Below are 113219 nucleotides of genomic sequence, written 5' to 3' on the forward strand. Positions count from 1 at the left end.
GCGTACGGGTGGGGGTGGGGCGGTGGGGACGAGGGCTGCTGCAGGTTGCCGCCCAGTGCGTGGGTCGTCTCGTGAGGGGAGACCCGGGGCGGTTGCGGAGCGGTGGGCGGGCGGGGCGTGGCGGCCGTGGCCCGCGGGGGCGGCAGGTGGAAGCTGCCCGTGTCGGACATGGAGGGCGGCCGCGTGACCGGGGCCGGTGCCTCGGGCGCCGGTGTACGGGGACCGGGCGTGTCCGGAGCGGGTGCGTCGGCAGCGGGTGTGGACGGCGGGGTGGCGGCTCGGGCGCCCGGGGTCGATGGCGTGCCCTCGGACGGTTCCCGCGCGGCGGAGTCCGTGCCGCCGGGGTCCTGGCGGGGATCGCCCGCCGGTGCGGCTGCCACGGACGACGACGTGTCCGGAGCGTTTTCCGGACCGCTGCCCGGCACTGCCACGCCCGGCACTGCCACGCCCGGCACCGTCCCGCCCGGCACCGTCCCGCCCGGCACCGTCACGCCTGGTGCCCTGCGCTGTGGGCCGTCCGGGCCGAATCCCGGTGGGAGCGGGCCGACTTGGTCGAAGATCTCGATCAGCTCGTCGTCGGGTCCCGGCTCCGGCAGCAGCTCGGCGGCCGCGGCGAGCGCCTTGCGCGCCCCCGTCGCCGTCCGGAACCGGGCCTCCGGGTCCGGCTGGAGCAGCGTGGCCACCACCTGCCACAGCGGCTCCGGGATGCTCTGGGGCGCGCCCGGCGTCCCGTGCTCGGCGAAGTACTGCACGAGCGCCTTCGCGTCGGGCCTGGCGCCCTCCAGCAGATACAGGGCGACGAGGCCCACGGCGAACAGGTCGGCGGGAAAGTCAGGCTCGGAGCCCATCATCTGCTCGGGCGCGAGATAACCCGGCGTCCCCACCACGAGGTTGGTCTCCGTCAGGCGCGGTTCGCCCAGCCGCATCGCGATGCCGAAGTCGGACAGCCGCAGCCGGGGCCGGGCGGTGCCGGTCGCCTCCAGCAGCACGTTGGCGGGCTTGATGTCGCGGTGCACGACGCCTTCCGCGTGCACGGCGGACAGGCCCGACAGGAGCTGGTCGAGCAGGGTGCAGACGAAGGCCGGCGGCAGGGGACCGTAGTCGCCGACCAGGTGGACCAGCGAGCCGCCGGTGACCAGGTCCATGGTGAACAGGACCTTGTCGTCGTCGGCGGCCCAACTGGCGGGGGCGAGCACGTGCGGGTGGTCGATGCGCAGCGCCTGCTCGCGGACGAACCGCAGCAGGGAGTGCGCGTCGCTCTGCTGGAGCACCTTGGCCGCCACGTACCGGCGGCGGCGGTGGTCCCAGGCGCGCCAGACGGCGCCGACGCCGCCGCGTCCGATCGGGTCGGCCAGCTCGTAGCGGCCGGCGAAGACCTCACCCATGGCTGTGCGTTGCTCCTCCCCCTGCGGCTTCCCGGCTTCCCCCGATGCCCCCGGCTCCCCCCTTGCCTCCCCCGTGACGAGCGATACGACTCCCCCTCGCGCCGCCCTGCCGTGGCCCGCCGGTGAAGGGCACGCCCCCACGTGCCCTCCGACGGCCGGCGTCCCGGCTGCCGACCCCCTCGGCCGCCGGGCGGCGGGGTCAGCTCTGGTGCGACTGGTAGTGCGCCACGGCGTCCGAGGTGCGGCCGGCGCCGTAGACGCGGAGGAACTCCGCCAGCTCCGGGTGGGTCGGGGAGAGGGTGTCCGCGGCGTCGATGATGTCACCGGCGGCGGCGACCGAGCGCAGCAGCGACTGGATCTCGCGGACCACGCGCTTGACCGTGGGCGCGCCCGAACTGCTGGTCGTCTGTGTGGTGTTGCTGAGCACCGAGCCCCCCTGCGACTTCTTGATCTCCTCCATGCGCTCGGTGGCCTCGGCGGCGCTCACGTCACCGTTGGCGACCTGACCCGCCAGGTCCTGCAGCAGCTGCACCCGCTGGACCACGGCGGGATTGCCGATCTTCGCCCGCTGGCCGCTCATCAGCTGCGACAGCATCGGCGCCGACAGTCCCAGTACCCCCGCGAGACGAGCCTGGTTGAGACCAAGATCGTCGATGAGCCTACGGAAGAGCGCCCCCAACGGCTCCCCGTACCAGTTCCGCTGCAGTTCCCGCGCTCTTGCGGTGGCTTCCTGCTGTGCGGCGTCCATTGCGTCTCCCCATCGCTTCCCCTAAGACCGCGGTTCGCTGTAGCGAACCACGCGTGCATCCTACGGAGAGCGGTGGGGCATAGGGACCCCCTCATTTGCGAGATCCCGGGGCCGACCCGGTACTCTGGACTGCGGCGTCGACCGGTAAGAACTTCCTCCGGCCGGACGCTTCTCTTCCGGGGGCCTTAGCTCAGTTGGTAGAGCGCTGTCTTTGCATGGCAGATGTCAGGGGTTCGACTCCCCTAGGCTCCACCCATTAAATGCCCCCTGACCTGCGGAAACGCTGGTCAGGGGGCATTTTGCGTCCGCCTTGGCAGGCCGGGGTCCGCGTCATCTGCCGGGCCCAGCGCGCGAGTTGGGGACGGCCGCCTTCGGCGGTTTCACGTGAAACATCGCCGTGGGGCGGGAAACCGTACGGATGTCCCGCTCCACGGCGATGTTCGGAACGGCGATGCGCCTAGCGCTGGTCGTCGCGGTCCGCGCCCTCCTGCTCGGCCTCCTTGGCCTCCACCTCGGGGTCGAGCGCGGCTTTCGAGCCGCTGCCGTCCACCGACGTGAGCCGACCGGACTCCGGAACCTCCGTCGCCGCGGGCGGTTCCACCAGCCAGTCCGGGTTGGCCTGCTTGTCCCACCACTTCCACGCGGCGAAGGCGCCTCCGGCCAGCACGCCCAGCACCATCAGCGTCTTGGTCGCCCGGCCGGCCCGCGCCCGCCGCTCGTGCTTGCGGACCAGCTTCTGGATCTCCTTCGCCGAGACCTGGCCGCGCAGCGCGGCCATCGCCGCGGCACTGCGCGCGGCGGCCTCGTCCTTGACCGGCGTGGCGGCGGCCACTGCCTGTTCGATCCTCGGCCGGGAGTACACGGCGGCCTGCTGAGCCGCCTTGCGTGCACGGACGGCGGCCTCGTGGGCGGCCTGGTCGACCTTCGGCGGCACATGCGTACGGGCCTGCTCCAGTCGGGGCACGACATGGACGCCGTACTGGGCGCGGGCCTGTTCGGCGGCCAGCGTCACCTTGGGCGCGAGCCGTACGCGGGCTTCGTATGCGTAGTGCGCGGCCCTGTCCTTGGCCGTGTCGGCGTAGGGCGCCACCACTTCCGCGGCGTGCAGCACGCTGTCCTTCGCCGAACCGGTCGCGGCGCGCACGCTGTCGATGCGGGTCACGGGTTCCTCCTCCTCGGTGGCGTACGGTATTTCGACTTTCCACCCTTTTACGGATCATGCCTGCCGGTGCAGTGCCGGGCATGCGAGGACGGGCATCCGGGTCACGGACCCCGCCGGCCGGAACCGGGCGAGGCCAGGGGGCGATCGCCAGTAGATCTTGTGAAATAGCAGATGAATACGGACAACAGGAGCTCGCCGTCGACAATGCCACGGATCGCCGGTTCCCGCGCCTGTCCCGCGACCACTCGGCCGGATTTCCGCAAGTGACACGCGGCGCACACCCCCTGGGACCCGCCCGCCGGGCGACGAGCGGCTCGGACCGTGCGAGGATCGGGGAGTCACAGGAAGACAACGGAAGGCAGATCGTGGCTGAGCAGCTTTACGCCACCCTGAAGACCAACCACGGCGACATCGAAGTCCGGCTCCTGCCGAACCACGCGCCCAAGACGGTGCGGAACTTCGTGGAGCTCGCCAAGGGCGAGCGGGAGTGGACGCACCCCGCCACGGGCGAGAAGTCCACCAAGAAGCTCTACGACGGCACGGTCTTCCACCGGGTGATCAGCGGTTTCATGATTCAGGGCGGTGACCCGCTGGGCAACGGCACCGGCGGTCCCGGCTACCAGTTCGAGGACGAGTTCCACCCGGACCTGTCCTTCGACAAGCCCTACCTGCTGGCGATGGCCAACGCGGGTCCGGGCACCAACGGCTCGCAGTTCTTCGTCACCGTCGCCCCGACGACGTGGCTGAACCGCAAGCACACCATCTTCGGCGAGGTCACGGACGCGGCCAGCCAGAAGGTGGTCGACTCCATCGCCACCGCGCAGACCAACCCGCGCACCGACCGTCCGCTCAACGACGTGGTCATCGAGTCGGTCGTGATCGAGACCCGCCAGGGCTGAGTCCCGGGTCCCGGGCACGCACGGCGGCCCGGAGGGAACCAAACGCCCCGCTCATCCGTAAGGATGGGCGGGGCGGTGCTTTCCCCGCGCACGAGGTTTTCCCGCGTCGACGAATGAGGGGATCCCATGGACCAGGCACCAGACAGCCCGAAGGGCCCCGAGGACAACACCGGTCCGACGGATGCCCGGAGCCTGCCCAGCTGCTACCGCCACCCCGACCGTGAGACCGGCGTCAGCTGCACCCGCTGCGACCGCCCGATCTGCCCCGACTGCATGATCGACGCGTCGGTCGGCTTCCAGTGCCCCGAGTGCGTCCGGGCGGGCTCCGGTACCGGACACGCGCCGGGCGCCTCCCGGCCCCGCACCATCGCCGGCGGCACCATCACCGCCGACCCCCGCCTGCTGACCAAGATCCTCCTCGGGATCAACGTCGCGGTGTTCATCGCCGTGCACGCCTGGTCGGGGCTGCTGGACCACCTGCTGCTCATCGGTGCCTGGCCGCCCGCGCCGTACCTCCCCACCGAGGGAGTCGCCGAGGGCGAGTGGTACCGCATGGTGACGGCGATGTTCACGCACGAGGCCCCGTGGCATCTCGCGTTCAACATGCTCAGCCTGTGGTGGCTCGGCGGCCCGCTCGAAGCGGCCCTCGGCCGCGTCCGCTATCTCGCCCTGTACGTCGTCTCGGGACTGGCGGGCAGCGCCCTCACCTACCTGATCGCCGCCTCGACCACGGCCTCGCTCGGCGCGTCCGGCGCGATCTTCGGGCTGTTCGGCGCGACCGCCGTGCTCATGCGGCGCCTCAACTACGACATGCGCCCGGTGATCGCCCTGCTGGTGATCAACCTGATCATCACCTTCGGGTGGAGTCACATCGCCTGGCAGGCGCACATCGGCGGTCTGGTCGCCGGCGTCGTGATCGGTTACGCCATGGTGCACGCCCCGCGCGAGCGGCGGTCCCTGGTGCAGTTCGGCAGCTGCGCGCTGATGCTGCTGCTGGTCGCCGGGGTGGCCCTTCTGAGGACGGCGCAGCTCACCTGAGCGGAGCAGCGGGCCGGTGACGTGGTCACCGTTTATCCACAGCGGGTGGCGGATCTTGTGCACACGGTGCGGGAACACTTGTGCCCCCTGTAGCTGACGCGTGTTTCCGCAGGTCAGACAGGGGGCGAACAAGTTTTCGGTTGCCGGTAGGGCAGTCACACCGGCGTCAACCCTCGATGGGTTATCCACAGATCGTCGTTCTTTTCCCCACTGTGGAAAACAGCTGTGGATAACTCAGTGGGCAGCTCTTGGCAGAACGGTGTTCACGTGAAAGCCGCCGCGACTTCCCGGGCCGCTTCCACGGAGCGCAGAGGCTACTTCCACTGCGTGGAGACGCCGAATCCGGCGGCGATGAACCCGAAGCCCACGACGATGTTCCAGTTGTCGAGCTTGTCGATGGGCAGCGAACCGTCGGTGACGTAGAAGACGACGATCCAGGCCAGTCCGATGAGGAACATGGCGAGCATGACGGGCGCGACCCAGGAGCGGTTGGTCAGCTTGATGCTGGCCGCCTGCTTCGCGGGCGGCGGCGTGTAGTCGGCCTTCTTGCGGATACGTGACTTCGGCACGAGGGTCTCTCCTGTCGATGCGCTGCGTGGCCGCGCAGGTACTGGGTCGGGCTCGGGGCGGCTTGCAGGGGACTCTGAGCGCTCCCCCGGGCGTCCGTTAGCGTAGTGCTTCCGCGGCGCCGAAGGAGATAAGGGTACGTTGAGCAATTCTGCCGACTCCCCCGGGACGGGATCCAGCCCCGCCGTCGGCCGACGTTTCCGGCCGGTTCGCGTGCTCACGGTGGCCGTCTTCGCTCTCGCGGGGCTCATTTTCTTCACCAGTTTCAACACCGCCAAAGGCACCAATATCCGCACGGACACGTCCTTGCTCAAGCTTTCCGACCTGATTCAGGAACGCAGCCGCAAGAACGGCGAACTGGACGAGTCCAACGCCGCTCTGCGCGACGAGATGGAGGCGCTCGCCGAACGGGACAACGGCAGCACCGCGGAGGAGGAGAAGAAACTCGCCGAGCTGGAGAAGCGCGCCGGCACGCAGGAGCTCAAGGGCGAGGCGATCTCGGTCACGCTCAACGACGCCCCGCCGGACGCCACCGCCAAGCTCCCCGGCTATCCCGAGCCGCAGCCCGACTACCTGGTCATCCACCAGCAGGACCTCCAGGCCGTGGTGAACGCGCTGTGGCAGGGCGGCGCCCAAGGCATCAAGGTCATGGACCAGCGGCTGATCTCCACCAGCGCCGTGCGCTGCGTCGGCAACACCCTGATCCTCCAGGGCCGGGTCTACTCACCGCCGTACAAGATCACGGCGGTCGGTGATCCGAAGCGGCTGAAGAAGGCGCTCTCGGCGTCCCCGGCGATCCAGAACTACATGGTCTACGTGAACGTCTACGGCCTCGGCTGGAAGGTCGAGGACGACGGCGAAGTGACCCTGCCCGGCTACTCGGGCGCGGTGGACCTGCACTACGCCGAGCCCGTCGACTGAGCGCACCGCTCCCTGTGGACACCGGGAAACCGGGACCGTCACGCCGTTAGTCTGGTTGCTGTACGGCGTGAGTCTGGTGCCGTGTTGCGACGGAAGGGACGGCATGTACGGCTGGATCTGGCGGCATCTGCCGGGGAACGTGTGGGTGAGGGCGGTGCTCTCGCTCGTCCTGATCGTGGCCGTGGTCTACGTGCTGTTCGAGTACGTCTTCCCGTGGGCGGAGCCGCTGCTTCCCTTCAACGATGTGACGGTGGACAACCAGTGAGCGCACGCATTCTCGTCGTCGACAACTACGACAGCTTCGTCTTCAACCTGGTCCAGTACCTGTACCAGCTGGGCGCCGAGTGCGAGGTCCTGCGCAACGACGAGGTGGCGACCGGGCACGCCCAGGACGGCTTCGACGGCGTCCTGCTGTCACCGGGACCCGGCGCTCCCGAGCAGGCCGGCGTCTGCGTCGACATGGTGCGGCACTGCGCGGCGACCGGCGTGCCCGTCTTCGGCGTCTGCCTCGGCATGCAGTCGATGCAGGTGGCGTACGGCGGGGTGGTGGACCGCGCGCCGGAACTGCTGCACGGCAAGACCTCGCTCGTCGAGCACCAGGGCCGGGGCGTCTTCGCGGGCCTGCCCTCGCCCTTCACGGCGACGCGCTACCACTCCCTGGCCGCCGAACCGGCGACGGTCCCGGCCGAGCTGGAGGTCACGGCGCGCACGCGGGACGGCATCGTGATGGGCCTGCGCCACCGCGAACTGCCCGTCGAGGGCGTGCAGTTCCACCCGGAGTCGGTGCTGACCGAGCACGGGCACCGGATGCTGGCCAACTGGCTGGTGGAGTGCGGGGACCAGGGCGCGGTGGCGAGGTCGGCGGGGCTCGCCCCGGTGGTGGGCAGGGCCACGGCGTGACCGCGCTGCGCCCCGAGCGTGAGTCCGGCGCCCCGTACGGGCAGGAGCCGTACGGGGCGCGGGGCGCGTTCGAGGGCCGGTCGTCCGCGGACCAGGGACAGACGCGGGCGCCGTACGACCAGGGCGCGTACCAGCAGCCGTACGAGACCCCGGCGCCGCACGAGGGCACGCCGCCCTACGAGACGCCGTCGCACCAGGAACTCCCGTATCAGGAACCGGCGCACCAGGAACCGGCGCACCAGGAACCGGCGCACCAGGAACCGGTGCACCAGCAGCGGTCGTACGAGGAACCGTCGTACGAGGAGCCGTCGCACGAGCCGACGCCGTACGAGCCGGCGCCGTACGGCCTTCCCGTGGACGACGAGACGGTGGCGCTGCGGGTGGGCGATCTCCCGGACGTGGCGGACGGGGCCGCAGGCTCCATATCCGTCTCTGCGGCCTCCGGGGGGACAAGGGCCTCCGGCCCGGCGCACGGAGGGCGCGCGGCCCGCAGGAAGGCCGCCAAGCGGCGGCACGGGCGTCATGGCGCCGGGAGCCGCGCGGGCTCGGCGGGCGCACGGAGCGGGGAGCCCGAGCAGGAGGCGCCCGCCGCGCCGCTGTCGCGGGTGGAGGCACGGAAGCTGGCCCGGTCGCGCAGACCGAGCCCGGCGGTGATCGCGAGCCGGGTGATCGGCGAGGTCTTCATCACCACCGGCGTGCTGATGCTGCTGTTCGTCACCTACCAGCTGTGGTGGACGAACGTCCGGGCGCAGGCGCAGGCCGGCAAGGAGGCCAGCGACCTCCAGGAGGGCTGGGCGAACGGCGAGCGCAGCCCGGGTGCGTTCGAGCCGGGGCAGGGTTTCGCGCTGCTGCACATTCCCCGGCTGGACGTGGTCGTGCCGATCGCCGAGGGCACCAACAGCAAGGGCGTCCTCGACCGGGGCATGGTCGGCCACTACGCCGAGGGCGCGCTGAAGACGGCGATGCCGGACGACAAGACCGGCAACTTCGGGCTGGCGGGCCACCGCAACACGCACGGGGAGCCGTTCCGGTACATCAACCGGCTGGAGCCGGGCGACCCGATCGTCGTCGAGACACAGAACAAGTACTTCGTCTACAAGATGGCGTCGATGCTGCCGGTGACCTCACCGAGCAACGTGAGCGTCCTCGATCCCGTCCCGAGGCAGTCGGGTTTCACCAGGCCCGGCCGCTACATCACGCTCACGACGTGCACACCGGAGTTCACCAGCAAGTACCGGTTGATCGTCTGGGGCAAGATGGTCGAGGAACGGCCGCGCAGCAAGGGCAAGCCGGATGCGCTCGTCAATTAAGGGCAGATGAAACGTGGCAGCGACCACCGACGGCACCGAAGAGCACACCGACGCGCTTCAGTCGCCCCCTCCCGCGGCACGCCGCCGCCCGGGCCCGCTGGCCACGGTCGTCGGCGTCTTCGGCGAACTCCTGATCACGGCGGGCCTCGTACTGGGCCTGTTCGTCGTCTACTCCCTGTGGTGGACGAACGTCGTCGCGGACCGGGAGGCCGGCAGGCAGGCCGACAAGGTCCGTGACAGCTGGGCCCAGGACTCCGGACCCGGCGCGCTGGACACCAAGGACGGCATCGGCTTCCTGCACGTCCCGGAGATGACGAAGGGCGAGATCCTCGTCGAGAAGGGCACGACGTCGAAGATCCTCAACGACGGCGTCGCCGGCTACTACACGGACCCGGTCAAGTCGGCCCTCCCCATGTCGGGCAAGAAGGGCAACTTCTCCCTCGCCGCCCACCGCGACGGCCACGGCGCGAAGTTCCACGGCATCGACAAGCTCGAAAAGGGCGACGCGATCGTCTTCGAGACGAAGGACAAGTGGTACGTCTACAAGGTCTACGGCATCCTCCCCGAGACCTCGAAGTACAACGTCGAGGTCCTCGCCCCGATCCCCGAGGAGTCCGGCCGCAAGAAGGCCGGCCACTACATCACCCTGACGACCTGCACCCCGGTCTACACGAGCCGCTACCGCTACGTCGTCTGGGGCGAACTGGACCGCGTGGAACGGGTCGACGCGGAGCGGACGCCGCCGAAGGAACTGCGCTGAGGCGCACCGCCGCATGACATGACGGAGCCCCGGCACCGGGAAGGTGCCGGGGCTCTCGTCTCGCGACGGGCGGGTAGGTCAGTCGTCGTCGCCGGTGATGCCGCCGAAGATTCCGCCGTTGCCGTTCCCGCCGTTGCCGTTGCCGCCGTTCGTCTGGCCGGCGGTGATCAGGTCGACCCTGCTGCCCTTGGCGACCGGAGTGCCCTGGGCGGGGTTCGAGGTGAGGACGATGGCGTTGTCGTCACCCGGGCCGGTGATGTTGCCCACCTGCAGACCCGCGTCCTGGATCGCCTTCTTGGCGTCCTTGAGGGACTGGCCCTGGATGGTGGGAACGGGTACCTGCTCCGGCTGCTGGAACTTGCCCACCTGGATCTGGACCTGCGAGCCCTTGTCGATCGTGGTGTTCCGCTCCGGCGTGGTCGCGATGACCTTGCCGTCCTGGTTCTGGTCGGTCGTCGGCACCTCGGCGCAGACACCGACGAGGCCGTTGTCCTCCATCTGGGCCTTGGCCTCGTCGCAGGTCTTGCCCAGAACGTCGGGCACCGGGGTCCGGTCCGCCTCCTTGGCGACCGTCAGCGTGATCGTGGAGCCCTTCTCCACCTCGGTGCCCTTGATCGGGTCCTGGTCGAGGACGGTGCCCGGGTCGTCCGTGGACTCCCGCGTCTCCGTCTCGACCGTCAGCTCGTAGTCGTCGCTCTCCAGCTTGTCCTTCGCGTCCTCAAGGCTCAGGCCGATCACGCTGGGCACCGTGACCTTCGGCGCCCCGGTGGACACCACCAGGTTGACCGTGGACTGCTTGTCGATCTTCGTGCCCGCCGCCGGGTTCTGCGAGCAGATCTTGCCCTCGCTCTGGTTCTCGCAGGGCTTGGAGGTGAAGGCGAGTTCGAGATCGGCGTTGGTGGCCAGTTTCTCGGCGCTGGACCTGGTCTCGCCGACGAAGTTCGGGGCCGGGACCTTGTCGTTTGCGGTGTTGCCGCCGTCGAACGCCCACTTGCCGATCAGGATGGCGCCGACGAGCACGAGTATGCCCGCCACGACCAGCAGGATCGTCGAGGTGTTCGACTTCTTCTGGCGGCGCCGGTCGGGGCGGTCGTCGTAGCCGTAGCCGCCGTCGTCCGGGTTCATGGGCGGCAGCATCGACGTGGCACCGCCGCCGGCGTCCGCGCGCAGCGCCGTCGTCGGCTGGTCGTCGGGGTAGCCGCCGTAGCCGACCGAGCCCATCGCCGCCGTGGCAGCGACGGGCTGGCCGTCGAGACAGGCCTCGATGTCGGCGCGCATCTCGTCGGCGGACTGGTAGCGGTAGTCGGGGTCCTTGACCAGCGCCTTCATCACGATCGCGTCCATCTCGGGCGTGATCTCGGGATCGAAGACGCTCGGCGCCTGCGGTTCCTCCCGCACGTGCTGGTACGCGACCGCGACCGGGGAGTCCCCGACGAACGGCGGGCGGACCGTCAGCAGCTCGTAGAGCAGACAACCGGTCGAGTACAGGTCGGACCGCGCGTCGACCTGCTCGCCCTTGGCCTGCTCCGGCGACAGGTACTGTGCGGTGCCGATGACGGCGGCCGTCTGCGTCATCGTCATGCCGGAGTCGCCCATGGCGCGGGCGATGCCGAAGTCCATCACCTTGACCTGGCCGTTGCGCGTCAGCATGACGTTCGCCGGCTTGATGTCGCGGTGGACGATGCCGGCGCGGTGCGAGTACTCCAGGGCCTGGAGGATGCCGATGGTCATCTCCAGGGTCCGCTCCGGCAGCAGCTTGCGACCGCTGTGCAGCAGCTCACGGAGCGTGGAGCCGTCGACGTACTCCATGACGATGTACGGGATCGAGACCCCGTCGATGTAGTCCTCGCCCGTGTCGTAGACCGCCACGATCGCGGGATGGTTGAGCGAGGCGGCCGACTGGGCCTCCCGGCGGAACCGGGCCTGGAAGGACGGGTCGCGTGCGAGGTCCGCGCGAAGCGTCTTCACCGCCACGGTGCGGCCGAGGCGGGTGTCATGCGCGAGGTAGACCTCCGCCATGCCACCGCGGCCGAGCACCTGGCCCAGCTCGTACCGGCCGCCGAGGCGACGCGGCTCTTCCATAGCTACCTACCAGCCCTCTCCGTCGGTCCCGACCGGCACGTTCGTGCGGCCGGAGGCTGCCGTCCGGGCCTACCGTACCCGGCTCGTTTTGTGTGACCTGGCCAAGCCCGTCAGCCGATACCGGACCGGTACCGCAACGTGCACCGATGTGAAGCAGACGTGAGCGGACTCACTCCCGGTTGCCGATGACCGCCTCCATCACCTGCTTGGCGATCGGCGCCGCGAGGCCACCGCCGGAGATGTCGTCGCGGACGGCGTTGTCGTCCTCGATGACCACGGCCACGGCGACCGGCGAGCTGCCGTCGTCGAGCTTGGCGTAGGAGATGAACCACGCGTACGGGTTCTCGCTGTTCTCCACACCGTGCTGGGCCGTACCGGTCTTGCCGCCCACGGTGATGCCGGGGATCTTCGCGTTGGAGCCCGTGCCCTTCTCGACCACGGTCTCCATCATCGACTGCAGGACCTGGGCGTTGTCCGGCGACAGCGGCTTGCTCATCTCCTCGGGGTCCGTCTTCTCGATGGTGTCGAGGTTGCGGGCCTGGAGCTCGTCGACCATGTACGGCTTCATCAGCGTGCCGTTGTTGGCGACGGCCGAGGCGACCATGGCCATCTGCAGCGGGGTCGCCGCCGTGTTGAACTGGCCGATGGAGGACAGCGCGGTCTGCGACTCGTTCATGTCGTCGGAGAAGACCGACGCGCTGGACCGGATCGGCGTGAACTGCTCCTCGGTGAAGCCGAACTTCTTCGCCGTCTCCAGCATCTTGTCGTTGCCGAGGTCGGAGCCGATCTTGCCGAAGACGGTGTTGCAGGACACCCGCAGCGCCTCACGCAGCGAGGCGTTCTTGCAGGGGATGTTGCCCTCGTTCTTCAGCTCGGTCGTGGTGCCCGGCATGACCCACGGCAGCGGGGTGTCGGTCTTCTCCTCCGGGTCCGTGTAGAGCCCGTTCTCCAGCGCCGCCGCCGCCGTGACGACCTTGAAGGTGGAACCGGGCGGGTAGACCTCGCGCAGCGCGCGGTTCAGCATCGGGTCGTCGGGGTTGTTCTTCTTCTGCAGGTTCTTCCACGCCTTGGCGTCCGACGCGCCGTCGCCCGCGATCGTCGACGGGTCGTACGACGGGTACGAGGCCAGCGAGAGGATCTTGCCGGTGGACGGCTCCAGCGCCACCACGGCACCCTTGGCGCCCTGCCGCTTCAGGCCCTCGTAGGCGGCCTTCTGCGCGGCGGCGTTGAGGGTGGTGACGACGTTGCCGCCCTCCTTCCTCTCACCGGTCAGCATGTCGAGGGTGTTGCGGAAGAACAGCCGGTCGTCGTTGCCGGTGAGGATGCCGTCCTCGATGGACTCCAGCTGGTTGGCGCCGAAGGCCTGCGAGACGAAGCCGGTGACGGGCGCCCACATGGCGCCGTCCTTGTACGTGCGCTTGTACTTGAAGTCGCCCGACGTGGTGGCGTGCCCGGTGATCGGGTCGCCGCCGACGATGATGTCGCCGCGCGGCGAGGCGTACCGCTCGATGGCGACGCGGCGGTTGTGCTCGTCGGTCCTGAGCTCGTCCGCCTTGACGTACTGGAGCCAGTTGTCGCGGATGAGCAGCGTCAGGACGAGCAGGCCGCAGAAGATCGCGATCCGGCGCAGGGGCTTGTTCACGGGCGGACCACCTGGGTCATTTCGGCGTCGGGGTTGGCGGCGGGAGCGGGCGCCGGGCGGCGCGCGGTGTCGCTGATGCGCAACAGGATGCCGACGAGGGCCCAGTTGGCGATGACGGAGGAACCGCCGTACGCCAGGAACGGCATCGTCATACCGGTCAGCGGGATCAGGCCCATGACGCCGCCCGCGACGACGAACACCTGGAGCGCGAACGCGCCGGACAGGCCGATGGCGAGCAGCTTGCCGAACGGGTCGCGGGCGGCGAGGGCGGTGCGCACGCCGCGCTCCACGATCAACGCGTACAGCAGCAGGAGCGCCATGACGCCGGCCAGGCCCAGCTCCTCGCCGAAGGTGGCGAGGATGAAGTCGGAGTTGGCGGCGAACCGGATGAGGTCCGAGTGGCCCTGGCCCCAGCCGGTGCCGAGGGTGCCGCCCGAGCCGAACGCCCACAGGGCCTGCATGGCCTGCTCGGAGTGGCCGCCGACGCCCGCGCGGCTGAGGGTGTACTCGCGCATCGGGTCCAGCCAGGCGTCCACACGCTGCTGGATGTGCGGCTCGAAGCTGGCCACGCCGACGGCGCCGACCGCGGACATCAGCAGACCGAAGACGATCCAGCTGGTCCGCTCGGTGGCGACGTACAGCATGATGACGAACATTCCGAAGAACAGCAGCGACGTACCGAGGTCGGTCTCGAAGACCAGGATGAGGATCGAGATCGCCCACACGACGAGGATCGGTCCGAGGTCGCGGCCGCGCGGCAGGTACAGGCCCATGAAGCGGCGGCTGGCGAGCGCCAGCGCGTCCCGCTTCACCATCAGGTAGCCGGCGAAGAACACCGCGAGCACGATCTTCGCGAACTCACCGGGCTGGATGGAGAACCCGGCGACGGAGATCCAGATCCTCGCGCCGTAGATGTTCTTGCCGAGACCCGGCACCAGCGGAAGCAGCAGCAGGAACAGCGCGCCCAGCATGGAGATGTAGGTGTAGCGCTGCAGGACGCGGTGGTCCTTGAGGAAGACCAGCACCACGGCGAACAGCGCGATGCCCATCGCCGTGTAGAACAGCTGGCGGGGCGCGGCGTTGCCGGCCTGCTCGATGCTCTGGAGCAGCTCGGACTGGTCGAGCCGCCAGATGGCGACGAGGCCGAGCCCGTTCAGCAGGGTCGCCAGCGGCAGCAGCAGCGGGTCCGCGTACGGCGCGAACTTCCGTACGACCACGTGCCCGACGCCGGCCAGCAGGCCGAGGCCCAGGCCGTAGCTCAGCAGGCCGGCGGGCACCTCGTCATTGATCGCCAGCCCCACGTTGGCGTAGGCGAAGACCGGGATCACCACGGCGAACACGAGCAGCGCGAGCTCGGTGTTGCGCCGGCTCGGGGCGCCGATCGAGCCGATCGTGGACGTGTGGTGCGTCGGCGAGTTGGTTGGACTGCTCATCGTGTGACGGGGCCTCTCACGGCTTGCCTATTGCTTGCTGCACAGCGAGACGACCTTCTGCTCTTCCTCCGAGAGGCTCGGGCCGGGGGTGGGCTTCGGGGTCTCCTTGGCCGGTGACGACGGTGAAGCCGTCGGCGACGCCGCCGGGTTCGGGGTCGCAGTGGCCTTGGACGCGAGGGAGGTACGGCTGGTTCCCAGCGTGCCTCCGGCCTCGCCCTCGCCCGTGCTCGCGTTGTTCTCGCTCTCGGCGGCGCGCCGCTCCGCCTCCTTCTTGCACGCGGAGGCCTGCACCGCGAGTTCCTCGATCTTCGCCCGGGCGTTCTGCAGGTCGCCCTCGGTGATGGTCGCCTCGACCAGTTTCTGCTGGTACGGCGGCAGGTACTTGAGTTCGATCTCGGGGTGGTCCTTCTCCACCTTCGAGAGCGAGACCCAGGCCAGGTCCTGGCTGATGCCGCGGTACAGGGCGACGTGCTCGTCGTTGGCGCCGACGTAGTACTGGGTCTGCGTCCAGCGCCACCCGCCGTACATGCCACCGCCGATGACGGCGAGCGCGAGCGCGCCGTAGAGGGTCCCCTTCAGCCACCTGCGGTTCTTGCGGGGCTTGACGAAGTCGTCGTCGCCGTAGTCCCCGAAGGACGCCGCGGGGACGTAGCCGGTGGTGTCGCCGCTGCCGGGCGGGCCGAACTCGCCGCCGCCCTGTCCGCCGCCCTGGCGGCCGAGGTGCGCGGCGCGGCCGGCCGGGGTCTGCATGATGCCGTTGTCGTGCAGCTGGTACTGGTTCTCGGCGACGGCGCCGACCACGACCGGGGTGTCGGACAGCTGCTCGGCGAGGGTGTCGCCGGTGTCCAGGTCGAGGACGTCGGCGACGATCACGGTGATGTTGTCGGGGCCGCCGCCGCGCAGCGCGAGCTGGATCAGCTCCTGCACGGTCTCCTGCGGGCCCTGGTAGCTGGCGAGGGTGTCCTCCAGCGTCTGGTGGGACACGACGCCGGACAGGCCGTCGGAGCAGATCAGGTACCGGTCGCCGGCCCGCACCTCACGGATCGACAGGTCGGGTTCGACGTGGTCGCCGCTGCCGAGCGCGCGCATCAGCAGGGAGCGCTGCGGGTGGGTGGTGGCCTCTTCCTCGGTGATGCGGCCCTCGTCGACCAGGCGCTGCACCCAGGTGTGGTCCTGCGTGATCTGCGTCAGCACACCGTCGCGCAGCAGGTACGCGCGCGAGTCGCCGACGTGCACGAGGCCGAGCCGCTGGCCGGTCCACAGCAGGGCGGTCAGGGTGGTCCCCATGCCCTCCAGCTGGGGGTCGTCCTCGACCATGGAGCGCAGCTGGTCGTTGGCGCGCTGTACGGCCGTGCCGAGGGAGGTGAGGATGTCGGAGCCGGGTACGTCGTCGTCGAGCGCGACGATGGTGGAGATCGCCTCGGAGGAGGCCACCTCGCCGGCCGCGGCGCCGCCCATGCCGTCGGCGATGGCGAGCAGGCGCGGGCCCGCGTAACCGGAGTCCTCGTTGCCCTCCCGGATCATGCCCTTGTGCGATCCGGCGGCGAAGCGCAGTGACAGACTCATGCGCACCTCGCCCGTCGGCTCCGGGTACAGCCGGTCGCGTCGAGCCACACTGCCCACCCTCCGGTCGGGAGCGCGCCGGTGCCCGGGGTGCCGGGCGCCGCTGCGTGCTCGCTCCGCTCGCGCTCATTCATGACGTAGCACTACTTCCGCAGCTCGATGACGGTCTTGCCGATGCGGATCGGCGCGCCCAGCGCGATCGGTGTGGGGGTCGTCAGCCGGGTCCGGTCCAGGTAGGTGCCGTTGGTGGAGCCGAGGTCCTCGACGATCCACTGGCCGTCGCGGTCCGGGTAGATCCTGGCATGGCGGCTGGAGGCGTAGTCGTCGTCCAGCACGATCGTGCTGTCGTGCGCCCGGCCCAGGGTGATGGTCTGACCCTGGAGCGCGACGGTGGTGCCGGTGAGGGTGCCCTCGGTCACCACGAGTTTGGTGGGCGCGTTGCGGCGCTGGCGGCCGCCGCCCTGCTGACCGCGCTGCTGCGGAGGCGCGGTCTGCTGGGGGCGCGCGGCCTCCCGGCGGGCCCCCCGCTGGGTGACACGCGTACCGAACAGATCGCTGCGGATGACCTGCACGGCCACGATCACGAACAGCCACAGTACGGCCAGAAAACCCAGCCGCATGACCGTGAGGGTCAGCTCTGACATTGCCCCCGGATCACCCTTCGGCTTGCCTATAGATAACGGTGGTACTGCCCACGACGATCCGCGAGCCGTCGCGGAGCGTAGCGCGGGTGGTGTGCTGCCCGTCCACCACGATGCCGTTGGTGGATCCGAGATCCTGGATCGTCGAGGGCGTTCCGGTCCGGATCTCGCAGTGCCGGCGGGAGACGCCGGGGTCGTCGATCCGCACGTCGGCCTCGGTGCTGCGGCCCAGCACGAGCGTCGCGCGGGAGATCTGGTGGCGGGTGCCGTTGATCTCGATCCAGTGGCGGGTGCGCGCGCCGGGCGCGGTCGCGCCGGGACGCGGGGCGGCGGCGGGCTGCGGGTATCCGTAGCCGCCGGGACGGCCGGCGCCGGGCGGCGGCGCGGCCGGCATGGGGGGAGCACCCGCGGGCGGCTGGGCGCCGGGCGGTGGGTAGCCGTAGCCCCCGCCCGCCGCGGGCCGGCCGGCGGCCGGCGCGGAGGCCGGTGCCTGCTGGCTGCTGGAGGACGCGAGCGTGCGGCTGCGCACCCGGTACAGGCCCGTGTCGAGGTCGTCGGCCCGTTCCAGGTTGACCTTGATGGGGCCCATGAACGTGTAGCGCTGCTGCTTGGCGTAGTCGCGCACCATGCCGGCGAGCTCGTCGCCGAGCTGGCCGGAGTACGGGCTGAGCCGCTCGAAGTCGGGCGCGCTCAGCTCCACGATGAAGTCGTTGGGTACGACCGTCCGGTCGCGGTTCCAGATCGTCGCGTTGTTGTCGCACTCCCGCTGGAGTGCTCCCGCGATCTCCACGGGCTGCACCTCGGACTTGAACACCTTGGCGAAGGTGCCGTTGACCAGACCTTCGAGACGCTGCTCGAACTTCTTCAGGACTCCCATGGGGCACCTCCTCCGCCGTTGCCGTCCTGTGTACTGCGCTGCATGCTGCCGTGCCGTCCCGTCCCGCGGTCCGACGTGACTACCTGGTACTGCTTACTGATCGTATCCACGCGCCGGTGAATCGGCTGGTTCCCCCTGTCCGCCCGGTCGACGGGTGTCGACGCCTGACGACGTTCCCTCAGGGGCTCCTCTTCGAACCCGTCGAGCAGCATGCCTGCGCGTACTCCTGCCCAGGATCGTAGAGGGGGCCGTAGACCAGTGTCCCGCACCTGACTGTGCTCCCCGACCGGCTCCTGCGGAGATGACCGGGACCGGTACGAGGTTGATACGTGAACAGGTACGGGTTGATACCTGTTGGACTCGGGGGACTTGTGGGATTCGTGGGGCGGGGAGAGGTCGAGGCACGCGCACGCGTGCGGGACCGGTGGCTGGGGGCGCGGGGACGGGGGTGGGGCGTTGCCTGGTTCCTGTCGTGGGCGTGCCTGGTGGGTGCCCGGTGGGCGCCGGGCGGCTGCTCGTCGTCGGCTGTTCCTGTGCGGCGCCGCTCGGCGCGTGCGGGGCGGCGAAGGCTCCGTGACCTGCTGGGGGGCAGGTGGGGAGCTTGCGGGCGCTCGTCGGGCGGTCGCGCGCCGGCTCCCCTCGCGGGAGAGAAAGGGATGTGAATCCACCCCGGACAGCGTGCTAATGTTCTGGGTGTCGGAAGGCGCCAGGCCCGAAAGGGCGGGGCCGGAAGACACACCCAATGCGCGGGTGGCGGAATAGGCAGACGCGCTGGATTCAGGTTCCAGTGCCCGCAAGGGCGTGGGGGTTCAACTCCCCCCTCGCGCACACCGTGAGAACGGGCGGCATCGTCAAGATGCCGCCCGTTTTCGTGTGTCCGGGGGTGGGTGGGGCGTGGTGACCAAAGTCACTGGCCGGTCCCTGGTCAGTCGCTGGTCACCCACCCGGTCGGCAGGCCGATTTTGATCTTGTACGTCTCTGGGGATGGGTGCCTCCGTTTTCGTGCGCCCGGGAGTGTCGCGGGTCGGGCGCGGGGCCTGGGTCGGGCGCGGGTGTGGGTGCGGCTCGGTCGTGGGTGACGGCTCATGGGGAACGGTTCCTGCCGGGTCCCCGGGTCTCATGCCTTGTTCTCCTCGTTCTCCTCGTTCTCCTCTTGTTTCTCCTCTTGTTCTCCTGCCTCGTCGGGAGGGGCCGAGGTGGGGCGAACGAGGTTTTCCACAGGGTCTGACGCCTTTGCGTCGTCGGCTGTACCGTCGGCACGAGTTGATGTTCGTGCGTGCGGGGGAGGCGGTCGCGGTGACCGAGGTCGATGCGGGGACGGGCGGGGCGGTCGTGGTTCCGGCGCCGGCGGCTCCCGGTGGCGGTGCGCGGCGGCTGCCCCCGGTGCGCGGCTTCGCGCGGTGGCCCCAGGAGGGATCTGCCAAGGACGCCGGCAAGGCACTGCGCGGCAGCGTCCCGCGCGGCGCGCATGCCGTGCTCGACCTCGACGCCGCCCGGCCCGGCGCCGTCGGCGCGGTGGAGGAGTCCAATCGGGGCCGCATCCCCGGGCTCGCCCCGATCCGGGTGGGCCGCATGGCGGCGACGCCGTTCGCCTTCCTGCGCGGCTCCGCGGGTCTCATGGCGTACGACCTGGCGCGTACGCCGGTGACGCGGATCCGCGCCCAGATCTGCGGCGACGCCCACGCGGCGAACTTCGGGCTGTACGGCGACGCGCGCGGCGGCCTGGTCATCGACCTGAACGACTTCGACGAGACGGTCCAGGGCCCCTGGGAGTGGGACCTCAAGCGGCTCGCGACGTCCCTGGTGCTCGCGGGCCGCGAGGCCGGCGCGGACGAGGACACCTGCCGTCGGGCGGCCCACGACGCGGTCGGCGCCTACCGGCGCACCATGCGGCTGCTGGCCGGACTGCCGGTGCTGGACGCGTGGAACGCCATCGCGGACGAGGAACTGGTCTCCCACACGGACGCGCACGACCTGCTCGGCACGCTGGAGCGGGTCTCCGAGAAGGCGCGCGCCAACACCAGCGGGCGCTTCGCGGCCAGGTCGACCGAGCCCACCGAGGACGGCGGTCGCCGTTTCGTGGACGCCCCGCCGGTGCTGCGGCGGGTGCCGGACGCGGAGGCGGCGGCGGTCGCGGCGTCCCTGGAGCCGTACCTGGCCACGCTGCCCGAGGACCGTCTGCCGCTGCTGGCCCGGCACGCCGTGCACGACGTGGCGTTCCGCGTCGTCGGCACGGGCAGCGTCGGCACCCGGTCGTACGTCGTGCTGCTGCTCGACCACCGGGGCGAGCCGCTGATCCTCCAGGTCAAGGAGGCCCGGCCGTCGGTGCTGCTGCCGCACCTGGCGACCGCCGGGTTCGAGGTCCCGCAGGTGACGCACGAGGGGCAGCGCGTGGTCCTGGGGCAGAAGCGGATGCAGGTCGTCAGCGACATCCTGCTCGGCTGGACGTCGGTCGAGGGACGGCCGTTCCAGGTGCGGCTGTTCCGCAACCGCAAGGGCAGCGTGGACCCCGCCGCGCTCGCCGCCGACCAGGTGGACGACTACGCGCGCATGACCGGCGCCCTGCTGGCCCGCGCCCACTCGCACAGCGCCGACCCGCGCCTCGTCGCCGGCTACTGCGGCAAGAACGAGGAGCTGGACGAGGCGATGGCCGCGTTCGCCGTCGCCTACGCCGACCGCACGGAGGCCGACCACGCCGACCTGGTCACGGCGATACGGGCGGGCAGGATCGCGGCGGAACTGGGGATGTGAGGGGCCCGGTCGTCCGGCGGCGGGAGCGCCGGTGGGGTGTGCCCACGGGGGTGCGTGGGAGCGCGGGTGAGGTGGGCCTCCTAGGGGTGTGCGGGAGCGCGGGTGAGGTGTGCCGACCTGGGTGGTGGGTGGTAGCGGCGGGTGAGGAGTGCCGACCCGGACAGCAGGCGGGGAGCGTCGGGGTGAGGCAGGTCGCCCGGACGGCGAGGGCTGTCGGCGCCCTGGAGGGCCGCCGGTCATTCCGAGGCCGGTGAGTCCGGACTTCAGGGGGTGGAGCGAGGCCGGGGCCGCCGGTTGTTTCGAGGTCGGTGAGCCCGGACTGTCGGGGGTGGGGTGGAGCGAGGCCGGTGGGGCCGGACCATCGGGGCGGAGCGAGGCCGTCGGACCCGTGGCCTACGCTGGGGCGCGTGACGACCCCGGAAGCTGAGCAGCCGAGGCCCGAGGACCGGCTGGAGCAGGCCGTGCGGGCCGCCGAGCAGGCGCTGATCGAGTACGAGATCGCCGTGGAGACCTTCCGCGTGGAGGTCGAGAACTTCTCGCGGCTGCACGAGCAGAAGCTCGGCCCGATGTACGCGCGGCTCGAGGAGCTGGACGCGCGGATCCTGGAGGCGCGGGCCGCCCGCAGCGGCGACCCCGAGGACCGCCGCCGTGCCGACGAGGCGCGGGCCCGCCTGATGCCGATCCCGGGCGTCGAGGAGTTGCTGCACGGCTGGATGGACGGGGACGGGCTGTTCCCGGAGGCCGCGGCGATGCTCACGGACCAGCCGGTGCGGCCACCGCAGCGGGTACGGCCCAGTGAGGGCGCCCGCAAGCTGTTCCGCGACCTCGTCCGCAAGGCCCACCCGGACCTGGCGCAGGAGGAGAAGGAACGCGCGCGGCGCGAGGAGTTCATCACCCGGGTCAACGCCGCCTACGCCCGCGGCGACGAGACGGAGCTGCGGGAGCTGGCCGACGAGTGGGCCGCGGGTCCCAAGGTCGAGCGCCGCCCGAGCCGGGCCGAGGAGCTCTACGCCCGCCTGGAGTGGCTCGCCGAGCGCAAGGACCTGCTTGCGGTGATCGCGAAGGAGCTGGAGGAGAGCGCGATCGGCGCGATGCTCCGGCTCGCCCCGGACGACCCGGACGCGCTCCTGGACGAGATCGCCGGCCAGCTGACCGCCCAGGTCGCCGAGCGCGAGGCGAAGCTCGCGACCCTGCTGGACACGCCCTAGGGGTCCGGTAGCGTCGGGGTATGCAATTCGGAGCTGGTGTGCCCACGGTTCAGGTCGCGGACCTCAAGGACGGCGACTTCCTGCTGGACGTCCGAGAGGACGACGAGTGGAAGGCCGGTCACGCCGAAGGGGCGCTGCACATCCCGATCAGTGAGTTCGTGGCCCGGTACGGCGAGCTGACCGAGGCCGCGCCGCAGGACGGCAGGGTGCATGTGATCTGCCGTTCCGGCGGGCGTTCGGCGCAGGTCACGATGTATCTGGCGCAGCAGGGCATCGACGCAGTGAACGTGGATGGCGGCATGCAGTTGTGGGAGGCGGCGGGTCGTCCCGTCGTGACGGACGAGGGAAAGCCGGGGCACGTCCTGTAGGGACGCCGCCCGTACTCCCGCTTTCCGGCGTCGCCTTGCTCTGCCCTCCTTCACCTTCCTTTACCTTTCTCGTCTTTCTTCGCCTTTCGTTCTCCGCGGGTTGTCCTTAACCCGAGGGATGTCCCGATCCGGTGTGGCCACCCCCGGCCGCGACCGGTGGCCGGGGGTGTGCCGGGCGGGTGCGCCTGAGTACCGTTCCGTGCGAGCGCCGTGCAGCGGCGGACACCGGCGATGCGAACCGGCCCGCGGGCCGGCGCCACGGCCGGGGGGAACGACTGACCGACGGACCGGACACATCGGGGAACGGGGCGGAATGGACGCGTACGACGGAGGCTCGGACGACCGGCACGGGCCGGACTCGTCGGCCTCGCCGGACTCTTCGGCCTCGTCAGCCTCTCCGGCCTCTCGGGACTTGCCGGACTCGCCGGGCGAGGCGGGCGAGGCGGTCGGTCACGGGGGCACCGGGCCCGGCGCCGCCGTGAGCGCCGACCCGCCGCCGGCCGAGCCGCCCCCCACCGACATCACGACGCTCTCGCCGCGCCACCAGATAGGCGTGGCGCTGGCGCTCGCGGTCGTCGCGGCGGCCGTCTGCGTCCACCTCGGCATGTCCTTCCTGCACGTCGCCCCGGCGAACGCCGTCACCAAGCAGCACGGGCAGGCCATCGACGACTGGATCTACCCGGAGTTCGAGCAGAACTGGAAGCTGTTCGCGCCGAACCCGCTGCAGCAGAACATCGCCGTCCAGGTCCGCGCCGAGGTGCGCACGGGCGACGGCGCGACGCGCACCACCGGCTGGTACGACCTGTCCGCGCAGGACGGCCGCGCCATCGACGGCAACCTTCTGCCGAGCCACACCCAGCAGAACGAACTGCGCCGGGCCTGGGACTTCTTCACCGCCACGCACGGAGCCGACAACCGCCCTGTGGGCCTGCGCGGCGCGCTGTCCGAGTCGTATCTGCGGCGCATCGTGGTGCTGCGGCTGGACCGCGCGGACGTGGCCGGTCCGGGCGGTGCCGTCGAGCGGGTGCAGGTCCGGTCCCGGACCACCAACGTGCCGCCCCCCGAGTGGACACGGGAACGCGTCTCGGACAAGCCGGCCTACCGGGTGCTGCCCTGGTGGCCGGTCTCCGAGGCCGACACCGACGTCGAGGCCGACGGCAGCGCCGACGGCCGCTCCGACGTCGATGCCGCCGCCGCGGCCGAGGGGAGCGCGCGGTGAACCGTCTCGCCCTGTACTTCTCCCAAGGCATCGCCCGCGTCACGGGCGCCGCCCTCGGCCCGTACCAGACGGCGATCGTCCGGATCGGCTTCAGTCTGACCTGGCTGCTGTTCCTGCTGCGCGAGCTGCCGCACCGGCACGAGCTGTACGGACCCGACGGCCCCTGGTCCTGGGAGCTGGGCCAGCAACTGATCGCGGCCAACGGCGCGTTCACGGCGCTGATGTGGTCCGACGGCCGGCTGTGGTTCGAGGCGGTCTACGCGTTCGGCGTGCTGACCAGTGTGCTGCTGCTGCTCGGCTGGCGGACCCGCACGATGTCGGTGCTGTTCATGGTCGGAGTGCTCTCGCTGCAGAACCGCAGCATCTTCATGGGCGACGGCGGCGACAACGTCCTGCACCTGATGTCGATCTACCTGGTGTTCACGCGCTGCGCCCAGGTGTGGTCGCTGGACGAGCGCCGGCAGCGCCGGGCGCGGGCCGCACGCGCGCGTGGCGAGCGGGTCGTGGACCGGACAGGGCCGTCGCTGTGGTGCGTGCTCGGGTTCGCGCTGGTCGCGGTGACCCTGGCGGGCAAGCTGGACGGCGACCCGCTCGTACCGGTCGTGCTGTGGGGCGTGTGGCTCGCGCAGGCCGTGTGGTGGCTGGTCGGGCAGCGGTCCCGGACCGGCCGGTCGCGCGTGATGCTGGACGCCGTCGGCAACATCGTGCACAACGGCGCGCTGTTCGTGATCATGGCCGAGGCCTGTCTGATCTACGCCACGGCCGGCTGGTACAAGATCCAGGGTTCGCGCTGGCAGGACGGCACCGCCGTCTACTACCCGCTGCACCTGGAGTACTTCTCGCCCTGGCCCGCGCTCGCCGACCTGCTGACCGCCAGTGCCACGATGCTGCTGCTGGTGACCTACGGGACGGTGATCGTGCAGGTCGCGTTCCCGTTCACGCTGTTCAACCGGCGGGTGAAGAACGTCCTGCTGGTGGCGATGATGACCGAGCACGCCGTGATCGCCGTGGTGCTCGGTCTGCCGTTCTTCTCGCTGGCGATGATCGCGGCCGACGCGGTGTTCCTGCCGACGCCGTTCCTGCGCCGCCTGGGCGGCTGGGCGGCACGCGTGCGTGACCGGGCGACGGGCCGCGGGGAGCGCCCGGCCGGGCCGGCGCAGCGTGCCGAGGAGAAGGCCGAGCAGCCGCACGTAGGCTTCCCGGCATGACCGATCCCGGCCCCGATCCGCTGCGCGTCTGGCACCGGCTCGCCGACACCGCCGTGCTGCTGGACGGCTTCCACGCCCTCAAGCACGCCGTGCGGTTCGGCGCGGAGGTGCCCGTGGCGGTCACCGCCGACCGGTCCGCCGCGCTCGCGCTCGCCGAGGAGCTGGCGCCGGACGTCCTGGCGGCGCTGGACGGGCTGCTCGCCGAGGTGCCGGAGGCGACGTACCGCGGGCTGGTCGCCCGCCCGCATCCGACCGCCGTGGCCGCCCTGGCCGTACGGCCGTCCCGCGAGGCCGGTCTGCGGAAACTGGCGCACACGCCCCGGACGGCGCCCGTGGTGGTCCTCGACAACCCGCGCAACCTGGGCAACGCGGGGGCGGTGATCCGCCTGGCCGCCGGTTTCGGCGCGACCGGCGTGGTCACCACCGGCACCCTCGACCCCTGGCACCCCGCGGTGGTGCGCGGCGGGGCGGGGCTGCACTTCGCGACGGCCGTGGAGCGGCTGACGGTCGCGGAACTGCCGCCGGGGCCGGTCTTCGCCCTCGACCCCGAGGGCGCGGACATCCGCGGTGTGCGGCTGCCGGACGACGCGCTGCTGGCGTTCGGCTCGGAGCGCAGCGGGCTGTCGGCCGAACTGCGCGCCCGCGCCGACCACTTGGTGGCGCTGCCGATGCGCCCCCAGGTCTCCAGCTACAACCTCGCGACCAGTGTGGCCATGACGCTGTACCACTGGAGCGCGACCGGCGGCGCGCCGGTCTAGGCCGGGTCCGCGAAGCGGCAGCCCTCCGGGCGACGACGCCGCTTCGCGGACCCGGCCCGGGGCATCACGCCCCGCGCCCCCTCACCTCACGCCTCCCTGCGGACCTCGACCACACGGAAGCGGTTGGCGACGAACGCCCCGTCGCACAGGGCGGAGTTGGCCGCCGGGTTGCCGCCCGAGCCGTGGAAGTCGGAGAAGGCGGCCGTCTGGTTGACGTACACCCCGCCGGTGAGGTTGAGGGACAGCTGGGCGGCCTCCTCCAGGCAGACCTCCTGCACGGCCTGCTCGACCTCGGCGTCGGTGGTGTACGCGCCGACCGTCATGGCGCCCTTCTCGCGGATCGTGCGCCGCAGCAGCTCCACCGCGTCGGCCGCCGAGTCGACCGCGACGGCGAACGCGACCGGCCCGAAGCACTCGCTCATGTAGGCGGCCTCGGCGTCCGGCTTCGCGCCGTCCAGCTTCACGATCACCGGCGTGCGGACCACCGCGCCCGGGAACTCCGGGTGGGCGATCTCGCGGGAGGCGAGGGCGACCTCGCCGAGCCCGGCGGAGGCCTCCAGGCGGGCCTTGACGTCCGGGTTGACGATCGCGCCGAGCAGGGCGTTCGCCCGGGCGTCGTCGCCCAGCAGGCCGTCCACGGCCTTCGCGAGGTCGGCGACCACCTCGTCGTAGGACTTGGGGCCCTCGTCCGTGGTGATGCCGTCGCGCGGGACGAGCAGGTTCTGCGGGGTGGTGCACATCTGGCCGCTGTAGAGCGACAGGGAGAACGCCAGGTTGGCGAGCATGCCCTTGTAGTCGCCGGCCGACTCCACGATCACCGTGTTGACGCCGGCCTTCTCCGTGTAGACCTGGGCCTGGCGGGCGTTGGTCTCCAGCCAGTCGCCGAAGGACGTCGAGCCCGTGTAGTCGATGATCCGGATCTCCGGGCGGGTCGCGAGGGTCTTGGCGATGCCCTCGCCGGGCCGCTCGGCGGCCAGCGCGACCAGGTTCGGGTCGAAGCCGGCCTCCGCCAGCACCTCGCGCGCGACCCGCACGGTGAGCGCGAGCGGCAGCACCGCGCGCGGGTGGGGCTTGACCAGGACCGCGTTGCCGGTGGCCAGGGAGGCGAACAGGCCCGGGTAGCCGTTCCACGTGGGGAAGGTGTTGCAGCCGATCACCAGGCCGATGCCGCGCGGGACCGGCGTGAACCGCTTGGTCAGCGCGAGCGGGTCGCGCTTGCCCTGCGGCTTGGTCCACTCCGCGGTGTCGGGCGTGCGGACCTGCTCCACGTACGCGTACGCCACCGCCTCCATGCCGCGGTCCTGCGCATGGGGGCCGCCCGCCTGGAACGCCATCATGAAGGCCTGGCCGGAGGTGTGCATGACCGCGTGGGCGAACTCGTGCGTCCGGTCGCTGATCCGCTTGAGGATCTCCAGGCAGACCACCGCGCGCAGCTCGGCGCCGGCGTCCCGCCAGGCCCGCATCCCGGCCTTCATGGCGGGCAGCAGCACGTCGACGTCCGCGTGCGGGTACGTCACGCCCAGCTCGATGCCGTACGGGGAGACCTCGCCGCCCACCCAGTCGTCCGTGCCGGGCTGGCCGAGGTCGATGCGGGTGCCGAGCAGGGCGTCGAAGGCGGCTTTGCCCGCGGCCATGTCCAGGCTGCCGCCCTCCCCGTAGGCCTTGGGGTGCTCGGGGTGCGGGGACCAGTACGCGCGCGTGCGGATGGCTTCCAGCGCCTGGTCGAGGGTGGGCCGGTGCCTGGCGATCAGGTCGTGCGCGGTCAGTTCGGCGGCCATGCGGGACCAACTCCTCGTCTCAGGAACTCTTCGTCGAGCTCTTGGACCTGAACAGAAACGGTGGGCGGGAACGGGCGGTCAGAGTTAGAGTAACCGAACGATCGGTCGGGACAAGGGGGCCTGCCGCATCTGTGGAAAACCCCGTGCGGGAGGATCGCGCCCATGACAGCACTCGACCTCAGCAGCCCCGTGGCCGTCGTCGGCACCGGCACCATGGGTCAGGGCATCGCCCAGGTCGCGCTGGTCGCGGGCCACCCCGTCCGGCTCTACGACGCCGCCCCCGGCCGCGCCCGGGCCGCGGCCGACGCGATCGGCGCCCGCCTCGACCGGCTCGTCGAGAAGGGCCGGCTCGGCAGCGCCGACCGGGACGCCGCGCGCGCCCGGCTGCTGCCCGCCGAGAGCCTCACCGACCTCGCGGACTGCGCCCTGGTCGTGGAGGCGGTGCTCGAACGTCTCGACGTGAAGCGGGAACTCTTCACCGAGCTGGAGGGCATCGTCGCCGACGACTGCCTGCTCGCCACCAACACGTCCTCGCTGTCCGTCACGGCCATCGGCGGCGCCCTCACGAACCCCGGCCGCTTCGTCGGCCTGCACTTCTTCAACCCGGCGCCGCTGCTGCCGCTGGTCGAGGTGGTCTCCGGGTTCGCCACCGACGTCACGTCGGCCACGCGCGCGTACGAGACCGCCCGCGCCTGGGGCAAGGCCCCGGTCGCCTGCGCGGACACCCCCGGCTTCATCGTCAACCGCATAGCCCGGCCCTTCTACGCCGAGGCGTTCGCGGTCTACGAGGCACAGGCCGCCGACCCCGCCACCATCGACGCGGTGCTGCGCGAGTCCGGCGGCTTCCGGATGGGTGCCTTCGAGCTCACCGACCTCATCGGGCAGGACGTCAACGAGTCCGTCACGCGCTCGGTGTGGGAGTCGTTCTTCCAGGACGTGCGCTTCACGCCCTCGCTCGCCCAGCGGCGGCTCGTGGAGTCCGGCAGGCTCGGCCGCAAGAGCGGCCGGGGCTGGTACGACCACCGGGACGGCGCCGAGCGCCCCGAACCGCACACCGCGGAGCCGGCCCGGCCGCCCGCGTACGTCGTCGCCGAGGGCGACCTCGGCCCGGCGTCCGACCTGCTCACGCTGATCCGCGAGGCGGGCATCCCGGTCCGCGAGGAGGACGAGGACCACGGCACCCGGTTCGTGCTGCCGAGCGGCGGCCAGCTCGTCCTCGCCGACGGGCAGACCTCCGTGGAGTTCCGCGACGTCGTCTACTTCGACCTCGCCCTCGACTACCGCCGTGCCACCCGCGTCGCCCTGGCCGCCTCCCAGGACACCTCGCCGCGCACGCTCGCCGAGGCCACCGGCCTGTTCCAGGCCATCGGCAAGAAGGTCAGCGTCATCGGCGACGTCCCCGGCATGATCGTCGCCCGTACGGTCGCGCGGATCATCGACCTGGCGCACGACGCCGTGGCCAAGGGCGTGGCCACCGAGGAGGACATCGACACCGCGATGCGGCTCGGGGTCAACTACCCTCTCGGACCGTTCGAGTGGAGCCGCAGGCTCGGCCGCAACTGGGCATACGCCCTGCTGGACGACCTGCATCTGCGCGACCCCAGCGGCCGCTACGCGCCGTCCCTCGCGCTGTACCGCCACGCGTACGCCTCCGACAAGCGGGAGGGCAGCACCTCATGACCACCGCCAGGCGCGACACGTACACGCCGGAGACCCTGCTGTCCGTCGCCGTGCGGGTGTTCAACGAGCGCGGCTACGACGGCACGTCGATGGAGCATCTGTCCAGGGCGGCCGGCATCTCCAAGTCCTCGATCTACCACCACGTCTCGGGCAAGGAGGAGCTGCTTCGCCGGGCCGTCAGCCGCGCCCTGGACGGCCTCTTCGGCATCCTGGACGAGGAGCACGCGCGCGAGGGGCACGCCGCCGACCGGCTGGAGTACGTCGTACGGCGCATGGTCGAGGTGCTGCTGCGCGAACTGCCGTACGTGACGCTGCTGCTGCGGGTGCGCGGCAACACCGGGACCGAGCGGTGGGCGCTGGACCGGCGCCGGGAGTTCGACCACCGGGTCGCCGAGCTGCTGAAGGCCGCGGCGGCCGACGGCGAGGTGCGCGGCGACGTGGAGGTGCGGCTCGCGACCCGGCTCGTCTTCGGCATGATCAACTCGATCGTCGAGTGGTACCGGCCGGAGGTGCGCGGCATGGGGGAGCGCGAAGTCGCCGACGCGGTGGTGCGGTTGGTGTTCGACGGGCTGCGCAGGGCCGACGCCTGAAGCACGTGCAGGGAGGGGGCGGCCCTGCGGCTCGGCGCACCCTCGGCCCCGGGGCGAGTGCTCCGGTCCGGGGCCGGGGTCAGTCCTGGGGTTCCAGGTCCTCCTCCTCGAAGACCAGCAGCGTGCGCGTGCTGAGCACCTCCGGGATCGCCTGGAGCCGGGTCAGCACCAGCTCGCGCAGCGACCTGTTGTCGGCGACGTGCACCATGAGCAGCACGTCGAAGTCCCCGCCCACCAGCGCGATGTGGGAGGCCCCGGGCAGCTGCCTGAGCTGTTCGCGCACCGTGCGCCAGGAGTTCTGGACGATCTTCAGCGTGATGTACGCCGACGTGCCGTGGCCCGCCCGTTCGTGGTCCACGCGCGCGCCGAAGCCGCGGATCACGCCGTCCTCGATGAGCCGGTTGATGCGCGCGTAGGCGTTCGCCCGCGAGACGTGCACCCGTTCGGCGACCGACCGTATCGACGCGCGGCCGTCCGCCTGGAGCATCCGCAGGATGTCCTGGTCTATGGAATCCAGAGGGCGCGGGGGCGGGAGCGGCCCGCCGGGGTCCGCCCCCGCGGCCATTTGTTCAGATGCCATCTCCCCCGGCCTCCCTACCATGGACGTAATGCGTTCATTTGAGGTTGTGGAGAACCGATTGTCCACAGCGTGACGGCGCCTGTAGCCAAAATGTGCCGGCGACCGAACAATCGGTAGGTGGGGCGCGTCACAGACGCCGCGCCTCCGAAGCCGCTCCCACCAGGAGGTGCCGTCATGACGGTCATGGAGCAGCGGGGTGCCTACCGGCCGTCCCCGCCGCCCGCCTGGCAGCCCCGCACGGATCCCGCGCCGTTGCTGCCCGACGCCGAGCCCCACCGCGTCCTCGGCACCGAGGCGGCCGCGCAGGCCGACCCGGACCTGCTGCGCAGGCTGTACGCGGAGCTGGTGCGCGGCCGCCGCTACAACACGCAGGCGACCGCCCTCACCAAGCAGGGCCGCCTCGCCGTCTACCCGTCCAGCACCGGCCAGGAGGCCTGCGAGGTCGCCGCCGCGCTCGTGCTGGAGGAGCGCGACTGGCTCTTCCCGAGCTACCGCGACACCCTCGCGGTGGTGGCACGCGGCGTGGACCCCGTCGAGGCCCTCACCCTGCTGCGCGGCGACTGGCACACCGGCTACGACCCCTACGAGCACCGGGTCGCCCCGCTGTGCACGCCGCTCGCCACCCAGCTGCCGCACGCGGTCGGGCTCGCCCACGCCGCCCGCCTCAAGGGCGACGACGTGGTGGCCCTGGCCATGGTCGGTGACGGCGGCACCAGTGAGGGCGACTTCCACGAGGCGCTGAACTTCGCGGCCGTCTGGCAGGCACCGGTCGTCTTCCTCGTCCAGAACAACGGCTTCGCGATCTCCGTGCCGCTCGCCAAGCAGACCGCGGCCCCGTCGCTGGCGCACAAGGCCGTCGGCTACGGCATGCCCGGCCGGCTCGTCGACGGCAACGACGCCGCGGCCGTGCACGAGGTCCTCGGTGACGCCGTGCGGCGCGCGCGTGCGGGCGGCGGTCCCACGCTCGTGGAGGCGGTGACGTACCGCGTGGAGGCCCACACCAACGCCGACGACGCGACCCGCTACCGCGGCGACGCCGAGGTGGAGACCTGGCGCGAGCACGACCCGATCCGGCTGCTGGAGCGGGAGCTGACCGACCGCGGCCTGCTCGACGAGGCCGGCAGGCAGGCCGCGCGGGACGCCGCCGAGGAGATGGCGGCCGGTCTGCGCGAGCGGATGAACCAGGACCCCGCGCTCGACCCGATGGACCTGTTCGCCCACGTCTATGCCGAGGACACTCCCCAACTGCGCGAGCAGCGGGCCATGTTGCGCGCCGAGCTGGAGGCCGAGGCCGAGTCGGAAGGGGAGCGCCGATGACGACCGTCGCCGTCAAGCCGGCCACCATGGCGCAGGCACTCACGCGCGCGATGCGCGACGCGATGGCCGCCGACCCCGCCGTGCACGTCATGGGTGAGGACGTCGGTACCCTCGGCGGCGTCTTCCGGGTGACCGACGGGCTCGCCAAGGAGTTCGGCGAGGACCGCTGCAGGGACACCCCGCTCGCCGAGGCCGGCATCCTCGGCACGGCGGTCGGCATGGCGATGTACGGCCTGCGGCCGGTCGTGGAGATGCAGTTCGACGCGTTCGCCTACCCGGCGTTCGAGCAGCTGATCAGCCACGTCTCCCGGATGCGCAACCGCACGCGCGGCGCGATGCCGCTCCCGCTGACCATCCGCGTGCCCTACGGCGGCGGCATCGGCGGCGTCGAGCACCACAGCGACTCGTCCGAGGCGTACTACATGGCGACTCCGGGGCTCCATGTCGTCACACCCGCGACCGTCGCCGACGCCTACGGCCTGCTGCGCGCGTCGATCGCCTCCGACGACCCGGTGGTCTTCCTGGAGCCGAAGCGGCTGTACTGGTCGAAGGACTCCTGGAACCCGGAGGAGCCGACGCCCGTTGAACCGATTGGCCGTGCGGTGGTGCGGCGCTCGGGGCGGAGCGCCACGCTCATCACGTACGGGCCGTCCGTGCCCGTCTGTCTCCAGGCGGCCGAGGCGGCCCGGGCCGAGGGCTGGGACCTCGAAGTCGTCGATCTGCGCTCACTGGTGCCGTTCGACGACGAGACGGTGTGCGCCTCGGTGCGGCGGACGGGACGCGCGGTCGTCGTCCACGAGTCGGGTTCCTTCGGGGGCCCGGGCGGGGAGATCGCGGCCCGGGTCACGGAGCGCTGCTTCCATCACCTGGAGGCGCCGGTGCTGCGTGTGGCCGGGTTCGACATCCCGTATCCGCCGCCGATGCTGGAGCGCCACCACCTGCCCGGCGTGGACCGGATCCTCGACGCCGTGGGGCGTCTGCAGTGGGAGGCCGAGAGCTGATGGCACAGGTGCTGGAGTTCAAGCTCCCCGACCTCGGTGAGGGACTGACCGAGGCGGAGATCGTGCGCTGGCTGGTGGAGGTGGGCGACGTGGTCGCCGTCGACCAGCCGGTGGTCGAGGTGGAGACGGCCAAGGCGATGGTCGAGGTGCCCTGCCCGTACGGGGGCGTGGTCACCGCCCGCTTCGGCGAGGAGGGCACCGAGCTGCCGGTCGGGGCGCCGCTGCTGACGGTCGCCGTGGGGGCGCCGGCCTCCGACCGCCGGGATGCGGACTCGAGCACCCCGGCGCCGACGGCACCGGCCCCGCAGTCGTCCGGCACGGCGGCCGAGAGCACGTCCGGCTCGGGCAACGTCCTGGTCGGGTACGGCACCTCGGAGGCGCCGGCCCGCAGGCGCAGGGTACGGCCGGGGCAGCCGGCGCCTGCCGCCCCTGCCGCGTCCTCCGCGTCTGCCGGGCCCACCCAGTCCGCCGCCGCCGTCGCGTCCGCGCGGGCGAACGGGCAGGTCAGGGCCTCCTCGGACACGGTCGACGGTCCCGTCCCGGTGATCTCGCCGCTGGTCCGGCGTCTGGCCCGGGAGAACGGACTGGACCTCAGGGAGCTGACCGGCTCCGGCCCGGACGGGCTGATCCTCCGGGCGGACGTGGAGTACGCGCTGCGGGCCGCCGCCGCCCAGGACCGCCCGGCCCAGCCGTCGGCCGAACCGCACACGCGCGAGCCGTCCCCGCAGGCCTCCGCGCCGGCCGCCACCGCCCCGCACGGCGGCGTCCGCACACCGCTCAAGGGCGTCCGCGGCGCCGTCGCCGACACGCTGGCCCGCAGCCGGCGCGAGATCCCGGACGCGACGTGCTGGGTGGACGCCGACGCCACGGAGCTGATGCGGGCGCGGACCGCGATGAACGCCGCGGGCGGGCCGAAGATCTCCCTGGTCGCGCTGCTGGCGCGGATCTGCACCGCCGCCCTGGCCCGCTTCCCGGAGCTCAACTCCACGGTGGACATGGCGGCCAGGGAGATCGTCCGGTTCGACCACGTGCACCTCGGCTTCGCCGCGCAGACCGACCGCGGGCTCGTCGTGCCGGTCGTCCGGGACGCGCAGGCGCGCGACGCCGAGTCGCTGACGGCGGAGTTCGCGAGGCTCACCGAGGCGGCCCGGACCGGGACCCTGACACCGGGCGACCTCACCGGCGGCACCTTCACGTTGAACAACTACGGGGTGTTCGGCGTCGACGGTTCCACGCCGATCATCAACCACCCCGAGGCCGCCATGCTCGGCGTCGGCCGCATCGTCCCCAAGCCGTGGGTGCACGAGGGCGAGCTGGCGGTGCGGCAGGTCGTCCAGCTGTCGCTCACCTTCGACCACCGGGTGTGCGACGGCGGCACGGCGGGCGGCTTCCTGCGGTACGTGGCGGACTGCGTGGAACAGCCGGCGGTGCTGCTGCGGACGCTGTGAGGTGAGGGCGGGGGCGATGCGTGCCGTCCCCGCCGCGACCGCTTCGGGAGGCCCCGCGTACCGCCGGCCGCGCGGCCGGGTGTCCGCATGCTGTGCGCAGGGGTGGCATTGATCCTTCCGGCGCCCATACTCGGGGGGTGACCGCGTACGAGTCCCCCGGTGATCCCGGCACCCGCCCCGCGCCACGGACGGACCCCGCCGCGTACGACGCCGTCGTGCTGGCTGGCGGTGCCGCGCGGCGGCTCGGCGGTGCCGACAAGCCCGGCCTGCGGGTGGGCGGTCGGGCGCTGCTCGACCGTGTGCTGACCGCCTGCGCCGACGCCCGCGCCACGGTCGTCGTCGCCGACCCCCGGCCCACTGCCCGGCCCGTGGCCTGGGCCCGCGAGGAGCCGCCCGGCGGCGGCCCGCTCGCCGCCCTCGACGCCGGGCTCCGGCACACCGGTGCCGATCACGTCCTGGTGCTCTCCGCCGACCTGCCCTTCCTCGCCCCGGCGACGGTGCGACGGCTGCTGGCCGCGCTGCGGGCGGGCGACGCCGACGGCGCGCTGCTCACGGACGCCGACGGCCGCGACCAGCCCCTCGTCGCCGCGTACCGGTCCGCTGTCCTGCGCCGGGACCTCGCCGCGCTCTCCGCCCGGCACGGCGGCCTCGCCGGACTGCCCCTGCGCCGCCTTACCGGGGGCCTCCAGCTCACCCGTGTCGCGGACCCTGTAGCGTCCTTCGACTGCGACACCTGGGACGACATTGCCACCGCCAGGTCACGCATCAGGGAGCATGAGCACGTGTTGGACGAATGGATCTCCGCAGTCAAGGACGAGCTGGGCATCGACCTGGACGTCGACACCGGCGCCCTGCTCGACCTGGCCCGTGACGCCGCCCACGGCGTGGCCAGGCCCGCCGCGCCGCTGACCACCTTCCTCGTCGGCTACGCCGCCGCGCAGTCGGGCGGGGGTCCCGAAGCCGTCGCCGAGGCGGCCCGCAAGGCGGCGGCGCTCGCGACGCGCTGGGCCGCCGAGGACAGCCGGGGCGGGACGGACGGCGAGGACGGCGCGCCCGCCTCCGGGTCCGACGCCGGACAGGCCGATCCCGACGCCCGGCCGGACGCCGGATGACCGCGCACGGCACCCGGGACGGCCAGGAGGCCGACGACCTGGACGTCGAGGAGGCGCTCGCCCTCGTGAAGGACGCAGGCGGCCACGAGCCGGCCCGCACACCCGCCGAGTCTTCCGCGCCTTCCGTGCCTTCCGCGCCGGATGAGCGGCCCGCGTCCGCCGCCCGGCACCGGGCCACCCCCTGGCCGCAGGCCCGCGCGACCGCCGCACGGGCCCCGCGGCCCGGCTCCCGCCGTGCCCCCGTCTCCGTCCCGCTCGACGCCGCTCTCGGCCTGACCCTGGCCGCTCCCCTCGCCGCCCTCACCGACCTGCCGTCCTTCGACACGTCCGCGATGGACGGCTGGGCCGTCGCCGGGCCCGGCCCCTGGGACGTCCGGGACGAGGGCGTTCTCGCCGGGCACGCGGAGCACGGGCCGCTCACCGACGGCGAGGCCGTGCGCATCGCGACTGGCGCCCGTGTCCCGCCCGACACCACCGCCGTGCTGCGCTCCGAGCACGGCCGCACCGACGCCAAGGGCACCCTGTACGCCACCCGCGACGTCGTGCACGGCCAGGACATCCGCCCCCGTGGCCAGGAGTGCCGCATCGGCGAACAGCTCCTGTCCGCCGGAACGCTCGTCACCCCGGCCGTCCTCGGCCTGGCCGCCGCCGCCGGGTCCGACGCCCTGACCGCCGTTCCCCGCCCGCGCGTCGAGGTCCTCGTGCTCGGCGACGAGCTGCTGACCGAGGGCCTGCCGCACGACGGTCTGATCCGTGACGCCCTCGGCCCCATGCTGCCGCCCTGGCTGCGGGCGCTCGGCGCCGACGTCACCGCCGTCCGACGGCTCGGGGACGACGCCGAGGCGCTGCACCGGGCGCTCACCGCCTCCGACGCCGACGTCGTCGTCACCACCGGCGGCACGGCCGCGGGACCCGTCGACCACGTCCACCCCACCCTGCGCCGCATCGGTGCCGAGCTCCTCGTGGACGGGGTCGAGGTGCGCCCCGGCCATCCGATGCTGCTGGCCCGCATCAAGGACGACCAGCACCTCGTCGGCCTGCCCGGCAACCCGCTGGCGGCCGTGTCGGGTCTGCTCACCCTGGCCGAGCCGCTGCTGCGGACCCTGGCGGCCCGGCCGGTTCCGGAGCCGTACACGCTGCCGCTCCGGGACGCGGTCCACGGGCACCCTCATGACACCCGGCTCGTCCCCGTCGTGCTGCGCGGTGACCGCGCGGTGCCGCTGCACTACAACGGACCGGCCATGCTGCGCGGTATCGCGGCGGCCGACGCCCTGGCCGTCGTACCGCCGGGTGGTGCGCGGCCGGGTCAGGAGACGGAAGTGCTCGACCTCCCTTGGGCCACCGGTGGAATCGGAGTGTGTTTCACGTGAAACTTCCGGGCCATGATGCGATCGCCCGTCAGGCGGACGAACAGTTCGTGACCCACCGGGTGAAACTGCCCCGGCAGATGGTGGAACACCCGATCCGCCAGGTCCTCAAGCGGTTGTCCATGGCCCTGGTGGTCCTCGTGGTGACCGCGACGATCGTCTACATGGACCGCGAGGGTTACGGCGACAACGCCGACAACTCCGTCGATCTCCTCGACGCCTTCTACTACGCGACCGTCACGCTCTCCACCACCGGATACGGTGACATCACGCCCGTGAGCGACGCCGCCCGGCTCACCAACATCTTCGTCATCACGCCGCTGCGTGTGCTGTTCCTGATCATCCTGGTCGGCACCACGCTGGAGGCCCTCACCGAACGCACTCGGGAGGAATGGCGACTGAACCGCTGGAGGTCCACCTTGCGCGATCACACCGTCGTCATCGGCTTCGGCACCAAGGGCCGGTCGGCGATCCAAACCGTGTGCGCGACGGGCCTGAAGAAGGAACAGGTCGTGGTGGTCGACCCCAGCGCCAAGGCGATCGACGCCGCGAGCGCCTACGGCTACGCGGGCGTCATCGGCGACGCGACGCGCAGCGAGGTGCTGCGCCGGGCGGAGGTCCACCGGGCGCGGCAGATCATCATCGCGACCCAGCGCGACGACACGGCCGTGCTGGTGACGCTGACGGCCCGGCAGATGAACCGCGGCGCCAAGATCGTGGCCGCCGTGCGCGAGGAGGAGAACGCGCCGCTGCTGAGGCAGTCCGGCGCCGACGCCGTCATCACCAGCGCCAGCGCCGCCGGCCGGCTGCTCGGCCTGTCCGTGCTCAGCCCCGCCGCCGGCATGGTGATGGAGGACATCATCCAGCAGGGCAGCGGGCTCGACATCGTCGAACGGCCGGCGATAAAGGCCGAGGTGGGCAAGTCACCGCGGCAGATCGACGATCTGGTACTGAGCGTCGTACGAGGGCACCGGGTGCTCGGATACGACGATCCGGCCGTCGGCACGGTGCAGTTGACGGACCGGCTCATCACCATCGTGCGCGCGACGCCGGGCACGCAGGTCGCGCCCGACTCCCGGCCGATTCCGCAGGACTGACCACGGGCGGCCCGACGCCGCGGGACCGGCCGTTCGCGGTCGGTCCCGGCGGAGCGCGGCCGGGCGGGGCGTGCGGCCGAACGGAGCGCGCGGCGGGGCGACCGCTCGCGGTCGACGGCTACTTGCGGTTGTAGAGGCGCATCGTGATCGGTCCGAAGACCAGCACGAGCAGCGCCGCCCAGCCGAGCGTCCAGGCGACCTCGGCCGCCGGCCAGTCGCCCGCCATCAGGCCGCGCACCGCGGACGCGAGGTGGGTGACCGGGCTGTTGTTGACGAAGGCCTGGAGCCAGCCCGGCATGGTTTTCGGGTCCACGAAGACGTTGGACAGGAAGGTCAGCGGGAAGATCACCATCATGCTGACGCCCATGACCGACTTCTCGGTGCGCAGCATCAGACCGAACATCGTCCAGATCCACGAGAACGCGAACGAGAAGACGATCAGCAGCGTGATCCCGGCGACCACGCCGCCCACGCCGCCGTCGGGCCGGTAGCCGAGAACCAGGCCGACGGTGAGCATCACGACCGACGCGATGGCGTACCGCAGGGCGTCGCCGAGCAGATAGCCCACCATCGTGGAGGGCCGCCAGATCGGCAGGCTGCGGAAGCGGTCGAAGACGCCCTTCTCGATGTCCGTGTTCACCGAGACGCCGGTGTACATCGTGATCATCACCACCGACATCACGAGGATGCCCGGCAGCAGGAACTGGATGTACTCCTTCGGCGACCCGGCCAGCGCCCCGCCGAACAGGTACGTGTACATCAGCACCATCATGATCGGGAACGCCGTGACGTCGAACAACTGCTCCGGCACGTGCTTGATCTTCAGCATGGCCCGCCAGCCGAACGTCAGCGAGGCCGACAGCGCGCTGGGGCGCGGCGGACGCTCCTTGGCCACGAGCAGTGCGGTGAGCGACTCGGCGCTGACCGGGGCGAGTTCACCGGTCTCGGGGGTCGTCGCGGTGCTCATGCCGCCACCTCGTCCTTCGGGTCGCGGGCGTCCTGCCCGTCGTGGGTGTCGTGTCCGGTGAGGGCGAGGAAGACCTCGTCCAGGCTGGGCTGTCCCAGCGAGAAGTTGTCGACGGTGACACCCGCGCGGGCCAGTTCGCCGAGCGCGCGGGCGGCCTGCTCGGCCGCGGTGTCCTGTCCGGCGGCCGAACCGAGGCGGGCCGTCAGCGCCAGCGGGTCGGGCTCCGGCTGCACGCGCGCGTCCAGGGCGCGCAGCAGGACGTCCGCCGCGAGCTCCCGCTGCTGGGCGTCCCGCAGCCGCAGATGGACGGTGCCGGCGCCGACGGACGCCTTCAGCTCGCCCTTCGTGCCCTCCGCGATGACCTTGCCGCGGTCGATGACGGCGATCCGGGACGCCAGCTGGTCGGCCTCGTCCAGGTACTGCGTGGTCAGCAGCACGGTCGTGCCCTGCGCGACGACCGCGCGGACGATGTCCCACACCTGGTTGCGGCTGCGCGGGTCGAGGCCGGTGGTCGGCTCGTCCAGGAAGAGCAGGTCCGGTGTGTTGAGGATGGACGCGGCGATGTCGATGCGGCGCCGCATGCCGCCCGAGTAGTGCTTGACCTGTTTCGCCGCCGCGTCCGACAGCCCGAAGGCCTCCAGCAGCTGGGCGGCGCGCTCCCGGGCGGCCTTCTTGTGGTGCCCGAGGAGCCGGGCCAGCAGCACCAGGTTCTCCGTGCCGGTGAGGTCCTCGTCCACGGACGCGTACTGGCCGGTGAGGCTGACCCGGCCACGCACCTCGTCCGCCTCGCGCACGACGTCGTGTCCGAAGACGTGGGCCTGGCCGCCGTCGGGCCGCAGAAGGGTGGCGAGCATCTTCACGGTGGTGGTCTTGCCGGCGCCGTTGGGGCCGAGGACCCCGTAGACCGTGCCGGCCGGCACGGACAGGTCGACCCCGTCGACGGCCCGGGTCTCGCCGAAGGTCTTCACCAGGCCCGCGGTCTCGATCGCCAGTCCGGACGTCTGTGTGCTCATGCTGAGGGTCCTTCCGCGAGCTCCGCTACGCAGGGGAGACTTTTACCGTCGCTCAAACTCATCGCTTCCGCACATGGGTTTCGCCGCGAACCGGTCCAAGGACCGAGCCACCCGGGACCGCGGACGCAGGACCACGGGGAGCGGAGACGCAGGACCACGGACCCAGGACCACGGCGGGCGGAGACGCAGGACCACGGGGGCGGGGCACGGGACCGGGCGGGGCGAGGAGTCGCGCGGGGCGAGGAGTAGCGTCCCCTTCATGCATGCGATCACGATTCCCGAACCTGGAGGGCCCGAGGCGCTGGTGTGGGACGAGGTCCCCGACCCGGTGCCCGGCGAGGGCGAGGTCCTGGTCGAGGTGGCGGCCGGCGCCGTCAACCGGGCCGACATCCTGCAGCGGCAGGGCCACTACGACCCGCCGCCCGGCGCGTCCCCCTACCCCGGCCTGGAGTGCTCCGGGCGGATCGCCGCCATCGGCACCGGAGTGTCCGGGTGGGCCGTCGGCGACGAGGTGTGCGCGCTGCTGTCCGGCGGCGGCTACGCCGAGAAGGTCGCCGTGCCCGCGGGCCAGCTGCTGCCCGTACCGAAGGGGGTCGGCCTGACGCAGGCCGCGGCGCTCCCCGAGGTGGTCTGCACGGTCTGGTCGAACGTCTTCATGGTCGCCCACCTGCGCCCGGGAGAGACGCTGCTCGTGCACGGCGGCTCCAGCGGCATCGGCACCATGGCGATCCAGCTCGCCAAGGCCGTCGGTGCCAAGGTCGCCGTCACCGCGGGCACGCCGGAGAAGCTGGAGCAGTGTGCCCGGCTGGGTGCGGACATCCTGGTCAACTACCGGGAGCAGGACTTCGTCGCCGAGGTCAAGAAGGCCACGGACGGGGCGGGCGCCGACGTCATCCTCGACAACATGGGCGCCAAGTACCTCGACCGCAACGTCCAGACCCTCGCCGTCAACGGCCGCCTCGCGATCATCGGCATGCAGGGCGGCGTCAAGGGCGAGCTGAACATCGGCGCGCTGCTTCGCAAGCGGGCCGCCATCAGCGCGACCTCGCTGCGCGCCCGCCCGCTGGAGGAGAAGGCGGCGATCGTCGCGGCCGTACGGGAGCACGTCTGGCCGCTGATCGACGGGGGCCATGTGCGTCCGGTCGTCGACCGCGAGATCCCGATGCCGGACGCGGCCGCCGCCCACCGGGTCGTGGAGGAGAGCGGCCACGTCGGCAAGGTGCTGCTGGTGGCGCCGTAGCGCCACGCGCCGGGCCGCGTCGGCCCAGGGCCTGTCGTCTGTCGTCTGGATCAGCCCGGGCCGTGAGACGCCACGCCTCTTGCTCTTGGCCACCCTTGACGCCGGGACGACCCGAACGACGACGGGCCTCAGGTGCGCCGCAGTCGCAGGCCGAGGAAGGCGAGGCCCAGGCCGAGGCCGATGAGGACCAGGCCACTGCCCAGCGGCAGGATGCGCAGCGGTGGTCCGACGGCCCGCTCGGAGGGCGCGACCGCCTGCGGCGCGGCCGTCCCCCGCACGGTGTCCGACGGCACCGGCACGGCGTCCTGACTCGCCGCGTCCTCGGGTACGGCGGTGGCGGCCGGTCTCCTGGGAAGGCCGCCGCCGTCGTGGCTGCCGCCGGTCCGGCCGGCGGCGGGATCGTCGCCGTCCCGCCGTTTGTCCAGGTCCTCCCCGCGCCGCCCCGGCCGCGCCCGTCCCTCACCGGGGACGCTGCCGGCCCGGGACGGCTGCCCGGCTGCGGACGGCTCGGGCCGCTCGGGCCGCTCGGTCCGCTCGGACGGCGAGGCGGAGCGGGACCGGGCCACGGCGGCCGGGCGGGAGCCCGGGGCCGGAACGGACGCGGACGCCGCCGCCGACGCGGACGAGGCGGCGGAGGCTGTCGCCGAGGGGGAGCCGGGCATCGAGGGCGAGGCGGACGCCGAGGCCCTGCTGCCGGACGCCGGCTCGGTGGCGTGCGACAGGCCGGTACGGGGCGGTACTTCGGCGGCGTGCGACAGGCCTGCCCGGGGCGGTGCTGCTGCGGCGTGCGACAGGCCGACGTGGCCGGGACCGTATGGCGCTGCCGCCGCACCTGAGGTCAGGGCGGCCAGCAGCGCCGTTGCCCGGAGGATGCGCAGCCAGGAAGTCACCGTACAAGCTTCACATTCACCGAAATATTCGGCATTCCGTGACCCGCCAACGGATTGATCACGGTTCCCCGGGGTCACCGCCGTGACGGCATGTCCGGTGCGAGAGAATGGCGGCATGGAGATGCCGAGGAACGAAAGGTCGCCGGAGAACCCGCAGATCCTGGTTGTCGGCCAGGACGGCATGGCGCTCAGCGGCGGCAACGGAGACGAGGACTCCCGCGAGATCCCGGTCACGGAGCAGGTGGAGCAGCCTGCGAAGGTCATGCGCATCGGCAGCATGATCAAGCAGCTCCTGGAGGAGGTGCGCGCGGCTCCCCTGGACGAGGCGAGCCGGGTCCGGCTGAAGGAGATCCACGCCAGCTCGGTCAAGGAGCTGGAGGACGGCCTGGCGCCGGAGCTCGTCGAGGAGTTGGAGCGGCTCTCCCTGCCCTTCACGGACGAGGCGACCCCGAGCGACGCCGAACTGCGGATCGCGCAGGCCCAGTTGGTGGGCTGGCTGGAAGGTCTCTTCCACGGGATCCAGACCACGCTGTTCGCCCAGCAGATGGCGGCGCGCGCCCAGTTGGAGCAGATGCGGCGCGCCCTGCCCCCGGGCGTCGGCCACGAGGGCGAGGAGGACCACCCGGCGGGTCGCTCGGGTGGGCCGTACCTGTAACGAGCCGACAAAGGGCCCGGCGCCGCAAGCGCCGGGCCCTTTGCTGTGCCGGTCAGGACGACGGGGGGTAGCCCGTCGAGACCTTGAGGGTGATCTCCGGCATGTCGTTGGGGTCGACGTCCGTGTCGGGCGGGGGGAACTGGTCCCTGACCGAGCCCTCGCCGAACGTGTTCTCGTCGACCTCCTCGATCTTCAGCTGCCAGCCCGCGGCCTGGGCGCACTCCTTGACCGACTTGATGTACTTAAACGTGAAGTCGGGGAGCCTGATCTTGTCGGGGTCGTTGTACGACTCCTGGGGCTCCTCGCACTGGTCCTTCGCGATCGTCTTCGACACGTCCGGCCCCCGGTAGCCCGCCGCCTTCGACGGGGAACCCGACACGCTCGCGCTGCTGCTTCCGCCGCCCGCCGTTTCGTCGTCGCCGTCGCCGTTGCTCAGCGTCAGGGCCACGATCAGGCCGACGACCGCCACCACCGACACCACGATCGAGCCGATGATGACCGGCTTGTTGTTCCTGCCGCCGCCCGTGGAGCCGACGGCCGTCGAGTGCTGCGGCGTGATGTTGTACGGCGGCGGGGTCGAGGGCTGGTAGCCGCCCTGCTGCGGGTAGCCGTACGCCGGGGACGGGGTAGGCGTGCCGTACGGGTGCGGGGTCGAGGGCTGGTTCGGGTGGTACGGCGTCTGGACGTGGCCCGACGGCGCCGGGGTGCTCTGGTCGACCGGCGGGAACACCGCCGAGCCGACGCCCGCGCCGCTCGACGTCTGCGCGCCCGGCACGATGCTCGGCGCGGCGACCTGGAAGGACGACGCCACGCGCAGGCACTCGGTGCGCATCGCCTCGGCGCTCGGGAAGCGCTCGTTCGGGTTCTTCTTCAGCGCGCGGGTGATCAGCGCGTCCACGGCGGGCGGCAGCGCGCGGTTGATGGAGGACGCCGTGACCGGCTCCTCCTGCACGTGTGCGTACGCGATCGCCAGCGGCGAGTCCGCGTCGAACGGCAGCCGCCCGGTGACCAGTTGGAACAGCATGATGCCGACCGAGTACAGGTCGGAGCGGGCGTCGACGCCGCGGCCGAGGGCCTGCTCCGGCGACAGGTACTGCGGGGTGCCGACGACCATGCCGGTCTGCGTCATCGACGTGACGCCGGACTGCATGGCGCGCGCGATGCCGAAGTCCATGACCTTGACCACGCCGCGCTTGGTCATCATCACGTTGCCCGGCTTGATGTCCCGGTGGACCAGGCCCATCTCGTGGCTGATCTCCAGCGCGGCGAGCACGTCCGCGGTGACCTTCAGCGCCTTGTCGGCGGGCATCGCGCCGTACTGCCGTACGTCCTCGTCGAGCACCGAGCCGAGCGGGCGGCCCTCGATGTACTCCATGACGATGTACGGCGTCGTCATGCCGTCGAGGTCGTCCTCGCCGGTGTCGAAGACCGAGACGATGTTCGTGTGCGTGAGCTTCGCCACGGCCTGGGCCTCGCGGCGGAAGCGCTCGCGGAAGGCCTGCTCGCGGCCGAGTTCGGTGTGAAGTGTCTTGATCGCGACCTGGCGGTCCAGCACGCTGTCGTAGGCGAGATGCACCGAGGCCATGCCGCCCTCGCCGAGCAAGTCGCGCAGCTGATAGCGGCCGCCGGCGAGCGCACGCCCCGCGTACCGGCCCTGAGCGCCGTCCTGGCTCATCGTTCTGCGTCCCCCATAGCCCTGCAGGCGCCGGCTTTTGTCGGTGACCCGTCAGTGATCCAATGTGCTATTCCCGGCCAAGTCTGCCCCAGGCCACTGACACGTCAAGCTCGGTGCCCGTTCCGTGACCGTACGCGAAAGAAGCGTCGCGGAAGCGTTACAGCGGACGTACTACCGGTACACAGAATTTGCACTACCGGGCGCCCGGCCGGTTTGATGACCGGTCCGTCTCATGCCGGCCCCGGCCTCCGTCTCGCACCGGAGCCCGGCGCGGAGGCTGTAGCGTGGCCGACGGAGACCGTAACAACACCGCGCGCATCGCGGGCAGAAACGACGGCGAGGACTGATGGCACAGCAGCAGCGCGCTCAGGGCCCGTCCGACCCCGAGGCGACTGGCGGCGGTATGTCAGACGCGCCGGAGCACTGGGGCAACGGCGGGCTGGTCGGCGACGGCCGGTACCGGCTGACCCACAGGCTCGGCCGGGGCGGCATGGCCGAGGTGTTCGCCGCCGAGGACCTCCGCCTCGGACGCACCGTCGCGGTCAAGCTGCTGCGCGCCGACCTCGCCGAGGACCCGGTCTCCAAGGCCCGCTTCACGCGCGAGGCGCAGTCGGTGGCCGGCCTCAACCACCACGCGATCGTCGCCGTGTACGACTCCGGCGAGGACGTCGTGGGCGGCCAGTCGGTGCCGTACATCGTGATGGAGCTCGTCGAGGGCCGCACGATCCGCGATCTGCTGCTGAACGCCGAGGCGCCCGGACCCGAGCAGGCCCTGATCATCGTCTCGGGTGTCCTGGAGGCGCTGGCCTACTCGCACCAGCACGGCATCGTGCACCGCGACATCAAGCCCGCCAACGTCATCATCACGCACAACGGCGCCGTGAAGGTCATGGACTTCGGCATCGCGCGCGCCCTGCACGGGGCGTCCACGACGATGACGCAGACCGGCATGGTCATGGGCACCCCGCAGTACCTCTCCCCGGAGCAGGCGCTCGGCAAGGCCGTCGACCACCGCTCCGACCTGTACGCCACGGGCTGCCTGCTGTACGAACTCCTCGCGCTGCGCCCGCCGTTCACGGGCGAGACCCCGCTGTCGGTGGTCTACCAGCACGTCCAGGACATCCCGACGCCGCCGTCCGAGACGTCCGACGGCTGCCCGCCCGAGCTCGACGGCCTCGTCATGCGCTCGCTGGCGAAGGACCCCGACGACCGCTTCCAGACCGCCGAGGAGATGCGCGGCCTGGTCCAGTACGGCCTGCAGATGCTGTACGACCAGGGCGGGCACACCGGCACCTGGAACACCGGCCCGGTCGCCATGCACGACGGCCGGCACACCCCGGCCGCGGGCTTCGCCGGGACGGCCGCCATGCCGCACCCCGACGCCCACGGCACCGCGCAGATCCCGCAGCCGATCCTGCCCGCCGGGTACGGCGGTGGCGACGACGGCGGGTTCGAGGGCCGCGGCAACCAGGGCGGCGGGCGCGGCAAGCTGTGGATTCTCGCGGTGCTCGCGGTGATCGCCATCGCGGCGGGCGTCGCGCTGGCCCTCAACAACGGCGGCTCCGGCGGCGGCGGGACCGGCACGACGCAGTCGCCGACGACCTCGGAGACCACCAAGGACGAGAAGGCCAGCGAGACGCCGAGCGACGACGCGTCGGAGGGGCCCACCGACACGGACACTGACCAGGGCACCGGCTCGGGCTCGAACCCGGACTGGACGCCGTCCTCCACGCCGTCGTTCACGCCGTCCCCGAGCTACACGGGCGAGCCGAGCGAGGAGCCGACGACGGGCGAGCCGACGACCGGGCCGACCGGCGAGCCGTCGGACGACGAGACGCCCCCGGAGCCGTCCGAGACGCCGGAGCCGCCGACGGGCGGGACGCTCAACGGCGGCACTGTCGGCGGTGACGACGGCGAATAGCCGCGGCTGACCAGCAGCTTTTCCGCCACGCGCGCGTGCGGCCCCGAAAACGGGCCCCACGCGCGCGTGCGTTTCCAGGCGGGCGCGTGCCGCTCAGCCGCCGGTCGTTCAACCGGCGACCGGCAACCGGCGACCGGCAACCGGCGACCGGCGACCGGCGACCGGGTACTGGCAACCGGCGACCGGCAGTCGGCAGCCGCCGGCCGCCAGACCACGGCCGTTGTGCCGTCAGTCGGCGAAGGCGTCGCACACGGCGTCGTACTCCCGTGTCCACCACACCGCCAGCGCCGACGCCGCCGGGAACTGCGGGTCCGCGCGGGTGTCGCCGCGCTCGTAGTGCCAGCGCAGCATCCAGAAGTCGTTCAGGCGCTCCCACCAGACGCGGTGCACGGCCGCGGCGAGTTCGGAGGGCGTGGCCCCGGTCGTCCGCCGGTACGCGCGCGCGTAGGCGCGCACCTTCGGCAGGTCGAGCGGGCCGGCGGGGCGGACGAAGAAGATCGCGGCGGCGCGTACCGCCTCCTCCGCGCGGGGCTGCACGCCGAGCCGGTCCCAGTCGACGATCGCGGCGGGCACGTCGTCCTTGTAGAGCACGTTGAACGGGTGGAAGTCCCCGTGTACCCAGCCCACCGAACCGCCGCGCGGCGGGCGCCGGCCGGCGTGCTGTTCCAGGAGCGCGCGCCGCTCGACGAGACGGTGACGGGCCAGTTCGTCGAAGGAGTCGGCCGGTTGGTGGCGGCGTACGCGGGCCAGGAGGTCGTCGATGAGGGCGAACGTGTCGTCCGGGTCGGCGCTCTCGGCGCGCGCATCGGCGCCGCCGGGGGCGCTGGCGCGTGCGCCGTCGGGAGCGGGATGCGCAGGGCGCGCCCCCGTGTCCTTCTCGCGCGCCGGCATCACGCGCTCCAGTCCGGCGTGCACCACCCCCAGCAGCGCGCCGAGGCGTCCGCACTGGGCGGTGCCGAGCTGGCCGCCGTGGCGGTGGCGGCCGTCGATCCAGGGGTGCAGCGCGTAGGCGGAGCCGCCGACGACGGCGACCGTGCGTCCGTCGCGGCCGGGCAGCGGCGGGGCGACCGGGACGCCCAGGTCGGCCAGGCGCTGGGTGGCCCGGTGCTGGCGGGCGATGGCGGCCGGGTCGGCGGTGTCCGGGTCGAAGTGGTGCTTGAGGAAGTAGCGGCCGCGGGTCGTGCACAGGCGGTAGCCGCGGTTGAGCAGACCTTGGTCGACGGGCTCGCAGGTGAGCGGGGAGCCGGCGGCGAAGCGGCTGAGGAGGGCGCCCAACGGAGGCGCATGAGGCACAGGGGGTGGTACACGGAAGCGCGGCACGCGCCGAATGCTAGGGCACCGAACGGCCCTGTGAGCTGGGCGTTGTCACAGACAGTCGCCCCCAGTCGCAATCGGTCACACTGCGCTGCGGAAGTGGCGTTCGGCGCCGCCCTCCGTGCTGTGCACGCTGCAGAACCGGGGCTCCAGACGCAGGTACACGGGCTCGTACGGCTCGCCGTCCACGAGCCGGGGCGCCGGTCCGAACCGGTCGAGTTCGGCGGCCGTCGGCTCGTGCGCCTCGCAGCGCCCCACGATCTGCACGGACCACGTGTCCTCGCCGGCCCGGGCGCTGCTCAGGTTGTCGGAGCCGTACGCGACGACGCTTCCCGTGCAGGCCCGGTGGTAGCCGCAGCTGCGGGGCATGCGCAGCAGGATCCGGCCGTCCACCACGATGTGCCGGGCGAAGGCCAGGAAGGGCAGGGCGCGCAGGCTCGCGGCCACCCGGCCGTACGCGGTGCGGCCGAGCAGGCCGACGGCGAGCTGTTCGTCGGAGGGCATGCACTCACTGTGCGGGTGGGGGAAGCGACGGCACCAGAGTCGACGGCCCCGCAATAGCGGGACGTAAGTCCCGAACAATGCGTGCCCCGGCTCCGCTTCCTGTTCCGGCCGTGTCCCCGTGCCCGGCCGCGCTCAGCGTTTCTCGGCCTGGATCCGTGCCACGTACGCGGCGGCCTGGGAACGCCGCTGCATTCCGAGTTTCGACAGCAGGCCGGACACGTAATTCTTGATCGTTTTCTCGGCGAGGTGCAGCCGTTCCCCGATCGCGCGATTGGTGAGCCCTTCGCCGATCAGTTCCAGAATCCGGCGCTCCTGGGGGGTGAGTTCCGCGAGCTCGTCGTCCTCGCGCGGGCCGCCGCCGTCCCGCAGCCGTTCCAGCACGCGCGCGGTGGCGACCGGGTCGAGCAGGGACTTCCCGGCGGCCACGTCGCGCACGGCGGCCAGCAGTTCCGTGCCCCGGATCGCCTTCAGGACGTAGCCGGAGGCGCCCGCCACGATCGCGTCGAAGAGGGCCTCGTCGTCGGCGAAGGACGTCAGCATCAGGCACTTGACGGACTCGTCCCGGGAGCGGATCTCGCGGCACACCTCGACGCCGCTGCCGTCCGGCAGGCGCACGTCCAGCACCGCCACGTCGGGTCGGCCGGCCGGGATCCGGGCCAGCGCGTCGGCGGCCGTGGCGGCCTCGCCGACCACCTCCATGTCGTCCTCGCCGGCGAGCAACTCGCGCACGCCCCGGCGCACGACCTCGTGGTCATCGAGGAGAAAAACCCGGATTTTTCCGTCTTCGCCCACGGCGTCAGTCTCACACACGAACTCTTCCCGTGCCCGGGGTGCCCGGGATAACGTGCCGTTGTTCCGGCCCCCTGCAAGGCTGTGATCAGTGCCGTGACCAGCGGCTCCTCCCAGGATCTGCGAGGTACTCGGATCTCCAGGTGAAAGTACTTGGAAATCCAAGGAAAAACGCAGGTCAGGAGGGGTTTCACAGAAATGTGGAGCACTGGGTAACGTGATTCTTGCAGGGCGCTCGCCGGGGCACCTGTCACGCCTGTTCCCGGCCGAGTGGCACCCACCCCGTGCCCGGAGGTCCAGAACAGGTGAGCCGCACTGGCCTACCGGCAACCCCGGGGGCCGGACCGACGGAGGAGCACACGTGACCGTGGAGAGCACTGCCGCGCCCAAGCCGCGACGCAGCGCCGGAAGCAAAGCCGGCACCACCGGCGCCAAGCGCGCCACCAGCACGACGCGCGCGAAGAAGGGCGGCGAGCCCCAGCTCGTGCAGCTGCTGACGCCCGAGGGCAAGCGCGTGAAGAACGCCGAGTTCGACAAGTACGTCGCCGGCATCACCCCCGACGAGCTCCGCGGCCTGTACCGCGACATGGTGCTCACCCGCCGCTTCGACGCCGAGGCCACCGCCCTGCAGCGCCAAGGCGAGCTGGGCCTGTGGGCCTCGCTGCTCGGCCAGGAGGCCGCCCAGATCGGCTCCGGCCGCGCCCTGCGCGACGACGACTACGTCTTCCCGACCTACCGCGAGCACGGCGTGGCCTGGTGCCGCGGCGTCGACCCGACGAACCTGCTCGGCATGTTCCGCGGCGTCAACAACGGCGGCTGGGACCCGAACGGCAACAACTTCCACCTCTACACGATCGTCATCGGCTCCCAGACGCTGCACGCCACGGGCTACGCCATGGGCATCGCCAAGGACGGCGCCGACTCGGCGGTCATCGCCTACTTCGGCGACGGCGCGTCCAGCCAGGGCGACGTGGCGGAGGCGTTCACCTTCTCCGCGGTCTACAACGCCCCCGTGGTGTTCTTCTGCCAGAACAACCAGTGGGCGATCTCCGAGCCGACCGAGAAGCAGTCCCGCGTGCCGCTGTACCAGCGCGCGCAGGGCTTCGGCTTCCCGGGCGTGCGCGTGGACGGCAACGACGTGCTGGCCTCCCTCGCGGTCACCAAGTGGGCCCTGGAGCGGGCCCGCAGCGGCGAGGGCCCCACGCTGGTCGAGGCGTACACGTACCGGATGGGCGCCCACACCACCTCCGACGACCCCACGCGCTACCGCCACGACGACGAGCGCGCCGCCTGGGAGGCCAAGGACCCGATCCTGCGCCTTCGCCGTCACCTGGAGTCCGCAAACCACGCGGACGAGGGATTCTTCGCGGAACTGGAGGCGGAGAGCGAGGCGTTGGGCAAACGAGTGCGCGAAGCGGTCCGCGCCATGCCGGACCCGGACCACTTCGCCATCTTCGAGAACGTGTACGCGGACGGACACGCGCTCGTGGACGAGGAGCGAGCTCAGTTCGCCGCCTACCAGGCGTCGTTCGCGGACGCAGACGGGGGTAAGTGACATGGCAGAGAAGATGGCCCTGGCCAAGGCGATCAACGAGTCGCTGCGCCGCGCCCTTGAGGCGGACCCGAAGGTCCTCGTCATGGGCGAGGACGTCGGCAAGCTCGGCGGTGTCTTCCGTGTGACGGACGGCCTGCAGAAGGACTTCGGCGAGAGCCGCGTCATCGACACCCCGCTCGCCGAGTCCGGCATCGTCGGCACGGCGATCGGCCTCGCCCTGCGCGGCTACCGCCCGGTGGTGGAGATCCAGTTCGACGGCTTCGTCTTCCCGGCGTACGACCAGATCGTCACGCAGCTCGCGAAGATGCACGCCCGTTCGCTGGGCAAGGTCAAGATGCCCGTCGTCGTCCGCATCCCCTACGGCGGCGGCATCGGCGCGGTGGAACACCACTCGGAATCCCCCGAGTCGCTGTTCGCGCACGTGGCGGGCCTGAAGATCGTCTCCCCGTCGAACGCGTCCGACGCGTACTGGATGATGCAGCAGGCCATCCAGAGCGACGACCCGGTGATCTTCTTCGAGCCCAAGCGCCGCTACTGGGACAAGGGCGAGGTCAGCACCGAGGCGATCCCCGACCCGCTGCACAAGGCACGCGTGGTCCGTGAGGGCACCGACCTGACCCTCGCCGCCTACGGCCCCATGGTGAAGCTCTGCCAGGAGGCCGCCGACGCGGCGGCCGAGGAGGGCAAGTCCCTGGAGGTCCTGGACCTGCGCTCGGTCTCCCCGCTGGACTTCGACGCGATCCAGGCGTCGGTCGAGAGGACCCGCCGCCTGGTGGTCGTCCACGAGGCGCCGGTGTTCTTCGGCTCCGGCGCGGAGATCGCCGCGCGCATCACGGAGCGCTGCTTCTACCACCTGGAGGCCCCGGTGCTCCGGGTCGGCGGCTACCACGCGCCGTACCCGCCGGCCCGCCTGGAGGAGTCGTACTTGCCCGACCTGGACCGGGTACTCGATGCCGTCGACCGCTCGCTGGCGTACTGAGGAGAGGGTCGTGACGACGATGACGGAAGCGTCCGTGCGCGAGTTCAAGATGCCCGACGTGGGCGAGGGACTCACCGAGGCCGAGATCCTCAAGTGGTACGTACAGCCGGGCGACACGGTCACCGACGGCCAGGTGGTGTGCGAGGTCGAGACGGCCAAGGCGGCCGTCGAACTGCCCATCCCCTACGACGGCGTGGTCCGCGAACTGCACTTCCCCGAGGGCACCACGGTCGACGTGGGCACGTCGATCATCGCGGTCGAGGTGGCGGGCGGCGCGCCCGCGGCCGGGGCCCCGGTCCAGGAGGCCGTCGAGCCGCAGGCCGAGGAGCCCGCGGCGCACGGTGCGGGCCGCCAGGCGGTCCTCGTCGGCTACGGCGTGGCGACGTCCTCGACCCGCCGCCGCCCCCGCAAGGGCGCGGAGGCGCGGACCCCGGAGGCGCGGACCCCGGAGGCGGCGAAGGCGGTCCAGTCCGAGCTGAACGGGCACGGCGGTACGCCCGCGGCGCCCGCCGTCCCCGCCGCGGCGCCCGCCCCTGCCGCCGCCCCGGCCGGGCAGGCGCGTCCGCTGGCGAAGCCGCCGGTGCGGAAGCTGGCGAAGGACCTGGGCGTGGACCTGGCCACGGTGCTGCCGTCCGGCCCGGACGGCATCATCACGCGCGAGGACGTCCACGCCGCGGCGTCGCGGCCGAAGGCCCCGGAGCAGGCCGAGCCCGAGGCCCGGCCCGCCCCGGCGGTCCCGGACCGGGCGGCCCCGCCCGCGACCGCCGTCTCCTACGACACGGCGCGCGAGACCCGTGTCCCGGTGAAGGGCGTCCGCAAGGCGACGGCGGCGGCGATGGTGGGCTCGGCGTTCACCGCGCCGCACGTCACGGAGTTCGTGACGGTCGATGTGACGCGGACCATGAAGCTGGTCGAGGAGCTGAAGCAGGACAAGGAGTTCACGGGCCTGCGTGTGAACCCGCTGCTCCTCATCGCGAAGGCCCTGCTGGTCGCCATCAAGCGGAACCCGGACATCAACGCGTCCTGGGACGAGGCGAACCAGGAGATCGTGGTCAAGCACTACGTCAACCTGGGCATCGCGGCGGCCACCCCGCGCGGCCTGATCGTCCCGAACATCAAGGACGCGCACGCCAAGACGCTGCCGCAGCTGGCCGAGTCCCTGGGTGAGCTGGTGTCCACGGCGAGGGACGGCAAGACCTCGCCGGCCGCGATGCAGGGCGGCACGGTCACCATCACCAACGTCGGCGTCTTCGGCGTCGACACCGGCACGCCGATCCTCAACCCCGGCGAGTCGGCGATCCTCGCGGTGGGCGCGATCAAGCCCCAGCCGTGGGTCCACAAGGGGAAGGTGAAGCCGCGTCAGGTCACCACGCTGGCGCTGTCCTTCGACCACCGCCTGGTGGACGGGGAGCTGGGCTCGAAGGTCCTGGCGGACGTGGCGGCGATCCTGGAACAGCCGAAGCGGCTGATCAGCTGGGCGTAGCCCGCGGGGCGCGAAGCCCCGGGAACGTCACACGCGGGAGCCGCGCACCTCACGGGGTGCGCGGCTCCCGCGCGCGTAGGCGACGGCGCGGGCGGCTCCCGCCGGGTCGTGTGCCGCCCGGGCGGCGCCCCGTCGGGCCGCGCACCGTGCAGCCCGGCGGCGCCGGGACGGCTGGCCCGGTTCACGCCGGGCCGCGCACCGTCTTCACCCGGTTCACGCCGGGTCGTGTACCGCCTTCGGGCGGCGTCCCGCCGAGAGCCACGCCGTGCAGCCCGGCGGCGCCGGGACGGTTGGCCCGGTTCACGCCCGGACGTGCGCCGCCTTCACCCGGGTCACGCCGGGACGCGTACCGCCTCCGCCCGGCTCACGCCCGGACGCGCACCGTCACCGCCCGGCTCACGCCGGGACGTGGACCGTCTTCACCCGGGTCACGCCGGGACGCGTACCGCCTCCGGGCGGCGTCCCGCCGAGAGCCACACCGTGCAGCCCGGCGGCGCCGGGACCGCTGGCCCGGTTCACGCCGGGCCGCGCGCCGCCTTCACCCGGGTCACGCCGGGACGCGTACCGCCTCCGCCCGGCTCACGCCGGGACGTGGACCGTCTTCACCCGGCTTGAGACCAGCCGCTCCCGTTCCCTGCGGGCCGCCCGCCTGCGCAGCCGCAGGATCTGGGTCACGCCGAGGGCCTGGAGGACGAACACCGCCGAGAACGCCACCGTGTAGTCGTCGCCCGTCGCGTCCAGCAGGACACCGACGGCGAACAGGGTCGTCATCGAGGCGACGAAGCCGCCCATGTTGGTGATGCCGGACGCCGTCCCCTGCCGCTCCGGCGGATTCGCCGGACGCGCGAAGTCGAAGCCGATCATCGACGCGGGGCCGCACGCCCCGAGCACCGTGCACAGCACGATCAGCAGCCACATCGGGGCCCGGTCGGCGGGGTAGGCGAGCGTCGCCGCCCAGAGCAGGGCGGTTGTCCCGACCGTGCCCAGCGCCAGCGGCAGCCGGGCCTCGTGGTGCCGGGCGACGATCTGGCCGTAGACCAGGCCGATCGCCATGTTGGACAGGACCACGAGGGTGAGGAGCTCGCCCGCCGTGGCGCGCGACAGGCCCTGTGCCTCCACCAGGAACGGCATGCCCCACAGCAGCAGGAACACCATCGCCGGGAACTGCGTGGTGAAGTGCACCCACAGACCGAGCCGCGTGCCCGGCTCCCGCCAGGAGGCGGCGATCTGACGGCGTACGTAGGCCGCGCCCTGGTGCGGGGGCCGCTGGGGCTCGTGGCCCTCGGGGTGGTCCTTCAGGAACAGCAGGAGCAGGACCAGGACGACGACGCCGGCCAGGGCGCTGCCCGCGAACGCCGCCGTCCAGCCAACGCCGTGCAGCAGCCGGGCGATCACCAGTGTCGAGACGAGGTTGCCCGCCATGCCGGCGAGACCGGCGAGCTGCGCGACCAGCGGGCCGCGCCGGGCCGGGAACCAGCGCCCGCCGAGCCGCAGTACGGCGATGAACGTCATCGCGTCGCCGCAGCCCAGCAGCGCGCGCGAGGCCAGCGCCATGCCGTAGGAGGGGGAGAGGGCGAAGCCGAGCTGGCCGGCCGTGAACAGGACGACGCCGATGGTCAGCACCCGCTTGGTGCCGAGCCGGTCGACCAGGAGGCCGACGGGTATCTGCATGCCCGCGTAGACCAGCAGCTGGAGGATCGAGAACGTCGACAGGGCGGAGGCGTTCACCTGGAAGCGTTCGACCGCGTCCAGGCCGGCCACGCCGAGCGAGGTGCGGAAGATGACGGCGACGAAGTAGACCGAGACGCCGATGCCCCACACGGCCAGGGCACGCCGGCCGCCCGGAGGGTCGCCCGGCAGTGTCGCGGACGACGAGCTCATCGGACCTCCCCGCGCGCCAGGTGCGAGAACCAGCTGACGTGCCGGTGGACGACGTCGACGGCCGCTTCCGCGTCCCCGGAGCGCAGCGCCTGGAGGATCTCCTCGTGCTCGGCGAGGGTCTTGGCGATGCGGTCGGGGTGCGAGTGCATCACGGCGACGCCCATGCGCAACTGGCGGTCGCGGAGCTGGTCGTAGAGGCGGGAGAGGATCTCGTTGCCGCCGCTGCGGACGATCTCGGCGTGGAAGCAGCGGTCGGTGACGGCGGCAGCGGCGAGGTCACCGGCGGCGGCCTGCTCCTTCTGCCGGGCGAGCAGCGCCTCCAGACGCTCGACGAGGCCCGGCGGGGCCGGTACGGCCTTGCGCGCCGCGTGCTCCTCGACGAGCAGCCGGGTCTCCACGACGTCCGCGATCTCCTGGGCGGAGACGGGCAGGACCAGGGCGCCCTTCTTCGGGTAGAGCTTGATCAGCCCTTCGACCTCCAGCCGCAGCAGGGCCTCGCGCACCGGGGTGCGGGAGACTCCGACGGCCTCGGCGAGTTCGCCCTCGGTGAGCAGGAGGCCGCCCTCGTAGCGGCGGTCGAGGACGCCTTGTTTGACGTGGGTGTAGACGCGGTCGGCGGCGGGCGGTTGCTTCACGGCCAGGCTGCTCATGCCGACAGGATAGATACAACACGTACGCATGGGCAGGGTGGTCCATCATGCGGACCCGCCCGCCGTGCCGGCGTCCGGAAAAAAGTTGCCGCCGGTGGGCAACCATGTGTGCCCCTCGTATGTCACACACGTGCGGCCGCTCCGTGCTCCACCCCTCAACTTGGCCGCTCACCAGGGGCATTCAACGTAATCGGGGTTTTTCACTTGATAAACGGCATCAAGGGCATTCGTATCCGCAGAGCCGTCGCCGTGGGCCTCGCCACCGGTGCGATGGTCGTGGGCGGTGCCCTCGGCGCGGCGCCCGCGCAGGCCCTCACCACGCCCAGCATCGTCGCGGCGGGCGGCTACGCCATGGACAACTCGAACGCGAAGACGCTGTACACGAAGGCGGCGGACACCAGGCGTTCCACCGGCTCCACGACCAAGATCATGACCGCCAAGGTCGTGCTCGCGCAGCCGAACCTCAATCTGGACGCCAAGGTCACGATCCAGATGGCCTACAGCGACTACATCGTCTCCAAGAACGCCTCGTCCGCCCGTCTGATCGTCGGCGACAAGGTGACCGTCCGTCAGCTGCTGTACGGCCTGATGCTGCCGTCCGGCTGCGACGCCGCCTACGCGCTGGCCGACAAGTTCGGCACGGGGACGACGCGGGCGGCGCGCGTGAAGTCGTTCATCGGCAAGATGAACACCACCGCGAAGAACCTCGGCCTGACGAACACGCACTTCGACTCGTTCGACGGCATCGGCAACGGCTCCAACTACTCGACGCCGCGCGACCTGACGAAGCTCGCCAGCAGCGCGATGAAGAGCACCACGTTCCGCACGATCGTCAAGACCAAGACGTACACGGCCAAGACGATCACCAAGACCGGCAGCACGCGCACCATGGCGCCGTGGACCAACACGAACTCGCTGCTGAGCAGCTACAGCGGCACCATCGGCGTGAAGACCGGCTCGGGCTCGGTGTCCAAGTACTGCCTCGTCTTCGCCGCCACCCGCAACGGCAAGACGGTCATCGGCACGGTTCTCGCCTCGTCCTCGGCGTCGCAGCGCGCGACGGACGCGACGAAGCTCCTGAACTACGGCTTCGCCAAGCTCGGCTGAGCACCGGGCAGGGGTAACGACACGACGGGGGCCGCCGGTTTCGCACCGGCGGCCCCTGATCGTTCATCTCGTCCGCTACTGCGTCACCGCGAAGTTCCGCAGGATCGCCGCCGTCAGCTCCGGATCGCCCTCCGCCTTCACGCGGTCCCCGGCCGCCTCCGGCGTCGTCCTGCCGCAGGCCAGCCGGACGTACGTCTCCCAGTCCATCGCGAGGGTCGCGGCCGGGCCCAGCGCCGGTGCCGTTTCGAGGGTGCCGCGGCCCTGCATGTCCACGCGGATCGTGCGCAGGAACTCCACGGGGCCGTGCACGTCGAAGACGACGGCCGAACTACGCGGCGCGTTCGCCAGCTCGGCGACGACGCGGGGCAGCGCGGCGAGCAGGACGTCACGGGCGACGTGCGCGCCCGCCGAGTCCAGGTTGCCGGGGCGGCCGAGAGCCATGCGCAGGTCCTGCTCGTGCACCCACACGTTGAACGCGTGGTTCCGCATGGACTCCTCCAGCGTCAGCTCCGTGCCGAGCGGGCCGCGCACCTTGGTGCCCGGGTCCCGCGACTCGTTCCGCAGCTGGCGGTTGCGGCGGATGATCGTGTACTCCAGCTCGGACGTCATCTCCGGCGCCGTGTGGTGGCGGCGGACGTCGACCTGCATCTCCATGTAGCGCTGGTGGTCGTTCGTCACGTGGAACAGGTCGCGCGGGAGGGCGTGGATGGGGCGCGGGTCGCCGAGCATCTCGCAGTCCAGACCGATGACGTGCGACACCACGTCGCGGACGGACCAGCCCGGGCACGGGGTCCGGCCGTTCCACTCGCCCTCTACAAGCGGCTGCACCAGCTCGGATATCGCTTCGACGGACTGGGTCCAGGCATCGGCGTAGGGCTGGAGGGTGGGATGCAGACTCACGGAACGGGACCCCTCGGCGGTCGGTACACGGGCAGGTTGTGGCGGCGGTGCCAATGGGCGGTGCCAATGGGAGGTGGCTGCTGTCGGCGGCGTCTTGGACCTCCCCCAGGTTCGCGGCTGCGCTCGAACTGGGGGGACCCCCAAGTTACGCTGCTGTGAGGCACCCCGGCAGTGCTTTCGTGTGACGATCGTAGGCCCGAGTGGACGGCTCGAATGCCAGGACGGTGGTAGTGTGCGCGCCTCTTTGCTCCAGATCTCCGTGGACGAGGGCGAATCGGTCGATTCGCGTCGGCAGCGGGTTGCCGCGATGGTACGGGACCAGGCGGGCGCCGATCTCGTCGTCCTGCCGGAGCTGTGGACCACCGGCGCCTTCGCCTACGAACTGTTCGGCAGTGAGGCCGAGCCGCTGGAAGGGCCGACCCACGAGCTGATGGCGAAGGCCGCGAGCGACGCGGGCGTGTGGCTGCACGCGGGCTCGATCCCCGAGCGCGATCCCGACGGGCCGCTCTACAACACGTCGCTGGTCTTCTCCCCCTCCGGTGATCTGGCCGCCGCCTACCGCAAGATCCACCGCTTCGGCTTCGACAAGGGCGAGGCCGTGCTGATGGGCGCGGGGCGGGAACTGGTGACCGTCCGTCTGCCGGACACGACGATCGGCGTGGCAACCTGCTACGACCTCCGTTTCCCCGAACTCTTCCGCGGTCTCGTCGGCGCCGGCGCCGAGACCCTCGTCGTCCCGGCGGGCTGGCCGGAGCGCCGCCGGGCGCACTGGACGCTGCTGGCCCAGGCGCGGGCGGTGGAGAACCAGGCGTTCGTGCTCGCGTGTGGAACGGCCGGGACGCACGCGGGAGTTCCGCAGGCCGGTCACTCGATCGTGGTCGATCCGTGGGGCGAGGTGCTGGCGCAGGCCGGCGCCGGCGAGGAGGTCCTCACGGTGGAGTTCGACCCGGCCAAGGTGGGCACGACGCGGGAGCAGTTCCCGGCGCTGAAGGACCGGATGCTGGGGCTTGACCCGCCGCGGCGGTGAGCCGGGGCCGACGCGGCGGGCGACGGCGGACCGGCTGTCCTCGTGCGCCGGCGGACTGGCCGTCTCCGTGGGCCGGCTGGCCCACGGCTCGGGACGGCCGGCGCGGGGGCGCATCGGGGCGTACGGGGGAGCGGGCGTTCAGTCCTCCCGCTCCTTCTCCGCCAGGTTGATCACGCACACCGCCACGGCGATCAGCAGCGCCGGGTCGGCGTCCTCGCGGACGACGTCCACGCCGTACGTGTCTCGCAGGTGCAGCCACCGCCGGGAGATCACGGCGAGCAGTTCACCGTCGTACTCGACGGCGAACTCCCGGTCGAGGATCTTGCCGCTGACGTCGAGCCCGGTGCCGTCGGCCAGGGTCACCCGATAGTGGTTGCGGAGCAGCGACAGGCGCTTGCGCCGGATCGTCGCCAGCGCCTCCCCGCCCCGCTCGATCACCATGGTGTCCCGCAGGGCGAACATCTTCTGCCGGATGTCGATCAGGACCTGTCCCCGCGGGTCCTTCAGTTCGAAGGTGTCCCGCAGCCGCATGGCCTTGCCGTCGACCAGGAACGCCTTGTCGCCGCGGTCGTCCTCGATCCAGTAGTCGTCGCCGATGCCCAGCAGCCGGTCGCGCACGAGGTATCTCATGGGACCAGGGGTTCCCCGCGGCCCGCGCGGGAACGCCGCCGTTGGGCCGACGGGCCCAGTCCGGTCCGCCGTCACCGCTGTCGGTGCGGGATGTCACCCTTGGACACATGAACCACTCCGCACCCCGACGCGCCCGCGTCCGTGCCCCCGAGCTGACCGGCAAGGGCGGCTGGCTGAACACGGGCGGGAAGCAGTACAGCCTCGCCGACCTGCGGGGACGCATCGTCGTCCTGGACTTCTGGACCTTCTGCTGCGTCAACTGCCTGCACGTCCTCGACGAGCTCAGGGAGCTGGAGGAGAAGCACCGGGACACCCTCGTCGTCATCGGGGTGCACTCGCCGAAGTTCGTGCACGAGGCCGAGCATCGGGCGGTGGCCGACGCCGTCGAGCGGTACGGGGTGGAGCACCCGGTGCTGGACGACCCCGAGCTCGCGACGTGGAAGCAGTACGCGGTGCGGGCCTGGCCGACGCTGGTGGTCATCGACCCCGAGGGCTACGTCGTCGCGCAGCACGCCGGGGAAGGGCATGTGCACGCGATGGAGCGCCTGGTGACGGAGCTGGAGGCGGAGCACGCCGCCAAGGGGACGCTGCGGCGCGGCGACGGGCCGTACGTGGCGCCGGAGCCCGAGCCGACCGTGCTGCGCTTCCCGGGCAAGGCGCTGCTGCTGCCCTCCGGGACCTTCCTGGTCAGTGACACCACCCGGCATCAGCTGGTGGAGCTGGCGGCCGACGGCGAGACCGTGGTGCGGCGGATCGGCTCCGGCGCGCGGGGCTTCGCGGACGGCGCGGCCGGGGCGGCGGCCTTCAACGAGCCGCAGGGGCTCGCGCTGCTCGACGAGGGGTCGGTCGTCGTGGCCGACACCGTCAACCACGCGCTGCGGCGGCTCGACCTGCTGTCCGGCGAGGTCACCACCCTCGCCGGCACGGGGCGGCAGTGGATGCAGGGCGGGGCCACCTCGGGGCCCGCGCGCGAGGTCAGCCTGTCCTCGCCCTGGGACGTCGCGCTGTGGGACGGCCGGGTGTGGATCGCCATGGCCGGCGTCCACCAGCTGTGGGCGTACGACCCGGTGGCGGAAAGCGTCTCCGTCACGGCCGGGACGACCAACGAGGGGCTGGTGGACGGCCCAGGCGGTGAGGCCTGGTTCGCGCAGCCGTCGGGGCTCGCGGCGACGCCCGACCGGCTCTGGCTGGCCGACTCCGAGACGTCCGCCCTGCGGTGGGTGGACACGGAGGGGACGGTGCACACGGCCGTGGGGACCGGGCTGTTCGACTTCGGTCATCGCGACGGGGCAGCCGGGCAGGCCCTGTTCCAGCACCCGCTGGGCGTCACCGCGCTGCCCGACGGATCGGTCGCCGTCTGCGACACCTACAACCACGCGTTGCGCCGCTACGACCCCGCGACCGGCGAGGTCACCACGCTCGCCACGGACCTGCGCGAGCCGAGCGACGCGGTGCTGGTCGGCGACGAGATCGTGGTCGTGGAGTCGGCGCGGCACCGGCTGACCCGGCTGCGGCTGCCGGAGGAGGCGGTACGGGTCGAGGGCGTCGCCCACCGCACGCAGCGCGCGGCGACCGACGTGGCGCCGGGCCGGCTCCGGCTTGAGGTGATCTTCGAGGCGCCGGCCGGTCAGAAGCTCGACACCCGGTACGGGCCGTCGACCCGCCTGCTGGTGTCGGCCACGCCGCCCGAACTGCTGCGGGCCGGGGAGGGCGCGGGCACCGACCTGTCGCGCGAGCTGGAACTCGACCCGGCCGTCGCCGAGGGCGTGCTGCACGTCTCCGCGATGGCCGCGTCCTGCGACGACGACCCGGAGACGGAGTATCCGGCCTGCCATGTGCACCAGCAGGACTGGGGCGTCCCGGTCCGCCTCACCGAGGGCGGGGCGGACCGGCTGCCCCTGGTCCTCGCGGGCATGGACGCCTGACGGCTCACACGCCGTAGCCGTCGCTGTAGCCGTCCCGGTGGTGGTGATGGGGAGCCTGTCCGTCCACCACCGGGGTCGCGGGCGGGACCACCACCCGGCGGCGCCGGTAGATGCTGGTGAAGGTCGCCACGCCGATCAGGCCGACGATCATGAAGATGAGACCGACGAGGTTGACGTTGACTCCCTGCATGTCCCAGTCGGTCGCGAATGTGAGGATGGCTCCCACGGCGATGAGGATGATGCATCCGCCGAGGCCCATGAGTGTCGCCTCCCTGTCCGGTCCGGTGGTTCCGGTCGTTCCGGTCCGAGGCCGGGTACCCGGGACGGCAACACCCATGCGGCACCACGCGACTTGACGGGGCTTCGGCCCTCCCGGTCAGCCCTCCAGGAACGCCGTCAGCGCCCTGGTCAGCAGCAACGGGTCGTCCGCGCCGCACAGTTCGCGTGCGCTGTGCATCGACAGGATGGCCACGCCGATGTCCACGGTGCGGATGCCGTGCCGGGCCGCGGTGATCGGGCCGATGGTGGTGCCGCAGGGCATGGAGTTGTTGGACACGAAGGACTGGAAGGGCACGCCGGCCCGCTCGCAGGCGGCGGCGAACACCGCCCGGCCCGAACCGTCCGTCGCGTAGCGGTTGTTGACGTTGACCTTGAGGATCGGGCCGCCGTTGACGCGCGGGTGGTGCGTGGGGTCGTGGCGTTCCGCGTAGTTGGGGTGCACCGCGTGGCCCGTGTCGGAGGAGAGGCAGACGGTCCCGGCGAAGGCGCGGGCCCGGTCCTCGAAGGAGCCGCCGCGCGCGAAGACAGAACGTTCCAGCACGGTGCCGAGCAGCGGCCCGTCCGCGCCGGTGTCCGACTGGGAGCCGTTCTCCTCGTGGTCGAAGGCGGCGAGGACGGGGATGTACGGCAGGTCCGCGCCCGAGGCCGCCGCGAGGAGGGCGGCCGTACCGGCGTGCACGGACAGCAGGTTGTCCATGCGGGGTCCGGCGACGAGTTCGCGGTCCCGGCCCAGGTAGGCGGGGGGCTCCACGGAGTGGACCATCAGGTCCCAGCCGGTGACGTCGCCCGCGGGGAGGCCGGCCGTCTCCTCCAGGAAGGCGATCAGGTCGCCGTCGCGCACGTCGTTGCCGAGGCCCCAGACGGGCTGCAGGTGCCGCTGCTTGTCGAGCTTGAGGCCCTCGGCGGACACGGAGCGGTCCAGGTGGATGGCGAGCTGCGGGACGCGCAGCAGCGGGCGGTCCACGTCGACGAGACGGGTCGAGCCGTCCCGCAGGGTCAGGCGGCCGGCGAGCCCGAGGTCGCGGTCGAGCCAGGAGTTCAGCAGGGGCCCGCCGTAGATCTCCACGGCGACCTGGCGCCAGCCGTGCGCGCCGGTGTCGGGCAGCGGCTTGACGCGCAGGTTGGGGGAGTCGGTGTGGGCTCCGACGATGCGGAACGGGGTGTGGGGGGCGGCGCCCTCGGGGACGTACCAGGCGATGATCGCGCCACCGCGCAGCACGTACTTGCCGCCGCTCGTGCCGTCCCAGGCGTCCGTCTCGGCGACCTGCCGGAATCCGGCCTTCTCCAGCCGTTCGGCGGCGTTCGCCACGGCGTGGTAGGGCGACGGACTCGCCGCCAGGAAGGTCATGAGGTCGTCGGTGTGGCCGCGGTCGGCGCGGAGGGCTTCGCTCATGGGGTTCACCTTAACGACGGTCGAGGGCCCGCCTCCCTTTGCGGGAGCGGGCCCTCGGTCGGGAACGGACGTGACTAGAACGCGGCCTCGTCCAGTTCCATCAGGTCGAGCTCGACGCCCTCGGCGACCTTGCGGGCGAGGGTGACGCCCGGCAGGACGTTCGCGGCGAAGAACTTCGCGGCGGCGATCTTGCCGGTGTAGAACGCCTGGTCCTTGGCGGAGGCCGTCGCCAGCTTCTCGGCGGCGATCGCGGCGCCCTTGAGGAGCAGGTAGCCGACGACCACGTCGCCGGAGGCCATCAGCAGGCCGGTGGTGTTGAGGCCGACCTTGTAGATGTTCTTGACGTCCTGCTCGGTGGCGGCGAGGTCGGTGAGCATCAGGCCGACGATGGCCTCCAGCTCGACGGCCGCCTTGGCGAGCTGCTCGCGGGCGCCGGCCAGCTCCTCGCCGCCGGTGCCGAGCGCGAGGAACTTCTTGATGTCCTCGGCGAGGGAGTTCAGCGCGGCGCCCTGGTTGCGGACGATCTTCCGGAAGAAGAAGTCCTGGCCCTGGATGGCCGTGGTGCCCTCGTAGAGGGTGTCGATCTTGGAGTCCCGGATGTACTGCTCGATCGGGTACTCCTGCAGGAAGCCGGAGCCGCCGAAGGTCTGCAGGGACTGGGCGAGCTGCTCGTAGGCCTTCTCGGAGCCGTAGCCCTTGACGATCGGCAGGAGCAGGTCGTTGAGGGCGTGCTCGGCGGAGGCGTCCTCGCCGGCGGCCTCCTTGACCTGGATCTCGTCCTGGACGGAGGCGGTGTACATCACCAGGGCGCGCATGCCCTCGGCGTACGCCTTCTGCGTCATGAGCGAGCGGCGCACGTCGGGGTGGTGGGTGATGGTGACCTTGGGCGCGGTCTTGTCCATGAAGTTGGCCAGGTCCGGACCCTGGACGCGCTCCTTGGCGTACTCCAGCGCGTTGAGGTAGCCGGTGGACAGCGTGGAGATCGCCTTCGTGCCGACCATCATGCGGGCGAACTCGATGATGCGGAACATCTGGCGGATGCCGTCGTGCTTGTCGCCGATCAGCCAGCCCTTGGCGGGGTGCTTGTCGCCGAAGGTCATCTCGCACGTGTTGGAGGCCTTCAGGCCCATCTTGTGCTCGACGTTGGTGGCGTAGACGCCGTTGCGCTCGCCCAGCTCGCCGGTCTCGAAGTCGAAGAGGTACTTCGGGACGAGGAAGAGGGACAGGCCCTTGGTGCCGGGGCCGGCGCCCTCGGGGCGCGCGAGCACGTAGTGGAGGATGTTCTCCGACATGTCGTGCTCGCCCGAGGTGATGAAGCGCTTGACGCCCTCGATGTGCCAGGAGCCGTCCTCCTGCTGCACGGCCCTGGTGCGGCCGGCGCCGACGTCCGAGCCGGCGTCCGGCTCGGTGAGGACCATGGTCGAGCCCCACTGCTTCTCGACGGCGATCTTCGCGATGTGCTTCTGCACGTCGTTGCCCTCGTCGAAGAGGATGCCCGCGAAGGCCGGGCCGGAGGAGTACATCCACACGGCCGGGTTGGCACCCAGGATCAGCTCCGCGTACGCCCAGATCAGGGAGCGGGGCGAGGTGGTGCCGCCGATCTCCTCGGGCAGGCCGAGACGCCAGTACTCGGAGTCCATGAAGGCCTGGTAGCTCTTCTTGAAGGACGCCGGAACGGGCGCGGTGTTGGTCTCCGGGTCGAAGACCGGCGGGTTGCGGTCGGCGTCCGCGAAGGACTCGGCCAGCTCGTTCTCCGCCAGGCGCGTCAGTTCCTCGAGGATGCTCTTCGCGGTCTCGACGTCCATCTCCTCGAACGGGCCCGTGCCGTACAGCTTGTCGCGCCCGAGTACTTCGAAGAGGTTGAACTCGATGTCGCGGAGATTCGACTTGTAGTGCCCCATGGCGACGGCTCCGTAGAGAGAGATCGGCGAGGCACTGACTCCTCGCACCTAGTTCACGTACCAACAAGTAGCTACGATGATGCTACCCGTCGGTAATAAGAAGCAACCCCGATCCGGTCATCTGTGACTCAGTACTCTTGCGGGCATGTACGGCTATGACCAGACCGCGGGACCGCAGGCGCAGTACGCGCCGCCCCAGCAGCCGATGTCCGGGGGGTACGGGCAGCAGGCGCCGGCGTACCCCGAGCCGTCCCCGCCCTCGCTCGCGGACGCGGTGCGGGCCTTCACGACCGGGCAGCTGTCCGCCGAGGACTTCCAGCAGGTCTTCGCGACGTCGAAGGTCTACTGCCCGCGCGGTGACAACCCCGGGTTCCTCGCCCTGCACAACACGCAGCAGCCGGTGATCCCGATGTTCACCACGCTCAAGGAACTGCGCCGGTACGCCGGCAAGGAGTCCAAGTACTTCGTGATCACCGGTGCCGAGGTGCTCGACCTGCTGCCGACCGGCTACGGGTTCGTCCTCGACATGGAGGGCGAGCACCGGATCGTCTTCGACGCCAAGGCCGTGGAGCAGATGGTCGACTTCGCGATGCGCCGCATGTACGGCTGACGGCGCCTCTCACGCGGGACCCGGAGGGAATGCCCTCCGGGTTTTCTCTGTTTGGGGTGGCAGGAAGTTCAACGCTCAACTAAAGTGGGCGTACACGAGGAGGTACCGACATGCCTGCAGTGACCGTCGAGAACCCGTTGACGCTGCCCCGCGTGACCGCGCCGGCCAACGCCGTGGCACGTCCCGTGCTCGCCGTCACGACCGCGCCGAGCGGTTTCGAGGGTGAGGGCTTCCCGGTGCGCCGGGCGTTCGCCGGGATCAACTACCGCCATCTCGACCCGTTCATCGTGATGGATCAGATGGGTGAGGTGGACTACGCGCCGGGCGAGCCCAAGGGCACCCCCTGGCACCCTCACCGCGGCTTCGAGACCGTCACCTACATCATCGACGGCATCTTCGACCACCAGGACAGTCACGGCGGTGGCGGGACCATCACCAACGGCGACACCCAGTGGATGACGGCGGGCTCCGGTCTGCTGCACATCGAGGCCCCGCCGGAGCACCTGGTCATGTCCGGCGGTCTCTTCCACGGCCTGCAGCTGTGGGTGAACCTCCCGGCCAAGGACAAGATGATGGCCCCCCGCTACCAGGACATCCGCGGCGGCTCGGTCCAGCTGCTCACCTCCCCCGACGGCGGCGCGCTGCTGCGCGTCATCGCCGGTGAGCTGGACGGTCACCAGGGTCCCGGTGTCACGCACACGCCGATCACGATGATCCACGCGACGCTCGCGCCGGGCGCGGAGATCACCCTGCCGTGGCGCGAGGACTTCAACGGCCTGGCCTACGTGCTCGCCGGGCGCGGCAGCGTCGGCGCCGAGCGCCGGCCGGTCCAGCTCGGCCAGACCGCCGTGTTCGGCGCCGGTTCCGCGCTGACCGTCCGCGCGGAGGAGAAGCAGGACTCGCACACGCCGGACCTGGAGGTCGTGCTGCTCGGCGGGCAGCCCATCCGGGAGCCCATGGCGCACTACGGGCCCTTCGTGATGAACACCCGCGAGGAGCTCCAGCAGGCCTTCGAGGACTTCCAGAAGGGCCGGCTCGGGTCCGTCCCGGCCGTGCACGGCATGACGGCTCAGGGCCCGGAGGCCTGACGGCGGGCCGAGTCGGTTGTCGTTCGGGCGGGCCTTCCCTCAGGGGGCGGCCCGCCCGGCGCGTTGTCCGCCGGGTGCGGCGGGTTCGTCAGGCGGGGTTGTCGTCGGCGGCGGGCGGTGCGGCGTCCGGGGCCGCGGGCGGACCGCCGTCGGACTCGTGGAGCTCGAACCAGATGCTCTTGCCCTCGCCGCGCGGCTCGACCCCCCACGCGTGCGCCAGCATCTCGATCAGCAGCAGGCCGCGCCCGGAGGACGCCAGCTCCCCGGGGCGGCGCCGGTGCGGCAGGTCGTCGCTGGCGTCGGTCACCTCGATCCGCATCCGCCGCCGGCCCGTGTTCCCGGAGATCTCGGCGACCATCAGGGCGTCGTTGTCGGTGTGCACGAGGACGTTGGTGAGCATCTCGGACAGCAGCAGGACGGCGGAGTCCACCTGTTCCGGCGAGGCCCAGTCGTGCAGCAGCTCGCGCAGTTGCTGCCGGCCCGCCGCGATCCGCTCGGGCTCGGCCTGCGCGACCGTCAGCATCGTGCGGCGGACCCGGTGCGGCACGGTCGCCGTACTGCCGCAGCCGCAGCCCTCCCCCGGGCGGCTCAGCAGCATCAGCGCGATGTCGTCCTCCCGCCGGTCGGCCAGCGGGCCGGTCGTGTGGTGCGAGGACGGCCCGTGCACCGCCTGCACGAGCGAGTCGGCGAGCGCCTCCAGGTCGCCGTCGTGGTCCTCCAGGATCGCGCGCAGCCGCTGCCAGCCGGTCTCCAGGTCGTGGCCGCCGGTCTCGATCAGGCCGTCGGTGCACACCAGCAGCGTCTCGTCGGGCTCCAGCACGAGCCGCGTCGTCGGGTAGTCGGCGTCCGGGTCGATGCCGAGCGGCAACCCGCCCGAGGTGGCCCGGGTCAGGACCGTGCCGTCCGCCATGCGGATCGCCGGGTCGTGGTGACCGGCGCGGGCGACCTCCAGGACGCAGGTCACCGGGTCGACCTCGACGTAGAGACAGGTCGCGAAGCGCAGGTCGGAGGGGTCCTCCTCGGCGTACGCGATGCCGTGCAGGAAGCGGGAGGCGCGGGACAGGACGGCATCGGGGCGGTGGCCCTCGGAGGCGTACGCGCGCAGGGCTATGCGCAGCTGGCCCATCAGGCCGGCGGCCCGCACGTCGTGTCCCTGCACGTCGCCGATGACGAGGGCGAACCGTCCTCCCCCGGACTTCGTCCGGGAGGTGCCCCCAGGCACCGGGATCACGTCGTACCAGTCGCCGCCGACCTGGAGACCGCCGCCGGTGGGGACGTAACGTGCGGCGACGTGCATGCCGGGTATGCGCTGCGCGCCGAGGCGGGGCAGCATCGAGCGCTGGAGGCCGTCGGTCAGGGCCCGCGCGGTGTCGGCGGCGCCCGCCCGGGTCAGGGCCTGCGCCAGCATGCGGGCCACCGTGGTCAGCACGGACCGCTCGTCGGGCGTGAAGGCCACCGGGTACGCGAAGCCCGCCATCCAGGCGCCCATCGTCCTGCCGCCCGCCGTCAGCGGCAGGAACGCCCAGGAGCGGCGCCCGAAGCGCTCGGCCAGCGGCCAGGTCAGCGGGTAGCGGGACTTGTACTGCCCCGGTGAGGACAGGTACACGGCGCGGCCGGTGCGGACGACCTCGGCGGCCGGGTAGTCCGTGTCCAGCGACATCTCCATGAAGGGGCCCTCGGCGCCGGGCCGCTGGCCGTGGTGGCCGATGACGGTCAGCCGGTCGCCCTCGACGCCGAACACCGCGAGGCCGTCCGGGGAGAACCCCGGCATCGACAGGTTCGCCGCGACCCGCAGCACCTCCTGCGTCGACCGGGCCTCGGCCAGCGCGCGGCCCGCGTCCAGCAGGAACGCCTCCCGCGAGCGGCGCCAGTCACCGGTGACCGTGCTCCGCCCGGCCGGGGTGCCCGGCGCGGGGTCCGTGACCTCCTGGAGGGTGCCGATCACCTCGTAGGTCCGCCGGACGCGGTCGAAGGACGGCTTGGAGCGGCTGCGCACGACGCGGACCACCCGGCCGCGGTCGTCCATGATGCGGATGCGGACCTCGGCGACCGTGCCCTCGGCGGTCGCGAGCTGGATGACGCCGATGATCTCGTTCCAGTCGACGGGGTGCAGCCGGGCGCGCACCTGGCCCTCCGTGAGGCTGGCCGGCTCGGCGGGCAGCCCGAGCAGGCGTGCCGCCTCGGCGTCGGCCGAGACCAGCCCGGTGGCGGTGTCCCAGTGCCACACCCCGGTGGCCAGGGCGGCGAGGACCTCGCCCACGGCGGGCAGGGACTCACCAGTGCGCATTGCCCCACTTTAAGAAGGTGCGAACGGAAGCCGCCACCGTAGGAACGAGCGGCAGGGGTCTCACCGGCCGGGAATGGTGGGGTGGCGATCATGGGGTGCCCGGTACGCTGGGGGTGTTTCACGTGAAACGTGCCCCCGATCCGCGAAGACTGGATGAACGACGATGCATCGGTACAGGTCCCACACCTGCGGCGAGCTCCGCGCCTCTGACGTCGGCACCGACGTCCGGCTGAGTGGCTGGCTGCACAATCGGCGCGACCTGGGCGGCATCCTCTTCATCGATCTGCGCGACCACTACGGCATCACGCAGCTCGTCGCTCGTCCCGGCACGGCGGCGTACGAGGCTCTCGACAAGCTGACCAAGGAGTCGACGGTCCGCGTCGACGGCAAGGTCGTCTCGCGTGGCGCCGAGAACGTCAACCCGGAACTTCCCACCGGTGAGATCGAGGTCGAGGTCGGCGAGGTCGAGCTGCTCGGCGCCGCCCAGCCGCTGCCCTTCACGATCAACACCGAGGACGGGGTCAACGAGGAGCGGCGCCTGGAGTACCGCTTCCTGGACCTGCGCCGCGAGCGCATGCACCGCAACATCATGCTGCGCACGGCGGTCATCTCCGCGATCCGTCACAAGATGACGGCGCTGGGCTTCAACGAGATGGCGACGCCGATCCTGTCCGCGACGTCCCCCGAGGGCGCCCGTGACTTCGTCGTGCCCTCCCGCCTGAACCCGGGCAAGTTCTACGCCCTCCCCCAGGCGCCGCAGCAGTTCAAGCAGCTGCTGATGATCTCCGGCTTCGACCGCTACTTCCAGATCGCGCCCTGCTTCCGCGACGAGGACGCCCGCGCGGACCGCTCGCCGGGCGAGTTCTACCAGCTCGACGTCGAGATGAGCTTCGTCGAGCAGGAGGACGTCTTCCAGCCGATCGAGAAGCTCATGACCGAGCTGTTCGAGGAGTTCGGCAACGGCCGTCACGTCACGTCCCCCTTCCCGCGGATCCCGTTCCGCGAGGCGATGCTCAAGTACGGCTCCGACAAGCCGGACCTGCGCGCCCAGCTGGAGCTGGTGGACATCACCGACGTCTTCGAGGGCTCGGAGTTCAAGGCCTTCGCGGGCAAGCACGTGCGCGCGCTGCCGGTCCCGGCGGTCCAGGACCAGCCCCGCAAGTTCTTCGACCAGCTCGGCGACTACGCCGTCTCGCTCGGCGCCAAGGGCCTGGCCTGGGTGCGCGTCGGCGAGGACGGCGGCCTGAGCGGACCGATCGCGAAGTTCCTCACCGAGGAGAACGTCGCCGAGCTGACCAAGCGCCTCTCGCTGGCCCCCGGCCACGCGGTGTTCTTCGGCGCGGGCGACTTCGACGAGGTCTCCAAGATCATGGGCGCGGTGCGCGTCGAGGCCGCCAAGCGCGCCGGGCACTTCGAGGAGAACGTCTTCCGGTTCTGCTGGATCGTGGACTTCCCGATGTACGAGAAGGACGAGGAGACCGGGAAGATCGACTTCTCGCACAACCCCTTCTCGATGCCGCAGGGCGGTCTGGAGGCCCTGGAGACCCAGGACCCGCTGGACATCCTGGGCTGGCAGTACGACATCGTCTGCAACGGCGTCGAGCTGTCCTCCGGCGCGATCCGGAACCACGAGCCGGAGATCATGCTCAAGGCCTTCGAGATCGCGGGCTACGACCGCGAGACCGTCGAGGAGCAGTTCGCCGGCATGCTGCGCGCGTTCCGCTTCGGCGCCCCGCCGCACGGCGGCATCGCCCCCGGCGTCGACCGCATCGTCATGCTGCTGGCCGACGAGCCGAACATCCGCGAGACGATCGCCTTCCCGCTCAACGGCAACGCCCAGGACCTGATGATGGGCGCGCCGACGGAGCTGGACGAGACGCGGCTGAGGGAGCTGCACCTCTCGGTGCGCAAGCCGCAGCCGAAGTAGCGGACAGGACCGACACGACGGCGCCCGGAGTCCTCGGACTCCGGGCGCCGTCGCGTGTGCGGGCCGGACGGTCAGGACAGGGACTTGTAGCCGCTCCAGCCCGTCGCGATGCGGGTGCGGGAGCCGAACGAGCCCTTGCCGTCGCCGCTGTTGCGCCAGACGTTGCCGCTGCTGTCGCGGGAGACCAGGTCGGGCCTGCCGTCGTCGGTGATGTCGCCGACGCCGACCACGGCGTTGTAGGAGCCGCCCCAGTCGGAGAAGACCTTCGCGCGGGCCGCGAAGGTGCCGTCGCCCTTGCCGTTGTAGCGGTAGAGGGTGTTGGCGGTGTCCTGGGCGAGCAGGTCGCCGATGCCGTCGCCGGTGATGTCGCCGACGCCGACGATCTTCTTGTAGCCCTTCCAGTTGTCGTAGAGCTTCACGCGGGCGGACAGCGTGCCCGTGCTGGTGCCCTTGTGCAGGTAGACCGAGCCGGTCGACGCGTTGCGCGTGATCAGGTCGGGACGGCCGTCGCCGCTGATGTCGCCCGGCGAGGTGAGCTGGTCGTACTGCGTCCAGCCGCTGCTCGCGAGGGTCGTGTACGACGTCGTCGGCTTGACGGCCGCGTTGCAGCCCGGCTTGTACAGGCGCAGGGCACCGCTGCTCAGCCGCACCAGGACGTCGTTGCAGCGGTCGCCGCTGAGGTCGCCGAACGGCACCGCCTTGACGGAGGTGGCCCACCCGGTGCCGGTGGTCTTGCCGCTGAACGTGCCCTTGCCGGTGCCGTGCTGGTAGGTCAGGCCGCCGCTCGAGTTCAGGGTGAGCAGGTCGCCGCGGCCGTCGGGGCCGTCGGCGCTCACGAAGTCGTGCCGGACGGCCGACCCGCGCAGCACATAGCCCTTGCCGGTGGCGGCCGTGGCCGGCGTCGCGGTACCGAGGCCGGTCGCCTTCAGCGTCCAGGTGAACTCGCCGTTGGGGAAGTGCGTCCCGCCCGAGGTGCGGCCGTTCCAGCTCGCCGACACCCCGCCCCAGGTGGCGCCGCCGGTCAGCGTGCGGGTGGCCCGGCCGGTCGCGCCGCTCTGCTCCGAGGTGAAGGTGAGCGACCACGAGGTGACCGGGCGGGACAGCTGCCAGTCGCCGGTCCACGGCGTGGACGTCGACGGCTCCACCAGGCTCACGGTCTCGGAGCGGAACACGGTCGGCGCCGACGGGGCGACGCCGGTGGTGGCGACGCGGGTCCGCTCGTACTCGTCGAACCAGGCGACCAGGCCCGTGTACTCGTCCACCGTCCACCGGTAGCGGCGGTCCACGGCGAGGCCCGAATCGGCCAGCCGGGAGGCGACGACGCGGGTGGCGCCGGTGGCCGCGTCCGTCAGGACCAGCCGGGCGCCGGCGTGGTCGTGGCGGACGGTGAAGCCGTCGCCGAGCAGCACGTCGCCCGGGGTCACCGCCCTGGAGGTGCCGGCCCTGGTGTCGTACACGCCCGCCGAGGACGTGCCGCACGCCCAGTACAGCCAGCGGCCCGCCGCCTGGAGCTCGCTCGGCACACAGGACAGATTCGGCACCGTCACGGTGGCGAGGGTCTTCTTCTGGGTGAGGCTGTACGAGGTGAGACTGCCCGCGGTCGTCGTGGCGGACCACAGGGTGGAGCCGTTCAGCGCGGCGGCCCGCACCGAACGCTTCAACTGCTGGCCGTAGCCGAACTCGCCGACGTACTGCGTCGGTGAGGCACCGCCCGAGTTGTAGACGGCCCAGCCGTCGGACACGTCGACGATGTGGCCGCCCTCGGTGCCGAAGTGCAGGGTGTGGCTGGACCACGCGTCGCCGAGGGCGACCAGCCGGTCCTCCTCCGTCAGGCCGCTGCCGCCGTCGCCGCCGCCGTAGAACGTGTCGAGGTGGACGTCCTTCGGGGCCGCGCCGCTGTTGCCCCACAGGGCCGAGCAGTCGGTGCCCGGGTACGGGCACACGGCCATGACCGAGTCGCCCTCCGTCGCGGCGGACGCGGTCAGCGTGGCGCCGCCGTCGGTCGTCAGGGCGCGCACCGACGTGGTGTCCATGGTGCTGCCCGGGTTGTCCTCGGCGACGCGCAGGCTGCCGCGGCTGAGGGCGAGACCCTTCTTCGCGTTCTCCATCGCCGGGATCTGGTGCGCCTTCTCCGCGGTGGCCGTGTCACCGTCCACGCGCTGGAACCACCAGTCGGTGGCGCCGGTGCCGCCCACGGCGAGGGCGTCGCCGCCGGGCGCGGGCACCAGGTAGGCGCCGGCCTTCGGCAGCAGCTCGCGCGTGGTGCCGTCGGTGAGCGACAGCTCGGTGAGGACCGTGCCGGACGAGGTGTCGCGGGGCAGCAGCAGCCGGTCGCCGGTCAGCAGCGGAGCACCGTCCAGGGCGGCCTGGTACGGCACGGTGACGACCTGTACGGGGCCGGCCGGGTCGCTGCGGGACTTCAGGTGCAGCGTGCCGCTCCCGGCGTGGTACCAGCCGAAGCGGTCCTCGCTCAGGACGAAACGGGCTGCGGAGGGGACCTCGGAGAGTGCCTCGGTGTTGACGGTCGTCGCGAGGTCGATGTGGTGCAGGACGCCGCCGCGCAGGAACAGCACGCTGCCGGAGTCCGCCGCGACGATCTCCTTGTCCTGGATGTTCGCCCAGTCACCGGTGATGGGCCGCACACGGCGCTGCCCGTCCGGGTAGTCGATCAGGGCGTGGCTCGTGACGACGGTCCGCCCGGCGAGCGCCCGGTAGTAGCTGTACTTGTCCTCCGTCGCCACGGTCGTCAGCTCGTCGGACACCGGGTCCCACAGCGTGACCGAGGTGGCCGGGTTCGACGGCGGCAGCGCGACCAGGTCGGTGCCCGACCCGTACCAGGCCGTACGGCACTCCGAGCCGATGACGGTGCAGCCGGTGCCGGGCGTGTAGACACCGGCCGAGGTCCTCACCGTGACGGTGGTGCCGTCGGCGTAGTCCGTCCACAGCATGCCGGGCACGCCGTGCTGCCGGTGCAGGTAGCCGGTCTGCCCGGCGACGTACGGCCGCGTGGTGCGCGGATACGTGGACGCCGGGTCGGTGAGCGTGATCCCGGTGGTGGCCGTGGCCGTGGCCGTGGTGGCCGTGGTGGCCGCCCGGGCCGGGGTGCCGTCCTGCGTGAGGACGACGGACGCGGCCGCGACGGCGACCACGAGCGAGGAGACGGCGGCGGTCAGACCGCCCCGTCTCGGGGCGTGTCTGCCCACGTACGTTGTTCCCTCTCCCTGTTGCTACGGCTGCTTCGCCGTTGCTTCGGCCGCTTCGACGCGAACCGCGTCAGCGCGCCACGAACTGCGTGAGGATCGCCTGGACCTCGTAGATGTCGACGCCCTTGGTGAAGGTCTTCTGGATCGGCGCGGCCGAACCGGACAGCCAGATCTTCAGCTCGGCGTCGAGGTCGAACGTGCCGGCCGTCTCGACCGCGAAGTGCGTGATGCTGCGGTACGGGATGGAGTGGTACTCCGTCTTCTTGCCGGTGATGCCCTGCTTGTCGACCAGGATCAGACGCCGGTCGGTGAACAGGATGGTGTCGCGGATCAGCAGGTAGGCGGCGTGCACCTGCTCGCCGTGGCCGAGCAGGCGCGCGTACTCCTGCTGCGCCTGGGCCGGGTCGATGCTGTGCGCGTTGCCGAACAGTGCCATGGATGGTCCCCCCACGTGGCGTGAATGGTGCGCCGCCGCGGACTCCCCGTCCGGCGCCGACGCACCTGATCTTCGCAATCTACACGGCGGTGCGGGCTGCTGGTCCACCCTGTTACGCCGGGTTTCTACAGGTCCTCGCCCTTCAGGGACTCCTCCTCCAGGAGGCGTTCGGCGATGTCGCTCGCCCAGGCGCGGGTCCAGTGGCGCAGCGCCGCGATGGCCTGATCGTCCAGTCCGTGGGCGGCGAACTCCCGGTCGCCGAGCAGCTCGGTGCTCTCCAGGCGGGACTGGAGGTCGGCGAGGTCGAACGCGTCCCAGGCGTGCCGCCGGCCGAGTTCCTCCAGGTCGGGGAAGCTCCAGTGGGCCGCGGTGGCCCGCACGTCGACCAGGTCGCGGGCGGTGCCCCGGTCGGCCACCGCGCGCACCTTGGTGCCGATGAGGTCGTCCAGGGACAGGGCCGGTCCGAGCGTGGTCGGGACCGGCGGGCGCCAGAGGGTCTCCTTGACGACGTCGACCGCGCGTTCCGTGTCCGTGGCGGGGTCGGCGACGAGCAGGCGGGTGGCGAGCGGGTCCGTCTCCAGCGGGTGGACCCGCCAGCCGCGTTCCGTCAGGCCCTGCCGGACCTCGGCGGCGATCCGGGCCATCGGCTCCGGGCTCTGGGTCGCCGTCTCCACCACGACCCGCGGGTCCGCCAGCCGCCCCTGCGCCATGCCGTGCGCCTCGACGGCGCAGTCGCCCGCGAGGACGAGCGGGAACCGGGACCCCGCGTCGAGGACGTCGGCCGGCAGCCGGTCGGACCGGAACGGGACGGGCGGCAGCGGCAGGGTCATGCAGCGGCTCGGATGCGGTGGGTGCGGGCGGCGGCGCTCATGGTGTCCCGATTATCGCCCGGCCGGGACCGCGCCGCCCCGCGTGAGCACCGCGCGGGCCGGCGGTCACGGCAGACGACGGGCGGGGTCGCCCAGGCGCCGGGTGAGAGCCTCGGCGCCCGCCCGCGCCGCCGTCCGTCACTCCGACTCGCCGCCGAAGCGCTCCTTGTACTCGGCCAGGTCGTCGTCCGTGAGCTTGGCGAACAGCACCGGCGGGACCGTGAAGGGCGTACCGGCCGGCACGGCCGTCAGGGCGCGCGCCTCCTGCTGCCCGACCCAGGTCGCCGTGTCGTCCGTCAGCGTGAAGGCCGACCGCATCGCGGCCGCCGACGCCGGGATGAACGGCTCCGACACCACCGCGTACAGGTGGATCAGGTTCATCGCCGTCCGCAGGGTGAGGGCGGCACCGTCCTTGTCGGTCTTGATCTCCAGCCAGGGGGCCTTCTCCTCCAGGTAGGAGTTGCCCGCCGACCACAGGGCGCGCAGCGCGGCGGCCGCCTTGCGGAACTGGAGGGCCTCCATCTGGGACTCGTACTCCGCGAGCAGCCCGGCGATCTCCTCACCGAGCCGCGTCTCCGCCTCGCCGGGCTCGCCGCCCGCCGGGACCTCCTCGCCGAAGCGCTTCTTGGAGAAGGACAGGACACGGTTGACGAAGTTGCCGAGGGTGTCCGCGAGGTCCTTGTTGACCGTGGCCGTGAAGTGCTCCCAGGTGAACGACGAGTCGTCCGACTCCGGGGCGTTGGCGATCAGGAAGTACCGCCAGTAGTCGGCGGGCAGGATCTCCAGGGCCTGGTCGGTGAAGACGCCGCGCTTCTGCGAGGTGGAGAACTTCCCGCCGTAGTACGTCAGCCAGTTGAAGGCCTTGACGTAGTCGACCTTCTTCCACGGCTCGCGCACGCCCAGCTCGGTGGCCGGGAACATCACCGTGTGGAACGGGACGTTGTCCTTGGCCATGAACTCGGTGTAGCGGACGGGGTTCTCGCCGGCGTCCGCCTCGTACCACCACGACTTCCAGTCCCGGTTCTCCGGGTCCTGGTCCGCCCACTCCTTCGTCGCGCCGATGTACTCGATCGGCGCGTCGAACCACACGTAGAAGACCTTGCCCTCGGCCGCCAGGTCCGGCCAGGTGTCGGCCGGGACCGGGACGCCCCAGTCGAGGTCACGGGTGATCGCGCGGTCGTGCAGACCCTCGTTCAGCCACTTGCGGGCGATGGAGGCGGCCAGGTGCGGCCACTCCTGCTCGTGGGCGGCCACCCACTCCTCGACCTCGTGCTGGAGCTTGGACTGCAGCAGGAACAGGTGCTTGGTCTCGCGGACCTCCAGGTCGGTGGAGCCGGAGATCGCGGAGCGCGGGTCGATCAGGTCCGTGGGGTCGAGCACCCGGGTGCAGTTCTCGCACTGGTCGCCGCGGGCCTTGTCGTAGCCGCAGTGCGGGCAGGTGCCCTCGACGTAGCGGTCCGGCAGGAAGCGGCCGTCGGCGGGGCTGTACACCTGCCGGATGGCGCGCTCTTCGATGAAGCCGTTCTCGTTGAGCTTGCGGGCGAAGTGCTGGGTGATCTCGACGTTTTGCGGGGAGGAGCTGCGGCCGAAGTAGTCGAAGGCCAGCGCGAAGCCGTCGTAGACCGCCTTCTGCGCGTCGTGCGCCTGCGCGCAGAACTCGTCGACGGGCAGGCCCCGCTCCTTCGCGGCCAGCTCCGCCGGGGTGCCGTGCTCGTCCGTCGCGCAGATGTACAGCACCTCGTGCCCGCGCTGGCGCAGGTAGCGGGCGTACACGTCCGCCGGGAGCATGGACCCCACCATGTTGCCCAGGTGCTTGATCCCGTTGATGTACGGAAGGGCGCTGGTGATGAGGTGTCGAGCCATCGCGGGCTGCTCCCAAGTCGCTACACGGGTGACGATCTCGTGGTGATCGGTGATCGGTCGATCGGTCGGTCGGTCGTCTATGAACCTTGAAATCGTAGCCGACACGGGTGGGCCGCCCGCCTTCCGTTTTACGTGGTGGAAGGGGGCGGCCCGGGGAGCGTGCGGAGGGTCAGGGGCGCCAGGACGCCAGGACCGCGTCGTAGAGCTCGCTGTCGGTGAGCTCCAGCGGGGTCTCGCCGGCGAGGAAGTACGCCGTGTTCGGGGTCTTCAGCTTGCGGAGGTAGTCGAAGGCCTTGTTGTCCGGGGCGCCGAAGGCGACGAAGGAGAAGAAGACCGACGGGTGGCTCTCGGCCGCGACCGTGAGGGCGTGGGTGGCCGGGGTCTTCGCGTCCGGGGCGCCGTCCGTCTGGAAGATCACCAGGGCGGGCGTGTCCGGCGCGGTCCTGGTGTGCGTGGCGAGGACCTCCTCGACGGCGACGTGGTAGCTGGTACGGCCCATGCGGCCGAGCTCCGCGTGGAGGGTGTCGATCTTGTTCTCGTGGTCGGTGAGGGTGAGCTCGCCGGTGCCGTCCACCTCCGTGGAGAAGAAGGTGACGTGGACCTTGGTCTCCGGGGCCTCGGGGTCGAGGTGGGCGGCCAGGGCGAGGGTCTGCTCGGCGAGGGCCTGGGCGGAGCCGTCCTTGTAGTACGGGCGCATGGAGGCGGAGCGGTCGAGGACGAGGTAGACCTTGGCGCGGGTGCCGGTGAGGTTGTTCGCCGCGAGGGATTTGGCGGCGGCGTCGTAGGCGGTGGTGAGGGTGGTGGGGGCGGTCTCGGCCTCGGCTTCGCCTTCGGCCTTGTCGTCGTTCGCACCCGCACCACCCGTGCGGGTGTCGTCGTCGGATGCGGGTGACACCTGCGGGGCGTCCTCGCCGTCGGCGGGTGCCGGGTCGGGGGTGGTGGCGGCTGCGACCGGTTCGGGGGCCGGTACTTCTTCCGCGTTCGCGTCGGTGTCCGCGTTCGCGTCCGTGTCCGCGTTCGCTTCCGCTTGGGCCTGCGGCTCGGGCTCAGCTTCCGGCTCCGGTTCAGCCGTCGCTTCCGCTTCCGCTCCAGCCTCCGGCTTCGCTTCCGGCTCCGGGGTCTCCTCGGCGGTCGCGGCCTTGGGCTCGGGCGCCTCCTCCGCCGCGGGCTCCTCGGTCTGCGGGGCCTCCTCCGCCGCCGGGGTGGTCTCGGGCTCGGTCGCCTCTTCGGCCACCGGCGCGTCCTCGGCGACCGGCACCTCGTCCGCCACCGGCTCCTCGGCCTGCGGGGTCTCCTCGGCGGCGGGCACCACCTCGGCCACGGTCTCCTCGGCCACCGGCGCTTCCTCGGCCACCGGCGCTTCCTCGGCCGACGGGGCGTTCTCCGCCACCGGCGCGTCCTCGGCCACGGTGGCGTCCTCGGCCGACGGGGCGTTCTCCGCCACCGGCGCGTCCTCGGCCACGGTGGCGTCCTCGGCCACGGTGGCGTCCTCGGCCACGGTGGCGTCCTCGGCCACGGTGGCGTCCTCGGCCACGAGGGCCGCAGTGTCCGCAGCTTCCTCGGCCACCGGCGTCTTCGCCTCCGCGGCCTCCTCGACCACCACGGCCTCGGTCTCCACGGCCTCCTCGGCCACCGAGGCCTCGGTCTCCGCAGCCTCCTCAACCACCGGCGTCTCCGGAGTCTCCCGAGTCTCCGGAGTCTCCTCCGTGACCGCCACCGGCGTCTCCGGAGTCTCCTCCGTGACGGGCGAAGGCGTCTCCACAGCCTCCTCCGCGACGGCCACCGGCGTTTCCGGGGCTGCCGCCTCCGGGGCTGCCGCCACCGGAGTTTCCGCCTCCGGCGTCTCCGGCCTCTCCGCCTCCGAGGGCTCCTCCGCCGCGGGAGCCTCGGGCTCCGTCAGCGAGGTATCCGGCTTCGTCGGCTCCCAGGTGGTGTCCCGCAGCGGTGTCGTCGGCTCGGGCTCCGGGGTGCGGGTTTCCGGGACTCGGGTGCCGCCCGCCGGCTTCGTGGGGCTCGGGACCGTGACGTTGTCGAAGGCCGCGGCGACCAGGTCGTGGCCGGCGGGGGGGTCCGTCAGCTCCGTGGAGCGGGAGGACTGGGGCGGGACCTTGGGTTCCGGGGTTCCGGCCGCCGGCTCCGAGGCCGCCGGTTCCGGGGTGGCCGGCTCGGTGGATGCCGATGCGGGCTCCGAGGGTGTCGCCTCCGGCGCAGCACCCTCCGCCTCGGCGGTCCGTGCTTTGCGTGACCGACCGAACGCGTTCCGCAGGAGAGTGAGAATGCCCATGTGCGCAACCCTTCGCGTGAGTTGATGCCCGTCAATCCCTGGCCAGGACGGACACGTAAGGTTAGCGGCCTTCGGCGGTGATCTTCGGCTGGGTCTGAGGTCCGGACGGGCGCCCTGTCAAGGGGCGGGATTCGGCCGCTCCGGAGCGCGCGGCGACGCCCGCCCAAGCGACCTATGGATACGGCGGGTTCACCCCGCGTTCACCTCGCCGCCCGGCTCCCGCACGTATGTGCCCCTACGGTCGCGCTGACACCGAGGAAATCCCAGGGGAGTACAGAGTGCGCAAGCTGCTGCCGTTGATCGGAACGCCGTCCGGTTCTCATCCCGGCGGCCGGTCCGCCATGACCTGTCGTTTCCGGTGTGGTGACGCCTGCTTCCACGAGGTGCCCAACACCAGCGACAACGAATACGTCGGCGACGTCATCGCCGGCGCGCTCAGCCGCCGCTCCGTGATGCGCGCCGCCGCCGTCGTCACGGTCGCCGCCGCCGGTGCCGGTGCGGCCGGTGTCGCCGCCGCCCCGCAGGCGTCCGCCGCGCCCGCCGCGCCCGCCGACGCCCCCGCCACGTTCCGCGGCGAGCGCGGCGCTCGCGGCCTGCGCTTCTCGCCCGTCGCGCCGAACACCGCGGACGCCGTCACCGTGCCCGAGGGCTACGGCCAGAACGTCGTGATCCGCTGGGGCGAGCCGATCCTGCGCGGCGCGCCCGCCTTCGACCCGGAGAAGCAGACCGCGAAGGCGCAGGCCGGCCAGTTCGGCTACAACTGCGACTTCCTCGCGCTGCTGCCGCTGCGCGGCGAGCGCGACCGGCAGCTCCTCGTCGCGAACCACGAGTACACCGACGAGGTGCTCATGTTCCGCGGCTACGACGCCGCCAACCCGACCCGCGAGCAGGTCGAGATCGCCTGGGCCGCGCACGGCCTGTCCACCGTCGTCGTGGAGGAGGACCGGAAGACCGGCAGGCTGACGGCCGTTCCGCGGCACCCCCTCAACCGGCGCGTCACCGCCACCACCGAGTTCCGCGTGACGGGCCCGGCCGCCGGTTCCGACCTGCTGAAGACCTCCGCCGACCCGACCGGCACCAAGGTGCTCGGCACCCTGAACAACTGCTCCGGCGGCACCACCCCGTGGGGCACCACGCTGCACGGCGAGGAGAACTTCAACCAGTACTTCGCCAACAGCGGCCGCGCCACCGACAAGCGCTACGGCATCGGCACCGGCCCGACCGAGCGCAAGTGGGAGCGGTTCGACAAGCGCTTCGACGTGGCGCAGGAGCCGAACGAGGTGCACCGCTTCGGCTACGTCGTCGAGTTCGACCCGTACGACCCGACGTCCACGCCCCGCAAGCACACCGCTCTCGGCCGCTTCAAGCACGAGGCCGCGACCGTGCGGCTCACCGACGACGGCCGTCCGGTGGTGTACTCGGGCGACGACGAGCGGTTCGACTACTTCTACAAGTTCGTCAGCAGCAAGCGGATGCGCAAGGGCAGCTCGCGTGCCGTGCGCGAGCACAACCTGTCGCTGCTGGACGAGGGCACGCTCTACGTCGCCAAGCTGACCGGCGACTCCCCGGCCACCGACATCGACGGCTCGGGCAAGCTCCCGGCGGACGGCGAGTTCGACGGCAGCGGCGAGTGGATCCCGCTGGCCACCGCGACCGCCGACGGCGCCGTCTCGCACGTCGAGGGCATGTCCGCCGACGAGGTGTTCGTCTTCACGCGGATCGCCGGCGACAAGGTGGGCGCCACGAAGATGGACCGCCCCGAGGACATCGAACCCAGCCCGGTCACCGGCAAGGTCTACGTCGCCCTCACCAACAACACCAACCGCGGCAAGTCCGGTTACGCGGGCGCCGACGAGGCCAACCCGCGCAACAGCAACAAGCACGGCCACGTCCTGGAGCTCACCGAGCGCTGGAACCGCGCCGACGCCACCCGGTTCGCCTGGTCGCTGTTCCTGGTGGCCGGCGACCCGGCCGACCCGGCGACCTACTTCGCGGGCTTCCCGAAGGACAAGGTCAGCCCGATCTCCTGCCCGGACAACGTGGCCTTCGACCCGTACGGCAACCTGTGGATCTCCACCGACGGTGCCCAGCTCGGCTCGCACGACGGCCTGTTCGGCGTCGCCACGCACGGTCCGCGGCGCGGTGAGCTGAAGCAGTTCCTGACCGTGCCGGCCGGTGCCGAGACCTGCGGCCCGATCATCCAGGACCGCCGTGTCCTGGTCGCCGTGCAGCACCCGGGCGAGATCGACGGCGCGTCCGTCGAGGAGCCCAAGAGCACCTGGCCCGACGGTCCGGGCACGTACGTCCGCCCGTCGGTCGTCGCCGTGTGGCGCGCCGACGGCGACGACATCGGCGTCTGATCCCGCCGGGGGCGACCTGAGGGAGTGGTTACGGGAGGGCTGGGACGGGTGGCCGGGTGCCGCCGTGTTCCAGCCATTCCCGGTACGCCGGTGCCTGCCGCGCCGCCTCCCAGTACGCCTCCTCCAGCGCGGGCCGCACGCCGTCCAGTTCCGTCTCCGTACGGGCCGCGAGCAGCAGCCGTACGCCGAGCGGGTCGCCGTGCAGGCGGCGTACGGCCATGTCGGCGCGTGGCTGGCAGGTGGGCTGGCACACGGTGACGACCTCGCCGGTCGCGACGAGCGCCGACGCCGTGTGGTAGTCGCCGGACAGCACGGGCGGGCTGACGCCCGCGGCGCGGAACATCCGCTGCACGGCGTCCCATTCGCCGTCGACGCTCGGGTCGATCATCCAGCGGTCGGTGGCCAGATCCCGCACGTCCACCACGGGCTTCGCGGTCGCCGGATGGTCGGCGGGCAGCGACACGAACTGCGGCTCGCGTTCGACGAGGACGCGCACCCGCAGCTCCGGGGGCACCCGCAGCGGGCAGCCCTCGACCTCGTGCACGAAGGCGACGTCGAGCTGTCCGTCGGCGACCATCCGCAGCAGCGTGTTCGCGGAGACGTCCATGTGCAGCGAGGGCTCCTGGCCGTGACCGCGCAGCCTGCGCAGCCAGCCGGCCAGCGCCTTGCTGGCGGTCGAGCCGACGCGCAGCCCGGGGCCGCCCGCGGCGGCGGCCCGTGCCTCGGCCACCAGGGACCGCAGCTCGGTCACCAGGGGCCTGGCGCGGCTCAGCACCAGCCGGCCGAGATCCGTCGGGCGGCAGCCGGCGCGGGTGCGCAGGAACAGGGGACCACCGAGCTCCTGCTCGATGCGGCGCAGCTGCGTGCTCAACGACGGTTGTGCCACGCCCAGTTGGCGGGCGGCGCGGTGCAGACTGCCGGTGTCGGCGATGGCGCACAGCGCCCGCAGGTGCCTCACCTCGAGCTCCATGGCGTCGGAGCGTAAGGGGGAACTCCGCGTCGCACCAGACGCACAAATCCCTGCCGACAGCGGCCAATCGGTCGATCGTGGGACCGGTGATAGGGCCGCGCTATCGCCGTTTGCCATCATCACAGCCGCCGCACGGGCATCGAGACTCGGCGTGACGACTCACCCCCCACCAAGGAGTCCTCGATGCGCATGCGCATGTCCACGTCCCTGTCCGTCCGCACGGCGGCGGTCACTCTCGGCCTCGCGGCCCTCGGCGCCGGCGCGGCGGTCCCCGCGTCGGCAGCCCCCGCCCACCTCGGGTACACCGGCACGTCCGCGGAGGCCGCGGCCAACGAGGCGTTCTTCCAGGCGGTGCTGGAGTCGGTCGCCGAGAAGCGTGCCGCGAACCCCAGGAGCACCGCGGCCGTCACCGTCGTCTACGACGCCTCCCGCGCGCCCTCCTTCAGCGCCCAGATATCCCGCAGCACCCAGATCTGGAACAGCTCGGTGTCCAACGTGAAGCTCCAGGCGGGCACGTCGGGCGCCGACTTCAGCTACCGCGAGGGCAACGACCCGCGCGGCTCGTACGCCTCGACCGACGGTCACGGCAGGGGCTACATCTTCCTGGACTACGCGCAGAACCAGCAGTACGACTCCACCCGCGTCACCGCCCACGAGACCGGCCACGTCCTCGGTCTGCCGGACCACTACGCGGGCCCGTGCAGCGAGCTGATGTCGGGCGGCGGCCCCGGCCCGTCCTGCACGAACGCGATCCCGAACGCCGCCGAGCGGTCCCGCGTGGACCAGCTGTGGGCGAACGGCTTCGCCGCGGCGCTCGACAAGGCGCTGCAGAAGAGCGCCCGGTAACGCGGCCCGCGTTCCCCGCCCACGACAGCGGCGTCCCCGGCGGGGCGCCGCTGTCCGCGTGGTCGCCCCCGGCGGTGCGGCGTGAGGTCCGGCCCGGTGCCGAGGGCGCGTGATCCTCGGCGGTGTCGGCCACGACCCACCCGCCCCCGGGCCCTCGGCTCCCCCGTGTCAAGGGCGGGCGGCGCGCGGCGACGGCCGCGGGGGTGTGCGGCGGCGGCCGTATCGCCCGGTCAGCCACGATGCCGCCGCCACCGCCAGGCCCAGCGCGACCAGCAGCCACGACGCCGTGCGCAGGGTCGTCGTGAGGGCGTCGTAGACCGCTGCGGCCGCCGGGCGGTGCGGTTCGTCGGGGAGGCCGGCGACCGTGAGGCGGCGGCCGATCGCGACGGCGAGGGCGAGCAGGGCGCCGCCGAGGGCCGTGCCGAGGCCGGTGGCGGTGACCGCGCGGCGGCGGCACGTGGCGACGGCGATCCCGGCGAGGGCGAAGACGACCGCACCGAGCGGCAGCCAGAACGCGGCGACGTCCAGCACGTGGTATCCCTTCCGCAGCCGGTCCGCCTCGTCGGCCGGCAGCACGGCGACCGCGGTGTGCTCGACCGGGATGCGGTGCGCCAACGGCATGTGATCGGCGGTCAGTTGCGCTTTGACGCGGGCGGTGACGGGCGCCAGGTCGACGGTGACGGCACCGTCGGCGTGGTCGTCGCGCAGGGCGCGCAGCACGGCGTCGTGCACGGTCCGGTTCGCGGCGTCCCACGCCGTGCGGTAGGTCTCGGTGCCGGTGAAGGAGCGCACCGCGTCGTGCACGAAGGGGCCGACGACGCCGCGCGCCCGGCCGACGTCGGCCTCGGCGAGGATGCCGTCCCCGACGGTGTCCGCGACCGCGTCGCGCACGTCCGGGTCGGAGGCCAGCGGCGCCATCGCGGCGACGTACCGCCCGGTGTCGGCCAGCCCGTACGCCGCCCAGGCCGCGAGCGCGCCGAACGGCACGAGCAGGCAGGCGAGCGCGATCAGGGCGGCCGACAGGGCGTTCCGGACACGCGGGCCGCCCGGGAGGCGGGGGCGACGGGGAAGGGGGCGCACCCCTTCAGGCAAGGCCCCGGCGGCGGGCGCGGCGACCGGGAGGCGTGCAGATGGGCGCATGGGTGGGGCCGAACGGGGGGATGCGGCACCACACCCGCCGCCAACTGGGGTTTCGTGTCCTCCGGTGGAGGCCTCGCCCGAACGGGTGTTACCTGGTTCCGGGGAGAAGGAGGCCGATATGCGCACCCTTGCGGCTCTGCGGACCCTGGCCGTGGCCCTGCTCGCCGGCGGCACCTTCGCCGCGACCGCGGCGGGCACGTCGGCGGCAGCGACGGCGTCGCCGTCGTACGCCGGCGGACACGGCCGCGGCGACGGCCCGGTCTGGGGCACCGTCGTCTCCCGTACCGCGCTCAACGTGCGGACGGCGCCCACCACTCACGCACCCGTCGTGGACCGGCTCCCGCCGGGCAGTCAGGACCGTGTGGAGTGCACGGTCCGCGGTCAGCGGGTGAACGGCAACCCGTACTGGTACTGGCTCGTCGGAGCCCGGGCCTGGGCGAGCGCCGAGTTCGTCGACAGCCACGGCCGGTGGGTGCCCGCCTGCGCGGACCCGTGCCCCGAGTGGAAGGACGGCTCCTGGCTCAACTGGGACGACCCGTTCGGCAGTTCCTGACCGGACGGCACAGAACCCCGGAGGAACCGCGGGCCCCGGCAGCACCGGCCGGGGCCCGCGGTCCGTCGGCGGGGTGTCAGCCCACGCGGTGGCCCTCCGCGTCCTCGCGCGTGTAGTAGCGGTAGAACGCCACCGCGAAGACGCCCGCCGCGACGGCCAGTGCCAGGACGGTCGACCGCAGGACGGTCGAGCCGGTCTGGCTGATCAGGAACCCGACGGCGGCGCCGGCGAAGCCCGCCCAGAGCAGCGCGTGCGGTTCGCGCCTCAGGCGCTGCGCGAGGGCGCGCACGGCGACGTACAGGGCCATGAACACGAGCGCCGTCACGAAGCCGAACAGCAGGTTCCAGCCGGTGACGGGTCCGCCGCCGCGCCGGTTGGCCGCGGCCCAGTAGCCGTAGACGAGTCCGAGCACCAGGGGCAGCGCCCACTTCGCGGCCGTGTGGACCCGGGCGCCGAAGACGTCGGTCGAAGCGGTCGTGCCGCCCTTCCTGCTGGTCCCGCGTGACGCGGGAGCGGCGTGAACCATGAGCGCACTCCTCTCTCTCCGCCCCCGCCTACCAGCGGACACCGGGCGAAGTCCGCGGGCAAGTCGGCGGCCGGGACCGGCCCGGGAGGGGATGCGGGAGGTGTCGGCGCGTGTTTCGCTGGGGCCGTGAGCGACGGCGGCGGCCAGGGCCTGCGCGACCGGTACCCGCGGGCCGGGCGCCGGGACACCGTGCAACGGCAGTCGCTGCTCAGGGTGCGCGGCCGCAGCGTGGCGTGGGTGCCGCCGCTGCTGCTGCTCGTGCTGATCATCGCCGTCGACGGCAACACGCCCGGCAGCTTCCGGATCATCACCTGGATCGTGCTGGTGCCCGGCATCGCCGCCGCGATCTGCCGGGTGTGGACGACGGCCGGGTTCGCGCTGCTGGCGGTGGCGAGCTACCTCGTGGCGGACGGCGCCTGGCCGGGCCAGTACCAGGCCGGAGCGGCCGACTTCGTCCTCGTCACGATCGGCGGCGTCCTCGCCACGCTGGCCTGCGCGGTCCGGCTGCGCGGCGAGCGGCGCATGATCCACATGCGGGACATCGCCGACACCACCCGCCGTACCGTGCTGCGCCCGCTGCCGCCGGGCTGGGGCGGTCTGGAGCACGCGGCGGTCTACCTCGCCGCGGACACCGACGCCCGCGTCGGCGGCGACTTCTACGACATCCAGCCGGGCCCGCACGGCACGCGCGTCCTCGTCGGCGACGTGCAGGGCAAGGGACTGGGCGCGGTGGAGGCGGCCGCCGCGCTGCTCGGCACGTTCCGGGAAGCCGGGTACCACGAGCCGAGCATCGCGACGGTCGCCGAGCGCCTGGAGACCCGTATGCAGCGGCACCGGCAGCACAGCAAGGCCCTCGGCCGGCGCGACGGGGAGCGGTTCGCCACGGCCGTGCTGCTCGGCTTCCCGGTGGACGACACCGACGTGGTGGAGGCCGTCGTGTTCGGCCACGAACCCCCACTCGCGGTCGGCGCCGGCGGCGTGCGGTCCCTGCCGGGCTGCGACGCGCTGCCGCTCGGTCTCACCGAACTCGCCCCGGCCGTGCCGCCCGTGCACCGGGTGACCGTCGCCCAGGACGAGACGCTGCTGCTGTTCACCGACGGGGTGACCGAGGCCCGCGACCGCGACGACGTCTTCTACCCGCTCCATGAGGAGGTGGCGCGGGCCGTCGCCGCCGATCCCCGGGTGGCCGACCCGCACCGTCTGGTGGCGCTGGTCCGCGACGGCACGCTGCGGCACACCCGCGGCCACCTCGCCGACGACACCACGGTGTTCGCGGTGCGCAGGATGCCGGGAACGTCCGTGGACGGCCCCGAACGAGGACGTTTGCAGGCCTGAGGCCCTCCTTCGCAGCCGCAGCGGTTACCGTGCTGCCGTACGTGATCGACCAGGGGGAGGGACGATGCCCGGAACCGTGCTGCTGCTCGCGGCCTCGCCGGTGGGCCGGGGGCGGCTGGTGGACGCCGCGTCCGTGCTGCCCGTCCTCGCGGCCGTCCCGCCCGCCGTGCTGTCCGGCGCGGACACCGCGAACGTCGTCGAACTGGCCGATCCGCTGGAGCCGCAGGCCGTCCTGACCCGGTTGCGCGCCGCCGCCGCGGCACCCGGCCCGCTCACCGTGTACGTCACCGGGCAGCTGCAGCTGGACCGCCGGCAGCGGCTGCCCCATCTGGCGCTGGCCCGCACGACCGCGGCGACCGTCCGCTACACCGCGCTGCCCTGGCACTGGATCCGCGAGGAGCTGCGGCTGCGGCCGGCCGGCACGACGACGTTGCTGCTCGACCTGCACGCGGACGCCGAGAGCTGGGAGTGGCTGCGGGCGCATCCGCTGGACTGCGGCCGGAACAACGCGGTGTACGGGCGCGTCGCCCCGCCCCCGGCCCGGCGCGCGGTGGCACAGCCCGCGTACATGAAGGCCCTGGCGACGATCCTGCGCAGCGGGTTCCGGCCGCCGCCGGACCAGTTGCACCAGCAGGCCCGCGCCCGCACGGCGCCCGAGAGCGCGGGCGCCGACCTGGTGCTGACCACCCCGGGCCCGGCCCCCGGCGACCCGCACGCCGCGATCAGCGCCGCCGTGCGCGCCGGCCGGCACGGTGACGCCGACGCGCTCGCCGCCCGGCACGAGCAGACCGCCGTACAGGTGCACGGGCCCGGGTCCGAGGAGGCGCTGCACTGGGCCGAGGTGCGGGCGGACCTGGCGATGTTCGCCGGGGACGCGGCACGCAGTTGCCGTACCTGGATGGCGGTCGCGTCGGCGCGGCTGGCGGCGGGGCAGACGCCGGACGCGCCCGCCGTGGAGTCGGCCGTGGACCGGGCGCACCACCAGTGGGGGCAGGTCAAGGACGCGGCGGCGGCCCGGCGGCTGGGGCAGGAACTGGCGGGGTTGCGCGGCCGGGTGCCCGGTCGGCGCGAGGGCGCCCTGGACCATGTCCGGCGGCAGCTGAGCCAGCTCCAGACGCAGGACTGACCGCGCGGAGGACGAGGCTCCGGCGGCATGCCCCCGGAAGGTGCCGCGGAGGTGCCGCGGAGGTGCAGCGGGCGATGCTTCCGGCGTGCGGGACGCGGGCGGAAGCGAGCGGCTGACGCGCCCTCTCACTCGTACGGCGGCGTTCACCGGGGTCCGGCCGCCGGACCGCTGGTATCCACGAGGGAGGGGGAAGCCGTCACCGACCGAAGGAAGGGCCGCCCATGGCCACCACCCTTGCCATCGACTTCACCCAAGGTCTGAACGACGCCTGGTCGAAGATCGCCACGTTCGTGCCGAAGCTGATCGGCTTCCTGGTCGTCCTGGTCATCGGCTGGTTCATCGCGAAGATGATCACCAAGGTCCTGGACCGGGTGCTGCGCAAGGTCGGCTCCGAGCGCCTGTCGGAGCGGGCCGGTACCGCGCGCATGCTGCAGAACTCCAAGTACGACCTGACCGGCATCGTCGCGAAGATCGTGTACTTCGCGCTGATGCTGATCGTGATCCAGCTGGCGCTGGGCGTCTTCGGACCCAACCCGGTCAGCTCGATGATCAACGGCATCGTCGCCTGGCTGCCGCGCGGCATCGTCGCCGTCGTCCTCGTCGTCGTCGCGATGGCCATCGCGAACATGGTCCGCTCGATCGTCCAGGGCGCGCTGTCGTCCGCGTCGTACGGGAAGACCGTCGCCACAGGCGTGTGGGCCGCGATCGTGGCACTCGGTGTGATCGCCGCCCTCGGCCAGGCCGGCATCGCGGAGAACGTCGTCCATTCCCTGCTGGTCGCCGCGCTCGCCACCGTGGCGGGCATCCTCATCGTCGGTGTCGGCGGCGGCATGATCACCCCGATGCGGCAGCGCATGGAGCGGATGCTGGCGGCGGCGGAGGAGGAGACGGGCCGTCGCAAGGGCAGCATGGCCGCCTACCAGGCGGGCCGGGAGGACGCGATGCGCAACCAGCCGGTCGGCGAGCGGGCCGGGAGCGGCCGTGGCGCCACCGAGATGGGCGGCGGCACGGACCGCCCGTCGGACATGTGACGGAAGACCGCCGACCGGGCCGGGGGAGCGGCCGGGTCGGCGGTTTCGCGTGTGCGCGGGGGGAGGGCGCCGCAGAGGCCGGTGGCCTGCGGCGGTTGGGGGAGGCGGACGACCGCGGGGCCGGTCAGGACCGCGAGCCGATCAAGCCCGCGGGGCCGGTCAGGTCCGTGAGGCCGGTCAGGTCCGCGACGGCGGTTCGGTCTGCGACGGGGGTCCGTTGCCCCGGGCAGGCAAGGGCCGGACGTGCCGGTGTTCCGGGCTCGCGGGGCCGGGCGGCCGTCGGCTCAGGCGAGGTCGCCGGCGGTGCTGCGGCTGTCGCCGTCCTCGTCGCCCGCACCGGTGCCGGACCCGGCCGACAGGTCGTGCTGCCGGGCGAGCCAGCTGATCGCGGTCAGGCGGCACACGGCGTAGTCGTGGCCGACGGGCTCGCGCCAGTCGATGTCGGCGAGCGCGTCGAGGAAGCCCAGGGCGTAGTCGGTGAGGTCCTCGCGATCGGGCGGCGGCGGGGCCAGGCCGGGGTCGTTCGCCGCCAGGCGGTCCCGCAGCTCGGCCACGTGCTGGTCCACGGCGGCCGTGAAGGCAGGCTCGAACGCGAACTCCGCGAAGCGGGGCCCGAACGCGCTGCTTATCTTGGCCAAGGGGGACACGCGGTCCACCGTAATTCGGCCGCGGGGGAGCAGAGCACCGGGTTTGCCATGATTTACGTCACGAGCGATGTGGCTCACCCGCGTACTGTGCCGTCCGGGGTTCGGGTTCCGTCGCTCTCGCGGGGCCGGTGTTCGCCGCCAGGATCAAGGCCGCCGCCACGACGGCCGCGGCGAAGTCCCTGGCGTACCGCTGGGTGATGCGTGTGCGTTCCAGCACGGCGACCTCGCAACAACAAGGTATTGAGCGGGAGCACTTCGAGCGGACCCTCGCCGACGCGCCGCTCCCCTCCCGCGTGCCCGCCCTGCGCGGCCGTGCCGTCGCGCACTACCTCGCCGGTGAACTCCGCTACTCCGGCTACCTGGCCGACGTCCTGCACCGGCGCGGCAAGTCCGACGAGGCCGCCGGGCTGCTGCGCGACGTGCTCGGCGACCTCTCCCCCGAGCGCGGTGCCGTGCACGCGGCGGCGGCGCACCGGCTGCTCGGCATCATAGCCGAGGACGCCCGCGACACCGAGACCGCCGAGGAGCACTACGTCCGCGCCCTGAGCCTGCTGGAACGGGCGGGCGCCGCCGGTGACCTGGCCGACCTGTGCCGGCTGCTCGGCGACCTGCTGCGCCGCACGGGGCGCGTGGAGGCCGCGCTGGACGTGTACCGGACGGGGCTCGGACCGCGTACGGCGCCGGGGACGACGACCCTGGGACCGGCGCCGGCGCAGCCGCCCCTGTGACCACCGGGTGCCGTGCGGGCGGGGACCACCGGGTGCCCGGCGGGCGGGCCGGTCCGGCACCGGCGCGCCCGCCGGTTCCGCGCGGGACACCGCCGTACCCGCGGGGAAGCGGCGGCCACGTCGGGTTTCGGCCCGGGAGGGCTCGGGTAGTCGGGCCTCGTTCCGGGGGTGGGCGGTGTTTCCGGTCGGCCGCGCCCGCGTCGTGCGGGGCGGCCCGGGAACCCGACGTTGCACAGACCGCGGTGAGTGAAGGAGGCGGTAGTCGTGCCCGGCGACGACCCCGGTCCGCACGGCGCTCGGGGCGGCTACGGCCCCGGATCGCACGGTGCGGACCCGGAGCTGGACCAGGACCGGGCGCGCGCCGCCGACCTGATCGCGTCGACACTGCGGGGCGCCGCACCCGAACAGGTCCCGGAACGGCTGTGCGCCGTCGCGGTCGCGTTGCTGCCGGTGAGCGGCGCGAGCGTGTCGCTGCGGGGCGGCGGCATGCCCGCCCAGCTCAGCGCGAGCAGTCCGCGGGCCGCGCACCTCGCCGACGTGCAGGCCACGCTCGGGGACGGCCCCTGCCAGTGGGTGCTGGAGACGGGAGCGCCGGTCTTCGTGCGCGATCTGGTCGCAGGCGGCGACGCGGACCGCTGGCCGGTCTTCGCCCAGGCGGCGACGGCGGCCGGGGTGCGGGCGGTGTACGCGCTGCCGCTGGGCTTCGGCGACGTGTGCGTGGGCACGCTCGACCTGTACCGCGAGTCCCCCGGCGAGCTGACCGACCGGCAGCGGCGCACCGCGGAGATCGTGGCCGGGGCGATGACCGTGGCGCTGATGGCGCTGCCGCACGGCGAGGAGCAGGAGGCGGAGGGCGCGCACTGGCTGCACGGCCTGGCTTCGGACCACGACGCGGTCCACCACGCCGTCGGCATGATCATGGCCCAGCTCGGGATGGGCGCCGAGGACGCGCTGGCCCGGCTGCGCGGGGACGCCTTCGCGCAGGGCCGCACCGCCCTGGACGTGGCGCGGGACGTGGTGGCGCGCCGCAGGAGGTTCGAGCCGGACTGAACGGGCCGTGGGCGGGGAGGGCCGAACCGTTCGCGGTGGGGGAGGGCGGGGCAGGTCCTGTCCGGCCGCCGCTCACTCGCCGGTGTCGCAGGTGATCCCGTTCCGCGGGGTGTAGTGGGTGCGGAACTGCTCCCGCCGCGCTTCCCGGCCGTCGTCGTGGAAGACGCGCTCGACGGTGACGTCGAAGCCTTCCAGCGGGGTCTGCGGCACGCATTCCTCGCTGGTGCTCACCTTGTCCGTCGGCTCCTTGATGTTGGTGCGCGGTCCCTTGACCGATGTGATCTCGTCGTACTTCCTGGTGCCGATGAAGCTCACGGTCACGGAGGTGCTGGTGGACTCGGCCCGCAGGTAGACGGTGTTCCCGGAGTCGTTCAGGAAACGCAGGTCGAGACTGCCCCAGGCCACGGTCGCCTCCCGCCCTTCGGGATAACGCTCGATGTAGAAGGAGTGGGCGCCGTACTCCACGGGCTTGAGACCGGCGAAGAACATCGCGTTGAAGACGGTGGTGGCCACGGCGGAGACGCCACCGCCGGGTGCCTTGGTGTACTGGTCGTCGAGGATCATCACGCCGTCCACGAAGCCGTTGGCCTCGGTGCGCTCCCCGACGGTCCGGTTGAAGCTCCAGGTCTCGCCGGGTGAGACGACGGAGCCGTTGATGAGTTCCACGGCCCGGGCGATGTTCGTGGTGCGGTAGGGCGCCGGTTCGAAGTCGACGGTGAAGGACGACATCTTTTCCGTGAGGCCCAGCCGCGCGGCGTTCTGCCGGGTCACCTCGGGCTGGACGGTGCGTGTCGTCACCTCGCCGGTGCGGGCGGTGCCCGACTCGGTGAGGAGCGGCATGACCGCCTTCGCGAGGGCCTGGGCGGTGACGCTGCGGGCTGCCCGGCCGTCGTCGGTCACCTCGACCGCGTCGCCGTCGAGGCGCAGTTCCGCGTTCTCCGCGCGGGCGGGCAGCCGGGCCAGGGAGCGCGTCACGGCCGGGTCGGCGCGCAGGCCGTCCGCGTCGAGGTGCGGCTCCAGCCGGGCGCTGTCGTCGGGCCGCATGGTGAGGTACGTGCCGAGGACGGCCTGGTCGATCGTGAACCGTTCGTCACCCGCGGTGAGCGTGACCGGTGCCGACATCGCAGGGCGGGCGAAGTCGCGCACCGCTCGTCGCACCTCGCGCTCCCCCACCTTCGGCTCGGTCCGGCGCGCGGGCAGCACGGTCACCGGCTCCTTCGGGCCACGGATGAACGACGTGCGCAGCGTGTCCAGCGCGGCGTCCGCGTTCAGCGCGTGGCCGGTGCGCGGGGTGGTGTTCTTCACCCGCCCGTTGTCGAAGGCGACGGAGCCCTCACGGACCTTCTGGTCGAGTGACGTGGCGAGCTTCCTCAAGGAGGCGCGGGCGTCTTGTTCGTCCACCCGTACGACCGGCTGGATGTCACCCCCGCGGGAGCGGAACAGCCGGCTGATGGCGCTGACGGGGTCCGCCCCTCCGGTGTGCGCCCGGTCGACGGTGCGCGGGATGTCGTAGCCGAACCCGGCACTCCGCAGGTCGATGGCGCCGGTCCGCTCGCCGACCTTCACGGTCAGTTTCTGCGAGTGCGCGGTCCCTGCCAGGTCCCGTGTGAGCTTTCGGGCGGCGTCCTCGCGGGTGAGGCCCCCGATGTCCACCCCTCGCACCGACGTGCCCGCCTCGATCTCGCCGCCGGTCAGCAGCAGAGCTCCGAGGTACAGGCCGCCGAAACCGCCGGCCAGTGCACCACCGGCCAGAGCGACGGGTGGAAGGCCGGATATTCGGTGACGCATGGCTGAGCAACCTTAGTGCTGACCTTGGTGCAGCTTGGCAAATGAGGAATCCGGTGGATTTTATCAGCCGGAGCAGGGTGGGCGGAAGGAGCGCGAATATCGTCGCCTTTGCGGAAATCCCGTGAGCGGGACATAATCCGCCCGCGACCCTTGGCACGGCCGGAAAGCGAGCCAGTGGTGTGGCGACTGACCAGCGGATATGCGGAATATGTGGCGCGATTTGCGAACCGGTCGGCGGCTGATTGCGGCCCATGTCACATGCATTGCCGCGCGGCTGCGGGACGGGCGGCAGGAGGCGGCGGCACCTGGCAGGGGCGCGAAACGGCGGATGGCTTGAATTCGCGATGCGTTTCTCTGAGGCGCAGAACACATGAAGACGCCGGGGCGCGTTTACTCGCACGACCGCCGGCGGCGGAGCCGGCCGGTTTCCGCAGCGTTCTTCATCGGTTCGGCGTTCACCCGGGCGACCATGTGCGCGACGGTGCGGGCCGGGTCATGAACGTCTGCGCGACGACGTGACAGCCGTAGGCGTCCTCCGGGGCCACGAGGTTCGCGGCGATCTCGGCGGCCGGCCGCTGGAGGCGGAAGCGGCCCGTCCTCTCACCGGCGGACCGGACGCGGACGTGGAGCTCGACCTGCCGGCCGTGCAGTTCGCGGCGCAGGGCGGTGTCCGAGGCGCGCCGGCGGGCCTGAGGGCTCAGACCAGGGCGCGCCCCTGCCTCCTGATGTCCGTCAGGCGCCGCGCCCCGAGTTCGGCCACCGCGCGGGTGATGTCCGAGACGACCTCGCCGAGACCGCCGTTGGTGAGGCTGATCGCGTCCTCGCCGACGCGGACCGCGGCGACCTCCAGCGTGAGCACCGCGGGCTCGCCGTCGGCGTCCGTGCCGGTGAGCGTCACCCGCAGGCCCTGGCGGGCGTCCCCCGCCTCCGGCAGCGGCACCTGCGTGACCACGACCTCGGCCGCCCCGCCCCGCTCGGGCGTGGCCGTGAAGCTCCCGCACTTCTCCGGCAGCGTCTTCAGCCAGTCCAGCGTGCGGTCCAGGTCGGCCGCGCGGTGGGAGGTGACCTGATGGCGGAGCTGGGCGTCGGTGTCCATGTCGTCGAGGGCGACGACCGCGCGCGGCCCGCCCGGGACGCCGAAGAGGTCGTCGGTGTACAGGGCGTCGAGGAGGCGCCGGCAGTCGGCGTCGCCGGTGGTGGCCTTCAGCAGCCCGTCCCGCCAGGTCGCGGCGCCCCGCGTGGGCACCCACGGCCCGCCCAGGTCGGTCTCCGTGACCAGCGCGGCCCGTGCCTGCTCCTCGGTGAGGACGGGCGGCGCGGCCGGCGTCGCGGGAGCCGCCGGGGGCTGCTCGGCGGCCGGGGACACGGGGGAGGCGGGTGACCGGGGCGCGGACCGCGCCCGGTCGGTTCCGCCGGCCGAACAGGCGGCCGCCGTCAGCAGCGTGGCCGCCGACAGGACCGACGCGACGAGCACACGAGCGGCCGGGGAACGGGACATCGACTGCCTCCTTGGCGCCTTCAAGATCGGATACGCCTTTACACGGCACCACCGGGCCCGCCCGCCCACCAGCGAGCGGGGCCGTCCGGGTGAGCCACCGGGGCTGCCGGGACCACCGGGACCACCAGGGCCACGGGGCTGCCGGGGCCCCATGACCGCCGGGACCACCGTGGCCGTCGACCACCAGGACCGCTGTGACCAGGCAACCGGGACCACCGTGGCCGTCGACCACCGGGCCACCGGGGTTGCGGGGCCGCCGGGACCACCGGAGTCGCCGGGACCACCAGGGCCACCGGGGTTGCCGGGGCAACCGGGGCCGTCGACCACCAGGACCGCCGGGACCAGGCAACCGGGACCACCGTGGCCGTCGACCACCGGGCCACCGGAGCTGCGGGGCCACCGGAGCTGCGGGGCCGCCGCGACCACCGGGACCCCGGGGCCACCGGGACCACCGGACCGCCGGGACCACCGCCCCCGCCGCCGGGAGGGCCCGCCCAAACCCGGTCGTCCTCCGCCCGGCCCGCGCTGTGCCGTCGATGTCATGCAGCGCGCCCACGTGTCCCGTACGACGACGCCGGAGACGGTCCCGGCGCGCTGACAGCTGACGTGAGTCCGAAGCCCCGGGGCGAGTGCCCCGGGGCTTCGTCGCGCGGTGCTCGCACCCTCGGCGCCCGGATCAGGGCGGCGCGGCTGGTGCCGTACCAGGCGGTGATCGGGGCGCGGGGGGCCGGCGGCGGCCTGGTGGCACTACGGCTGCGGGACGGCCGGCGGCCGGGGGAGCTGCCCGGCGCGGAGTTGCTCCGCCGGATCGGCGAACGGGTCCGGGCCCGCGGCACCGCCCTGTGGGGACCCGCGTAGGGTCCGTCGTAGCCGGCCAACGCCTGCGCCCATGACCACGACACGCCGACGGCAACCGCCCGGCCCCGCTGAAGGAGAGGCCGCCGTGACGACCGACCAGCCCAGCACGCACAGCGCCGGCCGGACCGGCTCGCAGAGCGCGGGCCCGCCCCTGCCGGTGATCATCGACTGCGACACCGGGATCGACGACGCCCTCGCCCTGCTGTTCGCCGTCCGGCACCCCGGGCTCGATCTGCGGGCCGTCACCTGCGTGGCCGGGAACACCGACGTCGACGGCGTCGTCCGCAACACCCTGACCGTGCTGGAGCAGGCCGGTGCCCCGGACATCCCCGTCGCGCGGGGCGCCGAGCGGCCGTTGATCGAGGCGGTGCGCACGGCGCGGCACGTGCACGGCCACGACGGCATGGGCGACCTCGGTCTGCCCGCGCCCACCCGCACGCCCGCCGGCGTCGACGCGGTGACGCTGCTGCGCCGCGAGATCCTCGCCTCGCCGCGCCCGGTCACGCTGATTCCCACCGCGCCGCTGACCAACATCGCGCTGCTGCTGCGCACCCACCCCGACGTCACCCGCAACATCGAGCGGATCGTGTTCATGGGCGGCGCGGTGGCGACCGGAAACGCCACGCCCGTCGCCGAGTTCAACGTCTGGCACGACCCGGAGGCCGCCGCGGTCCTGCTGACCGCCGGGGTGCCCATCACGATGTACGGCCTCGACGTGTTCCAGCGCGTGATCGTGCCGGGGCCGGACCTGCGCAGGCTGCGGGCGAGCGCCGAGCCCGGCACCCGCCTCGCCGGCGAACTGCTCGCCCACCGCGGGCCGGTGACCGACGAGTCGGACCCCGGCGGCGGCCTCGGCGACGCGGGCGCGGTGTGCGCGGTCGTGGACCCGGAGGGCCTGACCACGCACCGCCTGCCGGTCGAGGTGTCGCTGGCCCCGGGCCCCACCCGCGGCCAGACGGTCGTCGACCGCCGCCACCGGCCCGGCGAGTCCGAACTCCACGACGGCATCCGCGAACAGGCCCTGGTCGACGTGGCGTTGGATGTCGACGTGGCGCGCTACGTGAAGCTGTACCTGGACGCGGTGGAGCGTCGGGACCCGGCGTCCGGATCATCCGGTCCGGACGGCGGTGCCTAGTCGGCCTCGGCCGGCCGCACCGCCCACCGCTGTTCCACCTTGGCGACCTTCCAGTACGACACCGCCGCCGCCCACACCACCACGAACAGGCCGACGATGACGTAGCCGACGCTGTCGAGGTCGATCCCGGCGATCCAGCTCGTCACGGCGTCGCGCAGATCGAGCTTCTCGTGCAGCACGCCGACGAGTTCGATGGTGCCGATGACGAACGCGACGGCGATCGACAGGCCGGTGATGGTGAGGTTGTAGAAGACCTTGCGGACCGGGTTCGAGAACGCCCACTGGTAGGCGAAGTTCATGAACGTGCCGTCCAGCGTGTCGAACAGGCTCATGCCGGCCGCGAACAGCAGCGGCAGGCACATGATCGCGTACCAGGGCAGGCCGGCCGCCGCGCCCGAACCGGCCATCACCAGCAGCGTGACCTCGGTGGCGGTGTCGAAGCCGAGCCCGAACAGGAAGCCCAGCGGGTACATCTGGCCCGGCCGGGAGATGGACTTGGTGAGACGGCCGAGGATGCGGTTCATGAAGCCCCGCGAGTCCAGGTGCTCCTCCAGCCGCTTCTCGTCGTACTCCCCCGCCCGCATCGCCCGGAACACCTTCAGGATGCCCAGCAGCGCGACCAGGTTGAGCGCGGCGATGAGGTAGAGGAACGAGCCGGAGATGGTGGTGCCGAGGACGCCGAGGACCTGGTGGGTGCCGGAGTCCTCGTCCATGACCCGGCCGGCGAGGTTCGTGCCGCCCGCGACCAGGCCGGCCAGCAGCACCACGACGCTGGAGTGGCCGAGCGCGAACCAGAAGCCCACCGAGACGGGCCGCTTGCCGTCGGCCATGAGCTTGCGGGTGGTGTTGTCGATCGCGGCGATGTGGTCCGCGTCGAACGCGTGCCGCACGCCGAGGGTGTAGGCGGTGATGCCGAGGCCGATCCCGAAGGCCTTGGAGCCGACCTCGTAATGGGCGGGTACGACGAGCAGGAACAGGATGCCGAAGGCGACCACGTGCAGCGCCGCGATCACGGCCATCAGGCCGGCGGTCCTGAGGGTGTCCTCCCGCCGCCAGCGGAACGACGTCGCGCTGGCCGTGGCTGTGGCCGTGGCGGCGGTCTTCTGGGCAGGGTCGGGCAGGGTCATGCGGTCACGCTCCAGCACCTCGTGGATCAGTTCGTGAGATGCCGTGGCCGGTCTCCTGGCTTACGGGTCGTGCGTTCCCGGCCCGCCTTCCCGGCCGCCGTGCGGTGGCCAGTGGCTGCCCCTCGTGGGGCGTGGGACGGGAACTCCCCGATCACAGTGGCGAGGGCCGCTCCGGTCTGGGCCCCTCGGTTTCCCGACGGACCGTCACCGGCTTCCCGAACACCACGGCGCGCCCACGGTAGGGCCTGGGAGGTACCGCTGCATAGCTGCACAGCTGCGCAGGTATTCAAGATCACATGGGGTTCCGTGGGGGACGGGGTGGGGGTGAGGGCACCTGCGAGGATGAGCCCCATGCATCTCGTCCCGGCCGACCGCGCCGACCGGCGCGCCATCGACGGCCATCGGGTGTGTGACGCCATCGCCGCGATCGGCGAGCCCGGGCATGTCCGCACCTGGGCCGACCGCTTCTCGCTGCTCGCCGACGCCAAGCGGCTCGCGCTGCTGCTCGCGCTGCATCGCACCGGGCCACTGGCCGTGTCCGACCTGGCGATCGCCACCGGTATGAACGACCCGGCGGTCTCGCAGGCGCTGCGGCTGTTGCGGGCGGCCGGGGTCGTGGTGGGGGAGAAGGAGGGGCGGGTGGTCCGGTATCGGGTGGTGGACGAGGACGTGCGGGGGCTGTTGGCCGGGTGTGCGGCGGACGCGGTCGCGGTCTCCGAGGCTCCGGAGACGCGTAGTCGCTAACCGCCGTCCGTCGTGGGTGGGTCGGGGCCGCGCCGAGGGTGTCCGTCCTCGGAACGGCGCGGAATCGGTGACCTATCAAGGTCCTGGTGTTGACGCGCCAACCGCTGCGGGCGGACACCTCCGACACGACCCCTCCTCGCCGTCGACGGCTGCGGGCCGTGGGACCTTGCGGCCGGTGTCGTTCGTTGGCGGCTGCGGGCCGTGGTTCCTTCCGGTCCCTTGTTGCGAGTGGACGGCTGGGGCCGTGGTTCCAGGTTTCTTCCGGCCGTCTGCCGTGCGTGGACGGCTGCGGGCCGTGGTGCGTTCCGGCCGCCTGTCGTGCGGCGGCGGCTGCGGGCGCTGGTCGGTCAGGTCTGGGCCGGGTCTGCCGTTGGCTGTGGGGCCGGGGTGGGGGCGGCGACCTCCAGCGGTGGGGCCAGGTGGCGTTCCGGGCGGTGGATGCCTGTCCGGGGGACACGGGTGCGGGGCTGGCCCGGGTTGCGGGGGTGGGGGCCGGGGCGGCGGGCCGTGAGGCGGGCTGTCGTGGGGGCGCCGCACTGCTCGCTGGGGGGCGCGCCGTCCGGGGTGTACGGGGAGGGCACCGAGGTGTTGTCGCGGTGGAAGTACTCCCACTCGTCCCCGTGTCCGTCCAGGTAGCGCTGGACGTCGTGGTCCACGCTCCAGCGGTGCGCGCACGTGCCGCAGGTGAATGCGACCCGTTCGACCGCGAGTTCCGTGATCACGGCGGTGCACCTCCGTCCCGCCGGCCGATGCGTCCGACGGTTCGATTGTCCTCCGTCCGGCCGTGTCGCGCGCGGAAGCGGAATCCTTGCCGCCACACCGTCGTGGCGCCATTCACGCTGGGCACAGGGCTGACTACGCTGTGCGGGTGAACGGGTCGACAACGGGGGCGTTATGGGATTCGGCTTCGGACAGCGACGTGGCGGGCAACTCCCGGTGGAACTCACCGGGTTCGTCGGACGCGGCGAGGAGATCGCTCTGATCCAGGGCGCCTTGGCGCGGTCGCGCCTGGTCACGCTGGTCGGCCCGGGCGGCGTCGGCAAGAGCCGTACGGCGCTGCGCGCGGCCGGCGGGCTCGCGGGGCGGTTCGCGGACGGGATACGGCTGGTGGAGCTGTCGGGGCTGCACGACCCCGAGCTGGTCCCGGCGACCCTCGCCGGGGTGCTGGAACTGCCGGAGCAGTCCGGGATGAGCCCGCTGGACGCGGTCGTCGAGCACCTGCGGGGCCGGCGGATGCTGATCGTCCTCGACACCTGCGAGCATCTCGTCGACGCGTGCGCGATGCTCTGCGACATCCTGCTGCGCGAGGCGGGCGGCCTGAGCGTCCTCGCCACCAGCCGGCAGCCGCTCGACGTGCCCGGCGAGCACTGCGTACCCCGGGCCGGGGTGGAGAACCGTTCCACCGACGTCCTCACCCGGCGCGAGCGCGAGGTCGCGGCGCTCGTGGCGCAGGGCATGTCCAACCGGGAGATCGCGGAACGCCTCGTCATCTCCAAGCGCACGGTGGACGCCCACGTCGAGCACATCCTCGCCAAGCTCCAGATCACGTCCCGTACGGAGATACCGGCCGTGGCGAGTCAGTAGCGGTGGTGCGGACACGTACGTATCGCAAGCGTGAACGGGGAGGCTCGGGGGCGGCCGGTGCGTATACGCAGGCCGCCGCCGGGGCGGGTACCGATCTTCCCGGCGGAGGGGTTCCGGGCGTACCGATCTGCGGCGATTCGCGCGGTGCGGCGCCCCGCGGCACGGCACAGTGGTGCCGCCGCCCGGGGAGGCGGACGTGCCGGGGCCGGCAGTGCTGGTCACACCCCACGGCTGTCATGGCAAGGCGCCCGGCACCGCGCTTCCCCCGGCGGCATCGGGCGGGGCTGCCCCTGGTCGGCGGGGCAGCCCCCTCGAACGGGTCAGAGCCTGAAGCCTCCGCTGCCGAAGGACCCGCTGGAACCGGGCCGCCAGCGGCGTCGGTGCTGGTCGTCGCCCCGTCTGCTCTGCGCGGGGTGGAGTTCGTAGGGCATGAGCCGCCTGCCGTCGGTGGCCGCCGGCACCTCGTCGGGCTCGCGCACCTCCCGGACCTCGTGGACCGCGCCCGTGTCGGGCAGCCTGGTCTGCTCCTCGGCGGTGGGCCGGTGCGGCTCGCGCTCCATGACCCTGATCCCGAGGCGTACGGCCCACACGAGCGCGCCGGCTATGACCAGCCCGCCGATGAACGCCACCGTCACATTGAGGACATCCCGTGAGGCGGCCAGTACTTCGAACGCTGCCGTACTCATAAGTGAATTATCCCCGACGGAATGAGAATTAGCGCCCGGAATGTCCAAATAATCATGAGGCGGCGATCCGGCCGGGGCTCAGCGCACCGTCGGGCTGGGGCTCGGGGTCGGCGACGTGGTGTTCACGTCCAGGCCGGGCGGCTCGGTGAGGGCGAGGACGGGCGCCCCGGGCTGCGGTGGCGGCGGGGTGAGCTGTTCCTCGGGGAGCTTCGGCGGGGTGGTCTGCTGGAAGTTGACCTGGTCGAAGTTGACCATGCCGGTCTTCTCCAGCACGGTGATGTGGTCCAGGACCGTGTCGTTGGCCTGGTCGGCGAGCTGCCGCACCAGCGTGTTCTGCGTGCTGGCCCGGATCTTGGCGATCACCGGGAAGATCTGGCCGTGCGTCACGCGCATGATGCTGACCGCCGTGATGTCGAACTGCTTGCCCGTGCTCCCGTCCACGGTCGCCACGAACTGCTGCTGCTGCGGACTCGCCTGGTTGGGCAGCGTGACGCCCAGCTCGGGGGCGATCCTCCGGCAGGTCGCGTCCAGCCGCGAGTGCCCGGCGACCAGGTGCTCGCCGGCCTCCTTCATCTCGGGCGTCGTGCCGCGCTGCATGGCCATCAGGCCGAGCGGATGCTCCCACAGCCCCGCGGCCCGGACCTTCACCACGAAGTCCCGGTCGGCCTCGGTCAGCGGGCCGTAGCGGGTGTTGGCGATGACGCGGGACGAGGTCGTCGCCGTGTTCTCCACCCCGAGCATGGCGGGGTAGGCGAGCGCGGCGAGGGTCAGGACCAGGCCGCCGCCGATGAAGACGGTGCCTGCCGTCCTGCGCGACATGCGCATGGTGCCTCCTGGTGTGAACGGGTCGGTCCCCAGGAGGTACGTACGGGGCCGCGGAAGCAATCAATCCGGCGGCCGGGAAACCCGCGCCCGGCGCGAACGCGGCACCGAACGGCCGTCGAACATTGCCGGAAAACGGCAGTGAAGCCCCTTCTCTGTGCATGTCAGGATTCCGTCAAGGCGGAGATCAGCGGTGGGCGAGAGGGGGCAGTGCGGATGGCCTGGTTTCTTGGACTCGGCATCACGGGGGTCGTACTGCTCGCCCTCGCGCTGATCTTCGACGGACTGCTGGAGGGGACGTTCGAGGGCGCGCTCGGGGGAGCCCTCGACGGGTGGCTGTCGCTGCCGGTCGTCGCCGGATTCGTGGCGGCGACCGGCTTCGGCGGCGTCCTCGCCCTCGGCGCGGCCGGTGCCGGACCGGTGACCGCCACCGCGGTCGGCGTGGTCTGCGGACTGGGCACGGCATGGCTGACGTACCGTCTCGGCCGCGCCCTGATGAACGACCGTACGGCCGTCGTCCCGCGCGGCACCGATCTCGTCGGCACCTCCGGGAACGTCGTGACCGCCATTCCGGCCGACGGCTACGGCGAGGTGCTGCTCCGCCTCGCCGGGCAGCCGGTGAAGTACGCCGCCCGCAGCGCGGTGCCGGTGGCCCGGGGCACCGAGGTGTGGGTCGAGGCGGCGCCGAGCGCGACCTCGGTCGTGGTGCGACCGGTGGAACGCTGAATTCCCGGCACGTACCCCGCGCCGCTTTCGCCTCCTCCTCGCCTCTCCCTCCCCTTCACCTCTCCTCTGTCGTCCTTTCGTTTTTCCTTCCGCGTTCCTTCTCTTCTCCTTCTCTTCTCCTTCTCTTCTCCTTCCATGTGATTCGGGGGCCCTGTCATGAGTCCAGTTGTCGTCGCCGTCGTCGGAGTCGTCGTACTCCTCGTGCTCATCGCCCTGGTGGTGGTCACGCGGTACAAAGTCGCCGGGCCGAGCGAGGCGTTCATCGTCACGGGCCGGCGCGGCAAGCAGTCCACTGACCCGGAGACCGGCCGGGTGTTCACCGACAACAGCGGACAGAAGGTCGTGGTCGGCGGCGGCGTGTTCGTCGTGCCGTTCGTCCAGCAGCGGTTCACGCTCGACCTGTCCTCGCGGCACATTCCCGTCGCCGTGCGCGGCGCGGTCACCCTGCGCGGCATCAAGGCCAACCTCGAAGGCGTCGCCATCGTCAAGGTCGGCGGCACCGAGGACTCCATCCGCGCCGCGGCACAGCGGTTCCTGATGCAGCAGGACGGCATCGTCGGCTTCACGCAGGAGGTGCTGTCGGGCGCGCTGCGCGCGATCGTCGGCCGGATGTCGGTGGAGGACGTCATCCGGGACCGGGCCGCGTTCGCCGGGCAGGTCGCCGAGGAGGCGGAGGCCAGCCTGTCCGGGCAGGGCCTGGTGCTGGACGCCTTCCAGATCCAGGACATCACCACCGAGGGCTCCTACCTGGAGGACCTCGGCCGCCCGGAGGCCGCCCGCGCCAAGCAGGAGGCCGACATCGCGGAGGCCGTGGCCCGCCGCGCCGCCGAGCAGGCCCGGCTGAAGGCCGAGGAGGAGATCGCGGTCGCGCAGCGGACGTTCTACCTGAAGCAGGCGGAGATCAAGGCCGCGACGGACGCGGCGGCGGCCCAGGCGAACGCGGCCGGACCGCTCGCCGAGGCCGCGCGCAACCAGGAGATCCTCGCCGAGCAGGAGAAGGTCGCCGAGCGGCAGGCGGCGCTGAAGGACCGCCAGCTCGACACCGAGGTCCGCAAGCCCGCCGACGCCCAGCGGTACGCCGCCGAGCAGGAGTCCGAGGCGCGCAAGGTGGCCCGGGTCAAGGAGGCCGAGGCGGAGCGGCTGGCGGCCATCGCGGCGGCCCAGGCGGAGGCCGAGCGGGCGCGGCTGACCGGTGAGGGCGAGAAGCAGCGCCGTACCGCGCTGGCCGAGGCCGGGGCACTCGAAGGGCTCAAGGAGGGCGAGGCGGAGCGGGCCCGGCGTGCCGCGGTCGCCGAGGCCGTGCGGCTGGAGGGCGAGGCGGAGGCCGCGTCGATCGCCGCGAAGGGCGCCGCCGAGGCCGACGCGATGCGGAGGAAGGCCGACGCGTTCGGGCAGTACGGCGACGCGGCGGTGCTCCAGATGCTGGTCGAGGTGCTTCCGCAGGTGGTCGCGAAGGCGTCGGAGCCGCTGAGCGCGGTGGACAAGATGACGGTCATCTCCACGGACGGCGCGAGCCGCATCCCGCGCGCGGTCGCCGACAACGTCGCCCAGGGGATGGAGCTGCTCGGCGCGACCACGGGTGTCGACCTGGCGGAACTGCTGAAGGGCATCACACGCCGGGACGCGCGGGGCGAGGGCGGGTCCGCGCAGGACGACGGAAAGGTCGAGATCGCCGGTTGACAGGGCGCGGTCGCGCACCCGGCGTGGCCGCCCCTTCCGTGCTACCGTCGCTTGGAGTTGCGGTCTTGGTTCCCATGCGTGAATTACCCGGTGTTTTTTCTCCGGGCGGGGCAATCATCTCGGCGACAGGGAGATTTCACACGGTGTGGAATCTCCGGCAGTGCCCCGAAGGAGAATTGGTATGGCTACCGGCACCGTGAAGTGGTTCAACTCGGAAAAGGGTTTCGGCTTCATCGCGCAGGACGGCGGCGGGCAGGACGTCTTCGCCCACTACTCGAACATCGCCGCGCAGGGCTTCCGTGAGCTTCAGGAAGGCCAGAAGGTGATCTTCGACGTCACGCAGGGCCAGAAGGGCCCGCAGGCGGAGAACATCCGCCCCGCCTGACGCGGAGCAGCACGACAGAACCGGGACTCGCGTGGGAACGCGGGTCCCGGTTCTCGTGTGTCCGGGGTGTCCGGGGTGTCCGGGGTGTCCGGGGCGTTCGTGCCGGTCACGTGCCGGTCACGCGCGGGGCGCGCAGGGCGTCCACGGCGATCCGGGCCGCCGTGCCGATGACCGCGTCCGCCGCGGGGAGCGTCGCCGCCGTGCTGGCCGTACGGGTGAACACGGCGACCGCGTACCGGCCGCCGTCGGGATACTCGACCACCCCGACCTCGTTGCGCACGGTCGGCAGGCTGCCCGTCTTGCCCGCCACGTGCACGTCGTCGAAGGGGAAGCCGGACGCCAGGCGGTGCGGCCAGACCTGGAGGGCGAGCAGCCGGCGGATCGCGGCGCCGTGCTCGGGCGCGCACGCCTCGTCCCGCCAGACGGCGCCCAGCAGCCGTGTCATGTCGCGCGGGGTGCTGCGGTTGGTCCGGGCCGGGTCGAGCGCCCGCAGCCGGGTGATGACGTGCGGGTCGGCGAGCGCCCGGGCGCCGCCGGGGCCCGCGTCCTCCTTGATCGTGGCGAGCATCTCGCCGAACGTGTGGACGGCGTGCGTGCGGCTCAGGCCGAGGCGGGCCGTCGTGCGGTTGACGGCGTCCAGGCCGACGCGGGCGAGCAGGAGGTCGGCGGCGGCGTTGTCGCTGACGGCCATCATCAGGTAGGCGACGTCGCGCAGGGACATCCGGACCGGGTCCAGCATGGCGGCCAGTCCGGTGGGGCCGGGGGTGCGCTCGGGCGGGGGGCAGTCGACCTGCTCCGTCAGGTCCAGGTGTCCGGCGGCGGCGAGGTCGTGGAGCGCGACCAGCAGACACAGCTTGTGGACGCTGGCCGTGCACACCGGCTGGTCCGCGCCCGCGTCGAGCTGGGCGCCCGAGTCGATGTCGAGGGCGTGCAGCCGGCCGGTGACCCCGGCTTCGGCGAAGGCCGCCCGGATGCGGGCGAGGGCGTCGGTCACAGCCAGTACTCCGATGCCGGGCGCAGGTGCAGCGGGCGGGCCGGCACGTCGGGCGTCGCCCCGGCGGTGGTGCGCAGCGCGTGCGTGGCGGCCTCCGCGAACGCGCCGACGGCCCGGTCGCCGCGGCCCTTGGGCCAGGCCACCGAGTGCCGCCAGGCCAGCGGCGCACCGGCGAGCGGGCGCCAGACGACGTCCGGGTCCCGGTCCCCGGGGTGCCCGGCGTGCGCGTCGCGCGGACCGAGGGCGACGGCACCGGCGGACAGCACCAGCCCCCGTACGAAGCTGGCGCCCTGGGCGTGCCGGACGGCGGCCGGGGTGTAGCCGTTGCGGGCGCAGGCCGTCAGCAGGTCGTCGTAGAGCGCCGGGGCGCCGGCGCGGGGGAAGAGGATCAGGTCGTAGCCGGTGAGGGAGGCGAGCGGCACCTCGTCGAGCCGGGCCGCCGCCGCGTCGCGCGGGAGGAGGACGCCCAGCTCGCGGCGGAGCACCGGGCCGAGTTCCAGGCCGGTCACGTCGCTGGGGTGGTGGATGAGGCCGACGTCCAGGTCGTGCGCGGCGAACCGGGCGAGCTGCTGGGCGGTGGACAGCTCGTGCAGCTCCAGTTCCAGCCCGGCGTGCCGCCGCCCGAACTCCGCCAGCAGGGCCGCCACGGTCTCGCCGGACAGGTCGGGCGACAGCGCGGCGCGCAGCAGGCCGCTCTCGCCGTCCCGGATGCGGCGCGCGGCGGCCAGGAACGACTCGGAACGGGCGAGCAGTTCACGTGCCTCGGCCAGCAGCAGCGTGCCCGCCTCGGTGATCGTCACCTGACGGCTGGACCGTTCGAAGAGACGGACGCCCAGTTCGCGTTCGAGGCGCTGGATGCGCTGCGACAGCGGCGGCTGCGCCATGCCGAGCCGGGCCGCGGCACGCCCGAAGTGTGACTCTTCTGCAACAGCCACAAAGCACTCCAGGTGCCGCACCAGGTCCACGATCAGGAACCATATCGCCGATTGATCGATCCGAGATCGATATGCATCTTGGACAGCGGGCGTGACGGTTGCTCTGCTCGTGCCATGGAACCCCGTACCGAAGACCCGACGCAGTATCCGCAGTATCCCGCCGCGCCCCTGCGCCGCCGCGGGCGCCGCACGGGCCGGACCCTCACCGTGGCCGTGGCGCTGGCCGCCGTCGTCGTGGGCGGGTCGTACGCGGCCGGCCTCGGCCCCTTCGCGCGCGGCGACGAGGGACCCGATCCGGCGGCGACGGCGCAGGCCCGCGCGTTCCTCGCCGACTGGGCGGCCGGGCGGATGCCGGCCGCCGCCGGCCGGACCACCAGGCCGGACACCGCGCGGCAGGTGCTGAGCAGCTTCACGACCGGGCTCGACATCGGCAGACCGGAACTCACGCCGCGGGAGCCCGAGGAGGGCGAGGACGGCACGGTGACCGTCCCGTTCACGGCCCGGATGCCGGTCGAGGGCCTGGGCACCTGGACGTACGAGTCGAAGCTGCCGCTGCGCGAGCAGGGCGACGGCAGCTGGAAGGTGGACTGGCGGCTGTCCGTCGTCCATCCGCGTCTGAGCGGCACCGAGAAGTTCCATCTGGAGCGCGAGGAGACGAACGTCCCCGAGGCCACCGACCGGCGGGGCGCGACCCTCTCGGCGGAGAAGTACCCCTCGCTCGGCCCGGTCCTCAGCCGGCTCGGCGGCGCGGGCGGCGGTCCGCGCGGCGCCGTCGAACTCGTCGACCGCGCCACGGGCGAGGTCGTGCGCACCGAGGCCAGGTTCGGCGAGAAGCCCGCCCCGGACCGCGGCGGGCCCGTCCGCACCACCCTCGACGCGACCTGGCAGGCGGCGGCCGAACGGGCCCTGGCCGACGGCACGGACGGCAAGAACGCGGCGCTCGTCGCCCTGCGCGTCGACAACGGCGAGATCCTCGCCGTGGCCAACTCCCCCACCACCGGCTTCAACCGCGCCGTCTCCGGCACCTACGCGCCCGGCTCCACGTGGAAGATCGTCACCAGCAGCGCCCTGCTGCTCAAGGACGCGGTGACGCCCGACGACGTTGTGGACTGCCCCAAGTACCTCACGGTCGGCAAGGAGTTCCACAACGTGGAGACCTCCGAACACCCGGGCGCCACCTTCCGCAAGGACTTCACCGAGTCGTGCAACACCGCGTTCATCAGCCTGCGCGGCAAGCTCGCCGACCGGGAACTGGGCGACGTCGCCCGCGAGTACTTCGGCGTCGGCCAGACCTGGCACATCGGTGTCCCGTCCTACGACGGTTCCGTGCCCGTGCCGCGCGACGAGACCGAGAAGGCCGCCTCGATGATCGGGCAGGGCCGCATCCAGGCCAATCCGCTGATCATGGCGTCGGTCACCGCGACCGCCGTGTCCGGCACCTTCCACCAGCCGTCCCTCACATCCGGTACGTCGGGCACGAAGGACACGACCACGACGACACCACTGCCGGACGACGTCGTCGGCCACCTGCGCGACATGCTGCGCGCCACCGTCACCGAGGGCACGGCCCGCGTCCTGGCCGACCTGCCCGGCGAGATCGGCGCGAAGACCGGCACCGCCGAGGTCTCGGAGGACGCGGAGAACAACGGCTGGTTCGTCGCCCACCGCGGGAACGTGGCGGTGGCGTGCGTGGTGGAGGAGGGCGTCACCGGGGGCGGGTCGGCGGGGCCCGTGGTGCGAGGGCTGCTGGCGGCGGTGCCGGGGGACCCGGCGTGAGGGCGGGTGCGGCGGGCCGTCGCGCCGGGACGCTGAACGGCGGCGGTGCGCCCAGCCGACGTGCCGTGCTGTGGGGCGCGGTCCTGCTGCCCCTGGCGGCGGGGTGCGGTGAGGGCGGGAACCCGGCCGGGACCGGGCCCTCCTCCCGCTCCGCCTCGCCGACCGCGTCCCGGCAGGCCCCTGCGGACGCCTCCCGGGACGCGCGCCCGCGCTTCGCCGCGCTGGAACGGAAGTACGGCGCCCGCCTCGGCGTCCACGCCCTGGCGACGGGCACCGGTGCGACCGTGTCGTACCGCGCCGACGAGCGGTTCGCGTTCTGCTCCACCTTCAAGACGCTGGCCGCGGCGGCCGTCCTGCACCGCAGGCCCTTGAGCCACCTGGACGACCGCGTCACCTACACAGCGGCGGACGTCGACTCCATTTCGCCGGTCACCGAGGACCACGTCGCCACGGGCATGACGATCCGGCAGCTGTGCGACGCGGCCGTCCGGTACAGCGACGGCACGGCGGGGAACCTGCTGATGCGGGACATCGGCGGCCCGGCGGGCCTGACCGCGTTCCTGCGCGAACTCGGGGACGACGTCAGCCGCATGGACGACTACGAGCCGGAACTCAACAGCGTCCGCCCCGGAGACCCGCGCGACACCACCACTCCCCGGGCGATCGCAGCCGACTACCAGCGGCTCGTGCTCGGTGACGCCCTGCCGGCCGCCAAGCGCCGCCTCCTCGGCGACTGGCTCGCCCGCAACGCCACGGGCGTCGGGGCCAGGCGGGTCCGGGCGGGCGTCCCCGACGGCTGGGCGGTGGCGGACAAGACGGGAACGGGCGACTACGGCCGGGCGAACGACATCGCCGTCGTCCGGCCGCCCGGCGTCGCGCCCCTCGTCCTGGCCGTCATGTCCGACCGGCCAGGAGTCGCCGCGGAACCGCGGGACGCCCTGCTGGCCGAGGCCACGAGGGAGGTGGTCGCGCACCTGACGTGCCCGCCGCCCCACGACGACGTCAGCCCTGGCCGGACACCGTCCCGCAGTTCGTGGTCGCCGGCTTGCCCGACAGGCGGTCCGACAGCCAGGCGATGGCGTTGCCCTGGTCGGTGATCAGCGGCGCCAGGTGGTTGGTGAGGAGCTTGTCGCCGAGGTTGGGGAGCCTGACGGGCACGTAGGTGACGTCGGCGCCCTTGCGGCACCAGTCGACGGCGAGTTGACGCGACTGCTCGTGCTCGACGATGTCGTCCTCGACGCCGGTCGCGACCCGCACCGGACCGGCCGGCTTGAGGGTGCCGATGCGCTGGCCGTCGAGGAACGCCTTCAGGCGCGGCTCGGCGGCGATGAGGCCGGAGACGGACCGGCCGTCCTTCGTCCACCTGGTGCTCTTGGTGAAGCCGTACCGGAAGAGGCGTGCCGCACGGGACGTACTCGTGTCACCGGGTGCGCGCATGTCGCTCGTGGCGGGCCGTCCCGGTTCCGCCGTCGGCCGTGGCCGTCCCGGCGCTACTGGTCCGAGTAGCCGATGTCCCCGACGGTCCAGGCGCTCACGTCCTCCAGCGCGACGCGGTACATGCCGCCCGTGTCGGGGATGCCGAAGCTGCCCTGGAGGATCCGGGCGACGTGGAAGTGCAGGTGCGTGGGCCGGGCGCCGGGCGTACCCGCCGGGGCGCCGCCGTCGGCGGGGGCGAACACGTCGGAGAACGGGCGCAGTTGGGCGGAGTCCCGCAGGACCTCGGCCACGCGCTCTCGCCACATGGCCTCGGGAGCCAACCGTCCCGTGATGACGGCCCCGGGGACCACCACGGTGAGGGACATCTGGCTGGTGCCCTCCGACTCCACCATCGCGGCGATGCCGGCGAGCAGGTCATCAGGGTGTGACATGGGTCAGGAGCCTACTCCAGAGACATGGCCCCGCAGGTCATCCACGGGGAAAACAGGAACGGACCGGCCGCTCCGCGCGCGTGCGGAGCGGCCGGCCCGGAAGCCGGCCGTGCGGGCCGGCCGGTTCACTCCCCCAGCTGCGCGGACGCGGCCTGCATCGGGGTGAGCCCGTCCAGCGGCGGTGCGGCCGTGGGCGCGGGGTGGCAGGTGAAGCCGAGGCGGATGAGCGCCCGGGCCACTTCCGACGCGGTGAAGTCGCGCCGGTCCTGCTTGGTGATGACTTCCCCGACCTGCTTGACGGGGTAGGTGCGACGGCCGATCGTCACGGAGATCCCCGTGACCTCCTCGGCCTTGATGCCCTTCATCGACTCCTCGACCTCGCTCTTGGTCAGGTCGAAGGGGTAGCGGGCGATGACACAGCGCATGGTGCCTCCACGGGGTTGAGAAAACGCCGGAAGTGGAACGGGAGCGGTACTGGCTGTTCGGCGCGGCGGGCCGTGCGGTGCGGCGCCGCTGTCAGCGACGTCCGGTGGAGGCCGTCCGGGCGCCCCGGCGACCGCGGTTGCGCCGCCCGGCGGAACCGCCCGCGCGCTCGGAGCGCTGGGCGGGCGGCGGGGTGATGACGACGGGCACGCCGGACGGCGCCTGGGCACCGGTGATCCGGCTCAACTCGGCCTCGCCGGAACGGACCTTGGTGGACCGCGGGGTGATGCCGGCGTCGTTCATCAGGCGGTCCATCGCGCGCCGCTGGTGCGGCAGGACCAGGGTGACGACGGTGCCGGACTCGCCCGCGCGCGCGGTACGGCCGCCGCGGTGCAGGTAGTCCTTGTGGTCGCTGGGCGGGTCGACGTTCACGACGAGGTCGAGGTTGTCGACGTGGATGCCGCGGGCGGCGACGTTGGTGGCGACCAGGACGGTGACGTGACCGTCCTTGAACTGGGCGAGCGTCCGGGTGCGCTGCGGCTGGGACTTGCCGCCGTGCAGGGCCGAGGCGCGCACGCCGACCGCCAGCAGGTGCTTGGCGAGCCGGTCCACCGCGTGCTTGGTGTCCAGGAACATGATCACGCGCCCGTCGCGGGCGGCGATCTCCGTGGCGGTGGCGTGCTTGTCGGCGTCGTGCACGTGGAGCAGGTGGTGCTCCATGGTGGTGACCGCGCCGGCGGACGGGTCGACCGAGTGCACCACGGGGTCGTGCAGGTAGCGGCGCACGAGGAGGTCGACGTTGCGGTCCAGGGTGGCGGAGAACAGCATCCGCTGCCCGCCGGAACCCACCTGGTCGAGCAGGGCGGTGACCTGCGGCATGAAGCCCATGTCGGCCATCTGGTCGGCCTCGTCGAGGACGGTGATGGCGACGCGGTCGAGGCGGCAGTCGCCGCGGTCGATGAGGTCCTTCAGCCGGCCCGGGGTGGCGACGACGACCTCGGCACCGGCGCGCAGCGCACCGGCCTGACGGCCGATGGACATGCCGCCGACGACGGTGGCGAGCCGCAGCCGCAGCGCGCGGGCGTACGGGGTGAGCGCGTCGGTGACCTGCTGGGCCAGTTCGCGCGTGGGCACGAGGACCAGCGCGAGCGGCTGACGCGGTTCGGCGCGCTGTCCGTTCGTACGGGCCAGCAGGGCCAGGCCGAAGGCGAGCGTCTTGCCGGAGCCGGTGCGTCCGCGGCCGAGGACGTCGCGGCCGGCGAGCGAGTTCGGCAGCGTCGCGGCCTGGATCGGGAAGGGCACGGTGACGCCTTCGGAGCCGAGCGCGCTCAGCAGCGGCGCGGGCATGTCGAGGTCGGCGAACGACTCGACGGGCGGCAGCGCCTCGGTGAGGGTGACGGGCTGGGCGAACTCGCCGCGGAGGGGCGCGGGCCGGCCTCCACGGCTGTTCTTCCCGGCGCCGGCCTTGGCCGAGCGGGACGGGAAGGACTGGCGGCCCGAGCCCTGGGGTCGGAAACGGCTGCCCCGGGAGGACGGGGCGCCGGTACGGGTGGTGCGGTTCATGTGGAACCTTCCTCGATGCGGATACGGCACGTATCGAGGAAGTCCTCCGGGCGGCGGTGAGCCGGGTGAGGATTCGCAAGAATGAGCCGAAGAAAATGAGCGTCGCGGCACCGGCCGAAGAATCTGCGGCAGCTCACCGGTGAACAGGTGGCGGTCGGCGGCGGGCCGGACGTGAAAAACGCAACGGGCTGGGGCCCGCACCCCAAGAGCGCGGGCCCCAGCCGTGTTGAACGCGTCAGCGTCAGGCGGGAACGATGTTCTCGGCCTGCGGACCCTTCTGGCCCTGCGTGACGTCGAAGGTAACCTTCTGGCCTTCCTGAAGCTCGCGGAAGCCCTGGGTGGCGATGTTCGAGTAGTGGGCGAACACGTCCGCGCCGCCACCGTCCTGCTCGATGAAGCCGAAGCCCTTTTCCGCGTTGAACCACTTCACGGTGCCAGATGCCATATTGAATCTCCCTTGGGGGCAGTGCCCGGAGCCCGCACCTTGCGGACCCGGAGTCGCCGCGATGATCACCCTCCGGAGATTTTCGAGAAATCCTCGAGCCCCGGACAGCCCAGCAAACGAAAAGAGTGCTCGTCGACAAAAGGTCGAAAGAGCACTCGAAAGTCTCTGTTAACCAAAACTGCAACTGTTATCACGGTAGCACAGGGGACGCGGCAATGCCCGCCCTTCTTGGTCACTGATCCATTGGCGCAAAAATCCGCCCGGCACGCCCCGCGAATTTCTGTACCGGCGAAGAGAGATATCCGGGAGCGGGCGTCAGTCCGGGTCCGCACCGGCCCCGAACCGCGTACTCGGCAGGTCGACGGGCTCCCGGTTCCGCGCCGCGGTCCTCAACTGCCGCCGCGAGTACCGCCGATGGCCCCCTTCCGGCCGTGGCGGCGTGATCGGCCCGGCCTCCCCACGGACCGCAGGAAGGCGGGCGCCACACCGAGCACGCCGCCGCCCGCCCCAGGGTGTGCGCGGGATCGCCGTCGTCCGGGGCGCCGCCGGGCGCGTTCTCAGGGGCACGGCACCTTCGTCTCGGATTTTTTTCACGCCGCACAAACCCTCACCGCGCCGCAGGCCGATACTTCCCCTCACGACAACAGATTCCGCCCGCGGAGCGCCGTCCGGGGCGGGCCCGGGGAGCCCGGCGGACGGCGAAGGCACCGGGGCACAAAGGGCTCGGGTACTCGGGTGGAGCTGAGTACCCGCGCTCTGGTCGGTGGCGGACGGGGCCGGAAAGCTCGGGGACATGCGCGAAGAACTCCCCAAACCCCTGTGGCAGCTGCTGCCGCTCCTCGTGTCGGCCGTGGTCGCGTCGGCGCTGTGGGCCGCCTGGCTGGGCTGGGACCAGCACCGTGACGTACAGCCCGACGGCACGACCACCGGACCGTACGAGGCGTGGCAGGTGATCGGACTGGTGCTGACACTGCTCGTGCCCGTGTACTGGGCGGCCTCGCGGCACCACGTCGCGGGCGCCGCGCTCGGCACCACGGCGGGCCTGACCGCCGCCGCGTTCTACGACTGGTCGGACGACGCCAGCGGCCTCTTCATGGTGGGCGTGTGCATGGTCATGATCGGCTCTCTCGCCGTGACCGCCGCCGTGTCCGCGGTGATCGCCGCCGCGACGGGGAACGGACGACGCGCGGGCGGCTGACCACCCGTCCCGTTCCT

General features: G+C 72.3%; 97 protein-coding genes, 2 tRNA genes, 4 pseudogenes and 1 riboswitch. Of the genes and pseudogenes, 53 read left to right on the forward strand and 50 right to left on the reverse strand.

The genetic code is table 11. From position 1 onward, the window contains the following. Window positions 1-1385 (reverse strand): serine/threonine-protein kinase (locus QC282_RS17695; protein WP_279550422.1); only part of this gene is annotated, 1385 nt, incomplete at its 3' end. 199 nt (window positions 1386-1584) lie between these two features. Next, the gene (locus QC282_RS17700; RefSeq protein ID WP_279550423.1) at window positions 1585-2133 is read right to left on the reverse strand and encodes a DNA-binding protein; all 549 of its coding nucleotides are present in this window, start codon (window positions 2131-2133) and stop codon (window positions 1585-1587) included. Window positions 2134-2312: 179 nt separating this feature from the next. Between QC282_RS17700 and QC282_RS17705 the strand changes: the two genes are divergently transcribed. Next, window positions 2313-2385: transfer RNA gene (locus tag QC282_RS17705), tRNA-Ala, on the forward strand. Window positions 2386-2590: 205 nt separating this feature from the next. On the opposite strand, the gene QC282_RS17710 is transcribed toward QC282_RS17705, so the two are convergent. Continuing rightward, window positions 2591-3295 (reverse strand): DUF5324 family protein, encoded by a 705-nt coding sequence (locus QC282_RS17710; RefSeq protein WP_279550424.1) that lies wholly within the window; start codon window positions 3293-3295, stop codon window positions 2591-2593. 365 nt (window positions 3296-3660) lie between these two features. On the opposite strand from QC282_RS17710, the gene QC282_RS17715 reads away from it, so the two are divergent. Continuing rightward, window positions 3661-4194, forward strand: a complete 534-nt coding sequence (locus tag QC282_RS17715) for a peptidylprolyl isomerase (protein ID WP_279550425.1) — start codon at window positions 3661-3663, stop codon at window positions 4192-4194. A 126-nt stretch (window positions 4195-4320) separates the two neighbouring features. Then, window positions 4321-5232, forward strand: a complete 912-nt coding sequence (locus QC282_RS17720) for a rhomboid family intramembrane serine protease (RefSeq protein WP_279550426.1) — start codon at window positions 4321-4323, stop codon at window positions 5230-5232. Window positions 5233-5546: 314 nt separating this feature from the next. Here QC282_RS17720 and crgA read toward each other — a convergent pair whose 3' ends face one another. After that, window positions 5547-5801: a cell division protein CrgA gene (crgA, locus tag QC282_RS17725; RefSeq protein ID WP_279550427.1), complete on the reverse strand. Its 255-nt coding sequence runs from the start codon at window positions 5799-5801 to the stop codon at window positions 5547-5549. 139 nt (window positions 5802-5940) lie between these two features. Between crgA and QC282_RS17730 the strand changes: the two genes are divergently transcribed. From QC282_RS17730 to QC282_RS17750, 5 genes are all read left to right on the forward strand, one after another. Further along, window positions 5941-6720, forward strand: coding sequence for a DUF881 domain-containing protein (locus tag QC282_RS17730; protein WP_279550428.1), 780 nt, complete (start codon window positions 5941-5943; stop codon window positions 6718-6720). A gap of 103 nt (window positions 6721-6823) precedes the next feature. Further along, complete coding sequence (locus tag QC282_RS17735) at window positions 6824-6985, forward strand: hypothetical protein (protein WP_279550429.1); 162 nt, start codon at window positions 6824-6826, stop codon at window positions 6983-6985. Next, a complete protein-coding gene (locus QC282_RS17740) occupies window positions 6982-7620 on the forward strand; it encodes an aminodeoxychorismate/anthranilate synthase component II (RefSeq protein WP_279550430.1) in 639 nt (212 codons plus the stop codon). Before QC282_RS17735 ends, QC282_RS17740 begins: the two co-directional genes overlap by 4 nt. Then, window positions 7617-8930 (forward strand): class E sortase, encoded by a 1314-nt coding sequence (locus QC282_RS17745; protein WP_279550431.1) that lies wholly within the window; start codon window positions 7617-7619, stop codon window positions 8928-8930. Before QC282_RS17740 ends, QC282_RS17745 begins: the two co-directional genes overlap by 4 nt. A 13-nt stretch (window positions 8931-8943) precedes the next feature. Continuing rightward, window positions 8944-9690, forward strand: a complete 747-nt coding sequence (locus tag QC282_RS17750; protein ID WP_279550432.1) for a class E sortase — start codon at window positions 8944-8946, stop codon at window positions 9688-9690. Between the two features lie 78 nt (window positions 9691-9768). Here the strand turns inward: QC282_RS17750 and pknB are convergent, their stop codons facing one another. From pknB to QC282_RS17780, 6 genes are all read right to left on the reverse strand, one after another. Continuing rightward, on the reverse strand, window positions 9769-11772 hold the full coding sequence (gene pknB / locus QC282_RS17755) for a Stk1 family PASTA domain-containing Ser/Thr kinase (protein ID WP_279550433.1): 2004 nt from the start codon (window positions 11770-11772) through the stop codon (window positions 9769-9771). A gap of 169 nt (window positions 11773-11941) precedes the next feature. Further along, a complete protein-coding gene (locus QC282_RS17760; protein ID WP_279550434.1) occupies window positions 11942-13414 on the reverse strand; it encodes a penicillin-binding protein 2 in 1473 nt (490 codons plus the stop codon). Next, the gene (locus tag QC282_RS17765) at window positions 13411-14847 is read right to left on the reverse strand and encodes an FtsW/RodA/SpoVE family cell cycle protein (RefSeq protein WP_279550435.1); all 1437 of its coding nucleotides are present in this window, start codon (window positions 14845-14847) and stop codon (window positions 13411-13413) included. The genes QC282_RS17760 and QC282_RS17765 overlap by 4 nt, the downstream gene beginning before the upstream one ends. Before the next feature lie 27 nt (window positions 14848-14874). Beyond that, window positions 14875-16413, reverse strand: a complete 1539-nt coding sequence (locus QC282_RS17770; RefSeq protein ID WP_279550436.1) for a Stp1/IreP family PP2C-type Ser/Thr phosphatase — start codon at window positions 16411-16413, stop codon at window positions 14875-14877. Window positions 16414-16553: 140 nt separating this feature from the next. Further along, window positions 16554-17054, reverse strand: coding sequence for an FHA domain-containing protein (locus QC282_RS17775; RefSeq protein ID WP_279550437.1), 501 nt, complete (start codon window positions 17052-17054; stop codon window positions 16554-16556). 10 nt (window positions 17055-17064) lie between these two features. Next, window positions 17065-17928 (reverse strand): DUF3662 and FHA domain-containing protein, encoded by an 864-nt coding sequence (locus QC282_RS17780; RefSeq protein ID WP_279550438.1) that lies wholly within the window; start codon window positions 17926-17928, stop codon window positions 17065-17067. Between the two features lie 744 nt (window positions 17929-18672). Here QC282_RS17780 and QC282_RS17785 point away from each other — a divergent pair. From QC282_RS17785 to QC282_RS17815, 7 genes are all read left to right on the forward strand, one after another. Next, window positions 18673-18756, forward strand: a tRNA-Leu gene (locus QC282_RS17785). Between the two features lie 438 nt (window positions 18757-19194). Then, window positions 19195-20679, forward strand: a complete 1485-nt coding sequence (locus tag QC282_RS17790; protein WP_279550439.1) for a DUF2252 domain-containing protein — start codon at window positions 19195-19197, stop codon at window positions 20677-20679. A 407-nt stretch (window positions 20680-21086) separates the two neighbouring features. Further along, entirely contained in the window at window positions 21087-21887 is an 801-nt protein-coding gene (locus QC282_RS17795; RefSeq protein ID WP_279550440.1) for a hypothetical protein, read from the forward strand. Window positions 21888-21925: 38 nt separating this feature from the next. Then, complete coding sequence (locus QC282_RS17800; RefSeq protein ID WP_279550533.1) at window positions 21926-22255, forward strand: rhodanese-like domain-containing protein; 330 nt, start codon at window positions 21926-21928, stop codon at window positions 22253-22255. A 313-nt stretch (window positions 22256-22568) separates the two neighbouring features. After that, on the forward strand, window positions 22569-23474 hold the full coding sequence (locus QC282_RS17805; RefSeq protein WP_279550441.1) for a DUF5819 family protein: 906 nt from the start codon (window positions 22569-22571) through the stop codon (window positions 23472-23474). Further along, entirely contained in the window at window positions 23471-24682 is a 1212-nt protein-coding gene (locus QC282_RS17810; RefSeq protein WP_279550442.1) for an HTTM domain-containing protein, read from the forward strand. Before QC282_RS17805 ends, QC282_RS17810 begins: the two co-directional genes overlap by 4 nt. Continuing rightward, on the forward strand, window positions 24679-25440 hold the full coding sequence (locus QC282_RS17815) for a TrmH family RNA methyltransferase (RefSeq protein ID WP_279550443.1): 762 nt from the start codon (window positions 24679-24681) through the stop codon (window positions 25438-25440). Before QC282_RS17810 ends, QC282_RS17815 begins: the two co-directional genes overlap by 4 nt. 86 nt (window positions 25441-25526) lie before the next feature. Here QC282_RS17815 and paaN read toward each other — a convergent pair whose 3' ends face one another. Further along, window positions 25527-27218: a phenylacetic acid degradation protein PaaN gene (gene paaN, locus QC282_RS17820; RefSeq protein ID WP_279550444.1), complete on the reverse strand. Its 1692-nt coding sequence runs from the start codon at window positions 27216-27218 to the stop codon at window positions 25527-25529. Between the two features lie 162 nt (window positions 27219-27380). Here paaN and QC282_RS17825 point away from each other — a divergent pair, with 162 nt between their 5' ends. Together QC282_RS17825 and QC282_RS17830 are read left to right on the forward strand one after the other, a co-directional pair. Continuing rightward, on the forward strand, window positions 27381-28898 hold the full coding sequence (locus QC282_RS17825; protein ID WP_279550445.1) for a 3-hydroxyacyl-CoA dehydrogenase: 1518 nt from the start codon (window positions 27381-27383) through the stop codon (window positions 28896-28898). After that, entirely contained in the window at window positions 28895-29488 is a 594-nt protein-coding gene (locus QC282_RS17830) for a TetR/AcrR family transcriptional regulator (protein WP_279550446.1), read from the forward strand. The genes QC282_RS17825 and QC282_RS17830 overlap by 4 nt, the downstream gene beginning before the upstream one ends. 79 nt (window positions 29489-29567) lie before the next feature. On the opposite strand, the gene QC282_RS17835 is transcribed toward QC282_RS17830, so the two are convergent. Further along, a complete protein-coding gene (locus QC282_RS17835) occupies window positions 29568-30068 on the reverse strand; it encodes an Lrp/AsnC family transcriptional regulator (protein ID WP_279550447.1) in 501 nt (166 codons plus the stop codon). A 174-nt stretch (window positions 30069-30242) separates the two neighbouring features. Between QC282_RS17835 and pdhA (QC282_RS17840) the strand changes: the two genes are divergently transcribed. The 6 genes from pdhA (QC282_RS17840) to QC282_RS17865 all read left to right on the forward strand — a co-directional run bounded on the left by pdhA (QC282_RS17840) (window position 30243) and on the right by QC282_RS17865 (window position 37410). Next, window positions 30243-31385 carry a pyruvate dehydrogenase (acetyl-transferring) E1 component subunit alpha gene (gene pdhA, locus QC282_RS17840; protein WP_279550448.1) on the forward strand — a complete coding sequence of 381 codons (1143 nt, stop codon included), beginning with the start codon at window positions 30243-30245 and terminating at the stop codon, window positions 31383-31385. Beyond that, entirely contained in the window at window positions 31382-32386 is a 1005-nt protein-coding gene (locus tag QC282_RS17845) for an alpha-ketoacid dehydrogenase subunit beta (protein WP_279550449.1), read from the forward strand. The genes pdhA (QC282_RS17840) and QC282_RS17845 overlap by 4 nt, the downstream gene beginning before the upstream one ends. Next, window positions 32386-33834 carry a dihydrolipoamide acetyltransferase family protein gene (locus tag QC282_RS17850; RefSeq protein WP_279550450.1) on the forward strand — a complete coding sequence of 483 codons (1449 nt, stop codon included), beginning with the start codon at window positions 32386-32388 and terminating at the stop codon, window positions 33832-33834. The genes QC282_RS17845 and QC282_RS17850 overlap by 1 nt, the downstream gene beginning before the upstream one ends. A gap of 137 nt (window positions 33835-33971) precedes the next feature. Next, a complete protein-coding gene (locus QC282_RS17855) occupies window positions 33972-34946 on the forward strand; it encodes an NTP transferase domain-containing protein (protein ID WP_279550451.1) in 975 nt (324 codons plus the stop codon). After that, window positions 34943-36316 carry a molybdopterin molybdotransferase MoeA gene (locus QC282_RS17860; protein WP_279550452.1) on the forward strand — a complete coding sequence of 458 codons (1374 nt, stop codon included), beginning with the start codon at window positions 34943-34945 and terminating at the stop codon, window positions 36314-36316. The genes QC282_RS17855 and QC282_RS17860 overlap by 4 nt, the downstream gene beginning before the upstream one ends. After that, the gene (locus QC282_RS17865) at window positions 36313-37410 is read left to right on the forward strand and encodes a potassium channel family protein (RefSeq protein ID WP_279550453.1); all 1098 of its coding nucleotides are present in this window, start codon (window positions 36313-36315) and stop codon (window positions 37408-37410) included. The genes QC282_RS17860 and QC282_RS17865 overlap by 4 nt, the downstream gene beginning before the upstream one ends. Window positions 37411-37528: 118 nt before the next feature. Here the strand turns inward: QC282_RS17865 and QC282_RS17870 are convergent, their stop codons facing one another. Both QC282_RS17870 and QC282_RS17875 read right to left on the reverse strand, forming a co-directional pair. Continuing rightward, window positions 37529-38377: an ABC transporter permease gene (locus QC282_RS17870; protein WP_279550454.1), complete on the reverse strand. Its 849-nt coding sequence runs from the start codon at window positions 38375-38377 to the stop codon at window positions 37529-37531. Further along, complete coding sequence (locus QC282_RS17875) at window positions 38374-39390, reverse strand: ATP-binding cassette domain-containing protein (protein ID WP_279550455.1); 1017 nt, start codon at window positions 39388-39390, stop codon at window positions 38374-38376. The genes QC282_RS17870 and QC282_RS17875 overlap by 4 nt, the downstream gene beginning before the upstream one ends. A gap of 259 nt (window positions 39391-39649) precedes the next feature. Here QC282_RS17875 and QC282_RS17880 point away from each other — a divergent pair, with 259 nt between their 5' ends. After that, a complete protein-coding gene (locus QC282_RS17880; RefSeq protein ID WP_279550456.1) occupies window positions 39650-40630 on the forward strand; it encodes an NAD(P)H-quinone oxidoreductase in 981 nt (326 codons plus the stop codon). 128 nt (window positions 40631-40758) lie between these two features. On the opposite strand, the gene QC282_RS17885 is transcribed toward QC282_RS17880, so the two are convergent. Further along, window positions 40759-41520 carry a hypothetical protein gene (locus QC282_RS17885; RefSeq protein ID WP_279550457.1) on the reverse strand — a complete coding sequence of 254 codons (762 nt, stop codon included), beginning with the start codon at window positions 41518-41520 and terminating at the stop codon, window positions 40759-40761. A 115-nt stretch (window positions 41521-41635) separates the two neighbouring features. On the opposite strand from QC282_RS17885, the gene QC282_RS17890 reads away from it, so the two are divergent. Then, a complete protein-coding gene (locus tag QC282_RS17890) occupies window positions 41636-42175 on the forward strand; it encodes a bacterial proteasome activator family protein (RefSeq protein ID WP_279550458.1) in 540 nt (179 codons plus the stop codon). A gap of 52 nt (window positions 42176-42227) precedes the next feature. Here QC282_RS17890 and QC282_RS17895 read toward each other — a convergent pair whose 3' ends face one another. Beyond that, window positions 42228-43850: a protein kinase gene (locus QC282_RS17895; protein WP_279550459.1), complete on the reverse strand. Its 1623-nt coding sequence runs from the start codon at window positions 43848-43850 to the stop codon at window positions 42228-42230. Window positions 43851-44196: 346 nt separating this feature from the next. Here QC282_RS17895 and QC282_RS17900 point away from each other — a divergent pair, with 346 nt between their 5' ends. After that, window positions 44197-45771, forward strand: a complete 1575-nt coding sequence (locus QC282_RS17900) for a protein kinase (protein WP_279550460.1) — start codon at window positions 44197-44199, stop codon at window positions 45769-45771. 228 nt (window positions 45772-45999) lie between these two features. Here QC282_RS17900 and QC282_RS17905 read toward each other — a convergent pair whose 3' ends face one another. From QC282_RS17905 to QC282_RS17915, 3 genes are all read right to left on the reverse strand, one after another. Then, entirely contained in the window at window positions 46000-47064 is a 1065-nt protein-coding gene (locus QC282_RS17905; protein WP_279550461.1) for a phosphotransferase, read from the reverse strand. Between the two features lie 102 nt (window positions 47065-47166). Further along, entirely contained in the window at window positions 47167-47589 is a 423-nt protein-coding gene (locus QC282_RS17910; protein WP_279550463.1) for a pyridoxamine 5'-phosphate oxidase family protein, read from the reverse strand. Window positions 47590-47721: 132 nt separating this feature from the next. Further along, entirely contained in the window at window positions 47722-48381 is a 660-nt protein-coding gene (locus tag QC282_RS17915) for a response regulator transcription factor (protein ID WP_279550464.1), read from the reverse strand. A 358-nt stretch (window positions 48382-48739) separates the two neighbouring features. Here QC282_RS17915 and pdhA (QC282_RS17920) point away from each other — a divergent pair, with 358 nt between their 5' ends. Genes pdhA (QC282_RS17920) through QC282_RS17930 form a run of 3 tightly spaced genes read left to right on the forward strand, consistent with a single transcriptional unit; the run spans window position 48740 to window position 52395 of the window. Then, complete coding sequence (pdhA, locus tag QC282_RS17920; protein WP_279550465.1) at window positions 48740-49933, forward strand: pyruvate dehydrogenase (acetyl-transferring) E1 component subunit alpha; 1194 nt, start codon at window positions 48740-48742, stop codon at window positions 49931-49933. Window position 49934: 1 nt separating this feature from the next. Further along, the gene (locus QC282_RS17925) at window positions 49935-50912 is read left to right on the forward strand and encodes an alpha-ketoacid dehydrogenase subunit beta (protein ID WP_279550466.1); all 978 of its coding nucleotides are present in this window, start codon (window positions 49935-49937) and stop codon (window positions 50910-50912) included. Between the two features lie 19 nt (window positions 50913-50931). Then, window positions 50932-52395 (forward strand): dihydrolipoamide acetyltransferase family protein, encoded by a 1464-nt coding sequence (locus QC282_RS17930; protein WP_279550534.1) that lies wholly within the window; start codon window positions 50932-50934, stop codon window positions 52393-52395. Window positions 52396-52974: 579 nt separating this feature from the next. Here the strand turns inward: QC282_RS17930 and QC282_RS17935 are convergent. After that, window positions 52975-54276 (reverse strand): MFS transporter, encoded by a 1302-nt coding sequence (locus tag QC282_RS17935; RefSeq protein WP_279550467.1) that lies wholly within the window; start codon window positions 54274-54276, stop codon window positions 52975-52977. Continuing rightward, window positions 54273-54926 (reverse strand): GntR family transcriptional regulator, encoded by a 654-nt coding sequence (locus QC282_RS17940; protein WP_279550468.1) that lies wholly within the window; start codon window positions 54924-54926, stop codon window positions 54273-54275. The genes QC282_RS17935 and QC282_RS17940 overlap by 4 nt, the downstream gene beginning before the upstream one ends. 204 nt (window positions 54927-55130) lie before the next feature. On the opposite strand from QC282_RS17940, the gene QC282_RS17945 reads away from it, so the two are divergent. Then, entirely contained in the window at window positions 55131-56033 is a 903-nt protein-coding gene (locus tag QC282_RS17945) for a D-alanyl-D-alanine carboxypeptidase (RefSeq protein ID WP_279550469.1), read from the forward strand. 75 nt (window positions 56034-56108) lie between these two features. Here QC282_RS17945 and QC282_RS17950 read toward each other — a convergent pair whose 3' ends face one another. Next, window positions 56109-56933 (reverse strand): maleylpyruvate isomerase family mycothiol-dependent enzyme, encoded by an 825-nt coding sequence (locus QC282_RS17950; protein WP_279550470.1) that lies wholly within the window; start codon window positions 56931-56933, stop codon window positions 56109-56111. A gap of 232 nt (window positions 56934-57165) precedes the next feature. Here QC282_RS17950 and QC282_RS17955 point away from each other — a divergent pair, with 232 nt between their 5' ends. Continuing rightward, window positions 57166-57960 carry a carbon-nitrogen family hydrolase gene (locus tag QC282_RS17955; RefSeq protein ID WP_279550471.1) on the forward strand — a complete coding sequence of 265 codons (795 nt, stop codon included), beginning with the start codon at window positions 57166-57168 and terminating at the stop codon, window positions 57958-57960. 138 nt (window positions 57961-58098) lie between these two features. Here the strand turns inward: QC282_RS17955 and QC282_RS17960 are convergent, their stop codons facing one another. Then, a complete protein-coding gene (locus tag QC282_RS17960) occupies window positions 58099-58590 on the reverse strand; it encodes an LURP-one-related/scramblase family protein (RefSeq protein ID WP_279550472.1) in 492 nt (163 codons plus the stop codon). 107 nt (window positions 58591-58697) lie between these two features. Here QC282_RS17960 and QC282_RS17965 point away from each other — a divergent pair, with 107 nt between their 5' ends. Then, window positions 58698-60515, forward strand: a complete 1818-nt coding sequence (locus QC282_RS17965) for a redoxin domain-containing protein (RefSeq protein WP_279550473.1) — start codon at window positions 58698-58700, stop codon at window positions 60513-60515. Between the two features lie 4 nt (window positions 60516-60519). Here QC282_RS17965 and QC282_RS17970 read toward each other — a convergent pair whose 3' ends face one another. The 3 genes from QC282_RS17970 to QC282_RS17980 form a co-directional block, all read right to left on the reverse strand. Next, a complete protein-coding gene (locus QC282_RS17970) occupies window positions 60520-60774 on the reverse strand; it encodes a DUF6458 family protein (RefSeq protein WP_279550474.1) in 255 nt (84 codons plus the stop codon). 117 nt (window positions 60775-60891) lie between these two features. After that, a complete protein-coding gene (locus QC282_RS17975; RefSeq protein ID WP_279550475.1) occupies window positions 60892-62187 on the reverse strand; it encodes a M18 family aminopeptidase in 1296 nt (431 codons plus the stop codon). A gap of 74 nt (window positions 62188-62261) precedes the next feature. After that, window positions 62262-64088, reverse strand: coding sequence for an acyl-CoA dehydrogenase (locus QC282_RS17980; protein WP_279550476.1), 1827 nt, complete (start codon window positions 64086-64088; stop codon window positions 62262-62264). Between the two features lie 145 nt (window positions 64089-64233). Here QC282_RS17980 and QC282_RS17985 point away from each other — a divergent pair, with 145 nt between their 5' ends. Both QC282_RS17985 and QC282_RS17990 read left to right on the forward strand, forming a co-directional pair. After that, on the forward strand, window positions 64234-64698 hold the full coding sequence (locus QC282_RS17985) for an SseB family protein (RefSeq protein ID WP_279550477.1): 465 nt from the start codon (window positions 64234-64236) through the stop codon (window positions 64696-64698). A gap of 110 nt (window positions 64699-64808) precedes the next feature. After that, entirely contained in the window at window positions 64809-65786 is a 978-nt protein-coding gene (locus QC282_RS17990) for a pirin family protein (RefSeq protein WP_279550478.1), read from the forward strand. Between the two features lie 88 nt (window positions 65787-65874). On the opposite strand, the gene QC282_RS17995 is transcribed toward QC282_RS17990, so the two are convergent. After that, the gene (locus QC282_RS17995) at window positions 65875-68073 is read right to left on the reverse strand and encodes a SpoIIE family protein phosphatase (RefSeq protein ID WP_279550479.1); all 2199 of its coding nucleotides are present in this window, start codon (window positions 68071-68073) and stop codon (window positions 65875-65877) included. Window positions 68074-68236: 163 nt separating this feature from the next. Here QC282_RS17995 and aspS point away from each other — a divergent pair, with 163 nt between their 5' ends. Beyond that, the gene (aspS, locus tag QC282_RS18000) at window positions 68237-70000 is read left to right on the forward strand and encodes an aspartate--tRNA ligase (protein ID WP_279550480.1); all 1764 of its coding nucleotides are present in this window, start codon (window positions 68237-68239) and stop codon (window positions 69998-70000) included. A 71-nt stretch (window positions 70001-70071) separates the two neighbouring features. Here aspS and QC282_RS18005 read toward each other — a convergent pair whose 3' ends face one another. The 5 genes from QC282_RS18005 to QC282_RS18025 form a co-directional block, all read right to left on the reverse strand. Further along, window positions 70072-73203: a VCBS repeat-containing protein gene (locus QC282_RS18005; protein ID WP_279550481.1), complete on the reverse strand. Its 3132-nt coding sequence runs from the start codon at window positions 73201-73203 to the stop codon at window positions 70072-70074. A gap of 70 nt (window positions 73204-73273) precedes the next feature. After that, window positions 73274-73639, reverse strand: coding sequence for a PH domain-containing protein (locus QC282_RS18010; protein ID WP_217140449.1), 366 nt, complete (start codon window positions 73637-73639; stop codon window positions 73274-73276). Between the two features lie 125 nt (window positions 73640-73764). Next, complete coding sequence (locus tag QC282_RS18015) at window positions 73765-74469, reverse strand: nucleotidyl transferase AbiEii/AbiGii toxin family protein (protein ID WP_279550482.1); 705 nt, start codon at window positions 74467-74469, stop codon at window positions 73765-73767. A 177-nt stretch (window positions 74470-74646) separates the two neighbouring features. Further along, a complete protein-coding gene (gene metG, locus QC282_RS18020) occupies window positions 74647-76371 on the reverse strand; it encodes a methionine--tRNA ligase (protein ID WP_279550483.1) in 1725 nt (574 codons plus the stop codon). A 169-nt stretch (window positions 76372-76540) separates the two neighbouring features. Beyond that, on the reverse strand, window positions 76541-78655 hold the full coding sequence (locus QC282_RS18025; protein WP_279550484.1) for a VWA domain-containing protein: 2115 nt from the start codon (window positions 78653-78655) through the stop codon (window positions 76541-76543). Between the two features lie 278 nt (window positions 78656-78933). Between QC282_RS18025 and QC282_RS18030 the strand changes: the two genes are divergently transcribed. Beyond that, window positions 78934-81015, forward strand: coding sequence for a PhoX family protein (locus QC282_RS18030; protein ID WP_279550485.1), 2082 nt, complete (start codon window positions 78934-78936; stop codon window positions 81013-81015). A 28-nt stretch (window positions 81016-81043) separates the two neighbouring features. Here the strand turns inward: QC282_RS18030 and QC282_RS18035 are convergent, their stop codons facing one another. Continuing rightward, window positions 81044-81985 (reverse strand): LysR family transcriptional regulator, encoded by a 942-nt coding sequence (locus tag QC282_RS18035; RefSeq protein ID WP_279550486.1) that lies wholly within the window; start codon window positions 81983-81985, stop codon window positions 81044-81046. Window positions 81986-82180: 195 nt separating this feature from the next. Between QC282_RS18035 and snpA the strand changes: the two genes are divergently transcribed. Beyond that, window positions 82181-82831, forward strand: a complete 651-nt coding sequence (gene snpA, locus QC282_RS18040; protein ID WP_279550535.1) for a snapalysin — start codon at window positions 82181-82183, stop codon at window positions 82829-82831. A 168-nt stretch (window positions 82832-82999) separates the two neighbouring features. On the opposite strand, the gene QC282_RS18045 is transcribed toward snpA, so the two are convergent. Then, entirely contained in the window at window positions 83000-83911 is a 912-nt protein-coding gene (locus QC282_RS18045) for a hypothetical protein (protein WP_279550487.1), read from the reverse strand. Window positions 83912-84089: 178 nt separating this feature from the next. Between QC282_RS18045 and QC282_RS18050 the strand changes: the two genes are divergently transcribed. After that, window positions 84090-84524: an SH3 domain-containing protein gene (locus QC282_RS18050; protein ID WP_279550488.1), complete on the forward strand. Its 435-nt coding sequence runs from the start codon at window positions 84090-84092 to the stop codon at window positions 84522-84524. Window positions 84525-84600: 76 nt separating this feature from the next. On the opposite strand, the gene QC282_RS18055 is transcribed toward QC282_RS18050, so the two are convergent. Next, window positions 84601-85050, reverse strand: coding sequence for a hypothetical protein (locus tag QC282_RS18055; RefSeq protein WP_279550489.1), 450 nt, complete (start codon window positions 85048-85050; stop codon window positions 84601-84603). A gap of 150 nt (window positions 85051-85200) precedes the next feature. On the opposite strand from QC282_RS18055, the gene QC282_RS18060 reads away from it, so the two are divergent. The 3 genes from QC282_RS18060 (at window position 85201) to QC282_RS18070 (ending at window position 88542) form a co-directional block, all read left to right on the forward strand. Further along, the gene (locus QC282_RS18060; RefSeq protein ID WP_336621077.1) at window positions 85201-86385 is read left to right on the forward strand and encodes a PP2C family protein-serine/threonine phosphatase; all 1185 of its coding nucleotides are present in this window, start codon (window positions 85201-85203) and stop codon (window positions 86383-86385) included. A gap of 64 nt (window positions 86386-86449) precedes the next feature. Beyond that, complete coding sequence (locus QC282_RS18065) at window positions 86450-87511, forward strand: hypothetical protein (RefSeq protein WP_279550492.1); 1062 nt, start codon at window positions 86450-86452, stop codon at window positions 87509-87511. Between the two features lie 221 nt (window positions 87512-87732). Beyond that, window positions 87733-88542, forward strand: a complete 810-nt coding sequence (locus QC282_RS18070; RefSeq protein ID WP_279550493.1) for a hypothetical protein — start codon at window positions 87733-87735, stop codon at window positions 88540-88542. 284 nt (window positions 88543-88826) lie between these two features. Here the strand turns inward: QC282_RS18070 and QC282_RS18075 are convergent, their stop codons facing one another. Further along, window positions 88827-89189: a DUF6401 family natural product biosynthesis protein gene (locus QC282_RS18075; RefSeq protein ID WP_279550494.1), complete on the reverse strand. Its 363-nt coding sequence runs from the start codon at window positions 89187-89189 to the stop codon at window positions 88827-88829. A gap of 359 nt (window positions 89190-89548) precedes the next feature. Between QC282_RS18075 and QC282_RS18080 the strand changes: the two are divergent. After that, window positions 89549-89917 (forward strand): annotated as a pseudogene (locus tag QC282_RS18080) (transcriptional regulator); the annotation flags it as partial. 339 nt (window positions 89918-90256) lie between these two features. Further along, window positions 90257-90967 carry a GAF and ANTAR domain-containing protein gene (locus QC282_RS18085; RefSeq protein ID WP_279550536.1) on the forward strand — a complete coding sequence of 237 codons (711 nt, stop codon included), beginning with the start codon at window positions 90257-90259 and terminating at the stop codon, window positions 90965-90967. Between the two features lie 72 nt (window positions 90968-91039). Here the strand turns inward: QC282_RS18085 and QC282_RS18090 are convergent, their stop codons facing one another. Both QC282_RS18090 and QC282_RS18100 read right to left on the reverse strand, forming a co-directional pair. Then, entirely contained in the window at window positions 91040-92755 is a 1716-nt protein-coding gene (locus QC282_RS18090) for a VanW family protein (protein ID WP_279550495.1), read from the reverse strand. 697 nt (window positions 92756-93452) lie between these two features. Next, entirely contained in the window at window positions 93453-94253 is an 801-nt protein-coding gene (locus QC282_RS18100; protein WP_279550496.1) for a hypothetical protein, read from the reverse strand. A gap of 660 nt (window positions 94254-94913) precedes the next feature. Between QC282_RS18100 and QC282_RS18105 the strand changes: the two are divergent. After that, window positions 94914-95111, forward strand: a pseudogene (locus QC282_RS18105) (threonine--tRNA ligase); the annotation flags it as partial. A 151-nt stretch (window positions 95112-95262) separates the two neighbouring features. After that, a complete protein-coding gene (locus QC282_RS18110) occupies window positions 95263-96246 on the forward strand; it encodes a nucleoside hydrolase (protein ID WP_279550537.1) in 984 nt (327 codons plus the stop codon). Here the strand turns inward: QC282_RS18110 and QC282_RS18115 are convergent. After that, entirely contained in the window at window positions 96243-97373 is a 1131-nt protein-coding gene (locus QC282_RS18115) for a HoxN/HupN/NixA family nickel/cobalt transporter (RefSeq protein WP_279550497.1), read from the reverse strand. The two genes, QC282_RS18110 and QC282_RS18115, sit on opposite strands and share 4 nt — an antisense overlap. A 27-nt stretch (window positions 97374-97400) precedes the next feature. Further along, window positions 97401-97615, reverse strand: a riboswitch (cobalamin riboswitch). Window positions 97616-97724: 109 nt separating this feature from the next. Here QC282_RS18115 and QC282_RS18120 point away from each other — a divergent pair. Beyond that, on the forward strand, window positions 97725-98117 hold the full coding sequence (locus QC282_RS18120; protein WP_279550498.1) for a metalloregulator ArsR/SmtB family transcription factor: 393 nt from the start codon (window positions 97725-97727) through the stop codon (window positions 98115-98117). A gap of 347 nt (window positions 98118-98464) precedes the next feature. On the opposite strand, the gene QC282_RS18125 is transcribed toward QC282_RS18120, so the two are convergent. Continuing rightward, window positions 98465-98839, reverse strand: coding sequence for a hypothetical protein (locus QC282_RS18125; RefSeq protein WP_279550500.1), 375 nt, complete (start codon window positions 98837-98839; stop codon window positions 98465-98467). Window positions 98840-99011: 172 nt separating this feature from the next. Between QC282_RS18125 and QC282_RS18130 the strand changes: the two genes are divergently transcribed. Further along, on the forward strand, window positions 99012-99701 hold the full coding sequence (locus tag QC282_RS18130) for a LuxR C-terminal-related transcriptional regulator (RefSeq protein WP_279550501.1): 690 nt from the start codon (window positions 99012-99014) through the stop codon (window positions 99699-99701). Between the two features lie 320 nt (window positions 99702-100021). Here the strand turns inward: QC282_RS18130 and QC282_RS18135 are convergent, their stop codons facing one another. Together QC282_RS18135 and QC282_RS18140 are read right to left on the reverse strand one after the other, a co-directional pair. After that, window positions 100022-100387, reverse strand: coding sequence for a DUF6479 family protein (locus tag QC282_RS18135; RefSeq protein ID WP_279550502.1), 366 nt, complete (start codon window positions 100385-100387; stop codon window positions 100022-100024). 78 nt (window positions 100388-100465) lie between these two features. Beyond that, window positions 100466-101212, reverse strand: coding sequence for a DUF4142 domain-containing protein (locus QC282_RS18140; RefSeq protein WP_279550504.1), 747 nt, complete (start codon window positions 101210-101212; stop codon window positions 100466-100468). Window positions 101213-101425: 213 nt separating this feature from the next. On the opposite strand from QC282_RS18140, the gene QC282_RS18145 reads away from it, so the two are divergent. The 3 genes from QC282_RS18145 (at window position 101426) to QC282_RS18155 (ending at window position 104000) form a co-directional block, all read left to right on the forward strand. Further along, window positions 101426-101935, forward strand: a complete 510-nt coding sequence (locus tag QC282_RS18145; protein ID WP_279550506.1) for a hypothetical protein — start codon at window positions 101426-101428, stop codon at window positions 101933-101935. A 156-nt stretch (window positions 101936-102091) separates the two neighbouring features. After that, the gene (locus QC282_RS18150; protein ID WP_279550507.1) at window positions 102092-103615 is read left to right on the forward strand and encodes a flotillin family protein; all 1524 of its coding nucleotides are present in this window, start codon (window positions 102092-102094) and stop codon (window positions 103613-103615) included. Between the two features lie 181 nt (window positions 103616-103796). Further along, window positions 103797-104000 (forward strand): cold-shock protein, encoded by a 204-nt coding sequence (locus QC282_RS18155; protein ID WP_279550508.1) that lies wholly within the window; start codon window positions 103797-103799, stop codon window positions 103998-104000. Window positions 104001-104106: 106 nt separating this feature from the next. Here QC282_RS18155 and QC282_RS18160 read toward each other — a convergent pair whose 3' ends face one another. Further along, the gene (locus tag QC282_RS18160) at window positions 104107-104994 is read right to left on the reverse strand and encodes a class A beta-lactamase-related serine hydrolase (protein WP_279550509.1); all 888 of its coding nucleotides are present in this window, start codon (window positions 104992-104994) and stop codon (window positions 104107-104109) included. Then, complete coding sequence (locus QC282_RS18165; RefSeq protein ID WP_279550511.1) at window positions 104991-105929, reverse strand: LysR family transcriptional regulator; 939 nt, start codon at window positions 105927-105929, stop codon at window positions 104991-104993. The genes QC282_RS18160 and QC282_RS18165 overlap by 4 nt, the downstream gene beginning before the upstream one ends. A gap of 114 nt (window positions 105930-106043) precedes the next feature. Here QC282_RS18165 and QC282_RS18170 point away from each other — a divergent pair, with 114 nt between their 5' ends. Next, complete coding sequence (locus QC282_RS18170; RefSeq protein ID WP_279550512.1) at window positions 106044-107705, forward strand: penicillin-binding transpeptidase domain-containing protein; 1662 nt, start codon at window positions 106044-106046, stop codon at window positions 107703-107705. After that, window positions 107702-108802, forward strand: a complete 1101-nt coding sequence (gene bla / locus QC282_RS18175) for a class A beta-lactamase (RefSeq protein ID WP_279550513.1) — start codon at window positions 107702-107704, stop codon at window positions 108800-108802. Before QC282_RS18170 ends, bla begins: the two co-directional genes overlap by 4 nt. Here the strand turns inward: bla and QC282_RS18180 are convergent. From QC282_RS18180 to QC282_RS18205, 6 genes and pseudogenes are all read right to left on the reverse strand, one after another. Continuing rightward, window positions 108708-109100: pseudogene (locus QC282_RS18180) on the reverse strand (lipase family protein); the annotation flags it as partial. The gene bla and the pseudogene QC282_RS18180 sit on opposite strands and share 95 nt — an antisense overlap. A gap of 95 nt (window positions 109101-109195) precedes the next feature. Further along, window positions 109196-109573: a hypothetical protein gene (locus QC282_RS18185; RefSeq protein ID WP_279550515.1), complete on the reverse strand. Its 378-nt coding sequence runs from the start codon at window positions 109571-109573 to the stop codon at window positions 109196-109198. A gap of 125 nt (window positions 109574-109698) precedes the next feature. Beyond that, window positions 109699-109998: an SCO5918 family protein gene (locus QC282_RS18190; RefSeq protein ID WP_279550516.1), complete on the reverse strand. Its 300-nt coding sequence runs from the start codon at window positions 109996-109998 to the stop codon at window positions 109699-109701. 91 nt (window positions 109999-110089) lie between these two features. Next, window positions 110090-111559 (reverse strand): DEAD/DEAH box helicase, encoded by a 1470-nt coding sequence (locus QC282_RS18195; RefSeq protein ID WP_279550518.1) that lies wholly within the window; start codon window positions 111557-111559, stop codon window positions 110090-110092. Between the two features lie 241 nt (window positions 111560-111800). Continuing rightward, complete coding sequence (locus QC282_RS18200) at window positions 111801-112004, reverse strand: cold-shock protein (RefSeq protein ID WP_069779708.1); 204 nt, start codon at window positions 112002-112004, stop codon at window positions 111801-111803. Between the two features lie 357 nt (window positions 112005-112361). Then, window positions 112362-112515, reverse strand: a pseudogene (locus QC282_RS18205) (MerR family transcriptional regulator); the annotation flags it as partial. 282 nt (window positions 112516-112797) lie between these two features. Here QC282_RS18205 and QC282_RS18210 point away from each other — a divergent pair. Beyond that, the gene (locus QC282_RS18210; protein WP_279550520.1) at window positions 112798-113202 is read left to right on the forward strand and encodes a hypothetical protein; all 405 of its coding nucleotides are present in this window, start codon (window positions 112798-112800) and stop codon (window positions 113200-113202) included. The last annotated feature ends 17 nt before the right edge of the window (window positions 113203-113219 follow it).

This window comes from Streptomyces sp. DH24, from assembly GCF_029813775.1.
In the GTDB taxonomy this organism is placed as follows: domain Bacteria; phylum Actinomycetota; class Actinomycetes; order Streptomycetales; family Streptomycetaceae; genus Streptomyces.

Excerpts from the sequence above, each read along its gene's own strand:
- QC282_RS17700 (WP_279550423.1), bottom strand. The coding sequence starts at position 2,133 with ATGGACGCCGCACAGCAGGAAGCCACCGCAAGAGCGCGGGAACTGCAG.
- QC282_RS17720 (WP_279550426.1), top strand. The coding sequence starts at position 4,321 with ATGGACCAGGCACCAGACAGCCCGAAGGGCCCCGAGGACAACACCGGT.
- QC282_RS17735 (WP_279550429.1), top strand. The coding sequence starts at position 6,824 with ATGTACGGCTGGATCTGGCGGCATCTGCCGGGGAACGTGTGGGTGAGG.
- pknB (WP_279550433.1), bottom strand. The coding sequence starts at position 11,772 with ATGGAAGAGCCGCGTCGCCTCGGCGGCCGGTACGAGCTGGGCCAGGTG.
- QC282_RS17765 (WP_279550435.1), bottom strand. The coding sequence starts at position 14,847 with ATGAGCAGTCCAACCAACTCGCCGACGCACCACACGTCCACGATCGGC.
- QC282_RS17770 (WP_279550436.1), bottom strand. The coding sequence starts at position 16,413 with ATGAGTCTGTCACTGCGCTTCGCCGCCGGATCGCACAAGGGCATGATC.
- QC282_RS17775 (WP_279550437.1), bottom strand. The coding sequence starts at position 17,054 with ATGTCAGAGCTGACCCTCACGGTCATGCGGCTGGGTTTTCTGGCCGTA.
- QC282_RS17780 (WP_279550438.1), bottom strand. The coding sequence starts at position 17,928 with ATGGGAGTCCTGAAGAAGTTCGAGCAGCGTCTCGAAGGTCTGGTCAAC.
- QC282_RS17790 (WP_279550439.1), top strand. The coding sequence starts at position 19,195 with ATGTTCGTGCGTGCGGGGGAGGCGGTCGCGGTGACCGAGGTCGATGCG.
- QC282_RS17805 (WP_279550441.1), top strand. The coding sequence starts at position 22,569 with ATGGACGCGTACGACGGAGGCTCGGACGACCGGCACGGGCCGGACTCG.
- QC282_RS17815 (WP_279550443.1), top strand. The coding sequence starts at position 24,679 with ATGACCGATCCCGGCCCCGATCCGCTGCGCGTCTGGCACCGGCTCGCC.
- paaN (WP_279550444.1), bottom strand. The coding sequence starts at position 27,218 with ATGGCCGCCGAACTGACCGCGCACGACCTGATCGCCAGGCACCGGCCC.
- QC282_RS17825 (WP_279550445.1), top strand. The coding sequence starts at position 27,381 with ATGACAGCACTCGACCTCAGCAGCCCCGTGGCCGTCGTCGGCACCGGC.
- QC282_RS17830 (WP_279550446.1), top strand. The coding sequence starts at position 28,895 with ATGACCACCGCCAGGCGCGACACGTACACGCCGGAGACCCTGCTGTCC.
- QC282_RS17835 (WP_279550447.1), bottom strand. The coding sequence starts at position 30,068 with ATGGCATCTGAACAAATGGCCGCGGGGGCGGACCCCGGCGGGCCGCTC.
- pdhA (WP_279550448.1), top strand. The coding sequence starts at position 30,243 with ATGACGGTCATGGAGCAGCGGGGTGCCTACCGGCCGTCCCCGCCGCCC.
- QC282_RS17845 (WP_279550449.1), top strand. The coding sequence starts at position 31,382 with ATGACGACCGTCGCCGTCAAGCCGGCCACCATGGCGCAGGCACTCACG.
- QC282_RS17850 (WP_279550450.1), top strand. The coding sequence starts at position 32,386 with ATGGCACAGGTGCTGGAGTTCAAGCTCCCCGACCTCGGTGAGGGACTG.
- QC282_RS17860 (WP_279550452.1), top strand. The coding sequence starts at position 34,943 with ATGACCGCGCACGGCACCCGGGACGGCCAGGAGGCCGACGACCTGGAC.
- QC282_RS17870 (WP_279550454.1), bottom strand. The coding sequence starts at position 38,377 with ATGAGCACCGCGACGACCCCCGAGACCGGTGAACTCGCCCCGGTCAGC.
- QC282_RS17875 (WP_279550455.1), bottom strand. The coding sequence starts at position 39,390 with ATGAGCACACAGACGTCCGGACTGGCGATCGAGACCGCGGGCCTGGTG.
- QC282_RS17880 (WP_279550456.1), top strand. The coding sequence starts at position 39,650 with ATGCATGCGATCACGATTCCCGAACCTGGAGGGCCCGAGGCGCTGGTG.
- QC282_RS17890 (WP_279550458.1), top strand. The coding sequence starts at position 41,636 with ATGGAGATGCCGAGGAACGAAAGGTCGCCGGAGAACCCGCAGATCCTG.
- QC282_RS17895 (WP_279550459.1), bottom strand. The coding sequence starts at position 43,850 with ATGAGCCAGGACGGCGCTCAGGGCCGGTACGCGGGGCGTGCGCTCGCC.
- QC282_RS17900 (WP_279550460.1), top strand. The coding sequence starts at position 44,197 with ATGGCACAGCAGCAGCGCGCTCAGGGCCCGTCCGACCCCGAGGCGACT.
- QC282_RS17910 (WP_279550463.1), bottom strand. The coding sequence starts at position 47,589 with ATGCCCTCCGACGAACAGCTCGCCGTCGGCCTGCTCGGCCGCACCGCG.
- QC282_RS17925 (WP_279550466.1), top strand. The coding sequence starts at position 49,935 with ATGGCAGAGAAGATGGCCCTGGCCAAGGCGATCAACGAGTCGCTGCGC.
- QC282_RS17930 (WP_279550534.1), top strand. The coding sequence starts at position 50,932 with ATGACGGAAGCGTCCGTGCGCGAGTTCAAGATGCCCGACGTGGGCGAG.
- QC282_RS17935 (WP_279550467.1), bottom strand. The coding sequence starts at position 54,276 with ATGAGCTCGTCGTCCGCGACACTGCCGGGCGACCCTCCGGGCGGCCGG.
- QC282_RS17940 (WP_279550468.1), bottom strand. The coding sequence starts at position 54,926 with ATGAGCAGCCTGGCCGTGAAGCAACCGCCCGCCGCCGACCGCGTCTAC.
- QC282_RS17960 (WP_279550472.1), bottom strand. The coding sequence starts at position 58,590 with ATGAGATACCTCGTGCGCGACCGGCTGCTGGGCATCGGCGACGACTAC.
- QC282_RS17965 (WP_279550473.1), top strand. The coding sequence starts at position 58,698 with ATGAACCACTCCGCACCCCGACGCGCCCGCGTCCGTGCCCCCGAGCTG.
- QC282_RS17970 (WP_279550474.1), bottom strand. The coding sequence starts at position 60,774 with ATGGGCCTCGGCGGATGCATCATCCTCATCGCCGTGGGAGCCATCCTC.
- QC282_RS17975 (WP_279550475.1), bottom strand. The coding sequence starts at position 62,187 with ATGAGCGAAGCCCTCCGCGCCGACCGCGGCCACACCGACGACCTCATG.
- QC282_RS17980 (WP_279550476.1), bottom strand. The coding sequence starts at position 64,088 with ATGGGGCACTACAAGTCGAATCTCCGCGACATCGAGTTCAACCTCTTC.
- QC282_RS17985 (WP_279550477.1), top strand. The coding sequence starts at position 64,234 with ATGTACGGCTATGACCAGACCGCGGGACCGCAGGCGCAGTACGCGCCG.
- QC282_RS17990 (WP_279550478.1), top strand. The coding sequence starts at position 64,809 with ATGCCTGCAGTGACCGTCGAGAACCCGTTGACGCTGCCCCGCGTGACC.
- QC282_RS17995 (WP_279550479.1), bottom strand. The coding sequence starts at position 68,073 with ATGCGCACTGGTGAGTCCCTGCCCGCCGTGGGCGAGGTCCTCGCCGCC.
- aspS (WP_279550480.1), top strand. The coding sequence starts at position 68,237 with ATGCATCGGTACAGGTCCCACACCTGCGGCGAGCTCCGCGCCTCTGAC.
- QC282_RS18010 (WP_217140449.1), bottom strand. The coding sequence starts at position 73,639 with ATGGCACTGTTCGGCAACGCGCACAGCATCGACCCGGCCCAGGCGCAG.
- QC282_RS18015 (WP_279550482.1), bottom strand. The coding sequence starts at position 74,469 with ATGACCCTGCCGCTGCCGCCCGTCCCGTTCCGGTCCGACCGGCTGCCG.
- metG (WP_279550483.1), bottom strand. The coding sequence starts at position 76,371 with ATGGCTCGACACCTCATCACCAGCGCCCTTCCGTACATCAACGGGATC.
- QC282_RS18025 (WP_279550484.1), bottom strand. The coding sequence starts at position 78,655 with ATGGGCATTCTCACTCTCCTGCGGAACGCGTTCGGTCGGTCACGCAAA.
- QC282_RS18035 (WP_279550486.1), bottom strand. The coding sequence starts at position 81,985 with ATGGAGCTCGAGGTGAGGCACCTGCGGGCGCTGTGCGCCATCGCCGAC.
- snpA (WP_279550535.1), top strand. The coding sequence starts at position 82,181 with ATGTCCACGTCCCTGTCCGTCCGCACGGCGGCGGTCACTCTCGGCCTC.
- QC282_RS18050 (WP_279550488.1), top strand. The coding sequence starts at position 84,090 with ATGCGCACCCTTGCGGCTCTGCGGACCCTGGCCGTGGCCCTGCTCGCC.
- QC282_RS18055 (WP_279550489.1), bottom strand. The coding sequence starts at position 85,050 with ATGGTTCACGCCGCTCCCGCGTCACGCGGGACCAGCAGGAAGGGCGGC.
- QC282_RS18065 (WP_279550492.1), top strand. The coding sequence starts at position 86,450 with ATGCCCGGAACCGTGCTGCTGCTCGCGGCCTCGCCGGTGGGCCGGGGG.
- QC282_RS18070 (WP_279550493.1), top strand. The coding sequence starts at position 87,733 with ATGGCCACCACCCTTGCCATCGACTTCACCCAAGGTCTGAACGACGCC.
- QC282_RS18090 (WP_279550495.1), bottom strand. The coding sequence starts at position 92,755 with ATGCGTCACCGAATATCCGGCCTTCCACCCGTCGCTCTGGCCGGTGGT.
- QC282_RS18100 (WP_279550496.1), bottom strand. The coding sequence starts at position 94,253 with ATGTCCCGTTCCCCGGCCGCTCGTGTGCTCGTCGCGTCGGTCCTGTCG.
- QC282_RS18115 (WP_279550497.1), bottom strand. The coding sequence starts at position 97,373 with ATGACCCTGCCCGACCCTGCCCAGAAGACCGCCGCCACGGCCACAGCC.
- QC282_RS18120 (WP_279550498.1), top strand. The coding sequence starts at position 97,725 with ATGCATCTCGTCCCGGCCGACCGCGCCGACCGGCGCGCCATCGACGGC.
- QC282_RS18130 (WP_279550501.1), top strand. The coding sequence starts at position 99,012 with ATGGGATTCGGCTTCGGACAGCGACGTGGCGGGCAACTCCCGGTGGAA.
- QC282_RS18135 (WP_279550502.1), bottom strand. The coding sequence starts at position 100,387 with ATGAGTACGGCAGCGTTCGAAGTACTGGCCGCCTCACGGGATGTCCTC.
- QC282_RS18140 (WP_279550504.1), bottom strand. The coding sequence starts at position 101,212 with ATGCGCATGTCGCGCAGGACGGCAGGCACCGTCTTCATCGGCGGCGGC.
- QC282_RS18145 (WP_279550506.1), top strand. The coding sequence starts at position 101,426 with ATGGCCTGGTTTCTTGGACTCGGCATCACGGGGGTCGTACTGCTCGCC.
- QC282_RS18150 (WP_279550507.1), top strand. The coding sequence starts at position 102,092 with ATGAGTCCAGTTGTCGTCGCCGTCGTCGGAGTCGTCGTACTCCTCGTG.
- QC282_RS18155 (WP_279550508.1), top strand. The coding sequence starts at position 103,797 with ATGGCTACCGGCACCGTGAAGTGGTTCAACTCGGAAAAGGGTTTCGGC.
- QC282_RS18170 (WP_279550512.1), top strand. The coding sequence starts at position 106,044 with ATGGAACCCCGTACCGAAGACCCGACGCAGTATCCGCAGTATCCCGCC.
- QC282_RS18185 (WP_279550515.1), bottom strand. The coding sequence starts at position 109,573 with ATGTCACACCCTGATGACCTGCTCGCCGGCATCGCCGCGATGGTGGAG.
- QC282_RS18190 (WP_279550516.1), bottom strand. The coding sequence starts at position 109,998 with ATGCGCTGTGTCATCGCCCGCTACCCCTTCGACCTGACCAAGAGCGAG.
- QC282_RS18195 (WP_279550518.1), bottom strand. The coding sequence starts at position 111,559 with ATGAACCGCACCACCCGTACCGGCGCCCCGTCCTCCCGGGGCAGCCGT.
- QC282_RS18200 (WP_069779708.1), bottom strand. The coding sequence starts at position 112,004 with ATGGCATCTGGCACCGTGAAGTGGTTCAACGCGGAAAAGGGCTTCGGC.
- QC282_RS18210 (WP_279550520.1), top strand. The coding sequence starts at position 112,798 with ATGCGCGAAGAACTCCCCAAACCCCTGTGGCAGCTGCTGCCGCTCCTC.